This is a genomic window from Pseudomonas sp. JV449 (genome assembly GCF_032424295.1).
Classification (GTDB): Bacteria; Pseudomonadota; Gammaproteobacteria; order Pseudomonadales; family Pseudomonadaceae; genus Aquipseudomonas; species Aquipseudomonas marginalis.
In genome coordinates this window covers 170,619-268,174 of the sequence record NZ_VYKD01000010.1, presented here as the reverse complement: position 1 = coordinate 268,174, position 97,556 = coordinate 170,619, and the positions used below count along the sequence as shown (strand labels likewise).

Annotated in this window: 92 protein-coding genes and 1 other RNA gene (1 of these 93 only partly in view); 51 read left to right on the top strand and 42 right to left on the bottom strand. The window is 61.4% G+C overall.

Translation table 11 applies throughout. The annotated features are described in order from the left end of the window. Positions 1 to 282 precede the first annotated feature (282 nt). Both F6S08_RS11835 and F6S08_RS11830 read right to left on the bottom strand, forming a co-directional pair. Complete coding sequence (locus F6S08_RS11835; RefSeq protein WP_137212108.1) at positions 283 to 888, bottom strand: tRNA-uridine aminocarboxypropyltransferase; 606 nt, start codon at positions 886 to 888, stop codon at positions 283 to 285. Positions 889 to 894: 6 nt separating this feature from the next. After that, positions 895 to 1,788: a LysR family transcriptional regulator gene (locus tag F6S08_RS11830; protein WP_065924693.1), complete on the bottom strand. Its 894-nt coding sequence runs from the start codon at positions 1,786 to 1,788 to the stop codon at positions 895 to 897. A gap of 149 nt (positions 1,789 to 1,937) precedes the next feature. Here F6S08_RS11830 and speB point away from each other — a divergent pair, with 149 nt between their 5' ends. The 4 genes from speB to F6S08_RS11810 are packed head-to-tail and all read left to right on the top strand — an operon-like array spanning position 1,938 to position 6,253. Beyond that, positions 1,938 to 2,888, top strand: a complete 951-nt coding sequence (speB, locus tag F6S08_RS11825; RefSeq protein WP_027603787.1) for an agmatinase — start codon at positions 1,938 to 1,940, stop codon at positions 2,886 to 2,888. Continuing rightward, the gene (locus F6S08_RS11820; RefSeq protein WP_315871626.1) at positions 2,888 to 3,310 is read left to right on the top strand and encodes a YybH family protein; all 423 of its coding nucleotides are present in this window, start codon (positions 2,888 to 2,890) and stop codon (positions 3,308 to 3,310) included. The genes speB and F6S08_RS11820 overlap by 1 nt, the downstream gene beginning before the upstream one ends. A gap of 21 nt (positions 3,311 to 3,331) precedes the next feature. Next, entirely contained in the window at positions 3,332 to 4,846 is a 1,515-nt protein-coding gene (locus F6S08_RS11815; RefSeq protein WP_065924695.1) for a purine-cytosine permease family protein, read from the top strand. A gap of 24 nt (positions 4,847 to 4,870) precedes the next feature. Then, entirely contained in the window at positions 4,871 to 6,253 is a 1,383-nt protein-coding gene (locus F6S08_RS11810) for a sodium:solute symporter (protein WP_065924696.1), read from the top strand. 65 nt (positions 6,254 to 6,318) lie between these two features. Here the strand turns inward: F6S08_RS11810 and F6S08_RS11805 are convergent, their stop codons facing one another. The 3 genes from F6S08_RS11805 to ptrR form a co-directional block, all read right to left on the bottom strand. Further along, positions 6,319 to 7,926 carry an NAD(P)-dependent oxidoreductase gene (locus F6S08_RS11805; RefSeq protein WP_315871625.1) on the bottom strand — a complete coding sequence of 536 codons (1,608 nt, stop codon included), beginning with the start codon at positions 7,924 to 7,926 and terminating at the stop codon, positions 6,319 to 6,321. Between the two features lie 484 nt (positions 7,927 to 8,410). After that, positions 8,411 to 8,533, bottom strand: coding sequence for a PA1414 family protein (locus F6S08_RS11800; RefSeq protein WP_003193089.1), 123 nt, complete (start codon positions 8,531 to 8,533; stop codon positions 8,411 to 8,413). 143 nt (positions 8,534 to 8,676) lie between these two features. Beyond that, on the bottom strand, positions 8,677 to 9,570 hold the full coding sequence (gene ptrR, locus F6S08_RS11795) for a putrescine utilization regulator PtrR (RefSeq protein WP_315871624.1): 894 nt from the start codon (positions 9,568 to 9,570) through the stop codon (positions 8,677 to 8,679). A gap of 103 nt (positions 9,571 to 9,673) precedes the next feature. Here ptrR and F6S08_RS11790 point away from each other — a divergent pair, with 103 nt between their 5' ends. Continuing rightward, positions 9,674 to 10,882, top strand: a complete 1,209-nt coding sequence (locus F6S08_RS11790) for an MFS transporter (RefSeq protein WP_315871623.1) — start codon at positions 9,674 to 9,676, stop codon at positions 10,880 to 10,882. Here F6S08_RS11790 and F6S08_RS11785 read toward each other — a convergent pair. The 3 genes from F6S08_RS11785 to F6S08_RS11775 all read right to left on the bottom strand — a co-directional run bounded on the left by F6S08_RS11785 (position 10,794) and on the right by F6S08_RS11775 (position 13,783). Beyond that, positions 10,794 to 12,236 carry an NCS1 family nucleobase:cation symporter-1 gene (locus F6S08_RS11785; protein ID WP_065924700.1) on the bottom strand — a complete coding sequence of 481 codons (1,443 nt, stop codon included), beginning with the start codon at positions 12,234 to 12,236 and terminating at the stop codon, positions 10,794 to 10,796. The two genes, F6S08_RS11790 and F6S08_RS11785, sit on opposite strands and share 89 nt — an antisense overlap. A gap of 198 nt (positions 12,237 to 12,434) precedes the next feature. Further along, positions 12,435 to 12,833 (bottom strand): DUF2177 family protein, encoded by a 399-nt coding sequence (locus F6S08_RS11780; RefSeq protein WP_315871622.1) that lies wholly within the window; start codon positions 12,831 to 12,833, stop codon positions 12,435 to 12,437. A 113-nt stretch (positions 12,834 to 12,946) separates the two neighbouring features. Next, positions 12,947 to 13,783, bottom strand: coding sequence for a S1 RNA-binding domain-containing protein (locus F6S08_RS11775; protein ID WP_315871621.1), 837 nt, complete (start codon positions 13,781 to 13,783; stop codon positions 12,947 to 12,949). A 322-nt stretch (positions 13,784 to 14,105) separates the two neighbouring features. Here F6S08_RS11775 and F6S08_RS11770 point away from each other — a divergent pair, with 322 nt between their 5' ends. The 3 genes from F6S08_RS11770 (at position 14,106) to F6S08_RS11760 (ending at position 16,148) form a co-directional block, all read left to right on the top strand. Continuing rightward, positions 14,106 to 14,285: a hypothetical protein gene (locus tag F6S08_RS11770; protein ID WP_003193095.1), complete on the top strand. Its 180-nt coding sequence runs from the start codon at positions 14,106 to 14,108 to the stop codon at positions 14,283 to 14,285. A 206-nt stretch (positions 14,286 to 14,491) separates the two neighbouring features. Then, entirely contained in the window at positions 14,492 to 15,214 is a 723-nt protein-coding gene (locus F6S08_RS11765; RefSeq protein ID WP_027603777.1) for a TorF family putative porin, read from the top strand. A 67-nt stretch (positions 15,215 to 15,281) separates the two neighbouring features. Beyond that, on the top strand, positions 15,282 to 16,148 hold the full coding sequence (locus F6S08_RS11760; RefSeq protein WP_315871620.1) for a DUF6279 family lipoprotein: 867 nt from the start codon (positions 15,282 to 15,284) through the stop codon (positions 16,146 to 16,148). On the opposite strand, the gene copD is transcribed toward F6S08_RS11760, so the two are convergent. From copD to F6S08_RS11735, 5 genes are all read right to left on the bottom strand, one after another. Continuing rightward, positions 16,145 to 17,026 (bottom strand): copper homeostasis membrane protein CopD, encoded by an 882-nt coding sequence (copD, locus tag F6S08_RS11755; RefSeq protein WP_315871619.1) that lies wholly within the window; start codon positions 17,024 to 17,026, stop codon positions 16,145 to 16,147. The two genes, F6S08_RS11760 and copD, sit on opposite strands and share 4 nt — an antisense overlap. After that, positions 17,023 to 17,409 (bottom strand): copper homeostasis periplasmic binding protein CopC, encoded by a 387-nt coding sequence (copC, locus tag F6S08_RS11750; protein WP_315871618.1) that lies wholly within the window; start codon positions 17,407 to 17,409, stop codon positions 17,023 to 17,025. Before copC ends, copD begins: the two co-directional genes overlap by 4 nt. A 50-nt stretch (positions 17,410 to 17,459) precedes the next feature. Further along, the gene (locus F6S08_RS11745) at positions 17,460 to 18,284 is read right to left on the bottom strand and encodes a copper resistance protein B (protein ID WP_315871617.1); all 825 of its coding nucleotides are present in this window, start codon (positions 18,282 to 18,284) and stop codon (positions 17,460 to 17,462) included. A gap of 10 nt (positions 18,285 to 18,294) precedes the next feature. Further along, positions 18,295 to 20,010 carry a copper resistance system multicopper oxidase gene (locus F6S08_RS11740; RefSeq protein WP_315871616.1) on the bottom strand — a complete coding sequence of 572 codons (1,716 nt, stop codon included), beginning with the start codon at positions 20,008 to 20,010 and terminating at the stop codon, positions 18,295 to 18,297. Positions 20,011 to 20,140: 130 nt separating this feature from the next. Continuing rightward, positions 20,141 to 20,530: a hypothetical protein gene (locus F6S08_RS11735; RefSeq protein WP_017134854.1), complete on the bottom strand. Its 390-nt coding sequence runs from the start codon at positions 20,528 to 20,530 to the stop codon at positions 20,141 to 20,143. Between the two features lie 154 nt (positions 20,531 to 20,684). Here F6S08_RS11735 and F6S08_RS11730 point away from each other — a divergent pair, with 154 nt between their 5' ends. Beyond that, the gene (locus F6S08_RS11730; RefSeq protein ID WP_065940618.1) at positions 20,685 to 20,960 is read left to right on the top strand and encodes a hypothetical protein; all 276 of its coding nucleotides are present in this window, start codon (positions 20,685 to 20,687) and stop codon (positions 20,958 to 20,960) included. A gap of 49 nt (positions 20,961 to 21,009) precedes the next feature. On the opposite strand, the gene F6S08_RS11725 is transcribed toward F6S08_RS11730, so the two are convergent. After that, entirely contained in the window at positions 21,010 to 22,356 is a 1,347-nt protein-coding gene (locus F6S08_RS11725) for a DEAD/DEAH box helicase (RefSeq protein ID WP_027603770.1), read from the bottom strand. A 193-nt stretch (positions 22,357 to 22,549) separates the two neighbouring features. Between F6S08_RS11725 and F6S08_RS11720 the strand changes: the two genes are divergently transcribed. From F6S08_RS11720 to F6S08_RS11695, 6 genes are all read left to right on the top strand, one after another. Continuing rightward, the gene (locus F6S08_RS11720; RefSeq protein WP_065924707.1) at positions 22,550 to 23,836 is read left to right on the top strand and encodes a mechanosensitive ion channel family protein; all 1,287 of its coding nucleotides are present in this window, start codon (positions 22,550 to 22,552) and stop codon (positions 23,834 to 23,836) included. Positions 23,837 to 24,105: 269 nt separating this feature from the next. Continuing rightward, a complete protein-coding gene (locus F6S08_RS11715) occupies positions 24,106 to 25,485 on the top strand; it encodes an iron-containing redox enzyme family protein (RefSeq protein WP_242001066.1) in 1,380 nt (459 codons plus the stop codon). A 12-nt stretch (positions 25,486 to 25,497) separates the two neighbouring features. Continuing rightward, positions 25,498 to 25,812, top strand: a complete 315-nt coding sequence (locus tag F6S08_RS11710; RefSeq protein ID WP_065924709.1) for a Rieske 2Fe-2S domain-containing protein — start codon at positions 25,498 to 25,500, stop codon at positions 25,810 to 25,812. Positions 25,813 to 25,820: 8 nt separating this feature from the next. After that, on the top strand, positions 25,821 to 27,002 hold the full coding sequence (locus tag F6S08_RS11705; RefSeq protein ID WP_074847434.1) for an MFS transporter: 1,182 nt from the start codon (positions 25,821 to 25,823) through the stop codon (positions 27,000 to 27,002). Between the two features lie 3 nt (positions 27,003 to 27,005). After that, positions 27,006 to 28,232: an ATP-grasp domain-containing protein gene (locus tag F6S08_RS11700; RefSeq protein ID WP_315871615.1), complete on the top strand. Its 1,227-nt coding sequence runs from the start codon at positions 27,006 to 27,008 to the stop codon at positions 28,230 to 28,232. A gap of 4 nt (positions 28,233 to 28,236) precedes the next feature. Beyond that, positions 28,237 to 28,914 (top strand): phenylalanine--tRNA ligase beta subunit-related protein, encoded by a 678-nt coding sequence (locus F6S08_RS11695; protein WP_027603764.1) that lies wholly within the window; start codon positions 28,237 to 28,239, stop codon positions 28,912 to 28,914. 28 nt (positions 28,915 to 28,942) lie between these two features. Here F6S08_RS11695 and F6S08_RS11690 read toward each other — a convergent pair whose 3' ends face one another. The 4 genes from F6S08_RS11690 to F6S08_RS11675 all read right to left on the bottom strand — a co-directional run bounded on the left by F6S08_RS11690 (position 28,943) and on the right by F6S08_RS11675 (position 31,583). Next, complete coding sequence (locus tag F6S08_RS11690; protein WP_027603763.1) at positions 28,943 to 29,359, bottom strand: Lrp/AsnC family transcriptional regulator; 417 nt, start codon at positions 29,357 to 29,359, stop codon at positions 28,943 to 28,945. A 68-nt stretch (positions 29,360 to 29,427) separates the two neighbouring features. Then, positions 29,428 to 30,303, bottom strand: a complete 876-nt coding sequence (locus F6S08_RS11685) for a carboxylate/amino acid/amine transporter (protein ID WP_027603762.1) — start codon at positions 30,301 to 30,303, stop codon at positions 29,428 to 29,430. A gap of 211 nt (positions 30,304 to 30,514) precedes the next feature. After that, on the bottom strand, positions 30,515 to 31,117 hold the full coding sequence (locus F6S08_RS11680; protein WP_065924713.1) for an FMN-dependent NADH-azoreductase: 603 nt from the start codon (positions 31,115 to 31,117) through the stop codon (positions 30,515 to 30,517). 151 nt (positions 31,118 to 31,268) lie between these two features. Further along, entirely contained in the window at positions 31,269 to 31,583 is a 315-nt protein-coding gene (locus F6S08_RS11675) for a hypothetical protein (RefSeq protein WP_027603760.1), read from the bottom strand. Positions 31,584 to 31,632: 49 nt separating this feature from the next. Between F6S08_RS11675 and F6S08_RS11670 the strand changes: the two genes are divergently transcribed. The 5 genes from F6S08_RS11670 (at position 31,633) to aqpZ (ending at position 36,784) form a co-directional block, all read left to right on the top strand. After that, complete coding sequence (locus tag F6S08_RS11670) at positions 31,633 to 32,556, top strand: LysR family transcriptional regulator (RefSeq protein WP_058425360.1); 924 nt, start codon at positions 31,633 to 31,635, stop codon at positions 32,554 to 32,556. Positions 32,557 to 32,570: 14 nt separating this feature from the next. Beyond that, the gene (locus F6S08_RS11665) at positions 32,571 to 33,374 is read left to right on the top strand and encodes an alpha/beta fold hydrolase (protein ID WP_065924715.1); all 804 of its coding nucleotides are present in this window, start codon (positions 32,571 to 32,573) and stop codon (positions 33,372 to 33,374) included. 3 nt (positions 33,375 to 33,377) lie between these two features. Continuing rightward, the gene (locus tag F6S08_RS11660; RefSeq protein ID WP_027603757.1) at positions 33,378 to 33,941 is read left to right on the top strand and encodes a peptidylprolyl isomerase; all 564 of its coding nucleotides are present in this window, start codon (positions 33,378 to 33,380) and stop codon (positions 33,939 to 33,941) included. 82 nt (positions 33,942 to 34,023) lie between these two features. After that, positions 34,024 to 35,856, top strand: a complete 1,833-nt coding sequence (locus F6S08_RS11655) for an ABC transporter ATP-binding protein (RefSeq protein WP_315871614.1) — start codon at positions 34,024 to 34,026, stop codon at positions 35,854 to 35,856. 226 nt (positions 35,857 to 36,082) lie between these two features. Further along, positions 36,083 to 36,784, top strand: coding sequence for an aquaporin Z (gene aqpZ, locus F6S08_RS11650; protein WP_315871613.1), 702 nt, complete (start codon positions 36,083 to 36,085; stop codon positions 36,782 to 36,784). A 53-nt stretch (positions 36,785 to 36,837) separates the two neighbouring features. On the opposite strand, the gene F6S08_RS11645 is transcribed toward aqpZ, so the two are convergent. From F6S08_RS11645 to F6S08_RS11635, 3 genes are all read right to left on the bottom strand, one after another. After that, on the bottom strand, positions 36,838 to 37,086 hold the full coding sequence (locus F6S08_RS11645) for a BrnA antitoxin family protein (protein WP_065946863.1): 249 nt from the start codon (positions 37,084 to 37,086) through the stop codon (positions 36,838 to 36,840). After that, positions 37,064 to 37,342: a BrnT family toxin gene (locus F6S08_RS11640; protein WP_065940630.1), complete on the bottom strand. Its 279-nt coding sequence runs from the start codon at positions 37,340 to 37,342 to the stop codon at positions 37,064 to 37,066. The genes F6S08_RS11645 and F6S08_RS11640 overlap by 23 nt, the downstream gene beginning before the upstream one ends. 77 nt (positions 37,343 to 37,419) lie before the next feature. Further along, positions 37,420 to 38,544 (bottom strand): GNAT family N-acetyltransferase, encoded by a 1,125-nt coding sequence (locus tag F6S08_RS11635; protein ID WP_315871612.1) that lies wholly within the window; start codon positions 38,542 to 38,544, stop codon positions 37,420 to 37,422. 283 nt (positions 38,545 to 38,827) lie between these two features. Here F6S08_RS11635 and F6S08_RS11630 point away from each other — a divergent pair, with 283 nt between their 5' ends. After that, a complete protein-coding gene (locus tag F6S08_RS11630; RefSeq protein ID WP_027603753.1) occupies positions 38,828 to 40,171 on the top strand; it encodes a putative porin in 1,344 nt (447 codons plus the stop codon). A gap of 107 nt (positions 40,172 to 40,278) precedes the next feature. On the opposite strand, the gene F6S08_RS11625 is transcribed toward F6S08_RS11630, so the two are convergent. The 5 genes from F6S08_RS11625 to aceK form a co-directional block, all read right to left on the bottom strand. Further along, positions 40,279 to 40,524 carry an anti-sigma factor family protein gene (locus F6S08_RS11625; RefSeq protein WP_027603752.1) on the bottom strand — a complete coding sequence of 82 codons (246 nt, stop codon included), beginning with the start codon at positions 40,522 to 40,524 and terminating at the stop codon, positions 40,279 to 40,281. Then, a complete protein-coding gene (locus F6S08_RS11620; RefSeq protein ID WP_027603751.1) occupies positions 40,518 to 41,132 on the bottom strand; it encodes an RNA polymerase sigma factor in 615 nt (204 codons plus the stop codon). Before F6S08_RS11620 ends, F6S08_RS11625 begins: the two co-directional genes overlap by 7 nt. Positions 41,133 to 41,149: 17 nt before the next feature. Next, a complete protein-coding gene (locus F6S08_RS11615) occupies positions 41,150 to 42,271 on the bottom strand; it encodes a beta-ketoacyl-ACP synthase III (protein WP_137212098.1) in 1,122 nt (373 codons plus the stop codon). 286 nt (positions 42,272 to 42,557) lie between these two features. Beyond that, entirely contained in the window at positions 42,558 to 46,469 is a 3,912-nt protein-coding gene (gene hrpA / locus F6S08_RS11610; RefSeq protein ID WP_315871611.1) for an ATP-dependent RNA helicase HrpA, read from the bottom strand. 118 nt (positions 46,470 to 46,587) lie between these two features. Continuing rightward, positions 46,588 to 48,303, bottom strand: a complete 1,716-nt coding sequence (gene aceK / locus F6S08_RS11605; RefSeq protein WP_315871610.1) for a bifunctional isocitrate dehydrogenase kinase/phosphatase — start codon at positions 48,301 to 48,303, stop codon at positions 46,588 to 46,590. 390 nt (positions 48,304 to 48,693) lie between these two features. On the opposite strand from aceK, the gene F6S08_RS11600 reads away from it, so the two are divergent. Next, a complete protein-coding gene (locus tag F6S08_RS11600; RefSeq protein WP_065946869.1) occupies positions 48,694 to 50,319 on the top strand; it encodes a methyl-accepting chemotaxis protein in 1,626 nt (541 codons plus the stop codon). Between the two features lie 52 nt (positions 50,320 to 50,371). Further along, on the top strand, positions 50,372 to 51,256 hold the full coding sequence (locus F6S08_RS11595) for a DMT family transporter (RefSeq protein WP_065924723.1): 885 nt from the start codon (positions 50,372 to 50,374) through the stop codon (positions 51,254 to 51,256). Positions 51,257 to 51,286: 30 nt separating this feature from the next. Here F6S08_RS11595 and F6S08_RS11590 read toward each other — a convergent pair whose 3' ends face one another. Continuing rightward, positions 51,287 to 52,147: a DMT family transporter gene (locus F6S08_RS11590; protein WP_065924724.1), complete on the bottom strand. Its 861-nt coding sequence runs from the start codon at positions 52,145 to 52,147 to the stop codon at positions 51,287 to 51,289. A 426-nt stretch (positions 52,148 to 52,573) separates the two neighbouring features. On the opposite strand from F6S08_RS11590, the gene F6S08_RS11585 reads away from it, so the two are divergent. After that, complete coding sequence (locus F6S08_RS11585; RefSeq protein WP_315871609.1) at positions 52,574 to 53,365, top strand: CPBP family intramembrane glutamic endopeptidase; 792 nt, start codon at positions 52,574 to 52,576, stop codon at positions 53,363 to 53,365. A 103-nt stretch (positions 53,366 to 53,468) separates the two neighbouring features. Next, complete coding sequence (locus tag F6S08_RS11580) at positions 53,469 to 55,034, top strand: methyl-accepting chemotaxis protein (protein ID WP_137212092.1); 1,566 nt, start codon at positions 53,469 to 53,471, stop codon at positions 55,032 to 55,034. A gap of 93 nt (positions 55,035 to 55,127) precedes the next feature. On the opposite strand, the gene F6S08_RS11575 is transcribed toward F6S08_RS11580, so the two are convergent. Further along, entirely contained in the window at positions 55,128 to 55,820 is a 693-nt protein-coding gene (locus F6S08_RS11575; RefSeq protein WP_137212091.1) for an alpha/beta family hydrolase, read from the bottom strand. A gap of 79 nt (positions 55,821 to 55,899) precedes the next feature. Here F6S08_RS11575 and ccoN (F6S08_RS11570) point away from each other — a divergent pair, with 79 nt between their 5' ends. The 16 genes from ccoN (F6S08_RS11570) to hemN all read left to right on the top strand — a co-directional run bounded on the left by ccoN (F6S08_RS11570) (position 55,900) and on the right by hemN (position 70,546). Next, positions 55,900 to 57,324 carry a cytochrome-c oxidase, cbb3-type subunit I gene (gene ccoN, locus F6S08_RS11570; protein ID WP_315871608.1) on the top strand — a complete coding sequence of 475 codons (1,425 nt, stop codon included), beginning with the start codon at positions 55,900 to 55,902 and terminating at the stop codon, positions 57,322 to 57,324. 10 nt (positions 57,325 to 57,334) lie between these two features. After that, entirely contained in the window at positions 57,335 to 57,943 is a 609-nt protein-coding gene (gene ccoO / locus F6S08_RS11565; RefSeq protein WP_017735321.1) for a cytochrome-c oxidase, cbb3-type subunit II, read from the top strand. A gap of 3 nt (positions 57,944 to 57,946) precedes the next feature. Next, entirely contained in the window at positions 57,947 to 58,147 is a 201-nt protein-coding gene (locus tag F6S08_RS11560) for a cbb3-type cytochrome oxidase subunit 3 (protein WP_065924735.1), read from the top strand. Then, positions 58,144 to 59,091, top strand: a complete 948-nt coding sequence (gene ccoP / locus F6S08_RS11555; RefSeq protein WP_065924736.1) for a cytochrome-c oxidase, cbb3-type subunit III — start codon at positions 58,144 to 58,146, stop codon at positions 59,089 to 59,091. Before F6S08_RS11560 ends, ccoP (F6S08_RS11555) begins: the two co-directional genes overlap by 4 nt. 350 nt (positions 59,092 to 59,441) lie before the next feature. After that, on the top strand, positions 59,442 to 60,884 hold the full coding sequence (gene ccoN / locus F6S08_RS11550) for a cytochrome-c oxidase, cbb3-type subunit I (RefSeq protein ID WP_027603733.1): 1,443 nt from the start codon (positions 59,442 to 59,444) through the stop codon (positions 60,882 to 60,884). After that, positions 60,884 to 61,492: a cytochrome-c oxidase, cbb3-type subunit II gene (ccoO, locus tag F6S08_RS11545; RefSeq protein WP_003193167.1), complete on the top strand. Its 609-nt coding sequence runs from the start codon at positions 60,884 to 60,886 to the stop codon at positions 61,490 to 61,492. Before ccoN (F6S08_RS11550) ends, ccoO (F6S08_RS11545) begins: the two co-directional genes overlap by 1 nt. A 6-nt stretch (positions 61,493 to 61,498) precedes the next feature. Then, positions 61,499 to 61,684, top strand: coding sequence for a CcoQ/FixQ family Cbb3-type cytochrome c oxidase assembly chaperone (locus F6S08_RS11540; RefSeq protein WP_003193169.1), 186 nt, complete (start codon positions 61,499 to 61,501; stop codon positions 61,682 to 61,684). After that, a complete protein-coding gene (gene ccoP / locus F6S08_RS11535; protein ID WP_065946875.1) occupies positions 61,681 to 62,658 on the top strand; it encodes a cytochrome-c oxidase, cbb3-type subunit III in 978 nt (325 codons plus the stop codon). Before F6S08_RS11540 ends, ccoP (F6S08_RS11535) begins: the two co-directional genes overlap by 4 nt. Before the next feature lie 172 nt (positions 62,659 to 62,830). Further along, on the top strand, positions 62,831 to 63,085 hold the full coding sequence (locus F6S08_RS11530; RefSeq protein WP_315871607.1) for a type II toxin-antitoxin system Phd/YefM family antitoxin: 255 nt from the start codon (positions 62,831 to 62,833) through the stop codon (positions 63,083 to 63,085). Then, positions 63,085 to 63,495: a type II toxin-antitoxin system VapC family toxin gene (locus tag F6S08_RS11525; protein WP_053132925.1), complete on the top strand. Its 411-nt coding sequence runs from the start codon at positions 63,085 to 63,087 to the stop codon at positions 63,493 to 63,495. The genes F6S08_RS11530 and F6S08_RS11525 overlap by 1 nt, the downstream gene beginning before the upstream one ends. Positions 63,496 to 63,702: 207 nt before the next feature. Then, positions 63,703 to 65,130, top strand: coding sequence for a cytochrome c oxidase accessory protein CcoG (gene ccoG / locus F6S08_RS11520; RefSeq protein WP_027603729.1), 1,428 nt, complete (start codon positions 63,703 to 63,705; stop codon positions 65,128 to 65,130). Positions 65,131 to 65,145: 15 nt separating this feature from the next. Next, complete coding sequence (locus F6S08_RS11515) at positions 65,146 to 65,685, top strand: FixH family protein (RefSeq protein ID WP_065924741.1); 540 nt, start codon at positions 65,146 to 65,148, stop codon at positions 65,683 to 65,685. An 8-nt stretch (positions 65,686 to 65,693) separates the two neighbouring features. After that, on the top strand, positions 65,694 to 68,144 hold the full coding sequence (locus F6S08_RS11510) for a heavy metal translocating P-type ATPase (protein ID WP_315871606.1): 2,451 nt from the start codon (positions 65,694 to 65,696) through the stop codon (positions 68,142 to 68,144). A gap of 22 nt (positions 68,145 to 68,166) precedes the next feature. Next, positions 68,167 to 68,385, top strand: a complete 219-nt coding sequence (ccoS, locus tag F6S08_RS11505; RefSeq protein ID WP_065924743.1) for a cbb3-type cytochrome oxidase assembly protein CcoS — start codon at positions 68,167 to 68,169, stop codon at positions 68,383 to 68,385. Next, positions 68,378 to 69,061, top strand: a complete 684-nt coding sequence (locus F6S08_RS11500) for a sulfite exporter TauE/SafE family protein (RefSeq protein WP_065924744.1) — start codon at positions 68,378 to 68,380, stop codon at positions 69,059 to 69,061. The genes ccoS and F6S08_RS11500 overlap by 8 nt, the downstream gene beginning before the upstream one ends. A gap of 102 nt (positions 69,062 to 69,163) precedes the next feature. Continuing rightward, on the top strand, positions 69,164 to 70,546 hold the full coding sequence (gene hemN / locus F6S08_RS11495; RefSeq protein ID WP_074847450.1) for an oxygen-independent coproporphyrinogen III oxidase: 1,383 nt from the start codon (positions 69,164 to 69,166) through the stop codon (positions 70,544 to 70,546). On the opposite strand, the gene F6S08_RS11490 is transcribed toward hemN, so the two are convergent. Next, on the bottom strand, positions 70,547 to 71,014 hold the full coding sequence (locus F6S08_RS11490) for a hypothetical protein (protein ID WP_083221141.1): 468 nt from the start codon (positions 71,012 to 71,014) through the stop codon (positions 70,547 to 70,549). A gap of 151 nt (positions 71,015 to 71,165) precedes the next feature. On the opposite strand from F6S08_RS11490, the gene fnr reads away from it, so the two are divergent. Together fnr and F6S08_RS11480 are read left to right on the top strand one after the other, a co-directional pair. Next, the gene (fnr, locus tag F6S08_RS11485) at positions 71,166 to 71,900 is read left to right on the top strand and encodes a fumarate/nitrate reduction transcriptional regulator Fnr (protein ID WP_065924746.1); all 735 of its coding nucleotides are present in this window, start codon (positions 71,166 to 71,168) and stop codon (positions 71,898 to 71,900) included. Between the two features lie 79 nt (positions 71,901 to 71,979). Further along, positions 71,980 to 72,528 (top strand): adenine phosphoribosyltransferase, encoded by a 549-nt coding sequence (locus F6S08_RS11480; protein WP_027603721.1) that lies wholly within the window; start codon positions 71,980 to 71,982, stop codon positions 72,526 to 72,528. Between the two features lie 78 nt (positions 72,529 to 72,606). Here F6S08_RS11480 and recR read toward each other — a convergent pair whose 3' ends face one another. The 4 genes from recR to dnaX all read right to left on the bottom strand — a co-directional run bounded on the left by recR (position 72,607) and on the right by dnaX (position 76,877). Beyond that, positions 72,607 to 73,209, bottom strand: a complete 603-nt coding sequence (gene recR / locus F6S08_RS11475) for a recombination mediator RecR (RefSeq protein ID WP_137212089.1) — start codon at positions 73,207 to 73,209, stop codon at positions 72,607 to 72,609. A gap of 66 nt (positions 73,210 to 73,275) precedes the next feature. Then, positions 73,276 to 74,310, bottom strand: a complete 1,035-nt coding sequence (locus F6S08_RS11470; RefSeq protein ID WP_065924748.1) for an NADP-dependent oxidoreductase — start codon at positions 74,308 to 74,310, stop codon at positions 73,276 to 73,278. A 136-nt stretch (positions 74,311 to 74,446) separates the two neighbouring features. After that, positions 74,447 to 74,785: a YbaB/EbfC family nucleoid-associated protein gene (locus F6S08_RS11465; RefSeq protein WP_003193199.1), complete on the bottom strand. Its 339-nt coding sequence runs from the start codon at positions 74,783 to 74,785 to the stop codon at positions 74,447 to 74,449. Between the two features lie 43 nt (positions 74,786 to 74,828). After that, complete coding sequence (gene dnaX, locus F6S08_RS11460) at positions 74,829 to 76,877, bottom strand: DNA polymerase III subunit gamma/tau (protein WP_315871605.1); 2,049 nt, start codon at positions 76,875 to 76,877, stop codon at positions 74,829 to 74,831. A 133-nt stretch (positions 76,878 to 77,010) separates the two neighbouring features. Between dnaX and F6S08_RS11455 the strand changes: the two genes are divergently transcribed. Together F6S08_RS11455 and F6S08_RS11450 are read left to right on the top strand one after the other, a co-directional pair. Beyond that, positions 77,011 to 77,772: a substrate-binding periplasmic protein gene (locus F6S08_RS11455; RefSeq protein WP_027603717.1), complete on the top strand. Its 762-nt coding sequence runs from the start codon at positions 77,011 to 77,013 to the stop codon at positions 77,770 to 77,772. Between the two features lie 54 nt (positions 77,773 to 77,826). Further along, entirely contained in the window at positions 77,827 to 78,198 is a 372-nt protein-coding gene (locus F6S08_RS11450; protein WP_315871604.1) for a VOC family protein, read from the top strand. Here the strand turns inward: F6S08_RS11450 and F6S08_RS11445 are convergent. Further along, positions 78,112 to 79,071 (bottom strand): DMT family transporter, encoded by a 960-nt coding sequence (locus F6S08_RS11445; RefSeq protein ID WP_315871603.1) that lies wholly within the window; start codon positions 79,069 to 79,071, stop codon positions 78,112 to 78,114. The two genes, F6S08_RS11450 and F6S08_RS11445, sit on opposite strands and share 87 nt — an antisense overlap. 102 nt (positions 79,072 to 79,173) lie before the next feature. Here F6S08_RS11445 and F6S08_RS11440 point away from each other — a divergent pair, with 102 nt between their 5' ends. Beyond that, on the top strand, positions 79,174 to 80,037 hold the full coding sequence (locus F6S08_RS11440; protein ID WP_315871602.1) for a LysR family transcriptional regulator: 864 nt from the start codon (positions 79,174 to 79,176) through the stop codon (positions 80,035 to 80,037). A 61-nt stretch (positions 80,038 to 80,098) separates the two neighbouring features. Beyond that, positions 80,099 to 81,001 (top strand): DUF2167 domain-containing protein, encoded by a 903-nt coding sequence (locus tag F6S08_RS11435; protein WP_315871601.1) that lies wholly within the window; start codon positions 80,099 to 80,101, stop codon positions 80,999 to 81,001. 56 nt (positions 81,002 to 81,057) lie between these two features. On the opposite strand, the gene F6S08_RS11430 is transcribed toward F6S08_RS11435, so the two are convergent. From F6S08_RS11430 to F6S08_RS11395, 8 genes are all read right to left on the bottom strand, one after another. Beyond that, a complete protein-coding gene (locus F6S08_RS11430) occupies positions 81,058 to 81,645 on the bottom strand; it encodes a hypothetical protein (protein WP_137212086.1) in 588 nt (195 codons plus the stop codon). A 1-nt stretch (position 81,646) separates the two neighbouring features. After that, positions 81,647 to 82,693, bottom strand: coding sequence for an N-acetylmuramidase family protein (locus F6S08_RS11425; RefSeq protein ID WP_065940659.1), 1,047 nt, complete (start codon positions 82,691 to 82,693; stop codon positions 81,647 to 81,649). A 243-nt stretch (positions 82,694 to 82,936) separates the two neighbouring features. Then, positions 82,937 to 83,033, bottom strand: an RNA gene (ffs, locus tag F6S08_RS11420) — signal recognition particle sRNA small type. A gap of 156 nt (positions 83,034 to 83,189) precedes the next feature. Further along, a complete protein-coding gene (locus F6S08_RS11415; protein WP_315871600.1) occupies positions 83,190 to 84,356 on the bottom strand; it encodes a putative zinc-binding peptidase in 1,167 nt (388 codons plus the stop codon). A 133-nt stretch (positions 84,357 to 84,489) separates the two neighbouring features. Further along, a complete protein-coding gene (ligA, locus tag F6S08_RS11410; RefSeq protein ID WP_315871599.1) occupies positions 84,490 to 86,856 on the bottom strand; it encodes an NAD-dependent DNA ligase LigA in 2,367 nt (788 codons plus the stop codon). Positions 86,857 to 86,942: 86 nt separating this feature from the next. Further along, entirely contained in the window at positions 86,943 to 87,806 is an 864-nt protein-coding gene (gene zipA, locus F6S08_RS11405; RefSeq protein WP_027603708.1) for a cell division protein ZipA, read from the bottom strand. A 259-nt stretch (positions 87,807 to 88,065) separates the two neighbouring features. Next, positions 88,066 to 91,554 (bottom strand): chromosome segregation protein SMC, encoded by a 3,489-nt coding sequence (smc, locus tag F6S08_RS11400; protein WP_315871598.1) that lies wholly within the window; start codon positions 91,552 to 91,554, stop codon positions 88,066 to 88,068. A gap of 2 nt (positions 91,555 to 91,556) precedes the next feature. Further along, the gene (locus F6S08_RS11395; RefSeq protein ID WP_027603706.1) at positions 91,557 to 92,216 is read right to left on the bottom strand and encodes a GntR family transcriptional regulator; all 660 of its coding nucleotides are present in this window, start codon (positions 92,214 to 92,216) and stop codon (positions 91,557 to 91,559) included. Positions 92,217 to 92,496: 280 nt separating this feature from the next. Here F6S08_RS11395 and xdhA point away from each other — a divergent pair, with 280 nt between their 5' ends. The 4 genes in view from xdhA to guaD are tightly spaced (at most 42 nt apart) and all read left to right on the top strand, a layout consistent with a single transcriptional unit that may run on beyond the window. Next, positions 92,497 to 93,945 (top strand): xanthine dehydrogenase small subunit, encoded by a 1,449-nt coding sequence (gene xdhA, locus F6S08_RS11390; RefSeq protein ID WP_065924761.1) that lies wholly within the window; start codon positions 92,497 to 92,499, stop codon positions 93,943 to 93,945. Beyond that, a complete protein-coding gene (gene xdhB, locus F6S08_RS11385) occupies positions 93,938 to 96,337 on the top strand; it encodes a xanthine dehydrogenase molybdopterin binding subunit (protein WP_315871597.1) in 2,400 nt (799 codons plus the stop codon). Before xdhA ends, xdhB begins: the two co-directional genes overlap by 8 nt. 42 nt (positions 96,338 to 96,379) lie before the next feature. Continuing rightward, a complete protein-coding gene (xdhC, locus tag F6S08_RS11380) occupies positions 96,380 to 97,222 on the top strand; it encodes a xanthine dehydrogenase accessory protein XdhC (protein WP_315871596.1) in 843 nt (280 codons plus the stop codon). A 7-nt stretch (positions 97,223 to 97,229) separates the two neighbouring features. After that, positions 97,230 to 97,556: the 5' end (the start) of a guanine deaminase gene (guaD, locus tag F6S08_RS11375; RefSeq protein WP_315871595.1), read on the top strand. 978 nt of this gene lie beyond the right edge of the window; the window shows 327 of its 1,305 coding nt (coding positions 1-327); it begins with the start codon at positions 97,230 to 97,232; its stop codon lies off the right edge, out of view.

The following is a 97,556-nucleotide window of genomic DNA, read 5'->3' as shown; positions in this document are numbered from 1 at the left end:
GCACCGCCCGCGCTGGGCTGCGAAGCAGCCCCAAAACCTTCACCTCGATTGATTCTGGCACTCTGCGGTGACCTTATTGGGGCCGCTTCGCAGCCCAGCGCGGGCGGTGCGACGATTCGACAAGCCCGCTCACCACAGAGTTATGTGTCAGCCTTTAAGAGTTGTGTAGATACCTATGGCCATCGGGGGCAAGCCCCTCCCACACTGGACCGCATTCTCATGCTGGAACTCGGTCGAATGTGGGAGGGGGCTTGCCCCGATGGCCGCGCCTCGATATCCCGCCTAGCGCAAATGCCCATCGCCATGATTTCTCCGAAAGACCTCCTCCCCCATCGCCGCAATCTGCCCTTCGATCAATGCATCAAACGGCTTGAGCAACGGCTCGAACGACACCGGCGCCTCCAGCACCTGCAACGCCTGCACAATCGCCTCCACCGTCGACAACGCCCCTGGCCCCGGCGCCTTGCGCAGTCGATAGCGGGACACGGCGCCCTCGACCAGCGTCACCCGAGGCAGCGCCGCCAGCAAAGGATTGAGGTGCAGCAGTTTGCGCGCCTTGCGCCAGGTGCCGTCGGGCACCACTAACAATAACGGCTGATCGCCGGGAGCATAGGCTTGCAGCGGCTGGGCATCGTCAGCCGGAAACAACAGCCGCGCCTGATAGCCGGGCGGATTCAACAGGGTCGGCAGATCATCAAAGACCTCGCCCACTACCAACTGCGCATTGTTCAATCCCAACGCCGCCAGCCGCGCGGTATTGAGCGCATGGTTGACTTCGCTCGGGTGCTGCAAAACAAGCACACGTGTGCGGCTGTCGAGGCTGGGAATCAGCGCGCACAGGCAATGGGCGGCGGGCCTGAGGCAGCGGGAACAGTGGGGTCGGGACATGGTTGTTCAGGCCTGGTTGAGCTGGGCTTTGAGTAGATCGCGGAAGGTCTGGATCAGCGGTTCGCGGCTGCGACCCCGGCGCATGATCATCGAGAACGGCGCCTGGTAGCCGAAGGTCGCCGGCAGCAATACGCGCAGGTCGCCCTTGTCGGCCCAGGCCTGGGCGTAGTGCTCGGGCAGGTAGCCGATGTAGGCACCCGAGAGCACCAGGATCAGCTGCGCTTCCATACTTTCCACCGTGGCGGCGCTGTGCTTGAAGCCGTGGCGCGCCAGTTCGGCCTGGCTCCAGTAGCCGCGCCCGACCATGCGCTGCTGAGTGATCACCTGCTCGGGGATGCGTCGTTCGCTGAACAACGGATGGCGGGTGCTGCAATACAACCAGTGCTGCTCGCGGTACAGCGGCATGTAGATCAGCCCGCTCATGCGGTTGGAGAAGGCACCGATGGCCAGGTCCAGGCGGTTGTCCTGCACGCCGAGTTGCAGTTCGTAGGGGCTCATCACCGATAGATTCAGGTGCACCGCCGGGTGCTCCAGGCTGTAGGCGCCGATAACCTCGGCGAACGGCAAGGCCTTGTCGCTCACCGTGGAGTCGAGCACGCCGAGCTTGAGCGTCCCGCGCAGCTCGCCCTTGAGCGCGGCGGCATATTGTTCGAAGCCTTCCAGTTCGCCGAGCAGGCGCAAGGTTTCCTGGTGAAACAGCTCGCCCTTGCTGGTCAGGCTGAACCCACCCCGCCCGCGATGGCACAGCACCAGGCCCAACGCACTTTCCAACTGGCTCATGTAGGTGCTGATGGCCGAGGTGGACAGGTTGAGTTCGTGCTGGGCATTGGCGAACCCCTGGTGGCGCACGACGCTGACGAAGATGCGCAGGAGTTTCAGGTCGGGCAAGGCGCTGGCCATGGTCGGCTCCGGGTGTAGATGTGGGCAGTCTACCTGCCCGCATTAGTTTAGAAAAACCAGAACTAAGTATTTGCCCCTGCCGATTCTTCCCTTCCTGCGCTTTTCGCAGAATTGGCCCCTGATAAACACAACAACGATGAGGCAATCCCGTGGACAAGATTTTCCACCAACCACTGGGCGGCAACGAAATGCCGCGCTTCGCCGGCATCGCCACCATGATGCGTCTTCCCCACCTGCAATCGGCCAAGGGCCTGGATGCGGCCTTTATCGGCGTGCCCCTGGACATCGGCACCTCGCTGCGCGCCGGTACCCGATTCGGGCCACGTGAAATCCGCGCCGAGTCGGTGATGATCCGCCCTTACAACATGGCCACCGGTGCCGCGCCCTTCGACTCGCTGTCGGTGGCGGATATTGGCGACGTGGCGATCAACACCTTCAATCTGCTGGACGCCGTGCGCATCATCGAAGAGGCCTACGATGAGATTCTCGAGCACAACGTGATCCCGATGACGTTGGGCGGCGACCACACCATCACCCTGCCGATCCTGCGGGCGATCCACAAGAAACACGGCAAGGTCGGGCTGGTGCACATCGATGCCCACGCCGACGTCAACGACCATATGTTCGGCGAGAAAATCGCCCACGGCACCACCTTCCGCCGCGCCGTGGAAGAAGGCCTGCTCGATTGCGACCGCGTGGTGCAGATCGGCCTGCGCGCCCAGGGTTATACCGCCGAAGACTTCAACTGGAGCCGCAAACAGGGCTTTCGCGTAGTGCAGGCCGAAGAATGCTGGCACCACTCCCTCGCGCCACTGATGGCCGAGGTGCGGGAAAAAGTCGGCGGCGGCCCGGTGTACCTGAGCTTCGACATCGACGGCATCGACCCGGCCTGGGCGCCCGGCACCGGCACCCCGGAAATCGGCGGGCTGACCACCATCCAGGCGATCGAAATCATCCGTGGCTGCCAGGGCCTCGACCTGGTTGGTTGCGATCTGGTAGAAGTTTCGCCGCCCTACGACACCACCGGCAACACCTCGCTGCTGGGCGCCAACCTGCTGTACGAGATGCTCTGCGTACTGCCTGGCGTGGCGCACCGCTGATGAGCGTGCCGCAGGTATTGAAAGCCGCCGCCGACCTGGTGTCGGCCTTTGCGCGTAACGACCGCGCCGCCTACTTCGGCGCGTTCACGGCCGATGCCAGCTTTGTGTTCTACACCCTCCCCCAACCGCTGCTCAGTCGCGATGCCTACCAGGCGTTGTGGGACAGCTGGCGCCGGGATGAAGGATTTGAGGTGCTGTCCTGCACCTCAAGTAACGCCGTGGTCAGCCTGCAGGGTAACGTGGCGATATTTATCCATAACGTGGCCACCGAGCTGCGCATGAACGGGGAGCAATTCTTTAGCCAGGAACGCGAGACCATTGTCTTCAAACGCCAAGGATCTCGCACAGAACAACAAGAAGGCCCGTGGCTGGCCTGTCACGAACATTTGTCCGCTATGCCGGAAGGGCTGCCGTCCCCTTAGCCAATGTGATCGGAGCTGATCATGAATAATAAAAACAACGATAAAAGTATTCGCACAATAGAAACCAACGGGGTCGAACAGATCCCGGACAACGAACGTACCGCCACCCCCAAGGATCTGTTCCGCCTGATCTTTGGCGGCGCCAATACCTTTGCCACCGCCGTGCTCGGTTCCTTTCCGGTGTTGTTCGGCCTGTCGTTCCAGGCCGGCGTCTGGGCGATTGTGCTGGGTGTGCTGGTGGGTGCGTTGATCCTGGCGCCGATGGGCCTGTTCGGGCCGATCAATGGCACCAACAACGCAGTGTCTTCCGGTGCGCACTTCGGCGTGCACGGGCGGATTGTCGGCTCGTTTCTGTCATTGCTGACGGCGATTGCCTTCTTCTCACTGTCGGTGTGGAGTTCAGGCGATGCGCTGGTCGGCGGTGCGAAACGGCTGATCGGCCTGCCGGAAACCGACCTGACCCTGGGCCTGGCCTACGGCGTATTCGCCATGCTTGTCCTGACGGTGTGCATCTACGGCTTTCGCTTCATGCTGTGGGTCAACCGCATTGCGGTCTGGGCGGCAAGCCTGCTGTTTCTGTTGGGCATCTTCGCGTTCGCGCCGACCTTCGACAGCCACTTCGCCGGCACCGTAGCCCTGGGCCAGACCGGCTTCTGGGCGGCCTTTATCGGCGCGGCGCTGGTGGCCATGAGCAACCCGATTTCCTTCGGGGCGTTCCTGGGTGACTGGTCACGCTATATCCCGCGTGAGACGCCGAAAATGCGCATCATGCTGGCGGTAGTCCTGGCACAGATCGCCACCTTGATCCCGTTCCTGTTCGGCCTGGCCACCGCCACCATCGTGGCGATCAAGGCGCCGGACTACATCGCGGCCAACAACTACGTCGGCGGTCTGCTGGCGGTGGCACCGACCTGGTTCTTCCTGCCGGTGTGCCTGATCGCGGTGATTGGCGGCATGTCCACCGGCACCACCTCGCTGTATGGCACCGGGCTGGACATGTCCAGCGTGTTCCCGCGCCTGCTGTCGCGGGTCAAGGCCACGCTGCTGATCGGGGTGATGTCGATTGCCTTCATCTTTATCGGACGTTTCGCCGCCAACCTGGTGCAGAGCGTGTCGACCTTCGCCGTGCTGATCATCACCTGCACCACGCCATGGATGGTGATGATGATCATCGGCCTGATCGTGCGTCGCGGCTTCTACTGTCCGGATGACCTGCAGGTGTTTACCCGGGGTGAAACCGGCGGCCGCTACTGGTTCAGCCATGGCTGGAACTGGCGCGGGCTGGGGGCCTGGATTCCGAGTGCGCTGGTGGGCCTGTGCTTCGTCAACTTGCCGGGGCAGTTTGTCGGGCCGCTGGGCAACCTGGCCGATGGCATCGATATCAGCCTGCCGGTGACGCTGGGGTTGGCGTCGGTGGTGTACCTGACGTTGTTGCGTGTGTTTCCGGAGCCGGCTTCGGTGTATGGCCCCAAGGGTCCGCTTCGCAGCCCTGCGGGAGCAGGCTCCGCTCCCACAACAAGTTCGCCTGTTACCTAAAACAATAATCGGAGACCCGCCGTCATGGCTTTGGATTTATTCGTCGTACTCATCTACGCCGCCGGCATGCTCGTGCTCGGCTATTACGGCATGCGCCGCGCCAGGACCCACGAAGACTACCTGGTGGCCGGTCGCAACCTGGGCCCGTCGCTGTACATGGGCACCATGGCCGCCACGGTACTGGGCGGTGCATCCACCGTCGGTACCGTGCGCCTGGGTTATGTGCATGGCATCTCCGGCTTCTGGCTGTGTGCGGCGTTGGGCATGGGGATCATCGCGCTGAACCTGTTCCTGGCCAAGCCGCTGCTCAAGCTGAAAATCTTCACCGTCACCCAGGTGCTGGAAAAACGCTACAACCCCATGGCCCGCCAGGCGAGTGCGGTGATCATGCTGGCCTATGCGCTGATGATCGGCGTGACCTCGATCCTGGCCATCGGCACGGTGCTGCAAGTGCTGTTCGGCCTGCCGTTCTGGATTTCGGTGTTGCTGGGCGGTGGTGTGGTGGTGGTCTACTCGACCATCGGCGGCATGTGGTCGCTGACCCTCACCGACATCGTGCAGTTCGTAATCAAGACCGTCGGCCTGATGTTTATCCTGCTGCCGATCTGCCTGTACCGCGTCGGCGGCTGGGATGAGCTGGTGGCCAAGCTGCCGGCATCGAGCTTCAGCTTCACCGCGATCGGCTGGGACACGATCATCACCTACTTCATGATCTACTTCTTCGGCATCCTGATCGGCCAGGACATCTGGCAGCGGGTATTCACCGCCCGCGACGAAAAGGTCGCCAAGTACGCAGGCACTTTCGCCGGCTTCTACTGCATCCTTTACGGCCTCGCCTGTGCGCTGATCGGCATGGCGGCCCATGTGCTGATTCCGGACCTGGACAACGTCAACAACGCGTTCGCGGCCATCGTCAAAGTCTCGCTGCCGGACGGCATCCGCGGCCTGGTGATCGCGGCGGCACTGGCGGCGATGATGTCCACCGCCAGCGCCGGCTTGCTCGCCGCCTCCACCGTATTGACCGAAGACCTGCTGCCACGCCTGCGCGGCGGCAGACAATCGAGCCTGGCAATCAACCGCCTGTTCACGATGCTGACCGGTATCGTCGTGCTGGGCATCGCACTGGTGGTCAATGACGTGATCAGCGCCCTGACCCTGGCCTACAACCTGCTGGTGGGTGGCATGCTGATCCCGCTGATCGGCGCGATCTTCTGGAAGCGCGCGACCACGTCGGGGGCAATCACCTCCATGAGCCTGGGTTTTGTAACGGCGCTGGTGTTCATGTTCAAGGATGGCCTGGATGCGAACACGCCGATCTACTACAGCCTGGCAGTGGCGCTGGTGAGTTTTGTGCTGGTGAGTGTGTTGTCACGCCGGCCCGAGGGGGTCGCGGCCAGCGCGGTTTGAGATAGAGCGGGATTTAGAGCGGTTTCTTCAGCGGGCGCGACGTCGGATGTCGCGCCCGTTTTTTATCATGAGTACATGGCCGAAACTGCGGGTGCCTTTGCCTGGATGATTTCCTCGACCAAGGAGGCCCACACCAATCCCTGGGTGGTGCCCCCGGCATACGTCCCGCCGGCGGCAATGCGGTTGTAGGCGGAGCAATAAACTATCGACAGTCCATCAGGCTCCTCTCCTTCCATGGCCGTGACGACGATCTGTTCTCTGCTCAGTTCAGCAATGCGGGCCGGACTCAGATGCTGGGGCAGGAACCGAACCCCAGCGCGCCGCAAAAGCGCCTCTATCTCATCCATCAAATGCGCAATGCCCAGATCGTCGCCCGATGCGTCAATCGATGGATTGTCGGCCAGAAACTTTTCAAACAGCTCAATGCCTGCACGGTTGCACTCCACGGCCAGGTACTGGTTTCCAGGCGTCAGATAAGCGTTGTCCAGCGGCTTTGCAGTCGTCTCCGTGGCTGAAAGGTGGCGCATGTTCACCTGCTTATGACTGGCGCCATCGCTCTGCTGATGTCCTCCGTAGACCGAGACCTGATAATTGGCCAGGCGGAACATCACGGCTTGGAGCAGGCCGTTGATGCCTCGACCGATGATCGATACGCGCGGCGCGCCGGCATCTGCCTGTTGCGCGGGGATCATCAATGAGTGGGCAAGTTTGCGCCGGACCAGGCAGCGCAAGGCGGTCAGGCTCAGTTGAATCGAGACGGCATAGTCAAGGTCGCCATGGCAGGCTTCAGTCATTGCCGCCTGGGTTGTCAGGGTCGCCGGTTTGCGCCACTTGGAGACACTGCAGCCGAGTGCCTGCGCGCGCACCCGAAATGCATCCAGTGTCCCAGGCCCGTAGTCCAATACAAGCTGGATAGCTTCAGCCGTTGCCAGGGCCCGCAAAGCGTCATCGCTGAAGACATCCGGCTTGGCGACGCAGACCAGACGAGCCTGTCTGTGCAGGCACTGAATAAGGGCCCGATCAATGCGATGGGTGGACTCATCATTCAGGGATAAACAGATAGCGACGGCACGAGCCCCCTCCAGCACCTCGAACCAGTCCACGCCAAAGGACACTCGGCTGTCGGAATAGGCTCTGCCGAGAGTGTCCGGCCTCTGACCATGTCGATCCAATACCTTGATCCGAACCTCCGGATCTCGATCAAGCAACAACTTGACCAGCTCCCTGCCCACGTTGCCGTATCCCAGCACACAGATGTCGCGCGGCAGGGAGCCATCGGCCAGTGTCAGCCAGCGCGCCATATAGGCGGCGACATGTGGCGCGTTGACCCCCGGCGTATTGACTACGCGGATGTCGTTGGAGCCGCAAAGGTCCAGTCGCACCTTATCCAGGCTCGTACCTCTGCGGATCAAATGGAGGTCGCCAAACGGGTGGGATATGCGCCATTGAGCGATGACGTCTGCATCGATCGCCTGGTCCCCGACAATGATCGCCGATGGACTCAGGAGACCGATCTGAATGAGCAGATCATGCTTGGTCAATGTCGGGGGAAAGAACACCACGTTACTGGGTGCGTGAGCTTTCCAGGCTCTCGACACCGGTGCGAGATGCAGGATATTTCCGGTTATGGCGATGAGTGACGCGGCGACTGGCGGAATGGAAGAGAGCCTCATAGCTGTGTCTCCCACACTTCTGACGGACTGATGCCTCGCAGAGAGCCCTTCAATAAAGGTGGGGCGTTATTGGAGGGCCGTTGAGAAACTCAACCTACGCTCATGGTTTGAATTGAATAAGCCAGCCACTTCTGATGAACGAGTAGCCTGATTCCGACACGTGAAGGTCAGAGGCCTGACTGACCTGCATGGATTCGGACTACTTGCCTGGGTTACCGAGGGATGACAGACGGTTCCTGAAAGCAAACGCTCGCATCCGAACGATTGTTCAGATCACTGGGGCAAGTGAGTGTTATGGCGTGAGGGTTCTATCGCGCAGGCCCAGGGCAAGGGTGACTGGGGCGGCGGGAGGTAGGACTCGCGTTGGAAACGCTGTATGGACGCTGCGACGTGGGATGTCACGCCCGCTGGTTTTGCCTGGCGCAAAATAAACGGTGGGAGCGGGCTTACTCGCCCCCACCTTCAATCCTGCTTCAGCCAGAGATTATCTGCGGCGCGGACGACGCTGCTCGTCATCGGTACGAATCGGCACCGGTTGCAGGGGGGGCTCGATCAAGCCCAATGCAACGCCAAGGTCGTGGAGCCAGTTCTGGATTTTCTCTTTCATGGTTTGCCCCCTTTGAGGGAAATGCTGGTCGGCGCAAGTTCTGTCGCCTTTTCCTACATTGATAGTAGCCCTAAGTCCTACGTATTGCTTGAATGAAACCACAACGAACTGTTACTGAATTGATGCAAATCCTGACGGATCGCTCAAGCAATCGCACGTGCGTCTTGCAGGACCTCGGCCCTGCCCTCTTGCTGCAGGTCGATCCATGCGTTGAGGTTAGCGCCGAGCATACCCTTTCGCCACATCAGCCAGGTCGTCGCAGTGGCAAATTGCCCTGTCAGCGGATGAACGGACACGCTGTCCTTGCCCGGCAGGCTGTCGAGCATGGATTCGGACATCAGCGCCACCCCTGAACCGGCGATGACACAGGCGAGCATGCCTTGATAAGACTCGATCTCAATCGCCCGCCCCATGGCGACGTGCTCGTGGGAAAACCAGGTTTCCAGGCGCGTGCGGTAGGCGCAACTGCGGCGAAAAGTGAACACCGAACGGCCGGCAACATCCTGCGGCCCGCGCACCGGTGGGTGGTCGGCTTCGCATATCAGCACCAGGTGTTCTTCGCACAGGGCCACACCGTCCAGGGAGGCAATCGTGATGGGCCCGTCCACAAATGCGGCGTCCAGGCGACCGGTGATCAACCCTTCGAGCAGTTCACCGCTGGGCGCCGACAGCACCTGGAGGTTCACCATCGGATACGCCTTGTGATAGCGCGCCAGCAGCTTCGGCAAATGCACTGCCGCCGTGCTGTACATGCTGCCCAGCACAAAATTGCCGGCCGGTTGCCCGCCTTGCACGGCGCCATGGGCTTCATCATGCAGCGCCAGCAGACGAGTGCTGTAGTCCAGCAACACCTTGCCCGCCGGAGAAAGCTGCAAGCGCTGGCGTTCGCGCACGAACAATTCCACGCCAAGCTGTTCTTCCATCTGCTTGAGCCGGGTCGACAAGTTCGACGGCACTCGATGCAGGCGCTCGGCAGCACGGGTAATGGAGCCCTCTTCCGCCACCGCCTGGAAGATGCGCAATTGACTGAACTCCATGACTTTCTCCAAAACTGAACAAGTTACTCACTATTATTCATTTTTACAGAAAGTCAATCCACTCTAGCCTGACGGTATTCGCTTACCGGCAGGACACCCGACCATGTCACCCCTTACCCGCTTACTCGCCAGCTTTATCGCCCTGATGATGGCCATGGGCATTGGCCGCTTCGCCCTTACCCCGCAAATGCCCCACTTGCTCAGTGAAGGCCAGATCGACCTGACCGGCGCCGGACTGATCGCAGCGGCCAATTACCTGGGCTACTTCGTAGGCGCGGTGGATTCGATTTTTGCGCGCAGCCATCACCATGTGCGGGGTCGCCTGTATGGCGGGCTCTGGTTGTGCGTGCTGCTGACCCTGGCGTCGTACTGGGCCCAGGGTTTCTGGCCACACATGCTGTTGCGCTTCGGTACCGGCGTTGCAAGTGCCTGGGCATTGGTGATGATCACCAGCCTGAGCCAGCCGCTGGCGATTGCCGCCGGGCGTGCACGCCTGGGCGCCCTGGTGTTCGCCGGGCCGGGGCTGGGGATTGTATTGACCGGGTTGCTGGCGCTGGGCTCCAACCTGTTGGGCCAAAGCTCTGCAACCTTGTGGCTGATCTACGGCGTAGTGGCGCTGGTGATGCTGCTGGCAATCTTGCCCTTCCTCCCACAGCCGTCCGCCGTCACTGCGCCTGTTGCAAGCCGCGCCGACACGGCCAGCAACGGCAGCATTACTCACCTGTGCTGGATCTACGTGTTGTTCGGCCTGGGCTACATCATTCCGGCGACCTTCCTGTCACAGATGGCCAGCGCGCAATTCAAGGGCGCCTGGCAGGCTGATCTGTTCTGGCCCTGCTTTGGTTTGGCCGCGGCGATTGGGGTAGTGGTCGCAAGCCTGCGTCCCAAGGACCCGGACACCACCCGCCGCTGGCTGATGACCACGTTGTGGCTGCAGGCGGCCGGGGTATTCGCCTGCCTGCTGGGCAACGGTTGGGGCCTGGCGCTGGGGGTGTTGCTGTGCGGCGGGTCGTTCCTGGCCTGCATGCAGTTGGTGATGGCGCGCCTGCGGGACGTTGCGCCCCACGGCTATCAGCGCAACACCGGGCTGCTGACCGCCAGCTTTGCCATCGGCCAGTTGAGTGGGCCGTTGCTGGCGTCGGTGAGCAGCCACCTGAGCGGTGGCCTGCAACCGGCGTTGGTGATTGCCGGTGCAGGCCTGTCAGTGGCGGGAGGGGTGTTGGTCAGCCGGCGACCAACGGTGCCGGCGCACGAACCTGCTCACGCCGCGCCAACACCAGGAAAAACAGCCCACCCAGGAAGCAGCCGGTGAACCAGGCAAAGTTAGCCATGCCCTGCAACGCCGGCGTGAAGGTAATCGCAACACCCACCAGTGTCGCAGGCACCAGGGCCTTGACCGCCGTCCAGTTCACACCGCCGTCGAAGTAATAGCGCCCGCTCGGGCTGTCATCGAACAGCGCGTCCACGTCGATCTTCTGCTTTTTGATCAGGTAGAAGTCCACCAGCAGAATCCCGAACAGCGGGCCGATAAAGGCGGCGAGAATATCCAGGGTGTAGTGGATCATCAGCGGGTTATTGAACAGGTTCCACGGGGTGATGAAGATCGACGCCACCGCGGCGATCATGCCACCGGCGCGCCAGCTGATTTTGCTCGGTGCGACGTTAGCGAAGTCGAACGCCGGGGACACGAAGTTGGCAACGATGTTGATGCCGATGGTGGCAGTCACAAATGCAAAAGCGCCCAGCAGCACCGCCATGCTGTTATCAATGCGCGAGACGGTAGCGATCGGGTCATGGAGCATTTCGCCAAACACCGGCAAGGTGCCCGAGACGATCACCACGGTCACCAGGGAAAACGCCAGGAAGTTCACCGGCAAGCCCCAGAAGTTGCCGCGCCGCACGTCCTGCATGCTGCGGCAGTAACGGCTGAAATCACCGAAATTCAGGGTTGGCCCGGAAAAATACGACACCACCAGCGCCGTCGCCACGATCACTTGGCCGAACGCCTGCCAGCCCGACAGGGATTTTTCCGCCAGGGTAAAGCTGATATTTGCCCACCCTGCCTTCCAGACGATCCAGCCGGCCAGGGCAAACATCACCGCATAGACCACCGGCCCCGCCCAATCGATAAAGCGGCGGATGGACTCCATGCCGGCCCAGAACACGGCCGCCTGCAACACCCATAAACTGAGGAAACCAAACCAGCCCAGGTAAGACAGGCCGGCAAAATGCGGCTCTGCAAACACCGCCATCTGTGGGAAAAAGCGCAATACCACAATGATCAGGGCACTCGACGCCAGGTAGGTCTGAATCCCGTACCAGGCCACCGCAATCAGGCCGCGAATGACTGCGGGAATGTTCGCGCCGAACACGCCAAACGCCAGCCGGCAGATCACTGGATAGGGCACGGCGGCCTGCTGGCTGGGCTTGGCCACCAGGTTGGCAATCAATTGCACAATGCAAATGCCTGCCAGCAAGGCAATCAACACCTGCCAACTGGCCAGCCCCAGGGCAAACAGACTGGCGGCGAACACATAGCCGCCCACGCTGTGCACGTCACTCATCCAGAAGGCAAAGATGTTGTACCAGGTCCACTTTTGCGGCAGCGGCCCCAGGTCCTGGTTGTACAGGCGGGGGCTGTAGCCTTTGGGCAATTGTTCGGTCATCGCGGGCTCCTCGTAATACCGGCCTGCGCTTCCGTCACGGGGGTGCATACGGGAGGCGGCATGGTTTGTATACGAGATAGTCAGCAGAATGCGTGCCAATAGAACACAATCCCTCTGCAACGGCGTTCCAACGGGGTACATAGGGGTTTAGTAACGGGGATCGCGCTCAGCAACGGTGCAGATTAATCCTGTACACAATCACCGGTGCACCCGATGTGCACACAAGTACCCGACCGTGCAGCAGGCCGCTGTGAGGAACGTGCCCCAGGCCATGTCCATCACCGCCAACCCGCCGGACCAGCCCTGCAGCGTGGCCCAGTTGCTCAGGTCATAGGTGCCGTAGGCCACCAGGCCCAGCAATGCACCCAGTCGCGCCGCGCGCTGCCAGCTGGCACTGGGCAAGACCACGAACACCACGCAACCGAGGACATACAGGAGATAGAACAGCACGGCGGGCAACAGGCGAGGCTGATCGAGCATCAGCTGGCCCAGCAGGGATTTGTAGGTCGGGCCCATGAGGACGCCAAGCCAGAGGCCGTCGAGGATCAGGAAGGCAAGCAAGGTGCCGAGGTAGGCGAAGACAGACTTCTTGGACATTGATGCAGCCTCTGTAGGAGCGAGCTTGCTCGCGAAAATATTCCAGGCGCATCACGGTGTCGGATGGGCCTTTTTCGCGAGCACGCTCGCTCCTACAGAAGAGCAAACCGCACTCAGCTTAGTTCAATGCGATCCGCGTGAATCACGATCTGGCCCTGCTTGTAGAGTGCACCAATGGCTTTCTTGAAGTTGCCCTTGCTCACGCCAAACAAGTTGCTGATCACCGCCGGGTCGCTCTTGTCGCTGACCGGCAAACTGCCGTTGTTTTCACGCAACTTGGCGAGGATCTTCGAGTTGAGGCTGGACGCCGCTTCCTGGCCGACCGGTTGCAGGCTCAGGCTGATGTTGCCATCGGCGCGGATCTCTTTGATAAAGCCTTTTTCTTCCTTGCCCGGGCGCAGGAACTTGAACACTTCGTTCTTGTGGATCAGGCCCCAGTGCTTGTTGTTGATGATCGCCTTGAAGCCCATCTCGGTGGCTTCGGCGACCAGCAGGTCGACTTCCTGGCCCACGACGTAGTTGGCCGGCGTCTTGTCCAGGTAGCGGTCGAGGCGTGCGGTCGCGGTAATACGCTTGGTGTGTTTGTCGAGGTAGACATGCACCACGCAGTATTCACCGGCGGTCAGCTGACGTTTCTCTTCCGAATACGGCAGCAACAGATCCTTTGGCAACCCCCAGTCGAGGAACACGCCAATGCTGTTGACTTCCACGACTTTCAAACTGGCAAATTCGCCGACTTGAACTTTCGGTTTTTCGGTAGTGGCGATAAGTTTGTCATCGCTGTCCAGATAAATGAAAACGTTAAGCCAGTCTTCATCTTCACTGGGAATATCTTTGGGGATATACCGATTAGGCAAGAGGATTTCGCCATCTTGCGCACCATCGAGGTACAAACCAAAGTTAGTGTGTTTAACCACTTGCAAGCTGTTGTAGCGCCCGACTAAAGCCATTTCCAATACCCTCATTGCGTGGGCGGCATTCTACCCGAGTTGCCCTCGCCGCGCGCGCGCGCCTGAAAAATCGCGGGTTTGCCTGGCGTTCCAGTGGCACCGCCCCGCTCGTCCGATCATTCGGCTGAATTTTGCCACGCCACCGGTGCCGGCTCAGCCCGTGGTTTCGAGTTAAAACAGTAAGTTAGGGGCTAATATCAAAAATAAACTTTGGCTGTTCTCAGCTGCCGCTCTTATTCCCGGGGGATATTTACCAAGCAATTGTCAAGTATTTCCTGTACGATGCCTGGCCAAGTTAATTTTCTACAGGTTAGTGGCCGCCATGCGTGTAAAAGCATCCAACAGCAAAGCAAAGCCAGCTCCCGCCGTTGAAACCAGCGAATCGATCAACAGCCAGATTGCTGCTTTCCTCAAGTCCGGTGGCGAAATCCAGCAAATTGCCAAGGGCGTGAGCGGCCAGACTTTCGGCCCGTCCAAGCAGATCAGCCTGGGTAAAAAGTAATACCGCGCAGCACATCTGGTCCCTAAGCGTCTTGCCTTCAAGGCGCTAGGACTAGAGCCCGAAATACCCTCTCGCGTCACCTTCAGAACGTGCAAATCGACGAACGGGCCTCACCTCCTGGCATTCGCCGGTATGCTTGCACACGTCTAGCACGGGCATCTGCCCTATTTTTCCGTTACTGCTCCTCGCTTTTCATGGAGTGAAGCATGCTTAAACGCTGCATTTTCGTGGCCAGTATCCTGGCGGCCAGCCCTCTCGCCGAAGCGCAGATTTTCCAGCGTGAACTGGGCGACTTCGACCTGAAATTGGGCACCACCCCCAGCCGCAGCATGGCCCAGGGCCTGGTCAAGCCGACCTCGCCGGGCAGTGACTCGTTCCATGGCGGGCTGGACCTGAGCCATGACAGCGGCCTGTACTTCGGCCAGTTTTCGCCGAACATGGGCCTGTCCTCGGCCAGCACTCTCGAAGTCGATTCGTACATGGGGTTCAAGCACCCTTTCGACCAGACCCTGGGCTATGAAGTCGGCCTGATCCACTACAGCTACCCCAAGCTCAGCCCCCTCGACAGCCAGGAGTTCTACGGCGGTCTGAATCTACTCGGCAATCGTTTCGGCGCTTCCTTCAGCAACGACCCGGACCGCCAGGACAGCACGCTGTTCGCCGACCTCGGCGGTACCCAGCCCTTCGGCATCGGCGTCAGCATGAAATACACCACCCATCAGCTGGGCACGCCGGCTTCGGTAGAGGGCGGCACCATCAGCAGCTTCAGCGACTGGTCGGTACAGTTCTCCCGCGCCTGGAAAGGCATCGACCTGGACCTGATCTACAGCGACTCCAGCCTCAGCGGTGGCGATTGTTCGGCCTACTCCGGACACAATTCGCAATGCGATGGCCTGTTGACCCTGAAGGCGGTGCGGTCGTTTTATTGATGGGCTGAACTGTCGCGTGCGCCGCGGGTTCACATGCATTAACTCCCCTCTGCGCAAGGACACGCCCATGTTGCATCGGCTCAAACTGCTGGTGGTATTCCTGACCCTGAGCCTGGTGCTCGCCGGCTGCAACCGCGTGGGCCTGGCCTACCGCAACCTGGACGTGATCATCCCCTGGACCCTCAACGACTACCTGGACATGAACGCCGGGCAGAAGAGCTGGTTCAACGACAAGCTCAAGGACCACCTGGCCTGGCACTGCACCACACAATTGCCGGGTTACCTCGACTGGCTCGACCGCCTGCAAGCAATGGTCGAGAGCAACCAGGTCACCGATGCAGCGCTGCAAACCCGCACGGTTGAGGCCAAGCAGGCGATTGCCGAGGTGGCACGGGAAATCACCCCGTCGGCGATTGAATTGTTACAAGGGCTGGATGACCAGCAGGTCAACGACATGAACGATGCCCTGGCCAAGGACCTGCGCAAACGCCAGGACGAATACCTCAAGCCGCCGCTGGCCAAGCAGATCCAGGACCGCGCCGAGCGTATGAACAAGCGTCTGGATGCGTGGATGGGGCCACTGAGCGATAGCCAGAAGAACCGGGTAATGGCCTGGTCCATCAGCCTGGGCAAGCAAAATGAACAATGGATCGGCAACCGTGCCCACTGGCAGGCACAATTCATCGACGCCGTGCAGCAACGCCACAGCGCCGATTTCCCGCAGAAAATCCAGCAACTGCTGGTGGACCGCGAAAGCCTGTGGACACCGGAGTATCGCGCGGCGTATGCCCAGACCGAAGCCGCCGCGCGTAGCCTGATCGTCGACGTCATGGCCGACAGCAGCGTGCCGCAACGGCTGAAACTCACCCAGAAAATCGACAAGGTCCGCAGTGACTTCCAGGCGCTCAAATGCCTGAAAAGCGCGCAGTCCTAATTGGGCGCCAGGGTGCCCAACCAGGCCACCAGCGCGAGGATCAGCGCCCCTGCCCCCATCTCCAGCACCATGCTGCGCCGTAGCGCAGCCATGGCAGCGACATAATCACCGGTCGCCACGGACCGTTGCAGAAGCGGCGTCAGGTGGAAACGATTGAGCGCCGCCAGCCCCAGCATCAAGCCAAACAGTCCCAGCTTCAGGCACAACAGGATCGCGTAGACACCGCCGGTAAGGCCCTCCAGATTCAGCCCGACCACCAGCAGATAGTTGACCACACCGGTGCCGATCAGCACCGCGACAAATCCCGCTCCCACATGCTCGAACCCCTTCAGCGCCCTTGCCAGCACCCGAACGTGATAAGCATCGTGCAAAGACGTGCGCCTCGACAACAACCCGAACGCCGCCAACGCCCCGACCCAGCCGCCCGCTGCCAACAGATGTGCGCCGTCGCTGAGGATGTGCCACACACCCAGCGTGCCTTCATGCATCACGCCGTGCCCGGTCCACGCCAGCGTCACCAACGCGGCGGCGCCCGACAACGCGGTCAGTGGCAGGCGAGGGCCAAGCGCAGCCACCACCAGCGCCGCCATCCGTAGCCACCACGTCACGCCCAGGTCGGTCTGCCAGAGCATCATGTGCAGATGCGGCCACAGCGTCTGCCAATCCGTTGCGCCACTCATGGCCTGGGTCAGCGTCAACAGCGACGCCATCGACAGCACTATCCCGACGCCAGCCGTCAGCCGCAGCAGGCCCCTCAAATTCAGCAGCACGCGCTCCGGCGCCTTGAGCCCGTAAAGACCAAAGAGCCCCAGGCCAAACAACAGCATCAGGTCAAGATAGAGCGCAAAGCGCAGTGTGACTTGGGTCAATTCGCTCATGGCTGGACGCTGAACACCACGTTACCGGTAATCGGGTGCGTGTCGGATGACACTGCGCGCCAATCGACCCGGTAGGTGCCGGTAGCCAGTGCAGAGGCCGGCTTGATCAGCATCACCCTGGGGTCGGCGCTCGCCGCGACACTGGCCTTGATGGGCATCGGCGAATTAGGCATGCCGGGCATATCGGTCATGGTCAGCCTGGCCCCGGAAAACTGCGTCAGCAGGTTCTCCGAAAAGCGCAGTTCAATGACGGCCGGCGCGGCACCTTGGGCCCCGGCTGGAGGGAGGGAGGACAACAGTTTCGGATGGGCCGAGGCCGGCAGGCTGATCATCAATCCGACCCACAGCGCCCCCCCTGTTAACGCGGTTTTCAACATCGACATGCAAGGCTCCAGGCCGCTCAAGGCGGCGAGTTATAGGAATAAGAAACCGGTTAAAACCAAAGGCGCACACCGACCACCCAGCGCAGCTGGCTGATGTCTTCGCCTTCGTCGCGAGCGTACTGCGCCGTCCGCCCATAGCTGCGGTTCCAACTCACCCCCACGTAAGGCGCCAACTCCCGGCGCACCTCGTAGCGCAAGCGCAGGCCCAGCTCGCTTTCCGACAGGCCTGCGCCCACCCGGCGCTGCGGATCGTTCTGCGCATAAAAATTGAGTTCGGCCGTCGGCTGAAGGATCAGGCGGTTGGTCAGCAGGATGTCGTAGTCCCCTTCCAGACGTGCCGCGGTGTGGCCCGACTCACCCACAAACAGCGTCGCCTCGGCCTCGAAGTCGTAGAGCGCCATGCCCTGCAGGCCGAACGCCGCCCAGGTCTGGCTATCTGCGGGCTTGAAGTCCTGGCGCACGCCGCCAACCAGGTCCCACCAAGGGCTGATGGCGTGCCCCCACAACGCCTGGGCTTCGGCGCTGTCAGTGCGACCGGCGCTGCGCTCGCCTTCGCTACGCAGCCACAGGCGGTCGATGTCACCACCGACCCAACCCTTGATGTCCCAGTTCAGCGCACCACCGCCACCGCCGCCTTGCCATTCCAGCTGATTGACCAGCAGCATTGAGTTGATGCCGCTGTCATGCACCACATGCCCGCCCGGCGCGTTATACACAGCGGCGCGATCCGCGTCGGTGAGCAGCGGGATCGGCGTACGGCTTTCGCTCAACGCCGGAACCGCCGGGCTCATGCCTTGAAACTCCTCGGCCTGCGCCAGCGAGCCGAATGCCCACCCGGCCAGCGCGATACACACAGATAAAACCCGACGGTTCATGCTCGCTTCCTCATTCATGCACGCGCACTTCACGGAACATGCCCATTTCCATGTGGTACAGCAGGTGACAGTGATAGGCCCAACGCCCCAGGGCATCGGCGGTCACCCGGTAACTGCGGCGCGAGCCCGGCGGCATGTCGATGGTGTGCTTGCGAACCTGGAACTGGCCGTTTTCATCCTCAAGGTCGCTCCACAGGCCGTGCAGGTGAATCGGGTGGCTCATCATCGTGTCGTTGACCAGCACCAGCCGGACGCGCTCGCCATAGGTCAGTTGCAAGGGCTCGGCATCGGAGAACTTCACACCATTGAATGACCAGGCGAACTTCTCCATATGCCCGGTGAGGTGCAATTCAAGGGTGCGCGTGGGATCGCGGCCATCGGGATCGTCGAAGGTGCTGTGCAGGTCGGCATAGGTCAGCACTCGCCGACCGTTGTTGCGCAGGCCGATCCCCGGGTCGTCGAGCTTAGGCACCGGGCTCATCGCCTGCATGTCCACCAAAGGGTTGTTCTGCTCGCTGGCCGGGTGGCTCTGCATCGACATCGCGCCCATCGCACTGTGATCCATGCCCGCCATATCCGGCATGTCCGCCATGGCGCCGTGATCCATCCCACCCATGCCCATGTCGTCCATGGTTATCCACGGGCGCGGCTCAAGCGCCGGTACGGGCGCCGTCGCCCCCGCCTGGCGGGCAAGCGTGCCACGAGCATAACCCGTGCGGTCCATGGACTGGGCAAACAGCGTGTAGGCCGTTGCCGTGGGCTCCACCAGCACATCGAAGGTTTCGGCGACCGCAATGCGGAACTCATCGACGCTGACCGGCTTGACCGGCTGGCCATCGGCGGCGATGACGGTCATCTTCAGCCCCGGGATGCGCACATCGAAATAGGTCATCGCCGAACCGTTGATAAAGCGCAGGCGAATTTTCTCCCCGGCCTCAAATACCCCGGTCCAGTTGAGGCCGGGGGGCTGGCCGTTGAGCAGGTAGGTGTAGGTCTGGCCGCTGACGTCCGCAAGGTCGGTAGGGTTCATCTTCATCTGCGCCCACATCAGCCGGTCGCTGACGGTGGCCGACCAGCCCTGCTTGCCCACATCCCGTGCGAAATCGCCCGCGGTGGGCTTATGCCGGTTGTAGTAATCGGACTGCTTCTTGAGGGTCTTCATCAGGGCAACGGGATCTTCGTCGGTCCAGTCCGAGAGCATCACCACGTAGTCGCGCTGGCAGGTGAAGGGCTCGGGCTCCAACGGCTCGATGACCAGCGGGCCGTACACCCCCTGCTGCTCCTGGAACCCGGAATGGCTGTGGTACCAGTAAGTGCCGTGCTGTCTGACCTTGAACTGATAGACAAACACGCCACCCGGCTCGATGCCCTTGAAACTCAGGCCGGGCACGCCGTCCATGGTCGACGGCAACACGATGCCGTGCCAGTGGATCGACGTCGGCTCGCTGAGGCGGTTGTGCACGCGCAGGGTCACGGTGTCGCCCTCACGCCAGCGCAGCAACGGGCCGGGCAGGCTGCCATTGATGGTCAACGCGGTGCGCTGTTGACCCGTGAGATTGACCGGCGTCTGGTCGATAAACAGAGCGAATTCGCTGCCCGCCAGCACGGTGGGCTCGCCCGCACTTGTCAGCGCCCATACCGGCGTGCGCCATAGCCCGAGCCCGCCGAGCAGGCCGCCGGCGGCCAGGCCTTTGACGAAGGTTCGTCTGGAGGTAGTAGAGTGCATGCCGATTCAAGTCCGTCAGTTGAATGGCAGCAGATTAGGGGGCGCCGGCTGTCAGCAACCTTAGCGGCAGATTACCGATCCGACAGTTTCGGCGTGCCCGGCACCGCCTGGGTGCCGGGGCATGGAGGGGTCAGGCGATCTGCGCTTTGGAGGCCACTTCTGCAAAGGTCGCCGGGTCCAACGCATCGGCCTGCTCATCCAGCACCTGGCGCGGATGATCATTGCCCGGGATGGAGCTGTCGATCAGCGCCAACAGCTGCGCGCCCAGGGCGGTCAGAATGAAATTCTCTCCGTTACCGCCTTCTTCCTCAGGCCGCGACTCGATAAACCCACGCTTGAACAACAGCGCTTCATAGTCCGCGGCGGTCTTTTTCAGCGCATCCAGGTTACCGGTGGACTCGCCCGCCGTGGCCTTCTCGGCCGCTTCCTGCTCGGCGTATTTGCGCGGGGCAAAACTGCCCTCGCCGTTCTGCACTTCATGCAGCAGACGTTCGATCAGATCCCAGTTGTAAGTCGTCATCCTGATTCCTCCTGCAGGCCTAAGGAAAGTAGCCCGTCTGTAGGAGTGACCCTATGGGGCTGTGGCCGTTCATACCAACCGACGGGCGTCATTTCTCTGAACTTTCCAGACGTTCGCCCCCTCAACTGAGCATCACCGCCAAGGAGGTCCGACCATGAAAACCCTGATGAACCTGGCCATCGCCGCCACGTTGCTCACCGCCCTGCCCGCCTGGGCCTGCACCCCGGAAGAGGCCACGGCCAAGCGCGAGCAACTGGCCCAGGAAGTGGCCAAACTCACCGAGCAGAACCCGACCAAGGCCAAGGAGATGAACGACGAGCTGCAGAAGATGGACCTGGATACTGAAAGCGCGGAGTTTCCCGACAAGTGCCAGTTGATCGACGCCCGCCTCAAGGAATTGAAAGAAGCGGCGGCCAAAGCGAAAAACTGAGGCCATAAAAAAACCGGACAACGTCCGGTTTTTTCACATCCCTCACGCCTTACTCGGCAGCGGGTGCTTCTGGCTTGCGACGCTTGAGCGGCGCCATGCCATCCTTGCTGACCAGCGACAGGTTGTCGGTCTTCGGCCGGTTGGCGATCTTGCGCTTGGTCGGCGACTTGGCACCGGCCTTTTTCTTCTCGCCCTTGGCGTCGGTCTTTTTCTTCTTCACGCCAACGGCCTTGCCCGATGCCTTGACCTTCTTCGGCCCGGTGTAGGTGCCTTTGACTTCCTTGATGGTGCGGCGCTCGAACGACTGCTTGAGGTAGCGCTCGATGCTTGACATCAGGTTCCAGTCGCCGTGGCAGATCAGCGAGATCGCCAGGCCATCGTTGCCAGCACGCCCGGTACGGCCGATACGGTGCACGTATTCGTCGCCGCTGCGGGGCATGTCGAAGTTGATGACCATGTCCAGGCCGTCCACGTCCAGGCCGCGCGCGGCGACGTCGGTGGCGACCAGGATCTTCACACCGCCGGCCTTGAGACGGTCGATCGCCAGTTTGCGGTCCTTTTGGTCTTTCTCGCCGTGCAGCACGAACGCCTTGTAGTCCTGGGCTACCAGGCGGCCGTAGATGCGGTCGGCGGCAGCGCGGGTGTTGGTGAACACGATGGCCTTCTGATAGGTCTCGTTGGCCAGCAACCAGTTGAGGATCTGTTCCTTGTGCACGTTGTGGTCAGCGGTGACGATCTGCTGGCGCGTGGTGGCGTTCAGGTCGCTGACGTTGTTGACCTGCAGGTGCTCAGGGTTGTTCAGGACCTTGGCGACCATCTCGCGCAGGGTCGAACCACCGGTGGTGGCGGAGAACAGCATGGTCTGCTGGCGGTTCACGCATTCAGCCACCAGGCGCTGCACGTCGTCGGCAAAGCCCATGTCGAGCATGCGGTCGGCTTCGTCGAGCACCAGCACCTCGACTTCCTTGAGGTCAAGGTTACCGGCGTTGAGTTGCTCGATCATGCGGCCCGGCGTGCCGATCAGGATGTCCGGCACCTTGCGCAGCATGGCGGCCTGGACCTTGAAGTCTTCGCCACCGGTGATCAGGCCGGACTTGATGAAGGTGAACTGCGAAAAGCGCTCGACTTCCTTCAAGGTCTGCTGGGCCAGCTCGCGGGTCGGCAGCAGGATCAGGGTCTTGATGCTGACGCGGACCTTGGCCGGGCCGATCAGGCGATTAAGAATCGGCAGCACGAAAGCGGCGGTCTTGCCACTCCCGGTTTGAGCCGTCACCCGCAGGTCACGCCCTTCGAGCGCGAGCGGGATGGCCGCTGCCTGCACAGGCGTAGGCTCGACAAATTTAAGCTCGGCCACGGCTTTGAGCAGGCGTTCGTGCAGGGCGAATTGGGAAAACACGGGTGCTACCTCGAAGAAATACAAAAAATCAGCTGCATAGGGTACCGGTTTCGGGCGTCCAAACCGAGTGTCTTTACGCGAACGGCGCTAATCAGTTGCTTTTTTGTCAGAGCATTTGTCCACGGCATCAACTTTGTTGCACTTAAATGCTCTAATCGCGCCGTCTTGTCTTACAGAAGAATCGGTTTCATCCATGGATATCAAACAGCTCTGGCTCAACGTCCAAGACCTCTGGGGCACCCTCGACGAACACCCGCTGCTGCATGCCAGCCTCGGTTTCCTGGTGTTGCTGGTGGTGGCCCTGCTGCTCGGACGTGTGGCGCGTTACCTCATCCTCCACGCCGTCAAATTGCTTGGCCGGCAACCGGCGCTGCACTGGCTCAACGACCTGCGGCACAACAAAGTCTTCCACCGCCTGGCGCAGATGACGCCGTCGCTGGTGATCCAGTTCGGCCTGTACTTGGTGCCGGACCTGAGCAAGACCGCCATCCTGTTCATCGGCAATGTGGCCCTGGCCCTGACCATCCTGTTCCTGATGCTGGCCATGAGCGCCCTGCTCAACGCCCTGCTGGACATCTATGCGCGCACCGAACACGCGCGTACCCGCTCGATCAAGGGCTACGTGCAGTTGGCGAAGATGGTGCTGTACGTGTTTGGCGCGATCATCATCGTCGCGACCCTGATTGACCGTTCGCCACTGTTGCTGCTGTCGGGCCTGGGTGCGATGTCGGCGGTGATCCTGTTGGTCTACAAGGACACGCTGTTGTCATTCGTCGCCAGCGTGCAATTGACCAGCAACGACATGCTGCGCGTCGGCGACTGGATCGAAATGCCCCAGGTCGGCGCCGATGGCGATGTGGTGGACATCACCCTGCACACGGTCAAGGTGCAGAACTTCGACAAGACCATCGTCTCCATCCCGACCTGGCGCCTGATGTCGGAATCGTTCAAGAACTGGCGCGGCATGCAGGCCTCGGGTGGGCGACGCATCAAGCGCAGCCTGTTTATCGATGCCAGCGGCGTGCGCTTTTTGCGTGACGATGAAGAAGTGCGCATGACCCAGGTGCACCTGCTCACCGACTACATCGGGCGCAAGCAGGCCGAACTCAAGGCCTGGAACGAAGCCCAGGGCCACAGCGCGCAACTGTCGGCGAACCGCCGGCGCATGACCAACCTCGGCACCTTCCGCGCGTATGCCCTGGCCTACCTCAAAAGCCATCCGGATATCCAGCCGAACATGACCTGCATGGTGCGCCAGATGCAAACCACCGCCGAGGGCGTGCCGCTGGAGATCTACTGCTTTACCCGCACCACCGTGTGGGCCGATTACGAGCGGATCCAGGGGGATATTTTCGACTACCTGCTGGCCGTGTTGCCGGAGTTCGGATTAAACCTGTACCAGCAACCCAGCGGCACCGACTTGCGCACCGGGATACTGGCCCTGGCAGGCACTGCCCGAACCTTGGAAACCCCGGCGTAGTGACAACGATATCGACGAGGGGCTGGCAAGCGCCTCGTCGCTATATATGACGATGGGCGCAACCGTATTCATCTAAACACGACCGATAAAAGCCAGCGTCTATGTATAGCCGCTGCTGCCGATTATTCAACGGGCCCACTCCATAAAGAAAATTTCTCCTACGCCTTTAGTGAATTTCACTACTTGCGCGCACTATTTCTAATCTGTTTTAAAAAAAATCCACGCCTTAGCATCTGGCCATCAAACAACGCCAGCAAAAGGCCCCCCTCATGTTATGGACAACTCAGCTTTCCGATAATGCAGCAGACTTTGTATTAAGTTCGAATGCCGAAGCATTGACCCACTATTGTGGTGCTGGCGCCTTTGCTCAACCCCACGATTTTTATACCCAAAACCCCTACCAGCGCCCTTCGCGGCCGCAGGACGTAACCGATTCAATCATCACCACCTGCCTGACCAGCGACCAGCTTTCAAACAGCCAGCATCTATTGGCACAGCGGTTGTTATTGAATATCTACGAACAAGACCTGGTCTTCTTGCCCAAGCCGCCATTGGAACTGGACTTCAAGGCGTTCAAGCGTTTCTATGATCCGCAGCACGCGGCCAGTGGCAAAAAGATCCGCCCGTTGCTGGAACACTACTTGTACAACTGGCTCAAGGAAGAAGTACATATCAATGGCCCTTGGTGCCTGGACTCTTTTATCGCCCACACCGATAAAGTATTGGATGACGTCGCCCGATCCGAGTCCAAACTCCATGAAGTGCTGACCACCAGCCGCCATCCCGAGCGAGCCGCCAGGTTTTTCATGACGCAATGTGCGGGAGACTTCCTCAGTGAAGCATCGGCCATGGCCCGCAACGTACTGGGCAACAGCGGTGTGTACACCAGCGAATTGTTCAAGATCCTGATCGACGAGTATGGCTACGGCGTCGACAAAAAGAAGCACAGCACCATTTTTGAAGACATGCTCCAGGACATGGGCATGTCCCATCATGTGCACCACTACTGGCAGTTCTATACGCCGGCGTCGCTGTCGCTCACCAACTACTTCCACTACGTATCGGCCAACCATGGCGAGCTTTTCCGCTATATCGGCGCCATGTACTACACCGAAGCTACATTGGCGCTGACCACCAAGCACCAGTCACGCGCGATCAAGACCATCTTTAACGGCAGCGTCTCCACGGGCTATTTCGATGAGCATGCCCACATCGATGTGCACCACGGAAGAATGGCCCTCCAGCGCCTGATCATTCCCATGATCAAGCAGTTCGGCCCCCAGATCATCCCCGACCTTATTCGCGGCTTTGAAGAGTTCAGGCTGCTTCAGGACATCGCCGACGAAGAGTTGTATGCCCATATCAACTGGCATGACGCGTTCGATGAGCATCGCGCACAGGCAGCGGCGCTCCAGGGCCACAAACCCGTGGACCTGAGGATTACCGAGACCGAACACGAGCTGTCGGTGCTGCATACCCACCCGAATGACGAACTGTTCTGGGTCGAATCAGGCGAGCTGGAGTTCGTCGCCAGCCCCGAACTGACGGTGCGCCTCAAGGCCGGCGAAGGCGTGGTAATTCCCAAGGGAATGCTGCACGGCACCCGCATCACCAGCCCGTCCTGCACGTACACCGTCACCGCCATCTGAGTAGGCAACCCAATGAAAGCCATCAGCCTGAATATCACCCACGCCAACTATGTGGCCGTGGGGGAAAGAACCTACTTTCTCAAGCGTCATGCGTATTCGACGCAATTGCTGCCCACCGCATGCCCCCATCGTGGCGGCCCGCTGCACATGGGCGAAGTGACAGGCGACGGCCAAAGCGTGATCTGTCCCTGGCACGACAACGCCTACAAGGTCTGCAACCTGGAAAAAAAAGCACTGCCCACGGTGCGCGTCAGGAACCAGATCAGCACCGTCGTCGGCGACACCGAGCGCTGTGTGCCGCTGCTTAAAATCTCCCGCTACAACTGATGAAGCCCATGAATACTAAATCGACATTGACCGCGTTCTATTCAATCGTGACCCTGTTCACCGGCCTCGACATGGCGATTGTCATCGCGATGGTCTGGTTCGGCCTGGAGACCACCGGTTCAACATTCCTGGTCGGCGCCACCTTGTGCGTGGCGACCGTGGTGCCCTATTTGTGCGAACAGTACATCGGCAAGTTCTTTACCATTGAGCTCAGCCTGAAACGACTGCTGTACATTCGCCTGGCGGCCTTCGCCGCAGTACTGGGGCTGTCGTTTACCCAGGCCGCCTTGCTGCCGATCGGCTTCCTGGCCATCGCGTTCGTGGTGGGCGTCACCGACTACTTCACCATCAGCACCCTGGAATCGAAAAATACCAAGCTGGTGCTGGCCGGCCTCACCGACAGCGATACCTGCGCGCGGTTGATGCAAACCTCCATCCAGATCGGTGCTTTCGGCGGTGCGCTGCTGGGCGGGTTGATCGTGGATGTGTTCTCGGTCAACCAGACACTGCAGATCATCAGCCTGGCGGCGATCCTCTCGCTCGCGGCCATCCTCCTGGTGGCCGACAACCCCAACGAACACACCGCCGAACAGGCCACAGGGCCCTCCACTGCGCGGCCGCTGGACCTGCCGCGCAACCTCTACATTCTGATCATCGTGTTGAGCATGATCGGCTTCCATATCGGCGCGTTCAACAGCCTGGTGCCCATCGTTTTTCAAAAGCTCAATGAGTGGAATGCCACCCTGTTCGGCGTCGCCAGTGGCCTGGCCGGCCTGGGCGCCTTCAGCGCCGCCGTGTTGCCGCGCATCAAGCTCAACAGCTATGGGGCCATCTCGCTGGTGATACTGGCGGACGTGGCAATCGTCTACTTCCAGAACCTCTACGTGATGATGGCTGCGGCCTTCCTGCTGGGTTTTTGCATCAACAGCCTGCGGATCCAGCTGCGTAAAACCCTGATCGAGTCGGCGCCCAACGCCCGGGTAGCCGATGTGATCGCGGCCAAGAGTTCGCTCTACTACCTGCTGGTCAGTGGCTCGGCACCGATGATCCTGACGTTCTTCACCACCTCGGGATTTCTCGGACTCGAAGGCGCCCGCCTGTTGATGATCGTCTCCGCCGGCCTGTTGGCCACCGCCGTACTGGCGTGGAACCTGACCCCGGCCGCCGCGCCCACCGCCACCACGGAATAAGGAATGCACGACGTGAAAACCGTACTGATCGTTGACCCGTTCTCCACGGGCAAACTCTACGCGCCCTTGCTCAACGCACAGGGCATACGGTGCATCGCCGTGATCTCCACACGCGCCTTGCCTGAACACTTCACCAACGACCTGATCACAGAGAACTTCCATGAGGTGTATGCCTGGGAAGAGAGCCTGTTGATTACCCTGGAAGCCTTGTCACCGAGCGCCGTGATCGCCGGTTGCGAAACCGCGATCTACCTCACGGACTACCTGACGGAGCTGCTCGACATCCCGGGCAATAGCCGTATCACCAGCGACCTGCGACGCAACAAGTTCTCCATGCAGCAGGCGCTGAAAAAATACCAGTTGGCCCACATCGATTCGCACTTGCTGAGCTCACCGAGCCGCATCGGCGAAGTGCTGGCCAAACTCGACGAGGCGGCCACCTATGTGGTCAAGCCGCTGAACTCGGCCGCCACCGAAGGCGTGGTGTTTGCCCAAGGCAAGCGCGAAGTGGAGACCGCCTTGAAAAACGCGGCCTGGCAGCAGAAAAACGACCTGGGCGAAGTCAACCTCGGTTTTATCGTGCAGTCGTTCATAGCGGGACCGGAGTACGTGGTGGATATGGTCGCCTTTGACGGCACCTACGTCGTTGCCAGCGTCTGCAAGTACACCAAGATCCAGAAGAACGGCAGCATGTTTGTCTACGAAAGCCTCGACACCCTCGACCCGCGGGCTGAAGAACTGCAACCGCTGACCGATTACGCGCGCCAGGCGGCAGCGGCCCTGGGCGTGCGGGTCGGGCCGATTCATATGGAAATCATCTGGTCAGAGGCCGGGCCGGTGATGATCGAGGCCGGCGGTCGCTTGCACGGCGGCATCGCGCCCCTGCTGTTCCAGCAGGTGTATCACCCCGACTTGCTGTCACTGTCGATCGACAGCTACCTCGGCCACCCACGCCCCGAGGCCGATGCGGTGAGCCAGATCAGCCATGGCCGGATCGGTTTCTTCTGTTCCGATGAACGCCATGCCTTCGCTCCTCCCTCACCCCAGGCCATACAAAGCGCCCAGGCGGACGAGGCCTATTGCGGGCACCGTTATTTCATCAGCGCCGGCGAAACCACGCCGGTCACGATCGACTTCGCCACCTGTCCAGGGCTGTTCTGGCTGCAAAGCCCTTCGGCGCAGCAACTGGACACCAGTACCGCCAACCTGCGAAAAAAACTGTGGGGCTAAGGTTATGAAAAGTCGTTTGATCATCAGAAAGTCAGCCTGTGAGCTGGGCATCAATAATGCGTGCGCCGCCGTGATCGAAGACATCACCGTGTCGGATGACCAGAGCTTCGTCGGGGTACTGCAAAGTAACCTGAACCACGTGGCCTCGCGCCTTAACGAGCTGGACTCGAACGTCGTGTACGAGGGGTTTGCCAAACAGCTCAAGAAACTCGGCTACGAAAATACCGTGAGCGCCAACGAAAAGCTGCTGCGCCGCTTCATCGCCAAAGGCGTGTACCCCATCAACAACATCGTCGACGCCTATAACGCGGTCGCGATCCGACATGGGGTCAGCATCGGCGTGCACACCTATCATCAGAAGGATGACATCTACGTGATGCGGTCGGAAAAGCCGAGGGTGCTACGCCCCCTGTTCGCCAAGAAGGCCATCACGATTCCCGTCGGCGATATCGTCTATACCTGCGGTGATGTGCCGTTGGCGAGCATCGGCAAGGTGGATGCCGATGCCCATGACTTCCGGCTGACAAAAGACTCGTCGAGGTTGTTGGTGGTGATCCTGGGGCACGACGACACATCGTTCCAGTTCAACCAGGCGGTCATCGAAGAACTCGTGGACACCCTGCGTCAGAAAATGCCGAACCTGAGCCATCATTTTCTTGAAACCGTGCGCGATCACGCCTGAAGCCAGCACATGAAGGGCTGGCCGGCGCCTAGCGCCAGGCCTTCAGCACCGGGTTGACCACCACTTCCTTCACATGCTCGATCTTCAGCAGGCTGTCCTTGAAGACCATCAGCTCTTCAAAGCTCCTGTACCGAACGTCGAGCATCATGTCCACGTCGCCAAACAGTGAATAGGCATGCACCACCTGGCTGAACTGCTGGATCTTCGGAAACACCAGATGGCAGTTGCTGCCATTGAGCGTCAGCATCAAGAACGCCGCTTGCAGGGTCTCATCGCCCTCGGCGACGTTGATGGTGAAGCCCAGGATGATGCCTTTCTCAATCAGCTTTTGAACACGCGACTCCACTGCGGTTCGAGACTTATGAACTTGCCGCGCCAATTGCGCCAGGCTGACTCGGGAGTCATCCTTCAAGGCTGCAATGATCAGTTCATCAATCTTGTCCACTCTGCCGCCCCCACACCGTTCTTTTCGATAGCAGACTTTCATTGCCGCTCACGCTTGCCTTCGACCGATCACGTCGCAGACTGTACGCCAGGCGCGGGCTTTACGCCCAATCGACTTATCCACACCGCCCCCAGGATCACCAGGCCACCCAAGGCCAGGCGACCCAACGGCTCGTGCTGGTTCCAGATCAGCAGGTTCAGCAACAATCCTACCGGCACATGCAGGTTGTTCATCACCGCCAGGGTTCCGCCATGCACCAGGCAGGCGCCTTTGTTCCACCAATAAATGCCAAGGGCAGTGCTGACCAGCCCGAGGAACAGCAAGACACCCCATTGCAGCGGCGCTTGCGGCAGGAAATCGGCCTTGCCGAACAACAGGAACGCCGGCAACACCACCAGCAACGCACCGAGGTAGAAATAACCGAAACGCCGGTAGTGCGGCAGGTCACTCGGGTAGCGTGCCACCAGGTGCTTGTACATCACTTGCCCGGCGGCGTAGGTGAAGTTAGCCAGTTGCAGCAGCAGGAAGCCCATCAGGAAGTGCGGGGTGATCTGGTCGAAGCGAATCACCGCCGCCCCCGCCACTGCCACCAGGGCAGCAACCAGTGCCCACGGGTTGAAGCGCCGGTTGAGCGCATCCTCGATCAGGGTCACGTGTAACGGCGTGAGAATGGTGAACAGCAGCACCTCCGGCACCGTGAGCACACGAAAGCTCAGGTACAGGCACACATAGGTCACGCCAAACTGCAGCGCGCCGATCACCAGCAGGCCGCGCATAAAGGCAGGTTCGACCGAGCGCCAGCGGGTCAGCGGGATAAAGACCAGCCCAGCCAGCACGACACGCACCAGCACCGCGAAGTAGCTGTCGACGTGACCGGCGAGGTATTCGCCGATCAAGCTGAAGGAAAATGCCTGAATCAGGGTGACAACCAGTAGATAGCCCATGTGCGCCTCGCATCGAATGGGCGGGACATTAAAGGTTTTCGGCGATTGAAGAAACTCGGGGCAAAAAAAACCCGACCTCGCTAAAGCGGCAGTCGGGCAGGAGCACTCAGGAGCAACAAGTGCAAAGGGAGGTTCGTACGCGTACTTGAAGGGTTGGCGTGGAGCGATATAAACACCGCGCGATTATCTGACGATTAAAGGATCAACCACCTCATGCCACGAGCTGTACCAGCTGGGCCTTGGCGTGGTTGATGCCCTTTTCCTGGAAGTCCCCGCTCAGGTTCACCCCTTCGGCGTGAATGAAAGTGACATCGTGGATGCCGATAAAGGCCATGACCTGGCGCAGGTACGGTTCCTGGTGATCGGAACTGGCGCCGGTGTGGATGCCACCCCGCGCGGTCAACACAATGGCACGCTTGCCGGTCAACAAACCTTGCGGCCCGGTGGGGGTGTACTTGAAGGTCACACCCGCCCGCAACACGTGATCCAGCCAGGCCTTGAGGGTGCTGGGGATGGCGAAGTTGTACATCGGTGCGGCCATCACCAGCACGTCGGCGGCCAGCAGTTCGTCGGTCAACTCGTTGGAGCGGTCGAGGGAAGCCTGTTCGTTACCGTTGCGCTGATCCGCCGGTTTCATCCAGCCGCCGAGCAGGTTGGCGTCCAGGTGCGGAACCGGGTTGAGCGCCACGTCACGTACCGTGATCCGGTCCATCGGGTGGGCGGCCTGCCATTGGCTGATGAACTGCTGGGTCAGTTGGCGGGAGATCGAATCCTGCTGGCGGGCGCTGCTTTCGATGATCAGAACATTGGACATGGCTTCGTAGGCTCCATCTGTAATTGCTGTAAGTCGATGGAGTGGAGATTAGACAGAGCCAATTCGATAAAAAAGCGCAAAAAACTGCTATAACCCATCTATAAATTTGTTTATAAGCGGAGTATCCCGATGGGCATGCTCCGCTGCTGTGTTATTTCGGCGCGCAGGCCAACGCGATACGCATCTTGATAATGGCGCGGTTGAACTTGACCGTGGTGTTGGTGCTTTTCCCCGCCGGCACCGTAACCGTGCGACGACGCGGCGATTCCGGGCCGTTGGTGAACGTTACCGAACACACGGCGTCCTGGGTGCCGTAGTTATTCAGCTGGATCGAGCTGATATCGCCGTCCACGTCGGAGGCGGTGTAATCGATGCTCACGCCGTCGATCTTTTTCGTCACGTCGATGGGGTAGGCAAACGCGCTCATCGGCAGCAGCGTCAGCAACACACAACAGAATTTTCTCATTCGGCGGTCTCCAATAGGGACCGCCAGCTTAGGACAAGAGGAACACATCTTGAAAGCGCCCCGCGTTACCCTCGATCAATGGCGCACGCTGCAAGCCGTCGTCGACCACGGCGGCTTCGCCCAGGCAGCGGAAGCGCTGCACCGTTCGCAGTCCTCGGTGAGCTACACCGTGGCCCGTATGCAAGACCAACTCGGCGTGCCGCTGCTGCGCATCGACGGGCGCAAGGCGGTACTCACCGACGCCGGTGAAGTGCTGCTGCGCCGCTCCCGGCAACTGGTGAAAAACGCCAGCCAGCTGGAAGACCTCGCCCACCATATGGAACAGGGCTGGGAAGCCGAAGTGCGGCTGGTCGTCGATGCGGCCTACCCCAACGCGCGCCTGGTACGCGCACTCACCGCGTTCATGCCGCAGAGCCGTGGTTGCCGGGTGCGTTTGCGTGAAGAGGTGCTGTCCGGCGTCGAAGAGCTGTTGATGGAAGGCGTGGCCGACCTGGCGATTTGCGGCTTCAGCATCCCCGGCTACCTGGGCACCGAAATGAGCGACGTGGAGTTCGTCGCCGTGGCCCACCCCGAGCACGCCTTGCACCGCATGAACCGCGAACTGAGCTTCCAGGACCTGGAAAGCCAGATGCAGGTGGTGATCCGCGACTCCGGCCGCCAGCAACCCCGGGATGTAGGCTGGCTCGGCGCCGAACAACGCTGGACCGTCGGCAGCCTGGCCACCGCCGCCGCGTTTGTCGGCAGCGGCCTGGGTTTTGCCTGGCTGCCACGGCACATGATCGAGCGTGAACTCGCCGAAGGCGTGCTCAAGCAGCTACCCTTGGAACAGGGCGGCAGCCGCCACCCCACGTTCTACCTGTATTCAAACAAGGACAAACCCTTGGGGCCGGCGACGCAGATCCTCGTGGAGCTGCTGCGCACCTTTGACACCGCCCCCCTGGACGCGCCTTTCGCCGCCCCCCGGCAAGCCTGAAACGGAGTTCATGCATGGCCTGGTTCGACCATGAAGGCTGCAGCCTGCACTATGAGGAATACGGCCACGGCACGCCGCTGATCCTGATCCACGGCCTGGGCTCCAGCAGCCAGGATTGGGAACTGCAGGTGCCAGCGCTGGCCCGCCACTACCGCCTGATTGTGGTAGATGTGCGCGGCCATGGGCGCTCGGACAAGCCTCGGGAGCGCTATAGCATCGAAGGGTTCACCTACGACCTGGTCGCCCTGATCGAGCACCTGGACCTGCCGCCCGCCCATGTGGTGGGTTTGTCCATGGGCGGCATGATCGCCTTCCAACTGGCGGTGGACGAACCCGGCCGGGTCAAGAGCCTGTGCATCGTCAACAGCGCGCCACAGGTCAAGGTACGCAGTGCCCAGGAGTACTGGTGGTGGGCCAGGCGCTGGACGCTCGCCCGTGTGCTCAGCCTCGCCACCATCGGCAAGGCACTCGGCGACCGGCTGTTCCCAAAACCGGCACAGGCCGACCTGCGCCGCAAGATGGCCGAACGCTGGGCAAAAAACGACAAACGTGCTTATCTCGCCAGCTTCGATGCGATTGTGGGCTGGGGCGTACAGGAACGACTTTCGAGGATTACCTGTCCAACCCTGGTCATCAGCGCCGACCACGACTACACCCCCGTGGCCCAGAAAGAAAACTATGTAAAACTGCTGCCCGATGCGCGACTGGTGGTGATCGAGGATTCCCGCCATGCCACGCCCTTGGACCAACCCGAAGTCTTTAATACCACCCTGCTCGATTTTCTAGAGACAGTCGAAACCACTACCCAGGATCACTGACCCATGCTGAAAAAAATCGCCTTTTTTGCCGGTTCCGTTCTGTTCGCTGCCAACCTGATGGCCGCCGAGCCTTCCAAGGCGCCACACGTATTGATCTCCACCACCAACGGCGACATTGAAATCGAACTGGACCCGGTCAAGGCGCCGATCAGTACCAAGAATTTCCTCGCCTATGTCGACAAAGGCTTCTACACCAACACGATCTTCCACCGCGTGATCCCGGGCTTCATGGTCCAGGGTGGCGGGTTCACCCAGCAGATGTCGCAAAAGCCGACCGAAGCGCCGATCAAGAACGAAGCCAGCAATGGCCTGCATAACGTGCGTGGCACGCTGTCGATGGCCCGCACCTCGAACCCGGATTCGGCCACCAGCCAGTTCTTCATCAACGTGGCTGACAACGCCTTCCTCGACCCGGGTCGCGATGCCGGTTATGCGGTGTTCGCCAAAGTGGTCAAGGGCATGGATGTGGTCGACATCATCGTCAACTCCCAGACCACCACCAAGCAAGGCATGCAGAACGTGCCAATCGATCCTGTCCTGATCAAGTCGGCCAAGCGCATCGACTGAAGTCTGCAGGAAACTCCGCGCACGGCCCACAAGGCCGCGCGCGCATTTGAAAGGAGAGCCCGCCAGGCGGGCGTCAACCCTAATGCTCTATCGTCGTTTTGAACAACTGATCGATATTTTCCGCGACGCTCCCAGCGCCGCCCCTCCCGACAAAGTCCTGCCCTTCTACCTCTACTACCTGCACCAGGTGTGGCCCTGTTTTGCCGCACTGCTGGTGGTGGGCCTGGTCGGTGCGCTGATCGAAGTCGCGCTGTTCAGCTACCTGAGCCGTATCATCGACCTGGCCCAGGGCACACCGCCCGCCGACTTCTTCCAGATCCACAGCACCGAGCTGATCTGGATGGCCGTGGTCGCCCTGCTGCTGCGCCCGATTTTCAATGGCCTGCACGACTTGCTGGTGCACCAGACCATCAACCCCGGCATGACCAGCCTGATCCGCTGGCAGAACCACAGCTATGTGCTCAAGCAGAGCCTGAATTTCTTCCAGAACGATTTCGCCGGGCGCATTGCCCAGCGCATCATGCAAACCGGCAACTCCTTGCGTGACTCTGCGGTGGCAACAGCGGAAGCCATCTGGCACGTGTCGATCTACGCCATCACCTCCCTGGTGCTGTTTGCCGAGGCCGACTGGCGACTGATGATTCCGTTGATCACCTGGATCATTTGTTACTGCCTGGCATTGCGTTACTTCGTACCGCGGGTGAAAGAGCGTTCGGTGATTTCTTCCGAAGCCCGTTCCAAACTCATGGGGCGCATCGTCGACGGCTACACCAACATCACCACCTTGAAGCTGTTCGCCCATACCCAGAATGAGCAGGAATACGCCAAGGAAGCGATCATTGAGCAAACCGAAAAAACCCAGCTGGCGGCACGCGTGCTCACCAGCATGGATGCGGTCATCACCGTCCTCAACGGCCTGCTGATCGTCACCACCACCGGCCTGGCCCTGTGGCTGTGGACACAGTCGCTGATCTCGGTGGGCGCGATTGCCCTGGCTACCGGCCTGGTGATTCGTATCGTCAACATGTCCGGCTGGATCATGTGGGTGGTCAACGGCATTTTCGAAAATATCGGCATCGTGCAGGACGGCCTCAAGACCATTGCCCAACCCCTGGCCGTGGTCGACCGCAACAACGCCCCGCGCCTGACAGTGCCCCATGGCGAAGTACGCTTCGAGCAGGTGGATTTCCACTACGGCAAGCAGAGCGGGATCATTGGCGGCTTGAACCTGAACATCCAGGCCGGTGAAAAGATCGGCCTGATCGGCCCGTCCGGCGCGGGCAAGTCGACCCTGGTCAACCTGCTGCTGCGCCTCTACGACCTGCAAGGCGGGCGGATCCTGATCGACGGCCAAAACATCGCCGAAGTGGCCCAGGAAACCCTGCGCGAACAGATCGGCATGATCACCCAGGACACCTCGCTGCTGCACCGCTCGATCCGCGACAACCTGCTGTACGGCAAGCCGGACGCCACCGACGAACAACTCTGGGCCGCCGTGCACAAGGCGCGTGCCGACGAGTTCATCCCGCTGCTGTCGGACTCGGAAGGCCGTACCGGGCTGGATGCCCACGTCGGCGAACGCGGGGTGAAACTCTCCGGTGGGCAACGTCAACGTATCGCTATCGCCCGTGTACTGCTCAAGGATGCGCCGATCCTGATCATGGACGAAGCCACCTCGGCGCTGGACTCGGAAGTGGAGGCGGCGATCCAGGAAAGCCTGGAGACCCTGATGCAAGGCAAGACGGTGATTGCGATTGCGCACCGGTTGTCGACCATCGCGCGGATGGACCGCCTGGTGGTGCTGGAGAAAGGCCAGATTGCCGAGACGGGCAGCCATGCCGAACTGCTGGCCCATGGCGGCTTGTATGCACGCTTGTGGCAGCACCAGACCGGAGGGTTTGTCGGCATCGACTGAAGCAAATGTGGGAGGGGGCTTGCTCCCGATATCGGTGGGCCAGTCACCACATTTTGCGACTGACACTCCGCTATCGGCAGCAAGCCCCCTCCCACATTTGGTGGCCTGGATTTGTGTAAAAACCGTGCTGTACTCAGTGCAGTGCCCAGACGGGCGCTGAAGTAAATCTGCAGGGAGCATCACTGATTTACTGATTGGGTAGAGCGATCTATCAAGGACGTGCTGCATGTCTTTGTTCAAGCGTTCAGTCACAGAGGGGTTGGGAACGTTTTGGCTGGTGTTGGGTGGTTGCGGGAGTGCGGTGTTGGCCGCCGCGTTTCCCGCAGTCGGGATCGGATTGCTGGGCGTGGCCCTGGCGTTCGGGCTCACGGTGCTGACCATGGCGGTGGCCATCGGGCATATCAGCGGTTGTCACCTCAACCCGGCGGTATCGGTGGGGCTGGTAGTGGGCGGGAGGTTTCCGGCCAGGGAGTTACCGGCGTACATCGTGGCCCAAGTCGTCGGCGGGGTGGTCGCCGCCGCATTGTTGTACTTCATCGCCAGCGGCATGCCGGGCTTTGAACTGGCCGGTGGGCTGGCCTCCAACGGCTATGGCGAGCATTCGCCGGGCGGCTATTCAATGGCAGCGGGGTTTGTCTGCGAGCTGGTGATGACAGCCATGTTCGTGCTGATCATCCTCGGCGCCACCGACCACCGTGCCCCGAAGGGCCTCGCGCCCATCGCCATTGGCCTGGCCCTCACCTTGATCCACCTGATCTCCATCCCCGTGACCAACACCTCGGTCAACCCGGCCCGCAGTACCGGCCCGGCATTGATCGTGGGCGGGTGGGCGATCCAGCAGTTGTGGATGTTCTGGCTCGCGCCGATCCTCGGTGCAGTGGTGGGCGGTGTGGTCTATCGATGGCTGGGCAAGGAGGAGCCGGTCTGAGACAAAGGGTCAGCCCTGCCGGTGGAGCAGGGCTGATTTCAATGGGCAGATACTCAACCCTGATGAGCCTGCATATATTGGCGCAACAATTGATTGATGCGCGTCTGGTAGCCCGTACCCTGACCTTTAAACCACTCCAAAACGTCGGCGTCCAGTCGAATAGTAACGGCTTGCTTTATTGGAACGCGTAATTCTGCACGTCGGAAAAATTCCGCGTCCAACTCAGGAATATCGCTGGTATCAACTTCTTCATCATTCATCTTGGCCAGGCGCTCCCAATCAGTTTTCGATGTTTGCGTCATAATATTTGGCCTCCTTCTTGGTTGCTTTTCGGGCGGAAATGATACGGATCACATCACCATGCCGCTCGGTGTATACGACCACACCCATTAACAATTTGATCCAGCCAATACTGATCCAACGCTCTTCGCCATAATCCGCTCGATCATCGCGCAAGGCCAGCATTGGATGCCGAAAGATATCCGGAACGTCGTTGAAATCGATGCCGTGCTTGGAAATATTGACTTTGTTCTTGGACTCATCCCACTCAAAATGCATGGCACATCCTGTATGTACTTTTGTACATACAGGATATCGACTCCATTACGTCCTGCCAGCATTGCCAGACCAATGGTTCAGCCCTGCCGGTAAGGCAGCGCCGCCCTCGCCTCTTCGGCATACGCCACAATCCCCACCCGCTCGCGCTCGAGGAAATCCTCCACGGCATTCTTCAACCCGGGGTGGCGCAGGTAGTGCCACGACCGGGTGATCACCGGCTCGAACCCGCGAATCAATTTGTGCTCGCCCTGGGCGCCGGCGTCGAAGCGTTGCAGGCCATGAGCGATGGCGTAGTCCATGCCCTGGTAGAAGCAGGTTTCAAAATGCAGCCGGTCAAACTCCGCCAGGCAACCCCAGTAGCGGCCGTAGAAGCTGTCGCCACCGATCAGGCTGAAGGCCATGGCCACCGGTCGCGTGCCTTGCCTGGCCAGCACCACACGGATCGCCTCGGGCATGCGCTCGGCCAGCAGGCTGAAAAACGCGCGGGTCAAGTACGGTGCCTGGCGGCGTACTGCGTAGGTATTGGCGTAGCAGGCGTAGACAAAATCCCACTGCGCCTCGTTCAGCTCGTGGCCTTGCAACCATTCGAAGTCGATGCCCTGCCCCGCCACTTGTTCGCGCTCCTTGCGCATCTGTTTGCGTTTGCGGGAACTGAGGGCGTCGAGGAAATCCTGGAAGTCACGGTAGCCGCGATTCTGCCAGTGAAACTGACAACCCAGGCGCTGCAACCAACCCGGTTGTTGGGCTAACGCCTCATCGGCCAAGCCGTCGGTGAAGTTGATATGGGCACTGGAGAGCCCTTCGATTTCCAGGTAGCCCGGCAGGCTCTTCAGCAGTTCGAAACCATCGTCGACGCTGGCCGCCAACAAGCGGGGGCCGCTGACCGGGCTGAATGGTACGGCCGTCAGCAGCTTGGGGTAGTAATCAATGCCCGCACGCTCGCAGGCATCGGCCCAACCATGGTCGAACACGTACTCGCCGTAGGAATGCCATTTGCGATAACTGGGCAATGCCGCCACCAGTCGGTCGCCTTCCCAATGTAACAAATGCTCCGGTTGCCAGCCCGATCGAGGGCCCAGGCTGGCACTGTCTTCCAGCGCGCTGAGGAAGGCGTGCCGCACAAAAGGCTGGGCGTCCGGCACCAGTGCGTCCCAGGCCTGCGGGGCGATTTCGGACAGGCTGTCCAGGCGTTGCAGCGGCATTGGCATCCTCACTACGTCATGGCATGAAAACCTCGCGAGTATCGCTTATCGCAGGTCCGGGCACACCCCCGAATCGCCCGACAAGGCTCTAAATCAATAGTTCCATTCTTAAATAATTTGTCATCTACATGACATCACTTCGCCACTGCTCCGTCATAAACGATCGTGATACTGACGCCTGTTTTTAGAGCGCCTGGTTCTATCAGGTGGTTACTTTTCCGTCCGTCATCGGTCGGTTGTGTCCTGGATGGTTTGCCATCCCTCCTCACTTTCGGAGATTGATATGCGTCTTGCTTCCACTAAAACTGCAGCGGCCCTGTGCGGGGGCCTGTTACTGGCCCTGAGCGTTCCGGCCAGCGCTGCAGTCGACGCTAAATTGCTCGACATGCTCAAGGCCAACGGCCAAATCACCGCTTCGCAGTACACCGAACTGCAAAACGAGTTGGCCAAAGACCAGAAAGAACAGCAGATCGCACGGCAAGCTCAACAAGAGACCAACGAACAGATCGCGGCCACCGCGAAGAAAACCAACGAGCTGAGCAGCTTCGACCAGAAACTGGCCTGGGCCGCCAAGACTCAGTTCAAGGGTGATGTGCGCATGCGCCACGAGACCATCAAGGTCGAAGGCGAAAATGGCGTTACCCGCGCCGGCGTCACCGGCCGTGACAAGGACCGCGAACGGATCCGCGCACGCCTCGGCGCCTACACCGAAATCAACCCGCAGGTGGACACCGGTATTCGTATCGCCACCGGCGGCGGCAGCGATGCGCGCTCCACCAACCAGGACCTGGACGGCTACTTCGATAAAAAATCGATCTGGCTGGACCTCGGCTATATCGACTACCACCCTGACCAGATCAAAAACCTGCACATCATTGGCGGCAAAATGCTGCAGCCCTGGGTCAACATGGGCGATGTGATCTGGGATAGCGACATCAACCCGGAAGGCCTGGCACTCACCTACAAGTACCCACTGGGCGGCAGCGCAGAGCTGTTCGGCAGCCTGGGTAACTACAACCTCAAGGACAATGTGGACGGTGACGGCGTGCAGTACCGCCATGACCTGCGCCTGACCACCGGCCAGTTGGGGACCCGCTTCTCGGTGACCGACAACCTGAAAATGACCCTGGGCGGCAGCGTCTACGCCTACCAGAACGATGAAGACAGCCGCGCCTCAGGCACCAGTACCCCGAACGTGCTGGCCACCAACGGCAACACCCCCAACGGCGAGTTCCGCCTGTATGAAGGCTTCGGTCAAGTCGATATCGGCGGCCTGGCGGTGCCTCTGTCGTTCTACGGTCAGTACGTGAAAAACAACGACGCAATCGACGATGCGGACACGGCCTGGTTGCTGGGTGCCAAGTCCAAGGTGTTCGGTTTCAACCTGGACTACAACTATCGCGACGTGCAGAAAAACGCCGTGGTGGGGGCCTTCACCGATTCGGACTTCGGCGGCGGCTTCACCGGTTCCCGTGGTCACAAGTTCAAAGTCGGCTATGACATCGACAAGAACTTCGCCGTCGGCGCGACCTACTTCCTGACCAAGACCGACACCTACAGCCGCACGCTGGTGGACGGTAGCGCCAAAGCCAACACCTTCCAGCTGGATGCAGAAGCCAAGTTCTAAAGATAAGTGTTCAAGACCTCGGGCCAGGACGGCCCGAGGTGGCTGTACCAGACTTGCGTGGGTGGATCGGTCCCCATCATCCGTCCGATTGCCCCACGCGAGCCTGCTTATTCCCCGCCTTTCTGATCCTTGAGCCGCTCGGCAGCCAGCCGCTGCGCCAAGGCATCCACATCCTTCACCGGTTCCTGCGGCAGCATCCGCAACGTCGCCTGCAGCAGGCGCATCTGGCGGATAAACCGTCGGCAGTTGGGGCAGAACATCAAGTGATGACGCACCAGCAGACGTTCGCGAAAGGTCAATTGCCCATCGAGATAGTCACTGGAACGTGCCACTTGTTCTTTACAGGTCAACATTCGCCCGTTTCCTCAAAATGCTCCACCGTGGCGAAGACTTTAAGCCGTGCTCGATGCAGCAGCACGCGGACATTGGAGAGTGAGAGCGTCAGAAGATTACAGATCTCCTCCAGCTCCAACCCCTGGCGTTCACGCAGCACCAGCACGCTGCTTTGCAGTTCGGACAAACTCAGCAACGTGTGCTCCAGGCACTTGCGCAGTTCATCCTCGGTCAGCAAGGCTTCCGGGGTGTCCTGGTGCCAGGCATACGGGGCGACGGCCCAGTGGCCATCATCGGGGGAGAATCGATCATCGCCGATGGTGCCGTGGGGCGAAGGCAAATCGTCGAGCAACACTTCCCGGCGATTCTGCTTATAGCGCCCCTTGGCAGCGTTGGCGGTAATGGTCAGCAGCCAGGTCTTGAGGCTGGAACGCCCTTCGAATTTGGCCAGGTTGCGCACCACCGACAGCCAGGCGTCCTGCACCACTTCGTCGGCATGCCGCTGGCCGGCGATGGCATACGCCACCGCCCGCATTGCGCTTTGGTACGTGGTGACCAATTCCTTGTAGGCCCGTTGCTCGCCCTTGAGCAGTCGTTCAAGCAGGTGCGCGTCGTCCGCTGCTGCCATTCAAGACCTCGATTGTCTTAACGCTTGCGCAGGATCACGCTACCGATCGAATAGCCTGCGCCAAACGAACTGAGGACCGCGACGGCGCCCTTGGGCAGATCGTCCTGGTAGGTGTGGAATGCAATCACCGAACCCGCCGAGCTGGTGTTGGCGTAAGTATCGAGGATCACCGGAGCTTCTTCCACCGTGGCTTCGCGGCCCAGCAGTTTCTTCACAATCAGGTGGTTCATGCTCAGGTTGGCCTGGTGCAGCCAGAAGCGCTTCACATCGGCCACGTTCAACTGGTTCTCGGCCAGGTGCACGCCGATCAGTTCGGCGACCATCGGGCACACGTCGCGGAAGACTTTGCGGCCTTCCTGCACGAACAGCTTGTCGGGCGCACCGATGCCCTCTTCCGCCGCGCGGTTGAGGAAACCGAAGTTGTTGCGGATGTTATTGGAGAACTTGGTCAGCAGCTTGGTGCTCACCACGTCGAACTGATGCGCGGAGGTCGCCAGGTCGGCGCGCTCGAGGACGACGGCCGTGGCGGCGTCGCCGAAGATAAAGTGACTGTCGCGGTCGCGGAAGTTCAAGTGGCCGGTGCAGACTTCCGGGTTGACCATCAGGATCGCCCGGGCCTGGCCCAGCTGGATGCTGTTGGCGGCGTTCTGGATACCGAAGGTCGCCGAGGAACACGCCACGTTCATGTCGAAACCGAAGCCTGCGATGCCCAGGGCTTCCTGGACTTCGATGGCGATGGCCGGGTAGGCACGTTGCAGGTTGGAACAGGCGACGATCACACCATCGATGTCGGCGGCGGTCTTGCCGGCGCGCTGCAGGGCCTGCTCGGCGGCACCGATGGCCATCTGGCAAAGCACGGACCACTCGTCATTGCTGCGCTCGGGCAGGCGCGGCGCCATGCGCTGCGGGTCAAGAATGCCCTCCTTGTCCATCACAAAGCGGCTCTTGATGCCCGAGGCTTTTTCGATGAACGCAGCGCTCGACTCCGTCAGCGCCTGGACTTCACCGCGCTCGATGGCAGCGGCGTTGTCCGAGTTGAACTGGTGCACGTAAGCATTGAAAGACTGCACCAGTTCTTCGTTGCTGATGCTGTTGGCAGGGGTGTAAAGGCCAGTGCCGCTGATGACGACGTTATGCACGATCGTTCCTCTAAATCTGTCAGGCAGATGATATTGGTACCGACGTACCAAACCGTAAGTAGTTCTATTCCGCCCAGCGGACATCAAACTGGCATCGCTTTATTCCTTCGCGCCGCAGACTTTTGCGACGATCCCGGCATTTATAGCGGCGAAGTTTGCCACAAACCCTGGGGTTTGGCGCCATATGCCGGATAAACACCCTGATCAAAGCGCGATCAAGTTTCAATGTGGGAGATTGCCCCCTCCCACATTTGGACCTGTCTGGTCTGGATAACCGAGAAAGGGATCAGGCCTCGACCAGGCTCCACTGCTTGCTCAATCGCTTGTCGGAAATCGGCACCTTGGTCCCCAACTGCTGTGCAAACAACGACACCCGGTATTCCTCCAACCACCAGCGATACAGCTCCAGTTGCGGGTCGCGCTTGCCTTCCTGCGTGTGCTTGTTCAAGCGGTTCTGGTACTGCGCCCACAGGCCGCCCAGTTCGCTGCTCCACACCCGATCCTTTTGCACCTGGCCAGGCAGTTTCTCCAGGCGCAATTCGATGGCCTTGAGAAAACGCGGCAATTCCTTGAACCACTGCGCCGGGGTTTCGCGCACAAAGCCGGGATACACCAGGTTGCTCAATTGCTGCTTGATGTCGTTCAGGGCCACGGCCTGGGCCAGGTCGATCTTGCCCTTGAAGCGCTTTTGCAGGCCATGCCAGAGCTTCAGCACGTCCAGGGTCAGGCGCGCCAGGCGTTCGGCGTGTTCGGTCCAACTGCCACGCTTGCGTTCAGCCAGCGCCGCCAAACCGGCACCGTCACGGGGCAGGCTGGCTTCGCCTTCCAGCACACAGGTGTCGAGGCTGGCCAGCAGGATGTCTTCCACCAGGGCGTCGATACGCCCCAGTTCGCGGTACATCAGGCCCAGTTCAGTGAGGCCGGGCAATTTGCCGCGCATGAATTTGGCCGGTTCCGCCAATTGCTGCATCAACAGGCGTTGCAACGCACGGCGGTGCTGGAACTCAGCCTCGGCGGCGGTGGAAAAACGGCCCTCTTTCACGGTGCCGTTTTCTTCCACCAGCGCCGGATAGACCGTCATCGACAGCCCGGCGATCTTCTGCTGGGTTTTCTCGGCCACCGCCGCGAACACCTTGGCCTCCACCGGCTGCTGGCTTTTCGCGGTGTGCGGCACGGCCAGCGCGGCCTGGCTGGCTTCGACAAAACGCGCGGTCAACTCGGCCAGGTCGCGGCCCTCGCCAAGGAACTTGCCCTGGCCGTCGACCACTTCCAGGTTCATCTTCAGATGGTTTTCCACCTGCTGCGCCGCTTCGGCCCAGGCCTCATCGCTGACCCGCGCCCCGGTCATGCGCAGCAACTCGCGCCCCAATGCCTGGGGCAGCGAACCCTGGCCAAACTCGATGCGCTGCAGCGCCGCCTTGACGAAATCCGGCACCGGCACGAAGTTCTTGCGCAGGGCCTTGGGCAGGTTGCGCACCAGGGCGATGCACTTGGCTTCGATCAGCCCCGGCACCAGCCATTCCAGACGCTCCGGCGGCAAGGCAGGCAGCAGCGGTGCCGGTACGCGCAGGGTCACGCCGTCGCGGGGGTGGTTGGGTTCGAAGTGATAACTCAGGGCCAGTTCCAGGTCGCCCAGGTGCAGGGTGTCCGGGTAATGGGCGGCAGTGACTTCACTGGCCTCGCGGGCCAACACGTCTTCCTCGCGCATGATCAGCAACTGCGGATCTTTCTGGCTGTTGACCTTGTACCAGCTGTCAAAGGTGGCGGTCTGGTGGATCTCCGCCGGCAGCCGTGCATCGTAGAAGGCGTACAAGGTCTCTTCGTCGGCCAGGATATCGCGGCGGCGCGCCTTGGCTTCCAGTTCGTCGAGCTGCTCCAGCAGTTGCTGGTTGGCCGTCAGGCATTTGGCGCGGGACTGGATCTCGCCACGCACCAAGCCTTCGCGAATAAACAACTCCCGCGACACCACCGGGTCAATCGGCCCGTAATGCACCGGCCGACGCCCGACCACGATCAGCCCGAACAGGGTGATCTGCTCGAACGCCACCACCTGGCCGCGCTTCTTCTCCCAGTGGGGCTCGAAGTGGTTTTTCTTGATCAAGTGCCCGGCCAGCGGTTCGATCCAGTCGGCATCGATCTTCGCCACCATGCGCGCATACAGCTTGGTGGTTTCCACCAGTTCGGCGGTCATCAGCCATTGCGGGCGTTTCTTGCCGATACCCGAGGACGGGTGGATCCAGAAGCGTCGCTGACGGGCGCCGAGGTAATCGCCGTCTTCGGTCTTCTGGCCGATCTGGCTGAGCAGGCCGGACAGCACCGCCTTGTGCAGCTTGGGGAAATCCGCCGGTTCTTTGTTGATGGTCAACTGCATGTCGCGGCAGATCAGGCTCAACTGGCGATGGGAATCACGCCACTCGCGCAGGCGCAGGTAGTTGAGGAAGTTCTTGCGGCACCAGTTGCGCAGCGGGCTGGCGGTGAGTGCCTGGCGCTGCTCTTCAAAACCACGCCACAAATTGACCAGCCCGGCGAAGTCCGAGTCCGCATCTTTCCACTGCGCATGGGCCTGGTCGGCGGCCTGCTGGCGCTCCGGTGGGCGCTCGCGCGGGTCCTGGATCGACATGGCGCTGGCCACGATCAACACTTCCTGCAAACTACCAAGCTTGGCGGCTTCGAGCAGCATGCGGCCCATGCGCGGGTCCACCGGCAGGCGCGCCAACTGACGGCCCAATGGCGTGAGCTGGCTGTTGCGGTCGACCGCCGAGAGTTCCTGCAACAGGTTGAAACCGTCGCTGATGGCCTTGCCGTCCGGCGGTTCGATAAACGGGAAATCGGTGATTTCGCCCAGGCGCAGGTGCAGCATCTGCAGGATCACCGCCGCGAGGTTGGTGCGCAAAATCTCAGGGTCGGTAAATTCCGGACGGCCGATAAAATCCTCTTCGCTGTACAAGCGAATGCAGATCCCCGGCTCCACCCGGCCGCAACGGCCTTTACGCTGGTTGGCACTGGCCTGGGAAATCGCCTCGATCGGCAGGCGCTGCACCTTGGCGCGGTAGCTGTAGCGGCTGATGCGCGCGGTGCCGCTGTCGATCACATAACGGATGCCCGGCACGGTCAGCGAGGTTTCCGCGACGTTGGTCGCCAGTACCACGCGGCGCCCTGGGTGAGACTGGAAAATGCGCTGTTGTTCGGCCGGCGACAGGCGCGCGTACAACGGCAGGATCTCGGTGTGCTTGAGCTGGGCCTTGCGCAGCATGTCGGCAGCGTCGCGAATCTCGCGCTCACCGGGCAAAAACACCAGCACATCGCCGGGGCTGCGCCGTTCGCTGCGCTCATAAGCAGCGATCTCATCAAGAGTGGCGAGGATCGCCTGGTCGACAGTCAGGTCGTCTTCGACACGATTGCCCTCCTCGTCCTGTTCCAGGGTCAGCGGGCGATACCAGGTGTCGACCGGGAAGGTGCGGCCCGACACCTCGACAATCGGTGCATCGTCGAAGTGCTTGGAAAAACGCTCCAGGTCGATGGTCGCCGAAGTGATGATGACTTTCAGGTCCGGGCGGCGCGGCAGCAGGGTTTTCAGGTAACCCAGCAGGAAATCGATGTTCAAACTGCGTTCGTGGGCTTCGTCGACGATGATCGTGTCGTAGCGTTCCAGGTAGCGGTCGTTCTGGGTTTCCGCCAGCAGGATACCGTCGGTCATCAGCTTGATCAGGGTGTTGGCGTCGCTTTGGTCTTCGAAGCGCACCTGATAGCCGACCAACGCGCCCAGCGGCGTGGCCAACTCTTCGGCGACGCGGCTGGCGACGCTGCGCGCAGCGATCCGGCGTGGTTGGGTATGGCCGATCAGGCCATATTGGCCGCGGCCGATCTCCAGGCAGATCTTCGGCAACTGGGTGGTCTTGCCCGAGCCGGTTTCGCCGGCAATGATCAGCACCTGATGCTTTTGCAGCGCGTCCTTGATCTCATCGCGCTTGGCCGCGATCGGCAAACTGTCGTCGTAACGAATCACCGGCAGGCTGGCGCGCCGCGCCGTGACCTGAGCGCAGGACGCCTGCATGCGCATGACCCACTGCGCCAGCTTCTCCTCGTCGGGCTTCTTGCGCAGCTCAAGCAGTTGCCGCCGCAAGCGGTGACGGTCGGCGAGCATGGCGTGGTCGAGGTTTTTCAGCAGTTGGTCGATAGCGGGCGCTTGGTCAGTCATCGGGTACGCAAAGGTCGTCTATTTATGCAGGGTGCGGATTGTCGCAGAAAAGCAGCTGCGAGCGGCAAGCTTCAAGCGGCAAGTCAGGGCGGATCTGCTTTTACTTGCCGCTTTGAGCTTATGGCTGCTCTTTTCTTTTATAAGGGAAGACATCGATCACTTTGCCTGCACGAATCGCATCCTGCAGGCCTTTCCAATAATCAGCGTTATACAGCTCGCCATGCAGTTCATCGAACAGCTTGCGCTGGCCGGCATCGGCAAACAGGAACGGCGGAAACTCTTCCGGGAACACATCCAGTGGGCCGATGGAGTACCAGGGCTCGGACGCCATTTCATCCTCGGGCGTGCGCGGCGCGGGAATATGGCGAAAGTTGGCCTCGGTGAGAAAACAGATTTCGTCGTAGTCATAGAACACCACACGGCCATGGCGGGTGACGCCGAAGTTCTTCAGCAGCATGTCGCCGGGGAAGATGTTCGCTGCCGCCAGTTGCTTGATCGCCAAGCCGTAGTCTTCCAGGGCTTCGCGCACCTGGGCGGGGTTGGCGTTTTCCAGGTAGAGGTTGAGCGGGGTCATGCGCCGTTCGGTCCAGCAGTGGCGGATCAGTACCGTATCGCCTTCCACTTCGACGGTGCCGGCAGCGACGTCCAGCAGTTCAGCCAGGCACTCGGGCTCGAACTTGCCCAGGGGAAAGCGGAAGTCGGCAAACTCCTGGGTATCGGCCATGCGCCCGACGCGATCGACGCTTTTGACCAGGCGGTACTTCTCGATCACCGTGGCGCGGTTGACGTTTTTCGACGGTGAAAAACGGTCCTTGATGATCTTGAACACGGTATTGAAGCCCGGCAGGGTGAACACGCTCATGACCATGCCACGCACGCCGGGGGCCATGATGAATTGATCGTCGGTGGTGGCCAGGTGGTTGATCAGCGCGCGGTAGAACTCCGACTTGCCGTGTTTGTAGAAACCAATCGAGGTGTACAGCTCGGCAATGTGCTTGCCCGGCAGGATGCGTTTGAGAAAGCCGATAAATTCCGCCGGCACCGGCACGTCGACCATGAAGTAGGAACGGGTGAACGAAAAGATGATCGACACCTCGGCCTCGTCGGTGATCAGCGCATCGATCTGGATGCCCTGGCCTTCGCGGTGCAGCAGCGGAATCACCAGGGGCCATTGTTCGTCGCGGGTGTAGATGCGCCCGACGAGGTAGGCGCCTTTGTTGCGGTAGAGCACCGAGGAAAACAGCTCGACCTTGAGGTCCGGGTCCTTGCACACCCAGTCCGGCAGGTTTTCCCGCAGTTGGGTTTCGAGGCGACCCAGGTCGGTTGCCAGGTCGGCGTAGGGCTCGCTGAAACGATAGTCGGCAAAAATCTGCGCGAGCATCTCGGGAATCTGGCCGGCGGGCGCGTAGGTATGGGTTTGTGCCGCCCGTGCCCGGCGCAGGCTCGGCCGCGTGGTGTGGATGAACATGCAGCCGTCGCTGATCAGGTCATGGCTGAACAGGCCGCAGAAGATCGAGTTGTACCAGGTCTCGGACAGCTCATCGTCAAAACGCAGGTCGATCAGGCCGATATAGGCGCTTTTCACCAGCGGCCACAGGTCAATGTCGAGCAATGTGCTGCCCTCGAAGTTCGCGCGCAGGCGCGCGCTCACTTCACCGACCTTGTCTTCGTACAGGTTGATCCGCGCCGCCGATGCCGCCTGCCCCTGTTGCCACTGGGCCTTTTCGAAACGCTCGCGGGCGCCATCGGTGATCTGGCGAAAGTGCTCGCGGTAATCGTCGAAGCCTTCGAGGATAGTGCGGGCGATAGCGAGGGCAGGCGTGGATGGCGACATGCGGGAAACCTCGAGCGGGCATCTGGGATGCCCTGAGCTTAGCCAGTGTACGCAGGCAGGAGAAGGGTCATTTTTTGCACTGACTTGTACAGCTCCGTTCATTTCGTACATTTATTTTCAATTTTTTAATTCGACCGCTCGGTCAATAAACGCACCTCACAGTCGATCCGCGTTTGATCCACAGGCCTTGAGCGCCGTGGCCTGGCAGGTAGAAGCCGAAAAACCGCCAACCAGAACGGCCGCGGGTCCTCCATAGGGCTTTGGATCCAACTAAGGGAAACCCCGATTACTACCTTGATGGCACTTTGATATATAGCGCGCCCTCTCCCACCCTAACAAGGTCCGAAGACCGACCCGGGAGCAGGTTCTAATCGCCCAAGGAGCATTGAGATGTCATTGAGGAATATGAGGATCGGTCTGCGTGCCAGTCTGAGTTTTGGGGTTTTGGCCAGCTTGCTGGTGATTGTGGGAATGTTTGGCCTGGGCCAGATGGCCAAGCTGCGGGAAAGCGCGCTGGTCATTGAACAAACCTGGATGCCGAGCATCGAGAATATCCATGACAGCGCAGCCTTGGTGGCCACTGTCCGCCTGGAGTCCCTGCGCCTGGTGAGCACCGACGAGTCTCGCGTGCGTGAGACCAGCAGAGGCCTGATCACCCGCACCAGCAGCGAACTGCAAGCCCTGCTCGAGCGCCATGAAACCTTGCTGAGCAATGACGAAGAGCGCGAACTGCTGAAAACCCTCAAGGCCAATGTCGCGACATACCTGGCCATCGTCGGGCAGATGGTTGCGTTGGTGGACAAGGATCAACAGCAAGACGCCCTCGACCTGCTCGTCAGCCGCCTCGCCCCCCAGGGCACGATCCTGAGCCAGAGCCTGGAAAACCTGATCGTCTTTAACCAGAACGGCGTGGAAGCGGCGGCCGATTCGGCCGCACAGATGTATTCGAGCGCACAGTGGATTGTCGGCCTGATTATCGCAGTCGCACTGATCGCCACCTTGCTGCTGGCCTGGCTGCTGACCCGCAGCATCACCGCGCCGATCGGCCAGGCCCTGAACGTGGCGCGCACCATCGCCGCCGGCGACTTGAGCCAGCCGATCGTGGTGCACGGCCATGACGAACCCGCGCAATTGCTGAGCGCCCTGGCGACCATGCAAGCGCAGCTGCAGACCACCATCCGAGGCATCAGCGAATCGGCGCAGCAACTGGCTTCCGCCGCCGAAGAAATGAGCGCGGTGATGGAACAAAGCACGCGCGGCCTGCAGGCGCAGAACGATGAAATCGAGCAGGCTGCCACCGCCGTGACCGAGATGAGCACGGCAGTGGACGAGGTCGCGGGTAATGCGGTGTCCAGCGCCGAGGCGTCCCAGGCTTCCGATGAAGACAGCAAGCACGGCCACTACCAGATCAGCGAAACCATCAGCTCGATCCAGAACCTGGTGGACGAAGTGCTCGGCGCCTCGAACAAGGCCGAAGGCCTGGCGCTGCAAGCGCAGGACATCAGCAAGGTGCTGGAAGTGATTCGCGGCATTGCCGGGCAAACCAACCTGCTGGCGCTCAACGCCGCGATTGAAGCGGCGCGTGCCGGTGAAGCCGGGCGTGGGTTCGCGGTCGTCGCCGACGAGGTGCGTTCGCTGGCACAGCGCACCCAGGACTCCACCGAAGAAATCGAGCAGATGATCACCGGTATCCAGCAAGGCACCCAGGCCACCGTCGAGGCGCTGAACAGCAGCGCCGAGCATGCCGGCCAGACCTTGCAACGGGCCAACAGCGCCGGCAGTGCCCTGGAAAAAATCACCGCCGCCATCTCGCAGATCAGCCAGCGCAACCTGGTGATCGCCAGCGCCGCCGAGCAACAGGCGCTGGTAGCGCGCGATGTGGACCGCAGCCTGGTGAACATCCGCGACCTGTCCACCCAGACCGCCGCCGGCGCCACCCAGACCTCGGCCGCCAGCCAGGAACTGTCGCGGCTGGCGGTGGACCTGAATGGGCTGGTGACGCGGTTTGTCCTGTAATCAATGAAGGCGGCGTGCAACACTCGCGGCCTTATTGATGTAGGAGTGTTCCGTGAGGCCCGTTGACACCCTTTACCTGCTGGGGCTCGCCGCCATCTGGGGCGCGAGTTTTCTGTTCATGCGCATCATCGCGCCGGAAATCGGCACGCTGCCGACCGCATTTTTCCGCGTATCGATTGCCGCCGCCGGGCTATTGGTGATCCTGGCGATGGCGCGGGTGAACTGGGATTTCCAGGGCAAGTTCAAGACGGTCCTGTTGCTGGGGGTGATCAACTCGGGGATCCCGGCGACCATGTATTCGGTGGCCGCCCAGGTGCTGCCGGCGGGTTACTCGGCGATCTTCAATGCCACCACGCCGTTGATGGGGGTGTTGATTGGCGGGCTGTTTTTCAGCGAACGCCTCACCCCGTCGAAGATCGCCGGGGTGTGCCTGGGTCTGTTCGGTGTAGGCGTGCTGACCCGTGCGGGACCGGTGGCGTTTGACCTGGAATTATTGATGGGCGCACTGGCTTGCCTGTTGGCTACCACCTGTTATGGCTTTGCCGGGTTCCTCGCCAGGCGCTGGCTGGACCAGCGTGGCGGGCTGGACAGTCGTCTCGCGGCCCTGGGCAGCATGCTGGGCGCGACGCTGTTTCTGCTGCCGTTATTTGCCTACAGCGCGATCAGCCATCCGCCTGCGAGCTGGGGTGGGTGGCAGGTCTGGTCGTCGCTGCTGGGGTTGGGGCTGGTGTGTACGGCGTTTGCGTACGTGTTGTACTTCCGGCTGCTCACCGCGATTGGGCCGGTGAGGTCGATGACCACCACCTTCCTGATCCCGCCGTTCGGCGTGTTGTGGGGGGCGTTGTTGCTCGACGAGCCCTTATCGATGGCGCATTTATATGGCGGCGTGTTGATTGCCGGGGCGTTGTGGCTGGTATTGCGGCCTCGAAAACCGTAGGCGCCGGCTGGCCGGCACCTACGGGGGGCATCAGTTTTTGCGGAACACGAAGACCAGCCCAATGATGATCAAGCCCATCCCCAACAGGCTCAGCATCGCGAGCCGATTGCCGAAGATCAGGTAATCCATCACCGCCGTCACCGCTGGCACCAGGTAGAACAGGCTGGTGACATTCACCAGGTTGCCCCGGGCGATCAGGCGGTACAGCAACAGCGTTGCCAGCAACGACACTACCAGGCCCATCCACAGCACCGGCAGGTAAAAGCCGGCGGTGTGTTCAACGTGGAACGGCTGGAACGGCACAAACACCGAACACAACAGCAGCCCCGCCAGGTACTGCACCGGCAGGGTGCCAAGGGGGTTGTCGGTGATGCGCTTTTGCATGATCGAGCCGAAGGTCATGCTTGCCAGGGCCAGCAGCCCGAACAGCATCCCGGCCAGGGACATGCCCGCCAGCCCGATGCCTTGGTAGACCACCATGATCAGCCCGGCCAGGCCCAGACTCAGGCCGAACATCCGGCGCCAGGATCGCTGGCGCTCCATCAGCACCACGGTGAGGATCGGCTGCACCCCCATGATGGTCGCCATGACGCCTGGGGTGACGCTGAGGTCCAGGGCCAGCAGATAGAAAATCTGATAGGCCCCCAGCAATACCAACCCGGTTGCCGCCGCGTACAACAGGGGCTTGCCGGGACGCGGCAGTTTCAACCGCAGGACCGGCACCAGGATCACGAGCCCCGCCAGGGCGATGGCAAAACGGATCAGCAGGAAGGCGAAGGGCGAAGCATGGGCCAGGCCCAGCTTGGAGAAGATCGCCCCGCTGCTCCACAGCAGGACAAACAGGCTCGTCGAGGCCGCCGCGGCCACGGAGTGTTTCGAAAGAACGGACATGGTTACCACCTGTAATCAGGCAAAAAAAGCCGATTCAGCCGCAGAGGCTGAAATTCAGTAGTTTTTTTTCAGGCAGGCAGAGCGGGCACAGCAACGTGCCGATCAGCCCGAAATGCCAACACCCGGCGGTGATACGACTGCGTACACCGGCGTGCTACTGACAGGTGGGGGGTAGTGACTGATCTGCGCAGGCTGCTTGTTCGCGCACGGCACGCGCACAGCGTTGACCGCTGAATCGACTACCGCTATGCGCAGGGAAGCTGGCATGTGCTGATCTTTTTGAAGGGATAAGGACGCGAGGACTATAACCAGCCGATGACATGTTTTGCAATCACTTGCCCAAGCCCTTTTGCGGGGAGGCGTTTTCACGTTTCGGGGCGCGGGCCGTCGCTATAATGCCGACCGGTATTTTCCAAGGATTCCCCCATGCTCCCATTGCCCTGGCTGTACCTGGCGCTTCTTTCCATCGGCTATCTGCTGGCCTTGGCCTACGGGAAACTGGGCGTACTGGCGCTGGTGTCCGTCGCCTTGCTGTTGATCGCCGGCCATGCCGTACGCCAGCAGCGCACGCCGTGGGCGCGTTACCTGGGTCACGGGCTGTTTGTCGTGTTGGCGCTAGGCCTGGCGATGCACTGGCTGCCGGGGTTCTATAACGGTCGCGGCATTGACCCGCAGCGATTTACGCCTGATGCCGTGCCGTTCTCGATGTACCTGAACCAGGACAAGCCGCTGATTGGTTTCTGGTTGCTGCTGGCCTGCCCGTGGATTGTGGCGCGGCGTTCGTTGCGCCTGTCGATCTGCGTCACCGCGTTGGTACTGACCCTTACCGCCATCGTCGCGCTGGGTGGCGCAGCCTTGCTGGGCGTGATCAGTTGGGCGCCGAAATGGCCGGACCAGGCCTGGCTGTGGGTACTCAACAACCTGTTGCTGGTGACCCTGCTGGAAGAAGCCCTGTTCCGTGGCTACATTCAAGGCGGCTTGAGCCGACGCTTCAAACAGTTGCCCTACGGCGAAAACCTCGCGCTGCTGCTGGCATCGCTGCTGTTCGGCCTGGTGCACGTGGGTGCAGGGTGGCAATGGGCGCTGCTGGCGGGCATCGCCGGGGTCGGTTATGGCCTGGCGTATCGGTTTGGCGGGCTGGGTGCGGCGATTGCCACGCACTTTGGCTTGAATCTGCTTCACTTCGGGTTGTTTACCTATCCAATGCTGGCGGGTTGACATCCCCTCGAGGAATGACCAACCCGCCGATTGTTGCAAAAATAAGTTAAATAAACCCCCGTTACCGCCGATACCCAATGAAAGCCTTGCGGATTGAACAATCATGCGTAATAACCAGCCCGTTACCCAGCGCGAACGTACCTTCCCCGCTCAGCAACGGTTGATCTCCACCACAGATGCCAAAGGCGTGATCACCTACTGCAACGACGCGTTTGTCGAAATCAGTGGGTTCTCTCGCGACGAACTGGTGCGTGCCCCGCACAACCTGGTGCGTCACCCGGACGTGCCAGCGGCCGTGTTCGGGCATATGTGGACCACGCTCAAACAAGGCTTGCCATGGATGGGCATCGTTAAGAACCGCTGCAGGACGGGCGATCACTACTGGGTCAACGCCTATGTGACGCCGGTCTTCGAAGGCAACCAGGTGGTCGGCTACGAATCGGTGCGCATCAAGCCCACCGCCGAGCAGATCCGCCGTGCCGAAGCGCTCTACCAACGCATCAACCAGGGCAAGTCGGCCGTCCCCCAGCGGGACAAGTGGCTGCCGGTGTTGCAGGACTGGCTGCCGTTTATCCTGATCAGCCAGTTGAGCTTCATGATCGGTGCGTCGCTCAACTCCCACTGGGGCTTTGCCCTGGCGGCGGGTTTGTCGGTGCCATTGGGGCTGCTGGGCCTGAGCTGGCAACAGCGCGGCCTCAAGCGCCTGCTGCGCCTGGCCGAGCAGACCACCTCCGACCCGTTGATCGCGCAGATGTACACCGACAGCCGTGGTGCCCAGGCGCGCCTGGAGATGTCCATTCTCAGCCAGGAGGCACGCCTGAAGACCTGCCTGACGCGCTTGCAGGACACTGCCGAGCACCTCAACGACCAGGCGGCGCAGTCCAATACCCTGGCGCATAACAGCTCCAGCGGCCTGGAACGCCAGCGCGTGGAAACCGAGCAGGTGGCCACGGCGGTCAACCAGATGGCGGCGACCACCCAGGAAGTGGCCAGCCATGTGCAGCGCACGGCCGATGCGACCCAGGAAGCCAATCGCCTGACCAGTCGCGGTCGCGATATTGCCGGGGAAACCCGCGAGGCGATTCAGCGTCTGTCGGTGGCCGTGGGCGAGACCGGCGTGACCGTCACCCAACTGGCCAAGGACAGCGACGAGATCGGCGGCGTAGTCGACGTGATCAAAGGCATTGCCGACCAGACCAACCTGCTGGCGCTCAACGCCGCCATTGAAGCGGCGCGAGCCGGTGAGATGGGCCGTGGGTTTGCGGTGGTCGCCGATGAAGTGCGCCAACTGGCGCAGCGCACGGCTGAGTCGACCGGGCAGATCCATGCTCTGATCGCCAAGCTGCAGCAAACTGCTGCCGCTGCCGTGCAAACCATGGACACCGGGCATCGCCAGGCCGAAGAGGGCGTGGCGCGGGTAATGGAGGCGGACCAGGCATTGGTGGGCATCAGTGAAGCGGTGGCGCATATCACCGACATGACCACCCAGATCGCGGCCGCCACCGAAGAGCAAAGCTCGGTGGCCGAAGAGATCAGCCGCAATATCAGCACCATTGCGCTGTTGGCAGATCAGACCTCGGAGCAGGCGTTGAACTCGGCGCAGTTGAGTGAAGAGCTGACGCATACGGCGAATACCCAGTATTCGTTGGTCGAGCGTTTCAACCGGTAGACCGATATCGGGAGCAAGCCCCCTCCCACAGTTAACCGCGTACATCCCTTGGAATGCGGTCGAATGTGGGAGGGGGCTTGCTCCCGATTGGCCCTAACAGGCGCTGAGAAACTCAGCCACCTGCACGGCCGCAGCCTCCAAATGCTGCTCATGCGCAAACCCCGAAGCCTTCAACGGCTTCAAATCATGATCCCCCGCCACCAGCCACATCACTTCGATGCTCGGCGGCAAGTCATACCCTTCCACCGCCGCCCGATTGCCCAGTGCATCGCGCTCGCCCTGCACAATCAACGTCGGCGTCTTCAATCCGGCCAAATGCGCTACACGTGGTTTCTCCGGCTTGCCCACCGCATAAAACGGATAACCCAGGCACACCAGCCCATCGACGCCCAATTCATCGGCCAAAAGACTGGCCATCCGCCCGCCCATCGACTTGCCGCCAATGACCAGTTTCCCAGCGACATGACGTCGCACCTCGGCATACACCCCGCGCCAGGCTTCCAGCAATCTTGGCGCCGGGTTGGGCGGGCGTTTGCCGCCGTCCAGTCGGCGCTGGGCCATGTAGGGAAACTCGAAGCGCAACACGTTGACGCCATGTCCGGCAAGGCGTGCAGCCATGTCGTTCATGAAGGATGAGTCCATCGGTGCGCCGGCGCCATGGGCCAGGATCAACGTCACGCAATCACCGGAAGCTACGCCCGACGCGACATCCCAAAGCCAACCGTGTTCCCGCACACACTGCGCCCATTGATCCCCGTCAATACTGGCCTTGTGCTCTTTGCCCATGCTTGCCTCGCTATTCAGTCTGCCTATAACTCCAGCCCAAGTGCCGCATCTGCTTGGGTTGAACCGTGGATGGGGAACCATGAACACTACTTTAAGTACCGCCTATAACTACAAGGTGGTCCGCCAATTCGCCATTATGACGGTGGTGTGGGGCATCGTCGGCATGGGGCTCGGGGTTTTTCTCGCCGCCCAATTGGTTTGGCCCGCGCTCAACTTCGACTTGCCCTGGACCAGCTTCGGCCGCCTGCGCCCACTGCATACCAATGCGGTGATCTTCGCGTTCGGTGGCTGTGCGCTGTTCGCCAGCTCCTTCTACTCGGTGCAGCGTACCTGCCAAACCCAGCTGTTCGCGCCGAAAATCGCCGCGTTCTGCTTCTGGGGCTGGCAACTTGTCATCCTCCTGGCCGCGATCAGCTTGCCGCTGGGCTACACCAGCTCCAAGGAATACGCCGAACTGGAATGGCCGATCGACATCCTGATCACCATTGTCTGGGTGGCCTACGCCATCGTGTTCTTCGGCACGGTGATGAAGCGCAACACCAAGCATATCTACGTCGGTAACTGGTTCTTCGGCGCGTTCATCATCACCGTGGCGATCCTGCATATCGTCAACAACCTGGAAATCCCGGTCAGCCTGACCAAGTCCTACTCGCTGTATGGCGGTGCGACGGATGCCATGGTGCAGTGGTGGTACGGGCATAACGCGGTAGGCTTTTTCCTCACCGCCGGTTTCCTCGGGATGATGTACTACTTCGTGCCGAAACAGGCCGAGCGCCCGGTGTATTCCTATCGCCTGTCCATCGTGCACTTCTGGGCGCTGATCACCCTGTACATCTGGGCCGGTCCTCACCACCTGCACTACACCGCGCTGCCGGACTGGGCACAGTCCCTGGGCATGGTGATGTCGCTGGTACTGCTGGCGCCGAGCTGGGGCGGCATGATCAACGGTATGATGACCCTGTCGGGCGCCTGGCATAAGTTGCGCAGCGACCCGATCCTGCGCTTTTTGGTGGTGTCCCTGGCGTTCTACGGCATGTCGACCTTCGAAGGGCCGATGATGGCGATCAAGACCGTCAACTCGCTGTCCCACTACACCGACTGGACCATCGGCCACGTACACGCCGGCGCCCTCGGCTGGGTAGCGATGATCTCCATCGGCGCGCTGTACCACATGATCCCGAAAGTCTTCGGTCGCGAGCAGATGTACAGCCTCGGCCTGATCAACGCGCACTTCTGGCTGGCCACCATCGGCACCGTGCTCTACATCGCCTCGATGTGGGTCAACGGCATCGCCCAGGGCCTGATGTGGCGTGCGATCAACGAAGACGGCACCTTGACCTACTCCTTCGTCGAAACCCTGGTGGCCAGCCACCCAGGCTTCATCGTGCGGCTGGTGGGCGGTGCGGTATTCCTCAGCGGCATGTTCCTGATGGCTTACAACACATGGCGCACCGTGCGCTCGGCACAACCTGTCGAAGCCGCCCATGCCGCGCAGATGGCCTGAGGAGTCAGTGATGAAACACGAAACGATTGAAAAGAACGTCGGCCTGCTGATGCTGCTCATGGTGCTCGCCGTGAGCATCGGCGGCCTGACCCAGATCGTCCCGCTGTTCTTCCAGGACGTGACCAACAAGCCGGTGGAAGGCATGAAGCCCTACACCGCGCTGCAACTGGAAGGCCGCGACATCTACATCCGCGAAGGCTGCGTACAGTGCCACTCGCAGATGATCCGCCCGTTCCGCGCCGAGACCGAGCGCTACGGCCACTACTCGGTGGCCGGTGAAAGCGTGTGGGACCACCCGTTCCTGTGGGGCTCCAAGCGTACCGGGCCAGACCTGGCCCGCGTCGGCGCACGCTACTCGGACGACTGGCACCGCGCGCACTTGTACAACCCTCGCAACGTCGTGCCTGAGTCGAAGATGCCGGCCTACCCGTGGTTGGTCACGGCTGCGGTCGACAGCAGCCACACCGAGACCAAGTTGAAAGTAATGCGCACCCTCGGCGTGCCGTACACCGACGACGACATCAGTGGCGCCGTGGCCAGCCTCAAGGGCAAGACCGAAATGGACGCGCTGGTTTCGTACCTGCAAGTACTCGGCACTGCCATCAAGAGCAAGAGGTGAGCCATGGGATTTGAATTCGATGCGGGCACCATCCGCGGCCTCGGCACGCTGGTGGTCGCCATCGCCTTTATCGGCCTGTCGCTGTGGGTATTCAACAACCGGCGCAATTCGGAATTCGAGGAAGCGCGCCTGCTGCCCTTCGCCGATGAACCTTCGCCATCCGACGCTCACCAAGAGCCTGCAACAAGGAGCAACCGGCCATGACTACCTTCTGGAGTACATGGATCTGCGTACTGACCATTGGCAGCCTGATCGGCCTGACCTGGCTGTTGTTCGCCACCCGCAAGGGCGAGACCAAGGGCAGCGTCGACCAGACCATGGGCCATGCCTTCGACGGCATCGAGGAATACGACAACCCCCTGCCCCAGTGGTGGTTCATGCTGTTCGCCGGCACCCTGGTGTTTGCGGTCGGCTACCTGATTCTCTACCCGGGCCTGGGCAACTGGAAAGGCGTGTTGCCGGGCTATGAAGACGGTTGGACCTCGGCCAAGGAGTGGGACAAGGAGATGGCCAAGGCCGACACCAAGTTCGGACCGATCTTCGCCAAATTCTCGGCCATGCCCGTGGAACAAGTCGCCAAAGACCCGCAGGCGCTGAAAATGGGCGGTCGCCTGTTCGCCTCCAACTGCGCGGTGTGCCACGGCTCGGATGCCAAGGGCGCATTCGGCTTTCCCAACCTGGCTGACAACATCTGGCGTTGGGGCGGTTCGGCCGAAGCGATCAAGACCACCATCATGAACGGTCGGCACGCGGCGATGCCGGCCTGGGGTGACATGCTCGGCGACGACGGCGTAAAAAACGTCGCCGCCTATGTGCGCCACGACCTGGCCAAGCTGCCATTGCCGGCGGACAGCACCGCCGACCTGGCCGCTGGCCAGGCCGCGTTCAACACCACCTGCGTGGCCTGCCACGGTCCGCAAGGCCACGGCATGGAAGCCATGGGCGCGCCGAACCTGACCCTGCCCGCCGGTTACATCTACGGCACCAGCCTTGCGCAGTTGCAGCAGACGATTCGCCACGGCCGCCAAGGCCAGATGCCAGCGCAGGAAGTGCTGCAGGGCAATGACAAAGTGCACCTGCTCGCCGCCTACGTTTACAGCCTGTCCCATAACGCTGATGGCGCAACGCCAGAAAGCCAAGCCCAGTAACACCTGACTGCCGCCCCAATCTGGGGCGGCAGCTCTACCGCGCTACGCGACCAAGTGTCGCACCCTTCCAAAGCACACCTTTCCCCTCCTGCCATTCGGGTCTACGCTTGCTTGCACAGCGGACCGATCCTGGCGTACGCGACGACAGTCGTTGCGACCCCCGAAATTTCCTGTCCACTCGATCAGCTTTCGATTTCGGATTTTATCCTTACGCCAAACATGGAAAGGGCGCAGAATCTGGCGTGGAACGCATTGACACAGGTCAGCCTTGCGTTGCAATGGCCCCTTGCTTTCTACATACTTGCGGCCGAATTTTACCTATAAAAAAACCTAAACCGTGGAACCTTAGAATGAGCACAGCAATCAGTCCGACTGCTTATAACTATAAGGTAGTCCGCCAGTTCGCCATCATGACGGTGGTCTGGGGGATCCTTGGCATGGGGCTCGGGGTGTTCATCGCCTCGCAACTGGTGTGGCCGGAATTGAATTTCGGTCTGCCATGGACAACCTTCGGCCGCCTGCGCCCGCTGCACACCAACCTGGTGATCTTCGCCTTCGGCGGATGTGCATTGTTTGCCACCTCCTACTATGTCGTGCAGCGAACCTGCCAGACGCGACTCATCTCCGACAGCCTCGCGGCCTTCACTTTCTGGGGTTGGCAAGCGGTCATCGTCGGCGCCATCGTCACCTTGCCGCTGGGCTACACCACCACCAAGGAATACGCCGAGCTGGAATGGCCGATCGCGATTCTGCTGGCCATCGTCTGGGTGACCTACGCAGTGGTGTTCTTCGGCACCATCGTCAAGCGCAAGACCAAGCACATCTATGTGGGCAACTGGTTCTACGGGGCCTTCATCCTGGTGACGGCGATGCTGCATATCGTCAACCACGCCTCGTTGCCGGTCAGCCTGTTCAAGTCCTACTCGGCTTACGCCGGGGCGACGGATGCGATGATCCAGTGGTGGTACGGCCACAACGCCGTAGGTTTCTTCCTCACCACCGGTTTCCTGGGGATGATGTACTACTTCGTGCCCAAACAGGCCGAACGGCCTATTTACTCGTATCGCCTGTCCATCGTGCACTTCTGGGCGCTGATCACCCTGTACATCTGGGCCGGCCCGCACCACCTGCACTACACCGCATTGCCGGACTGGGCCCAGTCCCTGGGCATGGCGATGTCGATCATCCTGCTGGCCCCGAGCTGGGGCGGCATGATCAACGGCATGATGACCCTGTCGGGCGCCTGGCATAAGCTGCGCACCGACCCGATCCTGCGCTTTTTGGTGGTGTCCCTGGCGTTCTACGGCATGTCGACTTTCGAAGGGCCGATGATGGCGATCAAGACCGTCAACTCGCTCTCCCACTACACCGACTGGACCATCGGCCACGTACACGCCGGTGCCCTCGGCTGGGTAGCGATGATCTCCATCGGCGCCCTGTACCACATGATCCCCAAGCTGTTCGGCCGTGTGCAGATGCACAGTGTCGGGCTGATCAACGCGCACTTCTGGCTGGCCACCATCGGCACCGTGCTCTACATCGCCTCGATGTGGGTCAACGGCATCACCCAGGGCCTGATGTGGCGTGCGATCAACGATGACGGCACCCTCACCTACTCCTTCGTCGAAGCGCTGCAAGCCAGCCACCCTGGTTTCATCGTCCGCGCCCTCGGGGGTGCGTTCTTTGCCAGCGGCATGCTGTTAATGGCCTACAACGTCTGGCGCACCGTGCGTGCCTCGGACCCGGCAGAAGCCGAAGCCGCCGCCAAGATCGCCGTTGTGGGAGCCCACTGATGAAGCATGAAGTCGTCGAGAAGAATATCGGCCTGCTGGCCTTCTTCATGGTCATCGCCGTGAGCATCGGTGGCCTGACCCAGATCGTTCCGCTGTTTTTCCAGGACGTGACCAACAAGCCGGTCGAAGGCATGAAGCCGCGCACCGCCCTTGAACTGGAAGGCCGCGACGTCTACATCGCCAACGGCTGTGTCGGCTGCCACTCGCAGATGATTCGCCCGTTCCGCGCCGAAACCGAACGCTACGGCCACTACTCGGTGGCCGGTGAAAGCGTGTGGGACCACCCGTTCCTGTGGGGTTCCAAGCGCACCGGCCCGGACCTGGCCCGTGTCGGCGGGCGTTACTCCGATGACTGGCAACGTGCGCACTTGTACAACCCGCGCAACGTGGTGCCTGAGTCGAAAATGCCGGCGTATCCGTTCCTCGTGGAAAACAAGCTCGACGGCAAGGACACCGCGAAGAAGATGGAAGTCCTGCGCACCCTGGGCGTGCCCTACACCGACGAAGACATCGCCGGTGCAGCCGCAGCCGTGAAGGGCAAGACCGAAATGGACGCATTGGTGGCCTACCTGCAAGGCCTGGGCACCATCATCAAAAGCAAACGGTGATTCTTCATGGATATCGGGATGATTCGAGGCCTGGGCACCGTTGTGGTGATGGTGGCCTTTATCGGCCTGGCGCTGTGGGTGTTCAGTCCCCGGCGCAAGTCGGAGTTTGACGACGCGACCATGTTGCCCTTTGCGGATGATCCCGAAGCCATCAAGCACGTCGAGCAAGCTTCTAGGAGTAACAAAGAATGACTACGTTCTGGAGTCTGTACGTCACAGTCCTCAGCCTGGGTACCATCTTCGCCTTGACCTGGCTGTTGCTGTCGACCCGCAAGGGCCAGCGCGCCGAGCAGACCGACGAGACCGTCGGCCACTCGTTCGACGGCATCGAGGAGTATGACAACCCGCTGCCCAAGTGGTGGTTCATGCTGTTCGTCGGCACCATCATCTTCGCCCTTGGCTACCTGGTGCTCTACCCCGGCCTGGGCAATTGGAAAGGCCTGCTGCCGGGCTACAACTACCTCGACAACGACAAGCAAACCCCGTTCGCCAACGGCCAGACCGGCTGGACCGGCGTGCACGAATGGGAAAAGGAAATGGCCAGGTCGGATGCCAAGTTCGGGCCGATCTTCGCCAAATTCGCGTCGATGCCGATTGAAGATGTCGCCAAGGACCCGCAAGCCTTGAAGATGGGCGGTCGCCTGTTCGCCTCCAACTGCTCGGTATGCCACGGCTCCGACGCCAAGGGCGCCTATGGCTTCCCCAACCTGACCGACGCCGATTGGCGCTGGGGTGGCGAACCGGCCACCATCAAGGAAACCATCATGAAGGGCCGTCATGCCGTCATGCCGGCCTGGCTGGACATCCTCAAGGAGCAAGGCGTCAGCGACGTTGCCGCGTTCGTCGTCACCAACCTCGACGGCCGCAAGCTGCCGGAAGGCGTGAAAGCCGATGTGGCCAACGGCGAGAAACTCTTCGCCGCCAACTGCGTGGCCTGCCACGGCCCGGCCGGCAAGGGCACCCCCGCCATGGGCGCGCCGGACCTGACCCACCCGGGTGCATTCATCTACGGTTCGAGCTTCGCCCAACTGCAGCAGACCATCCGTTGGGGCCGCCAGGGCCAGATGCCTGCGCAGGAGCAACTGCAAGGCAACGACAAGGTGCACTTGCTCGCGGCGTATGTCTACAGCTTGTCCCATGGGGATAAGAAGGCTGACGAGCAGTAAAGCTCACCGACACACAAAAGCCCCGCCTGAGTGATCAGGCGGGGCTTTTTTATAGATCGCATCGACACCCCCATGGGAAAAGCACGTTGACCGCTTGTAGCTTTAGGCTTGTGGCTTGCCAAGGCCAAGTAGTAACGTAACTACATTCAGCCCGCTCCAGGGGAGGCGCACCATGACTTTCACCACCATTTCCAGTCGCGAATTCAATCAAGACACAAGCGGTGCCAAAAAAGCCGCTCGCCAAGGCCCGGTTTTTATCACCGATCGCGGCAAGCCTGCCCATGTACTGCTAAGCATTGAGGACTACCAAAAGCTGACAGGTCTCAATGTCAACATCGTTGACCTGCTGGTGATGCCGGAAGCGGCCGATATCGACTTTGAAACCGAACGTGCCGTGATCACTCATCGACCCGTGGACCTCTCTTGATGTATCTACTCGACACCAACGTAATCTCTGAACTGCGTAAACCCCAGGCTGATGCAAACGTGGTCGCCTGGGCCAAAAGTGTCATCGCACCGCGTATGTTTATTTCGGCAATCACCCTGAAAGAATTGGAAACCGGGGTCTTGCGCATTGAGCGGCGCGACCCGGCTCAGGGGAAGGTGTTGCGAACCTGGCTCAAGCGTCATGTGATGCCGGCCTTTGATGCCAGAATCCTGCCCGTCGATGCGGCAGTCGCGTTGCGTTGCGCACACTTGCATGTGCCGGACCGCGCCAATGAAAGTGACGCATTAATTGCCGCGACCGCGCTGGTGCATGGGCTCACGGTTGTCACGCGCAACGTCAGCGACTTCAAATCCAGCGGCGTTCCACTGATCAATCCTTGGGACGAATGACCGCCTCCTCCACGAAAACCGTCCATACTTCCCAAGTCAATTGATCCAGGTCACGTACACCATCAATTGATTTCCCCCAACGCGACCAAAGGTCGCACCCTTTGAGCACCATCAGGGGCGTATCATTACGCCACTGCAAGACCCTTAATTTGACCCCGGTTGGCACGTACTGGCCGAGGCAAATCTCCACCGCCGTGGGATGCAATGATGAGCAACCAGATACCGGTACATGACGTTACCCCGCCTGCCAAAAACGCCAGCAGTGCTGACACCAAGACTGTCGACCTGTACGCCTCGCGCGAAAAAATCTACACCCGCGCCTTCACCGGCCTGTTCCGCAACCTGCGCATGCTCGGCGGCGCCGGTCTGTTCCTGCTCTACTTCGGCACGGTGTGGCTGAACTGGGGCGGCCACCAGGCGGTATGGTGGAACCTGCCGGAACGTAAGTTCTTTATTTTCGGCGCGACCTTCTGGCCCCAGGACTTCATCCTGCTGTCAGGCATCCTGATCGTCGCGGCGTTTGGCCTGTTCTTCATCACGGTGTACGCCGGCCGCGTATGGTGCGGGTATACCTGCCCGCAAAGCGTGTGGACGTGGATCTTCATGTGGTGCGAAAAGGTCACCGAAGGCGACCGCAACCAGCGCATCAAGCTGGACAAGGCGCCCATGGGGGCCAACAAGTTCCTGCGCAAATTCAGCAAGCACACCCTGTGGCTGTTGATTGGTTTTGTCACCGGCATGACCTTCGTCGGCTACTTCTCGCCGATCCGCGAGCTGGTGTTCGACTTCTTCACCGGCCAGGCCGACGGCTGGTCGTATTTCTGGGTCGGCTTCTTCACCCTCGCCACCTATGGCAACGCCGGCTGGCTGCGCGAACAGGTGTGCATCTACATGTGCCCGTACGCACGCTTCCAGAGCGTGATGTTCGACAAGGACACCCTGATCGTTTCCTACGATCCACGCCGTGGCGAAGTGCGTGGCCCGCGTAAAAAAGGCACCGACTACAAGGCCCAGGGCCTGGGTGACTGCATCGACTGTACGATGTGCGTCCAGGTATGCCCTACCGGTATCGACATCCGCGACGGCCTGCAAATCGAGTGCATCGGTTGCGCCGCCTGTATCGACGCCTGCGACACCATCATGGACAAGATGGAATACCCGCGCGGCCTGATCAGCTACACCACCGAGCACAACCTGTCGGGGCAGAAAACCCACAAGTTGCGCCCACGCCTGATCGGTTATGCCCTGGTGTTGCTGGCGATGATCAGCCTATTGGCCGGGGCGTTCTTCATGCGTTCGCTGGTGGGCTTCGACGTGAGCAAGGACCGCGTGCTGTACCGCGAAAACGCCGAAGGGCGCATCGAAAACGTCTACAGCCTGAAGATCATGAACAAGGACCAGCGCGATCACACCTACGTGCTCGACGCCGCCGGCCTGCCGGACCTCAAGCTGCAAGGTCGACGTGAAATCAGAGTGGCGGCGGGCGATATCGTCAGCATGCCGGTGGAGCTGTCGAGTGCGCCGGAGCAACTGCCGTCAAGTACCAACGAGGTGAAATTCATCCTCACCGATGCCGATGACGCCAGCGTCCACGTTGAAGCCAAGAGCCGATTCATCGGCCCACAAGTTCGATAACGAGAGAACTGAACAATGCCCGTAGCCACTGCCGCAAGCCCCTGGTACAAGCACCTCTGGCCCTGGATCATCATTGGGATCCTGGCCTGCTCGGTGACCTTGACCTTGTCCATGGTGACCATCGCGGTGAACAACCCGGACAACCTGGTCAACGACAACTACTACGAGGCCGGCAAAGGCATCAACCGCTCCCTGGACCGCGAACGGCTGGCCCAGACCCTGCAACTGCGCGCCAAGCTGCACCTGGATGAGCTGACCGGCGAAGTCGAGCTGCAACTCACCGGCTACAGCAACCCGAACACCCTGGAGCTGAACCTGATCTCCCCGACCCAGCCGGAGAAGGATCGCAAGATCAACCTGACCCGCAGCGACAGCGAACCGGGCCGCTACATCGGACAGGTCACCGACAAGGTCGAAGGCCGCCGCTTCGTGGAATTGCTGGGTGTGGAGGGCGACAGGACCTGGCGCCTGTTCGAGGAAGAAGAAGTCAGCCACGACAAGGACTTGCTACTGGGTGATGAACCGTTGCAGGGTGCTGAAGACCTGAAAAAATAGCAGCGCCCATGACCAGCCCAACCCCCTGCTACCACTGCGCCCTGCCCGTCCCGTCCGGCAGTCGGTTCACCGCCGTGATCCTCGGCGAGCGCCGCGAGCTGTGCTGCCCCGGCTGCCAAGCCGTGGCCGAAGCGATTGTGGCCGGTGGGCTGGAAAGCTATTACCAGCACCGCAGCGAAGCCTCGGCCAACCCCGAGACGCTGCCGGTGCAACTGGTGGATGAACTGGCGCTGTATGACCGCGCCGACGTGCAAAAACCCTTCGTGCACCACGAAGGCGACCTCGCCGAAACCACCCTGCTGATGGAAGGCATCAGTTGCGCCGCCTGTGGCTGGTTGATCGAAAAACACCTGCGCAGCCTGCCCGCCGTGGCCGAGGCGCGGCTGAACCTGTCCAACCATCGCCTGCAGGTGCGCTGGGCCGACGGGCAATTGCCGTTGAGCCAGGTGCTCAGTGAACTGCGCCATATCGGCTATGCCGCCCACCCGTATCAAGCAGACCGTGCGGCCGAGCAACTGGCCAGCGAGAACCGCCTGGCCCTGCGCCAGCTGGGGGTCGCCGGACTGCTGTGGTTCCAGGCGATGATGGCGACCATGGCCACCTGGCCGGAATTCAATATCGACCTGAGCCCCGAACTGCATGTGATCCTGCGCTGGGTGGCGATGTTTCTGACCACCCCCATCGTGTTCTACAGCTGTGCGCCGTTTTTCAAGGGCGCCATGCGCGACGTGCGTACGCGTCACCTGACCATGGACGTGTCGGTGTCCCTGGCCATTGGCGGGGCTTACCTGGCCGGGATCTGGACCGCGATCACCGGCGTGGGCGAGTTGTATTTCGATGCGGTGGGCATGTTTGCGCTGTTCCTGCTGGCCGGTCGCTACCTGGAACGCCGTGCCCGGGAACGTACGGCCGCCGCCACCGCGCAGTTGGTCAACCTGCTGCCCGCCTCATGCCTGCGCCTCAAAAGTGACGGCCAGAGCGAACGTATTCTCTTGAGCGAACTGGCACTGGGCGACCGCGTGCTGGTGCATCCGGGCGCGGTTCTGCCGGCAGATGGGGTGATCCTCGACGGCCACTCCAGCATCGATGAATCGCTGCTCACCGGGGAATACCTGCCGCTGCCGCGCCAAACCGGTGATGCCGTCACCGCCGGCACGCTGAACGTCGAAGGCGCGTTGACCGTCGAAGTACGTGCCCTGGGCCACGAGACCCGCCTGTCCGCCATCGTGCGCCTGCTGGAGCGGGCCCAGGCCGAGAAGCCGCGCCTGGCGCAGATCGCCGACCGCGCCGCACAGTGGTTCCTGTTGTGCTCGCTGATTGCCGCGGCGGTGATCGGCCTGTTGTGGTGGGAGCTGGATTCATCGCGGGCATTCTGGATCGTGCTGGCAATGCTGGTCGCCACCTGTCCGTGCGCGTTGTCCCTGGCCACGCCGACCGCCCTCACCGCCGCCACCGGCACCCTGCACAAGCTCGGGCTATTGCTGACCCGTGGCCATGTGCTCGAAGGCCTGAACCAGATCGACACGGTGATTTTCGACAAGACCGGCACCCTCACCGAAGGCCGCCTGGCGTTGAAAGCGATCCGGCCCCTGGCCGCTCTGAACAGCGACCAGTGCCTGGGCCTCGCCGCCGCCCTGGAAAACCGCTCCGAACACCCCATTGCCCGCGCCTTCGGGCGTGCGCCGCTGGCCGCCGACGAGGTGCTCAGTTCCCCGGGCCTTGGCCTGGAAGGCCGTGTCGGCACACGCCAGTTGCGCATCGGCCAGCCGGGGTTTGTTTGTGCACTCAGTGGTTGCCCGATTCCCGCCGCTCCGGAGGATGACGGCCAATGGCTGCTGCTGGGCGACGGCGGCGGTGCCCTGGCCTGGTTCGTCCTCGACGACCGCCTGCGCAGCGATGCCCCTGCCCTGCTGGCCGCCTGCAAGGCGCGTGGTTGGCGCACGCTGCTGCTGTCGGGGGACAGTTCGCCGATGGTCGCCAGCGTCGCTGCTGAACTGGGTATCGATGAAGCCCACGGCGGCCTGCGCCCAGACGACAAGCTCCACGTGCTGCAACAACTGCACAAGGAAGGCCGCAAGGTGCTGATGCTCGGCGATGGCGTCAACGATGTGCCGGTGCTGGCCGCCGCCGACATCAGCGTGGCCATGGGCTCGGCCACCGACCTGGCCAAGACCAGCGCCGATGCGGTGCTGCTGTCCAACCGCCTGGATGCCCTGGTGCAAGCCTTCACCCTGGCGCGGCGCACCCGCCGGGTGATCATTGAAAACCTGCTGTGGGCGGGACTGTACAATGGCCTTATGCTGCCGTTTGCCGCCCTCGGTTGGATCACTCCGATCTGGGCGGCGATCGGCATGTCCCTCAGTTCGTTGACCGTGGTGCTCAATGCCCTGCGCCTGACTCGCCTGCCGAGTGCGCAGGCCAGAAGCGCCCCTTTGGTAACCCGTCCGCTGCCGGCTTGAGCCGCGCGGGCATGGAGTGCAGATGCCAGCTCTATACGTGATGATTCCGGCGGCGCTGCTGTTAGTGGGCGTGGCCATCTACATCTTCTTCTGGGCGGTGGACAGCGGCCAGTACGACGACCTCGACGGCCCGGCCCACAGCGTGCTGTTCGACGACCAGGACCCGAACCACCTGGCGGCCGTCGACGAAGCCAACGGCCCCGAGCAACCGCCCGTGCCCAAAGCCCCACCCCATGCTTGAGCTGGCGCCGCTGCTGGTCTCTGCGCTGATCCTCGGCCTGCTGGGCGGCGGCCATTGCCTGGGCATGTGCGGCGGGCTGATGGGCGCGCTGACCCTGGCGATTCCCAAGGAACAGCGCAGCCGCCGGTTCCGCCTGCTGCTGGCGTACAACCTGGGGCGCATCCTCAGCTATGCCACTGCGGGGTTATTGATCGGCCTGGCCGGCTGGGCGGTGGCCAACAGCCCGGCGGCCCTGTTCATGCGTGTGCTCGCCGGGTTGCTGTTGATCTGCATGGGGCTGTACCTGGCCGGTTGGTGGAGCGGCCTCACCCGTATCGAAAGCCTCGGGCGCGGCCTGTGGCGCTGCATACAGCCCGTCGCCAACCGTTTGCTGCCGGTATCCAGCCTGCCCCGCGCGCTGCTGCTGGGCGCGCTGTGGGGCTGGTTGCCGTGCGGGCTGGTCTACAGCACCCTGCTGTGGGCCGCCAGCCAGGGTAATGCGCTGGACAGTGCGCTGCTGATGCTGGCTTTTGGCTTAGGCACATGGCCGGTACTGCTGGCGACCGGGTTGGCGGCCGAACGCGTGACCGCGTTATTGCGCAAGCGCAGCGTGCGGATGGCCGGTGGCCTGCTGGTGATTGTTTTCGGTATCTGGACCCTGCCAGGTCCGCACCAGCACTGGCTGATGGGCCATTAAAAGGCTATGTGGCATAGCGCCGCTCCCCGTTGATGCAAATCAAGATGCCCTACCGGCCACGCCCCTAGACTCGGCTCACTAGCCTATCCGGGGAATGCCCGCATGCTCGACGCCATTCGTTGGGACTCACATCTGATTCACCGCTACGACCTGGCGGGACCGCGCTACACGTCCTACCCCACCGCCGTACAATTCGACAGCCAGGTCGGCACCTTCGACCTGCTCCACGCCCTGCGCGAAAGCCGCAAGGCCACGCGACCGTTGTCGCTGTATGTGCATGTGCCGTTCTGCGCGAACATTTGCTACTACTGCGCGTGCAACAAGGTGATCACCAAGGACCGCGGCCGCGCCCAGGCCTACCTGCAACGCCTGGAGCAGGAGATTCAGTTGGTGGCCTGCCACCTCGACCCGAAACAGTCGGTTGAACAACTGCACTTCGGCGGCGGCACCCCGACCTTTCTCAGCCACGACGAACTGCGCCAGGTCATGGGCAGCCTGCGCCAGCACTTCAATCTGCTCGACGACGACTCCGGCGACTACAGCATCGAGATCGACCCGCGCGAAGCCGACTGGGCGACCATGGGCCTGCTGCGTGAACTGGGCTTCAACCGGGTGAGCATCGGCCTGCAAGACCTCGACCCGGACGTGCAGCGCGCGGTCAACCGCCTGCAAAGCCTGGAAGAAACCCGCGCGGTGATCGACGCCGCGCGCACCCTGCAGTTTCGCTCGATCAATATCGACCTGATCTACGGCCTGCCCAAGCAGACGCCGATCAACTTCGCGCGCACCGTGGAGGAAGTGATCAAGCTGCAGCCGGACCGCCTGTCGGTGTTCAACTACGCGCATCTGCCGGAACGCTTCATGCCCCAACGACGGATCAACAGCGAGGAACTGCCGTCGCCGGAATCCAAGCTGCTGATGCTGCAGACCACCATCGAGCAACTGACCCAGGCCGGCTACCGCTATATCGGCATGGACCACTTCGCCCTGCCGGACGACGAACTCGCCATTGCCCAGGAAGAAGGCACGCTGCAACGTAACTTCCAGGGCTACACCACCCACGGCCATTGCGACCTGATCGGCCTCGGCGTGTCAGCCATCAGCCAGATCGGCGACCTGTACTGCCAGAACAGCAGTGACCTGAACGGCTATCAGAACGCCCTGGCCAACGCCCAACTGGCCACCAGCCGTGGTTTGATCTGCACCACCGACGACCGCTTACGTCGGGAAGTGATCCAGCAGTTGATCTGCACGTTCAGCCTGGCCTTCGAGCAGATCGAACAGGCGTTCAACATCGATTTTCGCGGGTATTTCGACGAGGTCTGGCCGCAACTTGAGGCGATGGCGCAAGACGCCCTGATCGAACTGGATGCCCAAGGCATTCGCGTGCTGCCCGCCGGACGGCTGCTGGTGCGTTCGGTCTGCATGGTGTTCGATGCGTACCTGGAGCACCAGAACCGGCAGCGGTTTTCGCGGGTGATCTAGTTACATCGACAACGACGCGGCTTTGAGCGCGTCATCGGCGCTCATGGTCTTCATCGCTTTGGCCAGAGAGGTCTGGGCCGTCATCAAACCTGCCTGCAACGAACTGATCGCGCCTTGCACATTGGCGGTCTTGGCCCGGGCCTGCTCCGGGGTCAAGCTTTTGTCTGCCGCGATCGCCTGAAGCTCAGCCATTTTCTCGGCGATCTGCTGTTTCAGCTTGCGGATCATTTTCAGCACCTGCTTGACGTTATCGTCCAGGCCGCTGTCGTCGATATCGGCATTCGCGCTTTTGGGCGCCCCGGCCGCCTTGAACGCTGCGGCGGAAATAGTCACCGTCACCCCTTCAATCACCTTGGTTTCAGGCGCCGGCGCGGTCACGGGCAGCTTTTCCTCGGCCTCGGCAGCGGGCTTCAAGTCCTGCACGCTGGGTACACGGATGGCAGGGTTGTAAGCCGCGATAACAGACATGATCCGAGCTCCGAATGGTAGATGTGCAACTGTATCGGCATCGGTACAAAAAGCTTTATACCGTTGCTTGTTTTTTGTACAGGCTGGCTTCACTGCCCACCAGTGCGGTACCCTTACGTATTATGTGTGTTTTCCCACAAGGATTTAAGAAATGTCCGAGCCAGTCAAACTGCGCGCTCACAGCCAGGCTCACTGCAAGGATTGCAGCCTGGCTCCCCTCTGCCTGCCACTTTCGCTGAATCTGGAAGACATGGAAGCGTTGGACGAAATCGTTAAACGCGGTCGCCCGCTGAAGAAAGGCGAGTTTCTGTTTCGCCAGGGGGACAAGTTCGATTCCGTCTATGCAGTACGTTCGGGTGCGCTGAAGACCTTCAGCCTGAGCGACAGCGGCGAAGAGCAGATCACCGGTTTCCACCTGCCCAGCGAGCTGGTCGGGTTATCGGGCATGGACACCGAGATTCACCCGGTGTCGGCCCAGGCCCTGGAAACCACGTCGGTGTGCGAAATCCCCTTCGAGCGCCTGGACGAACTGGCCCTGCAATTGCCACAACTGCGCCGTCAGTTGATGCGCGTGATGAGCCGCGAGATTCGTGACGACCAGCAGATGATGCTGCTGTTGTCGAAGAAAACCGCCGACGAACGCATCGCCACCTTCCTGGTCAACCTGTCGGCGCGGTTCCGTGCCCGTGGTTTCTCGGCCAACCAGTTCCGCCTGAGCATGTCGCGCAACGAAATCGGCAATTACCTGGGCCTGGCAGTGGAAACCGTATCCCGTGTGTTTACCCGCTTCCAGCAGAGCGAACTGCTGGCCGCCGAAGGCAAGGAAGTGCACATCCTCGACCCGATCCAGCTGTGCGCACTCGCCGGTGGTTCCTTGGAAGGCTGATGCAGACGCTTGCGGCCGCGCCAATCGGTGAGGCCGCAGGTATACTTCGAGTCCGTTTTCCGCCCAGGACTCTTCGACGATGACTTTCGATTCGTTCGACATCAAATCCCTGATCCGCCCCGTCATCGACTTCCCCAAGCCTGGGGTGATCTTTCGTGACATCACACCGCTGTTCCAATCGCCCAAGGCCCTGCGCCTGGTGGCAGACACCTTTGCCCATCGCTATGTCGAGGCCGATTTCAGCCATATCGGCGCGATGGATGCGCGCGGCTTCCTGATCGGCTCGATCATCGCCTACCAACTGAACAAGCCGCTGATCCTGTTCCGCAAGCAGGGCAAGCTGCCGGCTGACGTGCTGTCCGAGGGTTACCAGACCGAATACGGCGAGGCCTTCCTCGAAGTGCATGCCGACAGCCTGTGCGAAGGTGATTCGGTGCTGATGTTCGATGACCTGATCGCCACGGGCGGTACCTTGATCGCGGCGGCCAACCTGGTGCGACGCATGGGGGCGAAGATCTTTGAAGCGGCGGCGATCATTGACCTGCCGGAACTCGGCGGCTCGCAACGCCTGGAAGACATGGGCATCCCGACGTTTTGCCTGACCCGCTTTGCCCTCACCGAGCGGTAACGGTTGCGCGGACTGACGCTATCAGGGGCAAGTGGATTCGCCGCACTGCCCCTCCCACATTTGATCCTGCGCTGATCGTTAGAGCGCGATCGGTTTACGACCGGCGAACGAATGCGCCAACGTGCCGCCGTCCACCAACTCCAACTCGCCCCCCAGCGGCACGCCATGGGCGATTCGCGAAGTGACCAGGCCTTTGTTGCTCAGCAGTTGGGCGATGTAATGCGCGGTGGCTTCACCTTCCACGGTCGGGTTGGTGGCCAGGATCACCTCGGTAAAGGTGCCCTGCGCCTCGATACGCGCCACCAACTGCGGAATGCCGATGGCCTCCGGCCCCAGCCCATCGAGCGGCGAGAGGTGGCCCTTGAGCACGAAGTAGCGCCCGCGATAACCAGTCTGCTCCACCGCGTACACATCCATCGGCCCTTCCACCACGCACAGCAGCGTGTCGTCGCGGCGCGGGTCGGCGCATTGCGGGCAGAGTTCTTCTTCGGTGAGGGTCCGACACTGGCGGCAGTGACCCACCCCGATCATGGCCTGGCTCAAGGCCTGGGCCAGCCGGGTACCGCCGCTGCGATCACGCTCCAACAGTTGCAGCGCCATGCGTTGGGCGGTTTTCTGGCCGACACCCGGCAACGTGCGCAGGGCGTCGATCAGTTGGCGAATCAGGGGGCTGAAGCTCATGGGCGAGTGGTCCGACAAAACAACGAGACGCGGTTTATACCCGCGCCTCGGATTAGCGTCAAATGCTCAATCCTGCGCGACCCGTACCACCAACTTGCCGAAGTTGCGCCCTTCCAGCAAACCGATAAAGGCTTCGGGCGCCTGCTCCAGGCCCTCGACCACGTCTTCGCGGAACTTGATCTTGCCGTCGCGTACCCACGGCGCCATGGCGCTGAGGAACTCCGGCTGGCGGTCACCGTAGTCGTCAAACACGATAAAGCCCTGGATCCGTACACGCTTGGTCAACAACGTGCGTTGCAGCGCCGGCAAGCGGTCAGGCCCGCTGGGCGCTTCATGGGCGTTATAGCCGGCGATCAGCCCGCACAGGGGGATGCGCGCCTTGGGGTTGAGCAACGGCAGCACGGCGTCGAACACCTTGCCACCGACGTTTTCGAAATAAATGTCCACGCCCTTGAAGCAGGCCTGGGCCAAGTCGTCGGCAAACGTTGCGCTTTTGTGGTCGATGCAGGCATCAAAACCCAATTCGTCCACCACGTAGCGGCACTTCTCGGCACCGCCCGCAATCCCGACCACACGCAGGCCCTTGAGCTTGGCCACCTGGCCGACCACCGAACCCACCGCGCCGGAGGCAGCCGCCACCACCAGGGTTTCTCCGGCTTTCGGCTGGCCGATGTCCATCAGGCCCATGTAGGCGGTCATGCCCGGCATGCCCAGTACCCCCAGGGCCATGGACGGGCTGGCCAGGCCATTGGGCACCGGGATCAGGTTGCGGCCGTCGGAAATGCTGTGGCTCTGCCAACCGGTTGCGCCGACGACCAGATCACCCACCTCGAATTTCGGATTACGCGATTGCTCGACACGGCTGACAGCCCCGCCGGTCATCACCTCGTCGATTTCCACCGGCGCGGCGTAGGACGGTGCGTCGCTCATGCGCCCGCGCATATAAGGGTCGAGGGAGAGGTAGAGCGTCTTCAGCAGGACCTGGCCGTCTGCCAATTCCGGCAAGGTCACCCGTTCCAGGCGGAAGTTTTCCGGCGTGGGTGCGCCTTGAGGGCGTGAGACCAGGACAATGCGCTGGTTCAAAGTCGGTTCGTGAGGCATGAAGGGCTCCTTGATCGAATCTATCGGTATAGGGTGCAGACCATGGGTGCCGCGCCAGGGTTCGATTGGATTGGCGCACACAAACAAAAATGCCAGGCACGAGGCCTGGCATTGGAGTCTAGCTAAAGCCTGGCGATCAGAACGGCAGCTTCATGCCCGGTGGCAGTTGCATGCCGGCGGTCACGCCGGACATTTTGTCCTGGCTGTTGGCTTCGATCTTGCGCACGGCGTCGTTGACGGCCGCGGCGAACAGCGCCTCGAGCATTTCCAGGTCATCTTCGCCCACGCCTGGCAATACGCTTGGGTCGATGCTCACGCGCTTGATGTCGTGACGACCGGTCATCACCACACTGACCATATCGCCACCGGCTTTACCGGTGACTTCGGCGTTGGCCAGCTCTTCCTGCATCTTGGCCATCTTTTCCTGCATCTGCTGCGCCTGCTTCATCAGGCCGGCCATGCCACCTTTCATCATGGGAATCACCTCAAAAGTACGTGGATCAATGAATAGCCCGGTGTCAGGACGCCTGGGGCACCGGGGCTTCGACAGGTTCAATTGTATCTTGGCGAACGACCGCCCCGAACTGCTGCATCATTTGCTGGATGAGCGGATCGCCGTGGATCGAGTCCTCAGCCTCCCGCTGGCGGTTGATACGCCGGCGGGTGGCAGCCTGGGCCGGGGTTTCCTGCTCGGGCTTGATCAACTCGATAGCGATGGTCAGCGTGCGCCCATGGTACTGGTTCAGGGCGTCGTTGAGGCGCCGCTGCTGGGTCGCGTTGAACAGCGCACTGTGAGCCGGGTCCAGGTGCAACAGCCAGTGGTCGCCATCGATGGCGATCAGGGTGCAGTTGGCGGCGATGCTGCCGGTCATGCCGGAAATCGGCAGTTTCGGGAACAGCTCCAGCCATTGCAGGGCCAGGCCGGTGGCTGGTGCCGCAGCGGGCTCCACCTCGGGTTCCGGGGCAGGCTCGGCGGTGTGCTCGCTGGCCAGGTCGTCCAGGTAGCTGTAGGCCGAATCCATGTCCGGCTCGATGTAATCTTCGTCCAGCGGCGGTTCGTCGTCGAGGTCGATGCCCGGGATTGCGGCTTCGACCTGGGCGACGGTCGGCTCGGGAGCCGGCGCTGAAACGCTCTCAGGAGCGGCCGGCACCACGCTGTCCGGCGTCGGCGCAGGCATTGGCGTCAGCTCAGGCTGCTCACCGACGGTTTCCAGGACGGGCTCGACATAGGGCTGCTGTTCAACCTCGACCTCAGCGTCTACCGGGTCATTCCAGGGCAGGTCGACGACAGGCTCGGGCTCGACAACCGGTTCCGGCTCAACCACCGCTGCCGCCACCACCGCTGCCGGCTCAGGCGCCGGTGCAACAGGGGCAGCAACCACTGGCGCGACCACCGCCGCGCCAGCCACTGGTTTGGCGGAATCAACTGTGGCCTGGCTGATCCCCACTGGCTTTAGCGGCTGTCTCGGTGCGTCCGCCGAATCCGCCGGCCGGAAGGCCAGCATCCGCAGCAGGACCATCTCGAAGCCTCCGCGTGGGTCGGGCGCCAAAGGCAAGTCGCGACGACCGATCAGGCCCATCTGGTAGTAGAACTGCACGTCTTCGGCCGGCAACGCCTGGGCCAGGGCCAACACGCGGTCACGGTCGCCATGGCCGTTGTCGACACCTTCCGGCAACGCCTGGGCGATGGCGACGCGGTGCAGCACATTGAGGATTTCCGAGAGCACGCCGTTCCAGTCCGGGCCTTGCTCCGACAGGTGGCGCACGGCTTCGAGCAACGCCTTGGCATCGCCCTCGATCAGCGCATGCAGCACGTCGAACACCTGGCCGTGGTCCAGGGTGCCGAGCATGGCGCGCACATCGGCAGCCATGACCTTGCCTTCACCAAAGGCAATGGCCTGGTCGGTGAGGCTCATGGCATCGCGCATCGAGCCATCGGCGGCGCGGCCCAGCAGCCACAGTGCGTCGTCTTCGAACGGTACGTTCTCGACGCCCAGCACGTGGGTCAAATGCTCCACCACGCGCTCGGGGGTCATGTTCTTCAGGGAGAACTGCAGGCACCGCGACAGGATCGTTGCAGGCAGCTTCTGCGGGTCGGTGGTGGCCAGGATGAATTTGACGTAGGGCGGCGGCTCTTCCAGGGTTTTCAACAAGGCGTTGAAGGAATGGCTGGAGAGCATGTGCACTTCGTCGATCAGGTAGACCTTGAAGCGACCACGGCTGGGCGCGTACTGCACATTGTCGAGCAGCTCGCGGGTGTCTTCGACCTTGGTGCGGCTCGCGGCGTCGATCTCGATCAGGTCGACGAAACGCCCTTCGTCGATCTCGCGGCACACCGAGCAGGTACCGCAGGGCGTCGAGGTGATACCGGTTTCACAGTTCAGGCATTTGGCGATGATGCGCGCAATGGTGGTCTTGCCCACTCCCCGGGTACCGGTGAACAGGTAGGCGTGGTGCAGCCGCTGGCTGTCCAAGGCATTGATCAGAGCCTTGAGCACATGGGTCTGGCCGACCATTTCGCGGAACGAGCGCGGACGCCATTTACGTGCAAGAACCTGATAACTCATCGAAAACCGTCGCAACTGGGAAGCGGAAGCGGGTAATGCTAGCGGAGCAAGGGGGAAATTGCATCCGGCACGCTCGCCTAATCTGACTAAGCTCTGCTGACTGGCCCCGAAAAGGCCTGAACCCGGAGAGTGTATGCGCGTAGTCCTGGGCGCTTTATGGATGATGACCACGGCTTGCCTGGCGGCGCCTGCACCGCTGCGTTTCTCGGTTTCCGACAGTTGGGCGATGCCTATGGTGCAGGTGGAGAACGGCCGGCCTACACAGGGGATTTTGTATGATTTGATGCTGAGCCTGGCCACCCAGGTTGGCCAGCCGGCGGAATTCCACGTGCTGGCCCGCGCCCGTATCGCCACAGCCATGGGCCACGGGGATATTGATGTGCGCTGTTATGTCACCCAGGCGTGGGTCGACAACCTGTCCGGCGACTACATCTGGAGCTTGCCTTTAATGGTGCAGCGCAATGTGCTGGTCAGTGTGCGCAACCAGCCGGTGCAGGTGCTCAAGCTGACACCCCAGCCGATCGGCACGGTGCTCAACTATCGCTATGGCGCCCTCGACCCGCTGTTTGCCAACGGCCAACTCACCCGCGACGACGCCCGCAGCGAAGAACAGGTGCTGCACAAGCTGGTGGCGGGGCGATTCAACTACGCAGTGAGCAACGAATGGATCGTCGACCGTTTCAACCAGAAAATGCCAATCAGCCAGCGCTTGCACAAAGTTGCGCTGATTGAGGAGCAAAACCTCGGCTGCATCGTGCGCAACGATCCCGACGTGCCGGCCCAAAAGATCCTGCGCACCTTGCTGCGGATGAAAATGTCCGGCGAAATCGACGACATCATCAAGCTATACACTGGCGAAGACCCGGTCCCCCTGCACGCTCCTGACAAAAACTGACAGGCACTCCTTATAGACTCGGCGCCACACCACGCCTGTTCTCAAGGAGCCCACATGAACACCCTCGCCCATTACTTCCTGCTGTACGTCGACAGCCCGGCCACCAGTGCCCATTTCTATAGCCGCCTGCTGGGCAAGCCGCCGGTCGAATTGAACCCGACCTTTGCCCTGTTCATTCTGGACAACGGGGTAAAGCTCGGGCTGTGGTCGCGTCATACTGTCGAGCCGGCAGCCCGGTTCACAGGCGGTGGCGGTGAAGTGGGCTTCTCGCTGCCCGACACGGCCGCCGTGGACGCTTTGCACGACCAATGGGCAGAACAGGGCGCCATCATTGTCCAGTCACCGACGCCCATGGACTTCGGCTACACCTTCGTCGCCCAGGACCTCGACGGCCACCGCTTGCGCGCGTTTTGCCTGAACGACTGACCGCCAGCGTCCCTCCAGGCTGATGGCCGCCACGCTGGCCAGCACGATCACAGCGCCCAGCATCACCTGCACGGCAATGTGTTCGCCCAGCAACGTCGCGGCCATCACCATTGCCACCGGCGGGATCAGGTACATCGCCACCGACGCGCGACTGACCTCCACATGCTTCAACACATACCCCCAGGCCAGATACGCCAAGGCGCTGGGGAAAATGCCGAGCACCAGCACCGCCACGTTCTCCGCCAACGGCGCCTGCACCACTGCAGCCGGCAGGCCCGGCAGGTTCACACACAGCATCAGGGTGCCCGCCCACACCATGTAGCACGCCATGGTCAGCGGACTGTAGCGGTGGGCATAGTGTTTCTGCAGGGCGAAGTACACGCTCCACGACACCGCCGCCAGCAGGATCAACAAGCCACGCGGGTCGATCTCACCCAGCCCCTGATCCCCCCAGATCACCACCAGCACGCCGAGCAGCCCCAGCAAGACGCAGCCCCAGCGCCAGGCACTGACTCGCTCCTTCAGGCACAAAAACGCGATCAGCACACTGAACAACGGCGCCGACTGCGCCAGGACGCTGGACGCCGCTGCCGTCACCCATTGCTGCCCATAGTTGAGACTGGTGTGATGCAGGAACACGCCGAAGACCCCCAGCACCAGCAACCACGGAACATCCCGCAGGCGCGGCCGGCCGATGCCCATCACCAGTGCCACACCGCCCATGAACAGCGAGGCAATCAAAAACCTTAACAACGCCAATTGGCCGGGACTGTAGCTGTGCAGCCCGATGTGCACGCCAATCGGCGAATAGGCCCAACACAGGATGACGCTGGCGATGACTAGCGTAAGCTTTACAGGTGAAGGGGTATTCATCGACGGCGTCCAGAAACCGGGAAGGAGTGCCGTCAGTCTTGGCCCGGGCAAGGCGCACGACAATTAACCGTTTCTGACTTCTGCAATCACTGGAACTGAGCAATGGAACTGGCCCAACTGAAAATGGTGCGAGCCGTGGCACAAACCGGCAGCGTGGCCCAGGCGGCCGTGCTGCTGCATTGCGTGCCGTCCAACATCACCACGCGCATCAAGCAGCTGGAAGGCGAGTTGGGCACACCGCTATTCATCCGGGCCGGGCGTGGACTGGCCATCAGTGCCGCCGGTGAGATTTTCCTGGATTACTGCGAGCGCATCCTGGCGCTGGTGGATGAGTCCAAACGCGCCGTGGACGCCAATGCCATTCCCCGTGGCACCTTGCGTATCGGCGCGGTGGAGTCCAGCGCCAGCGGGCGTTTGCCGCCCCTGCTGGCGGAGTATCACCGGCGCTACCCCGATGTCAGCCTGGAACTGGTGACCGGCGCCTGGGGCCCGTTGCTCGACGACCTGCAACACCACCGCCTGGATGTGGCGCTGGTGGCCGCCGGCAACAAACGCACCAAGCTCGAACACAGCGTGGTCTACAGCGAGCGCCTGGTGCTGATCGCCAGCGCGTCCAGCGCCCCCATCAGTGGCGCCGAGGACCTCGCCGGCCGCACCCTGCTGGTATGGCCACCCGGTTGCCCGTATCGCGCCGCCCTGGAAAACTGGGTCAAGCCCCATGACTTCAAGCCGATCATCGCCAGTTATGCCAGCTGGGGCACGATCATCGGCTGCGTCAGCGCGGGGATTGGCGTAGCGTTGGCGCCAGAGGGCATCCTGGCCCGCTATGAGCAGGCCAACCAGCTGGCGTCCTATCGATTTGAAGAGCTGGCGGCCGTGGATAACCTGTTGTTCTGGCACAAGGACACCCAGCGGCATCTGGCCCGGGATGCGTTTGCCGAGCTGTTGCGGGAGACTTTTGGCTAACTCGCAACATGTTGTTTCGGTTATCCTCCAGCGAAATTAATTCAAAATGTAAGGGACTACCATGAATTACTTCCGCCTGTTGTTGGCGGCGGCTGCTCTGAGCCTGCCTGCCGCACCTGCCGTTGCTGCTGCCTCGCCTGCCCCCGTTGAAGCCAGTGCCCCCGCCGAAACAGCCGAGCACTTTCTGGCGTCACTCAAGCAAAAGACCGGCACGGTCACCCTGCCCAGCGGCATCGCCACCCTCAAGCTCACCGACGAGTTCTACTACCTCGACCCCGCCGATACCGAGCGCTTGCTGACCGATGGCTGGGGCAACCCGCCGGGCTTCAAGACCCTGGGCATGATCGTGCCCAAAGCCGTCAGCCCATTGTCGGAACGCGGCTGGGGCGTGATCGTCAGCTACAAGGCAGATGGGCACATCTCCGACGAAGATGCGGCAAAAATCGACTACGCCGATCTGCTCAAGCAAATGCAGGAAGAAGACGAAGCAGAGAACAAGGAGCGCCAGAAACAAGGCTACGCCGGCCTGCACCTGCTGGGCTGGGCCGAGCCACCGCGCTACGACGACACCACCCACAAGATGTATTGGGCCCGCGAACTGAAGGCTGACGACGCCGACCAGAACACCCTCAACTACAGCATCCGCGTGTTGGGCCGTGAAGGCGTACTGGAACTCAACGCTGTGGCCGCCATGGCCGACCTGGCCACCATCCAGCAGGAATTGCCTAAGGTGCTGGCCTTTACCAACTTCACCGACGGCAACCTCTATACCGACTTCAACCCGAAAACCGACAAGCTTGCCACTTACGGCCTCGCCGCGTTGGTTGCCGGTGGGATCGCCGCCAAGGCCGGGCTATTTGCCAAGATCGGTATCTTCCTGCTGGCTGCGAAGAAGTTCCTGGTGATCGGCGTAGTGGCGCTGTTCGCAGTGATTCGCAAGCTGTTCAACCGCAACAAGGCCTGAACCCCAGGCACAAAAACGCCGCAGCGTGCCCGGCACACTGCGGCGATTGGGATGACTCAGTTGGGCGCGACCAGTCGACTGTATTGATCCTGGCTGATCCAGCCGCTGAACGAGCGGTCGTCGGCATTGATGAACTCGACCTGGGCCCAACCGTCCTTGAAGGCCAGCACACCGACCACATCGCGCTTGACGATATACGGACGCTTGGCGGCCTTGGCGCCTGGGGTTTTCAGCAGGTAAGCCTTGTCGGCGGATACCGTCACCAGGCCGATCCATTGTTTGCTGGCGGTCTGGGTCAGGTCCAGGCCGGTGGCAATCTCCGGCATCAGCACATTCAGGCAGCCGGGGTGCTGGCGGCCCTCTTCCACCGTGAGGGTCACGCCATCGGACGAAGGCGCCAGGCTGCCGGGGTGCGCCTCGTCAAGCCACGTGGTGAGCGCCTCAGGCTTGCCTTGCAGGTAAAACGCGCAACGGCGGGTGACGCCCTCGCCCATGGCTTCCGAATAGAACCCTTCGACCTGATGCTCCGGCGTCACCGCCAGCATCAGCCCTTCGTACTTGCCCGAATGCAACGCGGCCGGACCGGCCAAGGCAGGGCCCACGGCGCACAACGACAACACACCTATCGCTAGAAAACGGATCATCCTATTTTTTCCCTTCAAGTTTTTCGTAGGCTTTTTGCATAAGGACGTCGTAGTTGCCGTAGTCCTCGCCGTTATAGTTACGTGCCATGCCGGTAAAATCCTTGGCTTTCATGGCCTTCATCAATGCAGGGCTCTTGCTGCAAAAACCGAGGAAGGCTTTTAGTTGGTTGCCGGCATTTACCTTTAATGCTGCGGCGAACTCAAACACCGTCTTGTAACCGCACGACGCGTAGTTGAAGCCCATGATCTGGAACATGCCCCACGACGCCGACATGAGTGCCGCTTCCTGATCCAGGGCAAACGCGGTGGCCATGGTTTCCCAAGCCTTGATCTGGTCCTTGTTATTGGCCTGCCACTGCGGCCCGGCCTTTTTCTTGTAGGGGTAGGACAGCAGCGGGTGCGCCTGGTCGTAGATGTGCTTGGTGTACTTGCGAAACAAGTGCCCTTCAAACGCGATCACCGGCAACTTGGCCGGCCCGAACCCGGAACGCCCACCTGATTCCACGGTGGCGAAGGCCTTGATGATATTCACCGAAATACCGCTGCCCAACTGCGTGGCGGCATTCTGAAAGTCCGTTTCGCTGAGGGTCATACCCCCGTCGCACGTGGCCTGGAGCATCAACTGCCGGTTACGTCGCTCGGCCTCGATCATCGCGCGCATGCGGTCCAGGTACACATTGACCGTGGCCTGCACCGCATCGCCCTGATTGTTGCCGAATGCATTGAGAAAACTCGGGATGCGCATCGTCGGGAAGGCCTTCACCGGTACCTTCACCGCTTCTTCGATCAGGCTATTGAACGTGCGACCGGTGGGGTCGACCACGCCATCGGGATGGGCATACTTGAGGTGGCGAAACTGGTATTGGCTGATGCACTGTACCAACTGGCCATCGCACTTGCCGTTTTCGGCCAGCGGGAAACCCATCTTGGGAATGATCAGATTGAATAAATACTGGATGCACTGCACATCGGCGGGCAAGTTGCGGGCTTTACCCGGCGCACCTACCGAGGCACTGATAAGACGGGGTAACCCTTGCAGGCTTTTCATCACAGACATCCTTGTTAGTTAAAGAAGTGATAGCACTTCAATATCAAGTCGGCGCCAATGTCATATTCTGAAACAAGTGGCCGGCGGAAACTAACAAGGCGGTTTGGGGTTGTCCAGAGGGGTGTTGGAAAGTTGTGAAACAACCATCATCGACCGCGCAATAAAACATCGGCAGTTGACTGAAAACAGGTCATTTGAATTTGAATCGAAGGAGGACTGCAAGGAAGAGCGTTATGGAGGCAACCCCACCAGCCACACCCCGGCACACAATGTTCCCGCTGTGGCTGCTGCCTTCCGGCTCTGACCAGGTTCACGGGTAATCGTTGCGGGGGGACCGATGGGGTCACCATAACGACGCTGGCCTCTCGGCAAGCGGGGCCATTGTACCGATCTCATCGGAAGTTACAACCATTGGTGGCGGATTAAAAATATGATGGGGTTCAAGCACTTGCCATGGCCATCAGCTTCCCCACCATCCCCCTCCCACATTGGCTGATCATTGTGCCTGCAACACCTCGTCCGCCCGGCCACCCTCTTCCTGGATCACCAGGTGGATGAAGTGCAGCTTGGCAATCACCGCCGGTGGCAGCACGAACGGGTAGAAGTCCGGCTGGCCCATGGCGCGGGACAGCTCATTGAGCATGCCGGCCAGTTCGATCCAGGCGTTGACGAAGGACAGGAATGCCACGCCGCCGGGATGTTCGGGGTCATAGAGGGTGGTGAGGGGGAATGGCTGGTAATCCAGGTCCATCTCAGGGGCGCTCATGCCAAAGCCCAGGGCGGTGTCGACAGCGTCCATCATGTGCAGGTAGTGGGCCCAGGTTTCGGCCCAGTCTTCCCAGGGGTGCATGGTGGCGTAGGCACTGACGCAGGTCTGCTGCCAGTCGGGGCGTGGGCCGTTCTGGTAGTGCTGATCGAGCGCGTCGGCATAACTGGCGCGTTCGTCGCCGAACAGGCTGCGAAAAGGCTCCAGCCAGTGGCTGTTGGCGATCAGGCGATCCCAGTAATAGTGGCCGACCTCATGGCGAAAATGGCCCAGCAAGGTGCGATAGGGTTCGCGCATCTGCACGCGGATTTTTTCGCGGTGGGCGTCGTCGGCTTCCTTGATGTCGAGGGTGATCAGGCCGTTGGCATGCCCGGTCATGGGCGCGTTGCCTTCCACGTCGATGCCGACGAAGTCGAAAGCCAGGCCGCTGTCCTCGTCGACGCTCTTGGGCACCACTTGCAGGCCCAGGCTGATCAACTGTGCCACCAGCCGACGCTTGGCGGTCTCCACCTTGCGCCAGCGCTCGGGGTTCTCCGGGATCGACAGGTCGGGGATGGTGCGGTTGAGGCTGCACGCCACACACAACGGTGCGGTGCTGTGGGCGGGAATCAGCCAGTTGCAGGCCGCCGCGGTGTCGAGATTGGCACAGCGGCGGAAGGCGCCGGCATCGAGGTTGTCGTCCTGTAGCCAAGTGCCTTCCACAGGCCCCGGCTGCAGAGAGGACAAGCGGCTTTGCTGCGGCTGATAACCCAGCAGCGCCTGGCAAGCCAGGCATTGGCTGTTGCGAAAGAACAGCGCTTGCCCGCACCGGCACTGCCACACCTTGCTGTTACGCGAGGTTTCGGCCATGAACGGTGCGGCGATGCGCGAGCTGAGTTGCTCGAAGTAGCGGAACATGGCGATCTCTCCCTGGGTGACTGAGACTAGATCATTTGGGACTCAGGATCGTTCCACTTTCTTCAAGGGCGGCTTCGCAGCCCGGCGCGGGCGGTGCGACGATTCGACAAGCCCGCTCACCATCGGCGCCGTGTCAGACCGAAATGTTGTGTTTGGCAAGGAATGCGACAAAGGCCTCTTCGTCCAGCACCTTCAACCCCAGTTCGCTGGCCTTGGCCAACTTGGAGCCGGCACCCGGCCCGGCCACCACGCAATGAGTCTTGGCCGACACGGAGCCGGCCACCTTGGCGCCGAGGCTTTCGAGCTTGTCCTTGGCCACGTCGCGGCTCATCAACTCCAGGGAGCCGGTGAGCACCCAGGTATGCCCCGCTTCGGGCAGGCCTTCGACCACCTTCTTCTCGCTCTGCCAGTGCATGCCGAAGTCCCGCAGTTGCTGCTCGATAGCCAGGGCGTGGCGAGCGTTGTCCGGGTTATCGAAAAACTCCCGCACGGCCTTGGCCTGCTTCTCCGGCAGCGCCTGGCGCATGTCGAGCCAGTCCGCCTTGATCACACCTTCCAGGCTGCCGAACTTGTCCGCAAGTTTCTGCGCGGCGCCGGGGCCGACGGAGGGTACGTGCAGCTTGTCGAGGAAGCCGCCCAAGGTGGTACTGGCGGCGAACTCGGCGCTCAGCTCACCCTGATCCTGCAATTGCAGGCCGCATTCATCAGGCGACAGCAACGCGCCGATCACTTCCTGGTTGTGGCTGTCTTCGAAGAAGCTGTGGATCTCATGGGCCACTTCCAGGCCCACATCCGGCAGGTACGTCAACACTTCCGGCAAGGCCTTCTGCACACGCTCAAGGGACGCCAGGGAGCGCGCCAGCACCTTGGCCGTCTCTTCGCCCACGTCGGGAATGCCCAGTGCGTAGATAAAGCGCGCCAGGGTCGGGGTCTTGCTGTTTTCGATGGCAGTGATCAGTTTCTTGCTGGAGATATCGGCAAAGCCTTCCAGGTCGATGATCTGCTCGTACTTGAGTTTGTAGAGGTCGGCCGGCGAACCGATGAGTTTTTCATCCACCAGTTGCTCGATGGTTTTGTCACCGAGCCCGTCGATGTCCATGGCCCGGCGCGAGACGAAATGGATAATCGCCTGCTTGAGCTGGGCACCACAGGCCAGGCGCCCGACGCAGCGGTACACCGCGCCTTCGCTGACGGTTTCCTTGCCCTTGCTGCGCTTGACCAGTTGCGTGCGCTCCACATGGGAACCGCACACCGGGCAGCTTTCGGGAATCTGCACCGCACGGGCGTGTTCCGGGCGGCGCTCGGTGACCACGGAGACGACCTGCGGGATCACATCCCCGGCACGGCGGATGATCACGGTATCGCCGATCATCAAGCCCAGGCGCGCGACTTCATCCATGTTGTGCAGGGTGGCGTTGGACACGGTGACGCCCGCGACCTTGACCGGCTTCAAGCGCGCCACCGGCGTCACGGCGCCGGTGCGGCCGACCTGGAACTCCACGTCGAGCAACTCGGTGAGTTCTTCCATGGCCGGGAATTTGTGCGCGATGGCCCAGCGCGGTTCGCGGGCGCGAAAGCCCAGTTCACGCTGGGAGGAGATGCTGTTGACCTTGAACACCACGCCGTCGATTTCATAGGGCAGGCTGTTACGTCGCTCGCCGATATCGCGGTAATAGTCCAAGCACTCCTGGATGCTCTTGGCCAGTTTCAGCTCATGGCTGATGGGCATGCCCCACTTCTGCAGTTGCTTCAAGTTACCGATATGGGTGTCGCTGATATCCCCGGTCACCTGGCCGATGCCGTAGCAGCAGAACTCCAGCGGACGACTGGCGGTGATCTTCGAATCCAGCTGACGCAAGCTGCCCGCCGCCGCATTACGCGGGTTGGCGAAGGTCTTGCCGCCGAGTTCCAGTTGCGAGGCGTTGAGCCGCTCGAAACCGGCCTTGGACATGAACACTTCGCCGCGCACTTCCAGGGTCGCCGGCCAGCCGCTGCCATGCAGTTTCAAGGGGATATTGCGCACGGTACGCACGTTGACGCTGATGTCCTCGCCAGTGGTGCCGTCACCTCGGGTGGCGCCGCGTACCAACTCGCCATCCTGATAAAGCAGGCTGACCGCGAGGCCATCCAGCTTCGGCTCGCAACTGTATTCCACCGCTGCGCCACCGCCAAACAGGTCGCCCACCGGCAGGTCAAGACCCTCGGTGACCCGGCGATCGAACTCGAGCATGGTGGTTTCATCAAACGCGTTGCCCAGGCTGAGCATCGGGATCTCATGGCGTACCTGGGTAAAGGCTGACAACGCCGCACTGCCGACCCGCTGCGTCGGCGAGTCCCGCGTCACCAGGTCCGGATGCTCGGCCTCCAGGGCCTTGAGCTCGTGGAACAGCCGGTCGTACTCGGCGTCCGGAATGCTCGGTTCGTCGAGGACGTGGTAACGGTAGTTGTGCTGATCCAGTTCAGCGCGCAGTTCGAGGATGCGGGTGTGGGCGGCGGTCATGGGTGTTCTCTCATAAAGCAAAAGAGCAGCCGAAGCTGCTCAAATGTTGGTGCGCTTATTCTAATGACAACGCTGGAAACCAATCCTCAGCGTTTCTGTGTCAGGGCGCGACGCTCGAACTCGACGATGCGCTGACGGTAGTGTTCGATGGTCTGGGCGGTCAGGACGCTGCGTTGGTCATCCTTGAGCTCGCCGTTGAGTTCCTGGGACAGCTTGCGGGCAGCGGCCACCATCACGTCGAACGCTTGTTTCGGGTGACGCGGGCCCGGCAGACCGAGGAAGAAGCTCACCGCAGGGGTGCTGAACAGGTCGATGTCGTCCAGGTCGAAGGTGCCTGGCTTGACCGCGTTGGCCATGGAGAACAGCACTTCGCCGTTGCCGGCCATGCTTTCGTGGCGGTGGAAAATATCCATCTCGCCAAAGCGCAGGCCGCTTTCGAGGATGTTCTGCAACAGGGCCGGGCCCTTGAAGCCGGCGGCGTCGCGGCAGATCACGCTGATCACCAGCACTTCTTCAGCGGCAGGCTGATCGTTGACCGATTGGCGCGGCGCATTCTTGCCGGCGTTTTCATCCGGGAAATCATCGTCGCGGCTGCTGAAGCTCGGGCCTTCATCCACGTCGAGGTTGAGGTCACCCTGATGCGGTTCGGCAACAGCTGCACTGGCGCGTTTGCCACGCTTGGAGGACGGCTCGCGGGCTTCACGCACCGGCGCACTCATCGACGGCAGGTCATGCTCGTCCAGTTGCGGTTCCTTATGGGTATCCAGCACACGGGGCGGCCCCAGCAGCTCGGCGCTGCCGTCGTCGTCGGGCAAGTTGGACAGGTTGCGGTCCAGACGGAATTTGAGCTTGCCCTTGCCACCGCGCATGCGGCGCCAGCCATCAAAAAGAATACCGGCAATGACAATGATGCCGATGACGATCAGCCACTCGCGCAGACCGATTTCCATGTAATCCCGTGCCTCTAATAAAAAATGCTGAAAAATAAGGGGTTTAGCACCGTGCAAACCGCTTTAAAACGTGGCGCCAACTCTATGTTCTGACTGACGTTTTGCCCACGCATACGAAAAATTGACATTAAACTAGCACGACCAAAGATAACTTTACACCGTCTGTCAAAATGCCTTGAACAAATATGTCCATTTGCCACTTTCACTCGGCCGGTAAATCACCTGACATCGCGCGGAAAACTTTCTCTCATGGCGCAGCTCAGGATTCCACCATCGCCATCGCTTCTTCGACATCCACCGCGACCAAACGTGAACAACCCGGTTCATGCATTGTCACCCCCATCAACTGATCAGCCATTTCCATGGCGATCTTGTTGTGGGTGATATAGATGAACTGCACCGTCTGGGACATCTCCTTGACCAGTCGCGCATAGCGTCCAACGTTAGCGTCATCCAATGGTGCATCAACTTCATCGAGCATGCAGAACGGCGCCGGGTTCAACTTGAAGATGGCAAACACCAGGGCCAATGCGGTCAGGGCTTTTTCGCCGCCGGACAACAAATGGATGGTGCTGTTCTTCTTGCCCGGAGGCCGCGCCATGATCGTTACCCCTGTATCGAGTAGATCTTCGCCCGTCAGTTCCAAGTAAGCGCTGCCACCACCGAAAACTTTCGGGAATAACGCCTGTAAACCGCCATTAATCTGATCAAAGGTATCTTTGAAGCGATTACGGGTTTCCTTGTCGATCTTGCGGATTACGTTTTCCAGGGTGTCCAGGGCTTCCACCAGGTCGGCGTCCTGGGCATCCAGATAACGTTTGCGCTCGGACTGCTGCTGGTATTCATCGATGGCCGCGAGGTTGATCGCGCCCAGTCGCTGGATACGTGCGGCAATCCGTTCAAGTTCTTCCTCGGCTTCTTTCTCGCTGGCCTGGGCGGTCAAGGTATTGAGCACACCGTGCAAGTCGTAGCCGTCTTCGAGCAATTGGTCTTGCAGGGCCTTGCGGCGCACGGTCAGGGCTTGCCATTCCATGCGCTGTTGCTCGAGCTGGCCGCGAATCAGCTGGGATTGCTGCTCGGCCTGGGTCCGGCGTTTTTCTGCGTCGCGCAATTCGCGGTCGGCGTCTTCCAGGGCGATCTGTGCGGTCTTGAGTTCTTCGTCGACGGTCATGCGCTTGTCGAGCAACTCTTCAAGCTTGAGGCGCAGCTCTTCCAGCGGCGCTTCGCCCTCCTCCAGGTTGAGGCTCAGTTGCTCGCGTTTTTCGGTCAGGCGTTCGGACTGCATCTCCAGGCGCTCAAGGGCCTGGGCTGTGGAATTGTGCTGGGCCTTGAGCGAACCCAGGCGCACGGCCAACTGATGGGCGTGGTCCTTGTGCTGGCGGGCTTCCTGGCGCACACGATCAAGGCGCTCGCGCAGGCTGTCACGCTGGGCCAGCAGCAATTCGCGCTGCTCGGTGTCCAGGGCCATGCTGTCGAGGGCTTCCTGCAATTGCAGGCGCGCTTCGCCGATCTGCTCGTGTTCCAGGGCGCGCTGCTCGCCCATCTCGGCCACTTCCTCATCGAGACGGGTACGGCGCAGGGTCAGTTGCTCGGCCTTGGCTTTGCTCGCGGAGAGCTGCGCTTTCAATTCGCCTTGCTGGCGCGCTTCGTCCTGCAACAGGCGCCGCAGATGTTCGCGGCCGGTCTCTTGCTGGCGCTGGGTGGCGCGCAGGGTTTGCAGTTCGGTTTCGAGGCTTTCCAAGGTAGCTTCGCGCTCTTCACGCTCGGCGATCAGGTTGACGATTTCCTGGCCTCGGGCCAGAACGCCGCTTTCCGCTTCACTGGCGCGGCGCACCCGCAGGAAGTGGCGGCCGACCCAGTAACCGTCGCGGCTGATCAGGCTTTCGCCGCCCGCCAGTTGACCGCGCTGGGCCAGGGCCTGTTCCAGGGACTCCACCGGCTTGACCTGGCCCAGCCACGGCGACAGGTCAATCGCCGCTTCGACCTTGTCCAGCAGGCTGCCCGGCACTCGCGTGCCATCAGCGGCGGGGCTGAGCAAACGCAGATCGCCCTGGGCGAAGCCGGCCAGGTCGAAGCCGCCAAAATCATCCACCAGTACGGCTTGCAGGTCGGCGCCTAGAACTGTCTCTACCGCCAGCTCCCAACCGGTTTCAACTTTCAAGCCTTCGGCCAAGCGCGGACGCTCGGCCAGGTGTTGGTCACGCAGCCATTCGGCGGTGCCGGTGCCTGGGTCCAACGCCGCTTGCTGCAAGGCTTCAAGGGACGCCAGCCGGCCATTGAGCCGCTGCAAATCGCCCTGGGCCTGCTGCTGGGCCTGGGTCGCCTGTTGCAGTTGCTGACGCAATTGCTCCAGGCGCTCCACTTGTTGTTCTTCGCTGGCTTCCAGCTCCTCCAGGGTCATTTCGCTTTCGGCCAGTTGCTCGCTGAGCTCCATGATCGCCGCGTCTTCCGGGTCGGCGGCAAGCAGCACGCGCTCTTCCTGCAGGCGACGCTGGCGCTCGGCCAGGCGTTCCATGCTGGTTTCCAGTTGCTGGATGCGCGACTGCTGCACCTCGGCCTGGCGCCGCGGTTCGGCGGATTGCAGGTTGAAGGCGTCCCACTGCTCCTGCCAGCCGTGCATGGTGGTTTCGGATTCTTCCAGCGCGGCGGCGGCCTCTTCGGCGGCGGCGTTGGTGATGTCCTGCTCGGGGGTGAGCATGTCCAGCTCTTCGCCCAACGTCAGCAGCAAGGTGCGGTCGTGGCCCAGGTGCGATTCGGTTTCCAGGCGCGCGCGTTCGGCTTCCTTCAAATCGTCCTGCAACTGACGCAGGCGCTGCTGGCCGTGCTGGATGCTTTGCTCGACCCGGGCAATATCACCGCCCACCGAATAGAAGCGGCCCTGCACCAGATTGAAGCGCTCGGACAGGTCATGGTGCCCGTCGCGCAGGCGCTCGATGGCGGCGTCGGCATTGCGCTGTTCGGCCACCAGCGCTTCAAAGCTGATTTCCTGGGTGCCGATGATCGCTTCGCGCTGGCCCACCTGATCGTTCAACGCCTGCCAGCGCAGGGCCGACAGTTGCGCCTTGAGCTGGCGCTCTTCGCCCTTGTATTCCTGATACTTCTCGGCCGCCTGGGCCTGGCGGTGCAGGCGCTCCAACTGGCGCTCCAGCTCTTCGCGCAGGTCGGTGAGGCGGGCGAGGTTTTCATGGGTGCGGCGAATACGGTTCTCGGTCTCGCGGCGGCGCTCCTTGTACTTGGAGATGCCGGCTGCTTCTTCGATAAAGTTGCGCAGGTCTTCGGGCTTGGCTTCGATCAGCTTGGAGATCATGCCCTGTTCGATGATCGAATAGCTGCGCGGGCCCAGGCCGGTGCCGAGGAAGATGTCGGTAATGTCCCGGCGTCGGCACTTGGTGCCGTTGAGGAAGTAACTGTTCTGGCTGTCGCGCGTCACCTTGCGGCGGATGGAGATTTCCGCGTAGGCCGCGTATTCGCCGACCAGGGTGCCGTCGGAGTTGTCGAACACCAGTTCGATGCTCGCCTGGCTCACCGGCTTGCGGCTGGTGGAGCCGTTGAAGATGACGTCGGTCATCGACTCGCCACGCAGGTTTTTTGCCGAGCTCTCGCCCATCACCCAGCGTACGGCGTCGATGATGTTCGACTTGCCGCAGCCATTGGGCCCGACCACTGCCGCCATGTTACTGGGGAAGTTCACCGTGGTCGGGTCGACGAAGGATTTGAACCCCGCCAGTTTGATGCACTTGAGCCGCACGTTTAGGCGTCCGCCAACGCAGCGATGACCAGCGAGCTGCTGCGCTGGCAGTAGGCCGACAGCACCTGGCGGATCTGCTCCAGGTCACGGGCGAGTACGGCGGCGAGCAGTTGCTCGAACAGCGCCAGGTACTCGCTCATGGACGCCTTGCGCTGATCCAGGGCCAGGTAATAGGCACGGTTCATCGCCGGTTGCAGGTTCTCGACGGTTTCCTGCAAATACGGGTTGTTGGCGAAGGGGTACGCGGCGCGCATCACATTGAAGCATTCTTCGACAAAGGCGCGGATGTCCTGGCGCTCGAAATTGCTCACCAGGCGCTGCTGGATCTGGACGAACGGCGCCATGTCGGCCTGGGTCTGCCAGCCCTGGGCGACCGCATTGCCAAGCAGGATATACAACTCGCTCATCAGCGTGCACAGGCTCTGCACCTTGTGCGCCGTGAGCTCGGTCACATGGGCGCCACGGCGCGGCAGGATCGCGATCAGGTGGCGGCGTTCGAGGATCAGTAAAGCTTCACGCACGGAGCCACGGCTGACATTCAGCGCCAGCGTGACTTTCTGTTCCTGGATCCGCTCCCCAGGCTTGAGATCGCCGCGAATGATACGTTCGGCGAGGTGGTGAGCGATTTGCTCGGCGAGACTGTCCGGCGCCTTGAACGTCATGTTTTCCCTTCAAAATCGTCTATCGGTACAAGCGCGGCAGTGTAGCGCATTGGCCCGCTGATGGCGCTACGCCCACCGTGGCGAATTTGGCATGAAATAAGCAAAGCTGAACACCCACACGCCCCCAAAAACGCCGGTTTCAGAAGACTGAACCATAATTGAAAGTGTTGCGATCGCAATTTCCTGACCTTCCAGTCAGAAAATCATTGACCGAAAAGTCAGACATGACTAGATTCGGCGCAAAGCGGTTAACAACAATAATGAGTCTGCGAGGCCTTCCGTGATCCAGTTTTTACTTAACCAGGAACTCCGTAGCGAGCACGCCCTGGACCCCAACCTGACCGTGCTCAACTATCTGCGCGAGCATGTGGGCAAACCCGGTACCAAGGAAGGCTGCGCCAGCGGCGACTGCGGTGCGTGCACGGTGGTGGTCGGCGAGTTGCACACCGACCCTCAGGGCGTTGAGCAGATCCGTTATCGCAGCCTCAATTCCTGCCTGACATTTGTATCGTCGCTGCACGGCAAGCAATTGATCAGCGTCGAAGACCTCAAGCACCAGGGCCAACTGCACAGCGTGCAACAGGCCATGGTCGAGTGCCACGGCTCACAATGCGGCTTTTGCACCCCCGGGTTTGTGATGTCGTTGTTCGCCCTGCAAAAGAACAGCGACGCCCCCGACAGCCAGAAGGCCCACGAAGCCCTGGCCGGCAACCTGTGCCGCTGCACCGGCTATCGGCCGATCCTGGCCGCCGCCGAACAGGCCTGCTGCAACAAACCGGCGGACCAGTTCGACAGCCGCCAGGCCGAGACCATCGCCCGCCTCAAAGCCATCGCGCCGACCCAAACCGGTGAACTCAACAGCGGCGACAAACGCTGCCTGGTGCCCCTCACCGTTGCCGACCTGGCCGACCTCTACGACGCCTACCCGCAAGCCCGCCTGCTGGCCGGCGGCACCGACCTGGCGCTGGAAGTCACCCAGTTCCACCGCACCCTGCCGGTGATGATCTATGTCGGCAATATTGAAGAGATGAAGCGCATCGAGGACTTCGACGACCGCCTGGAAATCGGCGCCGCCACTGCCCTCTCCGACTGCTACACCGTGCTGCACCACGAATACCCGGATTTCGGCGACCTGCTGCACCGCTTCGCTTCCCTGCAAATTCGTAACCAGGGCACCCTGGGCGGCAATATCGGCAACGCTTCGCCCATTGGCGATTCGCCGCCGCTGTTGATCGCTCTCGGCGCGCAGATCGTGCTGTGCAAAGGCAACACGCGCCGTACGTTGGCCCTGGAAGACTACTTCATCGACTACCGTGTGACGGCGCGCCAGGACAGCGAGTTCATCGAGAAAATCATCGTACCCAAGGGCCACGCGCTGTTCCGTGCCTACAAGGTTTCCAAGCGCCTGGACGATGATATTTCCGCCGTCTGCGCTGCATTCAACCTGAAGATCGACAACGGTGTGATCAGTGATGCCCGCGTCGCGTTCGGCGGCATGGCCGCCACGCCAAAACGCGCGAAAAACTGCGAAGCCGTGTTAGTCGGTGCCACCTGGAACGCCGCCACCGTCGAGAAAGCCTGCGCTGCCCTGGCCGAGGATTTCACCCCGCTGTCGGACTTCCGCGCCAGCAAGGAATACCGCCTGCTCAGCGCCCGGAACCTGCTGCGCAAATACTTCATCGAACTGCAAACGCCGCACATCGAGACTCGGGTGACCGCTTATGTCTAACCATCACGCCGTGGAAAAAACCCAGGCCGAACTGGCCGCGCTGTTTGCCCAGGACCTGACCTCCGGGGTCGGCCGCAGCGTCAAGCATGACAGCGCCGCCAAGCACGTGTCCGGTGAAGCGCAGTACATCGATGACCGCCTGGAATTCCCCAACCAACTGCACCTGTATGCACGCATGTCCGACCGCGCCCACGCCCGGATCATCCGCATCGACACCACGCCCTGCTACGCCTTCGACGGTGTGCGTATCGTCATCACCCACGAAGACGTGCCGGGCCTGAAAGACATCGGCCCGCTGCTGCCCGGCGACCCCTTGCTGGCCATAGACACGGTGCAGTTCGTCGGCCAGGTGGTTTTGGCCGTGGCCGCCCGCGACCTGGACACCGCACGTAAGGCCGCGATGGCGGCCGTGATCGAATATGAAGACCTGGAGCCCGTGCTGGATGTGGTCGAGGCCTTTCGCAACAAGCACTTCGTGCTCGACAGCCACACCCACCAACGGGGTGATTCGGCCGGCGCGCTGGCGACCGCCAAGCACCGCCTCCAGGGCACCCTGCATATCGGCGGCCAGGAACACTTCTACCTGGAAACCCAGATTTCCTCGGTAATGCCCACCGAAGACGGCGGCATGATCGTCTATTGCTCCACGCAGAACCCCACCGAAGTGCAGAAGCTGGTGGCCGAAGTGCTGGATGTGTCGATGAACAAGATCGTCGTCGATATGCGCCGCATGGGCGGCGGTTTCGGCGGCAAGGAAACCCAGGCCGCCAGCCCGGCGTGCATGTGCGCGGTGGTGGCGCGCCTCACCGGCCAGCCGACCAAGATGCGCCTGCCGCGCGTCGAAGACATGCTGATGACCGGCAAGCGCCACCCCTTCTATATCGAATACGACGTGGGCTTCGACGACAGCGGTCGCCTGCACGGGATCAACCTGGAGCTGGCCGGTAACTGCGGCTGCTCGCCGGACCTGTCCAACTCGATCGTCGACCGCGCCATGTTCCACGCCGACAACGCGTATTACCTGGGCGATGCCACGGTGAACGGCCATCGCTGCAAGACCAACACCGCGTCCAATACCGCCTATCGCGGCTTCGGCGGCCCGCAAGGCATGGTCGCCATCGAGGAAGTGATGGACGCCATCGCCCGTCATCTGGCGCTGGACCCATTGGCGGTGCGCAAGGCCAACTACTACGGCAAGACCGAGCGCAACGTCACCCACTACTACCAGACCGTCGAGCACAACATGCTCGAAGAGATGACCGCCGAACTTGAAGCCAGCAGCCAATACGCCGAGCGCCGTGAAGCGATCCGCCTGTACAACGCCCACAGCCCGATCCTGAAGAAAGGCCTGGCGCTGACGCCGGTGAAATTCGGGATCTCGTTCACGGCGAGCTTCCTGAACCAGGCCGGTGCGCTGATCCATATCTACACCGACGGCAGCATCCACCTGAACCACGGCGGCACCGAGATGGGCCAGGGCTTGAACACCAAGGTCGCACAAGTGGTGGCCGAAGTGTTCCAGGTGGACATCGACCGCGTGCAGATCACCGCCACCAACACCGACAAGGTGCCCAACACCTCGCCGACCGCCGCGTCCAGCGGTGCGGACCTGAACGGCAAGGCCGCGCAGAACGCCGCCGAAACCATCAAGCAACGCCTGGTGGAGTTTGCCGCGCGCAAGTACGACGTGAGCGAAGCGGATGTGGAATTCCATAACGGTCATGTGCGCGTGCGCGAGCAGATCCTGAGCTTTGAAGCGCTGATCCAACAGGCGTATTTCGCCCAGGTCTCGCTGTCGAGCACCGGCTTCTACAAGACCCCGAAAATCTTCTACGACCGCAGCCAGGCCCGCGGTCGGCCGTTCTACTACTTCGCCTTCGGCGCGGCGTGCTGCGAAGTGATCGTCGACACCCTGACCGGCGAATACAAGATGCTGCGCACCGACATCCTCCACGACGTGGGCGCCTCGCTGAACCCGGCCATCGACATCGGCCAGGTGGAAGGCGGCTTTATCCAAGGCATGGGCTGGCTGACCATGGAAGAGCTGGTGTGGAACAACAAGGGCAAGCTAGAGACCTGCGGCCCGGCCAGCTACAAGATCCCGGCGGTGGCCGACATGCCTTTGGATTTGCGTGTGAAGCTGGTGGAAAACCGCAAGAACCCGGAAGACACGGTGTTCCATTCCAAGGCCGTGGGCGAGCCACCGTTCATGCTCGGGATTGCCTCGTGGTGCGCGATCAAGGACGCGGTGGCGAGCCTGGCTGATTATCGCCATCAGCCGAAGATCGATGCGCCGGCGACACCGGAGCGGGTGTTGTGGGGGTGTGAGCAGATGCGCAGGTTGCAGACGGCGACAGCTGTCGAGACTGAAACTGAAATGGCTTCGCTCTAGACCGATGACGGCCGAACTGCCAACAGTAATGTTGAGGTAAACATGAACAACTGGATCAGCGCCCTCGCCGACCTGCAGAACCGGGGCGAACCCTGCGTACTGGTGACCATCATCGAAGAGCTCGGCTCCACGCCGCGCAATGCCGGTTCGAAGATGGTGATCAGTGCCGCGCAGACCTTCGACACCATCGGCGGCGGGCACCTGGAATACAAGGCCATGCAGATCGCCCGCGACATGCTCGTGCGCGGCCAGCAGAACACCCATCTGGAGCGCTTCAGCCTCGGCGCCAGCCTGGGCCAGTGCTGCGGTGGCGTCACCGTGCTGCTGTTCGAACCCATGGGCCAGGTGCAGGCGCAGATCGCGGTGTTCGGCGCCGGCCATGTCGGCCGCGCGCTGGTGCCGTTGCTGGCGAGCCTGCCGTGCCGGGTACGCTGGATCGATTCCCGCGAGCAGGAGTTTCCGGAACATATCCCCCAGGGCGTGCGTAAAATCATCAGCGAAGAGCCAGTGGACGAAATTGCCGACCTGCCGGTGGGCAGTTACTGCATCGTCATGACCCACAATCACGCGCTGGACCTGGAACTCACCGCCGCCCTGCTCAAGCGCAATGACTTTGCCTACTTCGGCCTGATCGGTTCGAAGACCAAACGCGTCAAGTTCGAACACCGCCTGCGCGATCGCGGCTTCGACGCCGCGCAGATGCAACGCATGCGTTGCCCCATGGGCCTCAGCGAGGTGAAGGGCAAGTTGCCGGTGGAGATCGCCATCTCCATCGCCGGCGAAATCATCGCCACCTATAACGCCAGTTTCGGCCAGCACACCGCGAGCGCCGAACCCATTGCCAAATTGCTGCCGGCCTCGCGCCGAAGCCAAGCTATCAATTGAGACGACCATGCCTTTGACTCGCAAAGCCTACCGTGCCGCCCTCCTGCACAGCATCGCCGACCCCGCTGAAGTTGGGATCGAAGCCTCCTACGAGTATTTCGAAGACGGCCTGCTGGTGATCGAAAACGGCCGGATCAGCGCCGTGGGCCATGCCGCCGACCTGCTGCCGAGCTTGCCTGCCGACATCGACATCACCCATTACCAGGATGCGCTGATCATCCCCGGCCTGATCGACACCCATATCCACCTGCCGCAAACCGGCATGGTCGGCGCGTATGGCGAGCAGTTGCTGGACTGGCTCAACACCTACACCTTCCCGTGCGAAAGCCAGTTC

Bases quoted from the DNA above. Each gene is read 5' to 3' on its own strand.
- F6S08_RS11665 (WP_065924715.1), top strand. From the start codon at position 32,571: ATGGCCTGGTTCGACCATGAAGGCTGCAGCCTGCACTATGAGGAATAC.
- F6S08_RS11710 (WP_065924709.1), top strand. From the start codon at position 25,498: ATGAAAGCCATCAGCCTGAATATCACCCACGCCAACTATGTGGCCGTG.
- F6S08_RS11480 (WP_027603721.1), top strand. From the start codon at position 71,980: ATGACTTTCGATTCGTTCGACATCAAATCCCTGATCCGCCCCGTCATC.
- F6S08_RS11700 (WP_315871615.1), top strand. From the start codon at position 27,006: ATGCACGACGTGAAAACCGTACTGATCGTTGACCCGTTCTCCACGGGC.
- F6S08_RS11530 (WP_315871607.1), top strand. From the start codon at position 62,831: ATGACTTTCACCACCATTTCCAGTCGCGAATTCAATCAAGACACAAGC.
- dnaX (WP_315871605.1), bottom strand. From the start codon at position 76,877: ATGAGTTATCAGGTTCTTGCACGTAAATGGCGTCCGCGCTCGTTCCGC.
- F6S08_RS11445 (WP_315871603.1), bottom strand. From the start codon at position 79,071: ATGAATACCCCTTCACCTGTAAAGCTTACGCTAGTCATCGCCAGCGTC.
- F6S08_RS11715 (WP_242001066.1), top strand. From the start codon at position 24,106: ATGTTATGGACAACTCAGCTTTCCGATAATGCAGCAGACTTTGTATTA.
- F6S08_RS11720 (WP_065924707.1), top strand. From the start codon at position 22,550: ATGGATATCAAACAGCTCTGGCTCAACGTCCAAGACCTCTGGGGCACC.
- F6S08_RS11685 (WP_027603762.1), bottom strand. From the start codon at position 30,303: ATGGGCTATCTACTGGTTGTCACCCTGATTCAGGCATTTTCCTTCAGC.
- ccoO (WP_017735321.1), top strand. From the start codon at position 57,335: ATGAAACACGAAACGATTGAAAAGAACGTCGGCCTGCTGATGCTGCTC.
- ccoN (WP_027603733.1), top strand. From the start codon at position 59,442: ATGAGCACAGCAATCAGTCCGACTGCTTATAACTATAAGGTAGTCCGC.
- hrpA (WP_315871611.1), bottom strand. From the start codon at position 46,469: ATGACTGACCAAGCGCCCGCTATCGACCAACTGCTGAAAAACCTCGAC.
- F6S08_RS11640 (WP_065940630.1), bottom strand. From the start codon at position 37,342: ATGCATTTTGAGTGGGATGAGTCCAAGAACAAAGTCAATATTTCCAAG.
- xdhC (WP_315871596.1), top strand. From the start codon at position 96,380: ATGAACAACTGGATCAGCGCCCTCGCCGACCTGCAGAACCGGGGCGAA.
- F6S08_RS11525 (WP_053132925.1), top strand. From the start codon at position 63,085: ATGTATCTACTCGACACCAACGTAATCTCTGAACTGCGTAAACCCCAG.
- F6S08_RS11425 (WP_065940659.1), bottom strand. From the start codon at position 82,693: ATGAAAAGCCTGCAAGGGTTACCCCGTCTTATCAGTGCCTCGGTAGGT.
- F6S08_RS11625 (WP_027603752.1), bottom strand. From the start codon at position 40,524: ATGTTGACCTGTAAAGAACAAGTGGCACGTTCCAGTGACTATCTCGAT.
- F6S08_RS11780 (WP_315871622.1), bottom strand. From the start codon at position 12,833: ATGTCCAAGAAGTCTGTCTTCGCCTACCTCGGCACCTTGCTTGCCTTC.
- ccoG (WP_027603729.1), top strand. From the start codon at position 63,703: ATGAGCAACCAGATACCGGTACATGACGTTACCCCGCCTGCCAAAAAC.
- copD (WP_315871619.1), bottom strand. From the start codon at position 17,026: ATGAGCGAATTGACCCAAGTCACACTGCGCTTTGCGCTCTATCTTGAC.
- zipA (WP_027603708.1), bottom strand. From the start codon at position 87,806: ATGGAAATCGGTCTGCGCGAGTGGCTGATCGTCATCGGCATCATTGTC.
- F6S08_RS11580 (WP_137212092.1), top strand. From the start codon at position 53,469: ATGCGTAATAACCAGCCCGTTACCCAGCGCGAACGTACCTTCCCCGCT.
- F6S08_RS11600 (WP_065946869.1), top strand. From the start codon at position 48,694: ATGTCATTGAGGAATATGAGGATCGGTCTGCGTGCCAGTCTGAGTTTT.
- F6S08_RS11730 (WP_065940618.1), top strand. From the start codon at position 20,685: ATGAAAACCCTGATGAACCTGGCCATCGCCGCCACGTTGCTCACCGCC.
- F6S08_RS11510 (WP_315871606.1), top strand. From the start codon at position 65,694: ATGACCAGCCCAACCCCCTGCTACCACTGCGCCCTGCCCGTCCCGTCC.
- F6S08_RS11450 (WP_315871604.1), top strand. From the start codon at position 77,827: ATGAACACCCTCGCCCATTACTTCCTGCTGTACGTCGACAGCCCGGCC.
- F6S08_RS11490 (WP_083221141.1), bottom strand. From the start codon at position 71,014: ATGTCTGTTATCGCGGCTTACAACCCTGCCATCCGTGTACCCAGCGTG.
- F6S08_RS11800 (WP_003193089.1), bottom strand. From the start codon at position 8,533: ATGAAAGAGAAAATCCAGAACTGGCTCCACGACCTTGGCGTTGCATTG.
- F6S08_RS11645 (WP_065946863.1), bottom strand. From the start codon at position 37,086: ATGACGCAAACATCGAAAACTGATTGGGAGCGCCTGGCCAAGATGAAT.
- F6S08_RS11785 (WP_065924700.1), bottom strand. From the start codon at position 12,236: ATGACCGAACAATTGCCCAAAGGCTACAGCCCCCGCCTGTACAACCAG.
- ccoS (WP_065924743.1), top strand. From the start codon at position 68,167: ATGCCAGCTCTATACGTGATGATTCCGGCGGCGCTGCTGTTAGTGGGC.
- F6S08_RS11515 (WP_065924741.1), top strand. From the start codon at position 65,146: ATGCCCGTAGCCACTGCCGCAAGCCCCTGGTACAAGCACCTCTGGCCC.
- F6S08_RS11575 (WP_137212091.1), bottom strand. From the start codon at position 55,820: ATGGGCAAAGAGCACAAGGCCAGTATTGACGGGGATCAATGGGCGCAG.
- F6S08_RS11430 (WP_137212086.1), bottom strand. From the start codon at position 81,645: ATGATCCGTTTTCTAGCGATAGGTGTGTTGTCGTTGTGCGCCGTGGGC.
- F6S08_RS11705 (WP_074847434.1), top strand. From the start codon at position 25,821: ATGAATACTAAATCGACATTGACCGCGTTCTATTCAATCGTGACCCTG.
- F6S08_RS11675 (WP_027603760.1), bottom strand. From the start codon at position 31,583: ATGAGAAAATTCTGTTGTGTGTTGCTGACGCTGCTGCCGATGAGCGCG.
- F6S08_RS11465 (WP_003193199.1), bottom strand. From the start codon at position 74,785: ATGATGAAAGGTGGCATGGCCGGCCTGATGAAGCAGGCGCAGCAGATG.
- F6S08_RS11695 (WP_027603764.1), top strand. From the start codon at position 28,237: ATGAAAAGTCGTTTGATCATCAGAAAGTCAGCCTGTGAGCTGGGCATC.
- ccoP (WP_065924736.1), top strand. From the start codon at position 58,144: ATGACTACCTTCTGGAGTACATGGATCTGCGTACTGACCATTGGCAGC.
- F6S08_RS11745 (WP_315871617.1), bottom strand. From the start codon at position 18,284: ATGAACCGTCGGGTTTTATCTGTGTGTATCGCGCTGGCCGGGTGGGCA.
- ccoP (WP_065946875.1), top strand. From the start codon at position 61,681: ATGACTACGTTCTGGAGTCTGTACGTCACAGTCCTCAGCCTGGGTACC.
- F6S08_RS11810 (WP_065924696.1), top strand. From the start codon at position 4,871: ATGGCTTTGGATTTATTCGTCGTACTCATCTACGCCGCCGGCATGCTC.
- F6S08_RS11395 (WP_027603706.1), bottom strand. From the start codon at position 92,216: ATGACGTTCAAGGCGCCGGACAGTCTCGCCGAGCAAATCGCTCACCAC.
- F6S08_RS11765 (WP_027603777.1), top strand. From the start codon at position 14,492: ATGCTTAAACGCTGCATTTTCGTGGCCAGTATCCTGGCGGCCAGCCCT.
- F6S08_RS11680 (WP_065924713.1), bottom strand. From the start codon at position 31,117: ATGTCCAATGTTCTGATCATCGAAAGCAGCGCCCGCCAGCAGGATTCG.
- ligA (WP_315871599.1), bottom strand. From the start codon at position 86,856: ATGACCGCCGCCCACACCCGCATCCTCGAACTGCGCGCTGAACTGGAT.
- F6S08_RS11815 (WP_065924695.1), top strand. From the start codon at position 3,332: ATGAATAATAAAAACAACGATAAAAGTATTCGCACAATAGAAACCAAC.
- recR (WP_137212089.1), bottom strand. From the start codon at position 73,209: ATGAGCTTCAGCCCCCTGATTCGCCAACTGATCGACGCCCTGCGCACG.
- F6S08_RS11620 (WP_027603751.1), bottom strand. From the start codon at position 41,132: ATGGCAGCAGCGGACGACGCGCACCTGCTTGAACGACTGCTCAAGGGC.
- F6S08_RS11435 (WP_315871601.1), top strand. From the start codon at position 80,099: ATGAATTACTTCCGCCTGTTGTTGGCGGCGGCTGCTCTGAGCCTGCCT.
- F6S08_RS11655 (WP_315871614.1), top strand. From the start codon at position 34,024: ATGCTCTATCGTCGTTTTGAACAACTGATCGATATTTTCCGCGACGCT.
- copC (WP_315871618.1), bottom strand. From the start codon at position 17,409: ATGTCGATGTTGAAAACCGCGTTAACAGGGGGGGCGCTGTGGGTCGGA.
- F6S08_RS11775 (WP_315871621.1), bottom strand. From the start codon at position 13,783: ATGGCTTTAGTCGGGCGCTACAACAGCTTGCAAGTGGTTAAACACACT.
- F6S08_RS11440 (WP_315871602.1), top strand. From the start codon at position 79,174: ATGGAACTGGCCCAACTGAAAATGGTGCGAGCCGTGGCACAAACCGGC.
- F6S08_RS11735 (WP_017134854.1), bottom strand. From the start codon at position 20,530: ATGACGACTTACAACTGGGATCTGATCGAACGTCTGCTGCATGAAGTG.
- F6S08_RS11415 (WP_315871600.1), bottom strand. From the start codon at position 84,356: ATGTTCCGCTACTTCGAGCAACTCAGCTCGCGCATCGCCGCACCGTTC.
- F6S08_RS11830 (WP_065924693.1), bottom strand. From the start codon at position 1,788: ATGGCCAGCGCCTTGCCCGACCTGAAACTCCTGCGCATCTTCGTCAGC.
- F6S08_RS11630 (WP_027603753.1), top strand. From the start codon at position 38,828: ATGCGTCTTGCTTCCACTAAAACTGCAGCGGCCCTGTGCGGGGGCCTG.
- F6S08_RS11660 (WP_027603757.1), top strand. From the start codon at position 33,378: ATGCTGAAAAAAATCGCCTTTTTTGCCGGTTCCGTTCTGTTCGCTGCC.
- aceK (WP_315871610.1), bottom strand. From the start codon at position 48,303: ATGTCGCCATCCACGCCTGCCCTCGCTATCGCCCGCACTATCCTCGAA.
- F6S08_RS11820 (WP_315871626.1), top strand. From the start codon at position 2,888: ATGAGCGTGCCGCAGGTATTGAAAGCCGCCGCCGACCTGGTGTCGGCC.
- F6S08_RS11585 (WP_315871609.1), top strand. From the start codon at position 52,574: ATGCTCCCATTGCCCTGGCTGTACCTGGCGCTTCTTTCCATCGGCTAT.
- xdhB (WP_315871597.1), top strand. From the start codon at position 93,938: ATGTCTAACCATCACGCCGTGGAAAAAACCCAGGCCGAACTGGCCGCG.
- F6S08_RS11790 (WP_315871623.1), top strand. From the start codon at position 9,674: ATGTCACCCCTTACCCGCTTACTCGCCAGCTTTATCGCCCTGATGATG.
- F6S08_RS11740 (WP_315871616.1), bottom strand. From the start codon at position 20,010: ATGCACTCTACTACCTCCAGACGAACCTTCGTCAAAGGCCTGGCCGCC.
- F6S08_RS11470 (WP_065924748.1), bottom strand. From the start codon at position 74,310: ATGCCTCACGAACCGACTTTGAACCAGCGCATTGTCCTGGTCTCACGC.
- F6S08_RS11560 (WP_065924735.1), top strand. From the start codon at position 57,947: ATGGGATTTGAATTCGATGCGGGCACCATCCGCGGCCTCGGCACGCTG.
- F6S08_RS11805 (WP_315871625.1), bottom strand. From the start codon at position 7,926: ATGAGGCTCTCTTCCATTCCGCCAGTCGCCGCGTCACTCATCGCCATA.
- fnr (WP_065924746.1), top strand. From the start codon at position 71,166: ATGTCCGAGCCAGTCAAACTGCGCGCTCACAGCCAGGCTCACTGCAAG.
- F6S08_RS11455 (WP_027603717.1), top strand. From the start codon at position 77,011: ATGCGCGTAGTCCTGGGCGCTTTATGGATGATGACCACGGCTTGCCTG.
- F6S08_RS11835 (WP_137212108.1), bottom strand. From the start codon at position 888: ATGTCCCGACCCCACTGTTCCCGCTGCCTCAGGCCCGCCGCCCATTGC.
- F6S08_RS11540 (WP_003193169.1), top strand. From the start codon at position 61,499: ATGGATATCGGGATGATTCGAGGCCTGGGCACCGTTGTGGTGATGGTG.
- ccoO (WP_003193167.1), top strand. From the start codon at position 60,884: ATGAAGCATGAAGTCGTCGAGAAGAATATCGGCCTGCTGGCCTTCTTC.
- F6S08_RS11770 (WP_003193095.1), top strand. From the start codon at position 14,106: ATGCGTGTAAAAGCATCCAACAGCAAAGCAAAGCCAGCTCCCGCCGTT.
- F6S08_RS11500 (WP_065924744.1), top strand. From the start codon at position 68,378: ATGCTTGAGCTGGCGCCGCTGCTGGTCTCTGCGCTGATCCTCGGCCTG.
- aqpZ (WP_315871613.1), top strand. From the start codon at position 36,083: ATGTCTTTGTTCAAGCGTTCAGTCACAGAGGGGTTGGGAACGTTTTGG.
- F6S08_RS11760 (WP_315871620.1), top strand. From the start codon at position 15,282: ATGTTGCATCGGCTCAAACTGCTGGTGGTATTCCTGACCCTGAGCCTG.
- F6S08_RS11590 (WP_065924724.1), bottom strand. From the start codon at position 52,147: ATGTCCGTTCTTTCGAAACACTCCGTGGCCGCGGCGGCCTCGACGAGC.
- hemN (WP_074847450.1), top strand. From the start codon at position 69,164: ATGCTCGACGCCATTCGTTGGGACTCACATCTGATTCACCGCTACGAC.
- F6S08_RS11635 (WP_315871612.1), bottom strand. From the start codon at position 38,544: ATGCCGCTGCAACGCCTGGACAGCCTGTCCGAAATCGCCCCGCAGGCC.
- ptrR (WP_315871624.1), bottom strand. From the start codon at position 9,570: ATGGAGTTCAGTCAATTGCGCATCTTCCAGGCGGTGGCGGAAGAGGGC.
- ccoN (WP_315871608.1), top strand. From the start codon at position 55,900: ATGAACACTACTTTAAGTACCGCCTATAACTACAAGGTGGTCCGCCAA.